The organism is Streptomyces sp. NPDC050535, assembly GCF_044457665.1.
GTDB lineage: Bacteria > Actinomycetota > Actinomycetes > Streptomycetales > Streptomycetaceae > Streptomyces.
Genome location: NZ_JBITHE010000019.1, coordinates 1 through 115,343, shown reverse-complemented (window position 1 = coordinate 115,343; position 115,343 = coordinate 1). Strand labels below are relative to the sequence as shown.

At 70.5% G+C, this 115,343-nt stretch carries 51 protein-coding genes, 1 tRNA gene and 1 pseudogene (1 of these 53 running past the window's edge); 20 read left to right on the top strand and 33 right to left on the bottom strand.

The genetic code is table 11. The features are described from left to right. The 6 genes in view from ACIBLC_RS32260 to ACIBLC_RS32235 are tightly spaced (at most 52 nt apart) and all read right to left on the bottom strand, a layout consistent with a single transcriptional unit that may run on beyond the window. A protein-coding gene (locus ACIBLC_RS32260; RefSeq protein ID WP_399214884.1) for an SDR family NAD(P)-dependent oxidoreductase crosses the window boundary here: on the bottom strand, nt 1-4,357 show its 5' portion. The gene continues 2,222 nt to the left of window position 1, outside the view; the window shows 4,357 of its 6,579 coding nt (coding positions 1-4,357); its start codon is at nt 4,355-4,357; its stop codon lies off the left edge, out of view. Next, entirely contained in the window at nt 4,357-24,171 is a 19,815-nt protein-coding gene (locus ACIBLC_RS32255; RefSeq protein WP_399214883.1) for a type I polyketide synthase, read from the bottom strand. Before ACIBLC_RS32255 ends, ACIBLC_RS32260 begins: the two co-directional genes overlap by 1 nt. A gap of 38 nt (nt 24,172-24,209) precedes the next feature. Continuing rightward, the gene (locus tag ACIBLC_RS32250) at nt 24,210-27,329 is read right to left on the bottom strand and encodes a type I polyketide synthase (RefSeq protein ID WP_399214882.1); all 3,120 of its coding nucleotides are present in this window, start codon (nt 27,327-27,329) and stop codon (nt 24,210-24,212) included. A 52-nt stretch (nt 27,330-27,381) separates the two neighbouring features. After that, the gene (locus ACIBLC_RS32245) at nt 27,382-28,119 is read right to left on the bottom strand and encodes a thioesterase II family protein (protein ID WP_399214881.1); all 738 of its coding nucleotides are present in this window, start codon (nt 28,117-28,119) and stop codon (nt 27,382-27,384) included. Beyond that, complete coding sequence (locus ACIBLC_RS32240; protein ID WP_399214880.1) at nt 28,116-29,366, bottom strand: cytochrome P450; 1,251 nt, start codon at nt 29,364-29,366, stop codon at nt 28,116-28,118. The genes ACIBLC_RS32245 and ACIBLC_RS32240 overlap by 4 nt, the downstream gene beginning before the upstream one ends. Further along, complete coding sequence (locus tag ACIBLC_RS32235) at nt 29,363-29,716, bottom strand: acyl carrier protein (RefSeq protein ID WP_399214879.1); 354 nt, start codon at nt 29,714-29,716, stop codon at nt 29,363-29,365. The genes ACIBLC_RS32240 and ACIBLC_RS32235 overlap by 4 nt, the downstream gene beginning before the upstream one ends. 608 nt (nt 29,717-30,324) lie before the next feature. On the opposite strand from ACIBLC_RS32235, the gene ddaH reads away from it, so the two are divergent. The 4 genes from ddaH (at nt 30,325) to ACIBLC_RS32215 (ending at nt 32,782) form a co-directional block, all read left to right on the top strand. Further along, nucleotides 30,325-31,167, top strand: a complete 843-nt coding sequence (ddaH, locus tag ACIBLC_RS32230) for a dimethylargininase (RefSeq protein WP_399214878.1) — start codon at nt 30,325-30,327, stop codon at nt 31,165-31,167. A gap of 81 nt (nt 31,168-31,248) precedes the next feature. Next, nucleotides 31,249-32,121 carry a thioesterase II family protein gene (locus tag ACIBLC_RS32225; protein ID WP_399214877.1) on the top strand — a complete coding sequence of 291 codons (873 nt, stop codon included), beginning with the start codon at nt 31,249-31,251 and terminating at the stop codon, nt 32,119-32,121. 41 nt (nt 32,122-32,162) lie between these two features. Further along, nucleotides 32,163-32,540 carry a hypothetical protein gene (locus ACIBLC_RS32220; RefSeq protein ID WP_399214876.1) on the top strand — a complete coding sequence of 126 codons (378 nt, stop codon included), beginning with the start codon at nt 32,163-32,165 and terminating at the stop codon, nt 32,538-32,540. Further along, complete coding sequence (locus ACIBLC_RS32215) at nt 32,537-32,782, top strand: hypothetical protein (RefSeq protein WP_399214875.1); 246 nt, start codon at nt 32,537-32,539, stop codon at nt 32,780-32,782. Before ACIBLC_RS32220 ends, ACIBLC_RS32215 begins: the two co-directional genes overlap by 4 nt. On the opposite strand, the gene ACIBLC_RS32210 is transcribed toward ACIBLC_RS32215, so the two are convergent. The 11 genes from ACIBLC_RS32210 to ACIBLC_RS32160 form a co-directional block, all read right to left on the bottom strand. Further along, on the bottom strand, nt 32,766-33,527 hold the full coding sequence (locus ACIBLC_RS32210; protein ID WP_399214874.1) for an ABC transporter permease: 762 nt from the start codon (nt 33,525-33,527) through the stop codon (nt 32,766-32,768). The genes ACIBLC_RS32215 and ACIBLC_RS32210 overlap by 17 nt on opposite strands. Beyond that, nucleotides 33,524-34,462, bottom strand: a complete 939-nt coding sequence (locus ACIBLC_RS32205) for an ATP-binding cassette domain-containing protein (RefSeq protein WP_399214873.1) — start codon at nt 34,460-34,462, stop codon at nt 33,524-33,526. The genes ACIBLC_RS32210 and ACIBLC_RS32205 overlap by 4 nt, the downstream gene beginning before the upstream one ends. 114 nt (nt 34,463-34,576) lie before the next feature. Beyond that, the gene (locus ACIBLC_RS32200) at nt 34,577-35,296 is read right to left on the bottom strand and encodes a thioesterase II family protein (protein ID WP_399214872.1); all 720 of its coding nucleotides are present in this window, start codon (nt 35,294-35,296) and stop codon (nt 34,577-34,579) included. A 79-nt stretch (nt 35,297-35,375) separates the two neighbouring features. Further along, entirely contained in the window at nt 35,376-39,188 is a 3,813-nt protein-coding gene (locus tag ACIBLC_RS32195; protein ID WP_399214871.1) for an amino acid adenylation domain-containing protein, read from the bottom strand. A 6-nt stretch (nt 39,189-39,194) separates the two neighbouring features. After that, nucleotides 39,195-48,137, bottom strand: coding sequence for an amino acid adenylation domain-containing protein (locus tag ACIBLC_RS32190; RefSeq protein ID WP_399214870.1), 8,943 nt, complete (start codon nt 48,135-48,137; stop codon nt 39,195-39,197). An 11-nt stretch (nt 48,138-48,148) separates the two neighbouring features. After that, complete coding sequence (locus ACIBLC_RS32185) at nt 48,149-55,915, bottom strand: amino acid adenylation domain-containing protein (protein WP_399214869.1); 7,767 nt, start codon at nt 55,913-55,915, stop codon at nt 48,149-48,151. Between the two features lie 43 nt (nt 55,916-55,958). Then, complete coding sequence (locus ACIBLC_RS32180; RefSeq protein WP_399214868.1) at nt 55,959-57,143, bottom strand: NAD(P)/FAD-dependent oxidoreductase; 1,185 nt, start codon at nt 57,141-57,143, stop codon at nt 55,959-55,961. Between the two features lie 179 nt (nt 57,144-57,322). Then, nucleotides 57,323-57,538: a phosphopantetheine-binding protein gene (locus tag ACIBLC_RS32175; protein ID WP_399214867.1), complete on the bottom strand. Its 216-nt coding sequence runs from the start codon at nt 57,536-57,538 to the stop codon at nt 57,323-57,325. Nucleotides 57,539-57,587: 49 nt separating this feature from the next. Further along, complete coding sequence (locus ACIBLC_RS32170) at nt 57,588-59,174, bottom strand: amino acid adenylation domain-containing protein (RefSeq protein WP_399214866.1); 1,587 nt, start codon at nt 59,172-59,174, stop codon at nt 57,588-57,590. Between the two features lie 92 nt (nt 59,175-59,266). Beyond that, nucleotides 59,267-59,977 carry an LmbU family transcriptional regulator gene (locus tag ACIBLC_RS32165; RefSeq protein ID WP_399214865.1) on the bottom strand — a complete coding sequence of 237 codons (711 nt, stop codon included), beginning with the start codon at nt 59,975-59,977 and terminating at the stop codon, nt 59,267-59,269. A gap of 105 nt (nt 59,978-60,082) precedes the next feature. After that, a complete protein-coding gene (locus tag ACIBLC_RS32160; protein ID WP_399214864.1) occupies nt 60,083-60,310 on the bottom strand; it encodes an MbtH family protein in 228 nt (75 codons plus the stop codon). Nucleotides 60,311-60,860: 550 nt separating this feature from the next. Between ACIBLC_RS32160 and ACIBLC_RS32155 the strand changes: the two genes are divergently transcribed. Genes ACIBLC_RS32155 through ACIBLC_RS32145 form a run of 3 tightly spaced genes read left to right on the top strand, consistent with a single transcriptional unit; the run spans nt 60,861 to nt 65,343 of the window. Continuing rightward, nucleotides 60,861-61,625, top strand: a complete 765-nt coding sequence (locus ACIBLC_RS32155) for a thioesterase II family protein (RefSeq protein WP_399214863.1) — start codon at nt 60,861-60,863, stop codon at nt 61,623-61,625. After that, entirely contained in the window at nt 61,612-62,436 is an 825-nt protein-coding gene (locus ACIBLC_RS32150) for an SDR family oxidoreductase (protein ID WP_399214862.1), read from the top strand. Before ACIBLC_RS32155 ends, ACIBLC_RS32150 begins: the two co-directional genes overlap by 14 nt. Nucleotides 62,437-62,469: 33 nt before the next feature. Continuing rightward, entirely contained in the window at nt 62,470-65,343 is a 2,874-nt protein-coding gene (locus ACIBLC_RS32145) for an amino acid adenylation domain-containing protein (protein WP_399214861.1), read from the top strand. Nucleotides 65,344-65,955: 612 nt separating this feature from the next. Here the strand turns inward: ACIBLC_RS32145 and ACIBLC_RS32140 are convergent. The 7 genes from ACIBLC_RS32140 to ACIBLC_RS32110 form a co-directional block, all read right to left on the bottom strand. Further along, the gene (locus ACIBLC_RS32140; protein WP_399214860.1) at nt 65,956-66,498 is read right to left on the bottom strand and encodes a DUF1707 domain-containing protein; all 543 of its coding nucleotides are present in this window, start codon (nt 66,496-66,498) and stop codon (nt 65,956-65,958) included. A 180-nt stretch (nt 66,499-66,678) separates the two neighbouring features. Beyond that, a tRNA-Pro gene (locus ACIBLC_RS32135) sits at nt 66,679-66,752 on the bottom strand. A gap of 197 nt (nt 66,753-66,949) precedes the next feature. Further along, nucleotides 66,950-67,717 carry an NPP1 family protein gene (locus tag ACIBLC_RS32130; protein ID WP_399214859.1) on the bottom strand — a complete coding sequence of 256 codons (768 nt, stop codon included), beginning with the start codon at nt 67,715-67,717 and terminating at the stop codon, nt 66,950-66,952. Nucleotides 67,718-68,039: 322 nt separating this feature from the next. Then, complete coding sequence (locus tag ACIBLC_RS32125) at nt 68,040-68,954, bottom strand: YceI family protein (protein ID WP_399214858.1); 915 nt, start codon at nt 68,952-68,954, stop codon at nt 68,040-68,042. Between the two features lie 193 nt (nt 68,955-69,147). Further along, the gene (locus ACIBLC_RS32120) at nt 69,148-70,230 is read right to left on the bottom strand and encodes a maleylacetate reductase (RefSeq protein ID WP_399214857.1); all 1,083 of its coding nucleotides are present in this window, start codon (nt 70,228-70,230) and stop codon (nt 69,148-69,150) included. Further along, nucleotides 70,227-71,102 (bottom strand): intradiol ring-cleavage dioxygenase, encoded by an 876-nt coding sequence (locus ACIBLC_RS32115; protein WP_399214856.1) that lies wholly within the window; start codon nt 71,100-71,102, stop codon nt 70,227-70,229. The genes ACIBLC_RS32120 and ACIBLC_RS32115 overlap by 4 nt, the downstream gene beginning before the upstream one ends. A 61-nt stretch (nt 71,103-71,163) precedes the next feature. Further along, nucleotides 71,164-72,900 (bottom strand): FAD-dependent oxidoreductase, encoded by a 1,737-nt coding sequence (locus tag ACIBLC_RS32110; RefSeq protein ID WP_399214855.1) that lies wholly within the window; start codon nt 72,898-72,900, stop codon nt 71,164-71,166. A gap of 243 nt (nt 72,901-73,143) precedes the next feature. Here ACIBLC_RS32110 and ACIBLC_RS32105 point away from each other — a divergent pair, with 243 nt between their 5' ends. Further along, complete coding sequence (locus ACIBLC_RS32105; protein WP_399214854.1) at nt 73,144-74,874, top strand: sigma-54-dependent Fis family transcriptional regulator; 1,731 nt, start codon at nt 73,144-73,146, stop codon at nt 74,872-74,874. Nucleotides 74,875-74,997: 123 nt separating this feature from the next. On the opposite strand, the gene ACIBLC_RS32100 is transcribed toward ACIBLC_RS32105, so the two are convergent. After that, nucleotides 74,998-79,293 carry a discoidin domain-containing protein gene (locus ACIBLC_RS32100; RefSeq protein WP_399214853.1) on the bottom strand — a complete coding sequence of 1,432 codons (4,296 nt, stop codon included), beginning with the start codon at nt 79,291-79,293 and terminating at the stop codon, nt 74,998-75,000. A 242-nt stretch (nt 79,294-79,535) separates the two neighbouring features. After that, entirely contained in the window at nt 79,536-81,749 is a 2,214-nt protein-coding gene (locus ACIBLC_RS32095) for an MMPL family transporter (protein ID WP_399214852.1), read from the bottom strand. A 598-nt stretch (nt 81,750-82,347) separates the two neighbouring features. Here ACIBLC_RS32095 and ACIBLC_RS32090 point away from each other — a divergent pair. Further along, nucleotides 82,348-84,300, top strand: coding sequence for a protein kinase (locus ACIBLC_RS32090; protein ID WP_399214851.1), 1,953 nt, complete (start codon nt 82,348-82,350; stop codon nt 84,298-84,300). Nucleotides 84,301-84,332: 32 nt separating this feature from the next. On the opposite strand, the gene paaE is transcribed toward ACIBLC_RS32090, so the two are convergent. From paaE to ACIBLC_RS32060, 6 genes are all read right to left on the bottom strand, one after another. Further along, nucleotides 84,333-85,445: a 1,2-phenylacetyl-CoA epoxidase subunit PaaE gene (gene paaE, locus ACIBLC_RS32085; protein ID WP_399214850.1), complete on the bottom strand. Its 1,113-nt coding sequence runs from the start codon at nt 85,443-85,445 to the stop codon at nt 84,333-84,335. Continuing rightward, nucleotides 85,445-85,960: a 1,2-phenylacetyl-CoA epoxidase subunit PaaD gene (paaD, locus tag ACIBLC_RS32080; RefSeq protein ID WP_399214849.1), complete on the bottom strand. Its 516-nt coding sequence runs from the start codon at nt 85,958-85,960 to the stop codon at nt 85,445-85,447. The genes paaE and paaD overlap by 1 nt, the downstream gene beginning before the upstream one ends. Next, entirely contained in the window at nt 85,954-86,784 is an 831-nt protein-coding gene (gene paaC / locus ACIBLC_RS32075) for a 1,2-phenylacetyl-CoA epoxidase subunit PaaC (protein WP_399214848.1), read from the bottom strand. Before paaC ends, paaD begins: the two co-directional genes overlap by 7 nt. A 9-nt stretch (nt 86,785-86,793) precedes the next feature. Beyond that, nucleotides 86,794-87,096, bottom strand: coding sequence for a 1,2-phenylacetyl-CoA epoxidase subunit PaaB (gene paaB, locus ACIBLC_RS32070; RefSeq protein ID WP_399214847.1), 303 nt, complete (start codon nt 87,094-87,096; stop codon nt 86,794-86,796). Next, entirely contained in the window at nt 87,093-88,079 is a 987-nt protein-coding gene (paaA, locus tag ACIBLC_RS32065; RefSeq protein WP_399214846.1) for a 1,2-phenylacetyl-CoA epoxidase subunit PaaA, read from the bottom strand. Before paaA ends, paaB begins: the two co-directional genes overlap by 4 nt. A gap of 544 nt (nt 88,080-88,623) precedes the next feature. Next, nucleotides 88,624-89,082, bottom strand: a complete 459-nt coding sequence (locus ACIBLC_RS32060; protein WP_399214845.1) for an SRPBCC family protein — start codon at nt 89,080-89,082, stop codon at nt 88,624-88,626. Between the two features lie 397 nt (nt 89,083-89,479). Here ACIBLC_RS32060 and ACIBLC_RS32055 point away from each other — a divergent pair, with 397 nt between their 5' ends. Both ACIBLC_RS32055 and ACIBLC_RS32050 read left to right on the top strand, forming a co-directional pair. Further along, nucleotides 89,480-92,812, top strand: coding sequence for a right-handed parallel beta-helix repeat-containing protein (locus tag ACIBLC_RS32055; protein WP_399214844.1), 3,333 nt, complete (start codon nt 89,480-89,482; stop codon nt 92,810-92,812). A gap of 46 nt (nt 92,813-92,858) precedes the next feature. Further along, nucleotides 92,859-94,106 carry a S8 family serine peptidase gene (locus tag ACIBLC_RS32050; RefSeq protein WP_399214843.1) on the top strand — a complete coding sequence of 416 codons (1,248 nt, stop codon included), beginning with the start codon at nt 92,859-92,861 and terminating at the stop codon, nt 94,104-94,106. Between the two features lie 28 nt (nt 94,107-94,134). Here the strand turns inward: ACIBLC_RS32050 and eccCa are convergent, their stop codons facing one another. Beyond that, nucleotides 94,135-98,076, bottom strand: a complete 3,942-nt coding sequence (gene eccCa / locus ACIBLC_RS32045) for a type VII secretion protein EccCa (RefSeq protein WP_399214923.1) — start codon at nt 98,074-98,076, stop codon at nt 94,135-94,137. A 289-nt stretch (nt 98,077-98,365) separates the two neighbouring features. Here eccCa and eccD point away from each other — a divergent pair, with 289 nt between their 5' ends. The 9 genes and pseudogenes from eccD to ACIBLC_RS32000 form a co-directional block, all read left to right on the top strand. Continuing rightward, nucleotides 98,366-99,766 (top strand): type VII secretion integral membrane protein EccD, encoded by a 1,401-nt coding sequence (gene eccD / locus ACIBLC_RS32040; protein ID WP_399214842.1) that lies wholly within the window; start codon nt 98,366-98,368, stop codon nt 99,764-99,766. Between the two features lie 98 nt (nt 99,767-99,864). Continuing rightward, nucleotides 99,865-101,460 carry a type VII secretion protein EccB gene (gene eccB, locus ACIBLC_RS32035; RefSeq protein ID WP_399214841.1) on the top strand — a complete coding sequence of 532 codons (1,596 nt, stop codon included), beginning with the start codon at nt 99,865-99,867 and terminating at the stop codon, nt 101,458-101,460. A gap of 113 nt (nt 101,461-101,573) precedes the next feature. Then, the gene (locus ACIBLC_RS32030) at nt 101,574-101,912 is read left to right on the top strand and encodes a hypothetical protein (RefSeq protein ID WP_399214840.1); all 339 of its coding nucleotides are present in this window, start codon (nt 101,574-101,576) and stop codon (nt 101,910-101,912) included. Nucleotides 101,913-101,973: 61 nt separating this feature from the next. After that, on the top strand, nt 101,974-102,297 hold the full coding sequence (locus ACIBLC_RS32025; protein WP_399214839.1) for a WXG100 family type VII secretion target: 324 nt from the start codon (nt 101,974-101,976) through the stop codon (nt 102,295-102,297). 160 nt (nt 102,298-102,457) lie between these two features. Beyond that, entirely contained in the window at nt 102,458-102,901 is a 444-nt protein-coding gene (locus tag ACIBLC_RS32020) for a type VII secretion system-associated protein (protein ID WP_399214838.1), read from the top strand. Between the two features lie 75 nt (nt 102,902-102,976). Further along, a complete protein-coding gene (locus tag ACIBLC_RS32015; protein ID WP_399214837.1) occupies nt 102,977-105,595 on the top strand; it encodes an AAWKG family protein in 2,619 nt (872 codons plus the stop codon). 34 nt (nt 105,596-105,629) lie between these two features. Continuing rightward, nucleotides 105,630-106,088, top strand: coding sequence for a YbaB/EbfC family nucleoid-associated protein (locus ACIBLC_RS32010; protein ID WP_399214836.1), 459 nt, complete (start codon nt 105,630-105,632; stop codon nt 106,086-106,088). 6 nt (nt 106,089-106,094) lie between these two features. Next, the gene (locus ACIBLC_RS32005) at nt 106,095-106,430 is read left to right on the top strand and encodes a hypothetical protein (protein WP_399214835.1); all 336 of its coding nucleotides are present in this window, start codon (nt 106,095-106,097) and stop codon (nt 106,428-106,430) included. Between the two features lie 7 nt (nt 106,431-106,437). Then, nucleotides 106,438-115,343 (top strand): annotated as a pseudogene (locus ACIBLC_RS32000) (hypothetical protein); the annotation flags it as partial.

Below are 115,343 nucleotides of genomic sequence, written 5' to 3'. Positions count from 1 at the left end.
GGGGCGCCTCCACCTCGGGGCAGGGAACCCACATCAGGTTCTCCAGAGTTCCCTTGTCCGGAATACCCAGCCGGTGAGCACCGACGGCCGCCGGCGGCACGATCTGGTGATGCGCGGGCGAGGCAGGTGTCATATGGGGCGTGCGGAACACGCCGTTCCGCAGTGCCAGTTGATCATCGCCCAGGGCGAACGTGTCCGGGAAGGAGGCGAACGATGTCCGCTCGTCGTCGATGTCGACCAGCCGGAACCTGCCGGGGTGCTCCGACTGCGCGGACCGGATCAGACCCCACACGGACGCGCCGGGGAGGCTTTCGACGCTCTCCCCTCCGCCGGTGTCCTGGGCCAGGCGGGTGAGGACCACCAGCGTGGATCCGGCGAGCCGCTGCTCGGCGACGAACCGCTGGACCCAGTCCAGCACGCGCGTGTCGACGCTGCCGACCGCGGTGAGCAGATCGGCGTCGGCGGGGACGAAGTCGTCCAGGCACAGCACGATGTCCCGGGGTGTCTCCTCCGAGAAGACGTCGTCCAGGGACTCGTAGAGCTCGACACTCTCGTCGACTGCCCCGGAGAGCCGAGAGGCCAGCCCGTTCTTCGCGCCGAGAACCCCCCACCGCCCTCGGCGGGTCTCCCGCCTGCTCTGCTGGACCGGTCGCCATTCCAGTTCGAACAGCGACTGCTCCAGCCCGCCGCGTACCGAGCGCACCTGCTCGGCGCTCGCCCGCCGGAACGTCAACGCCTGTACGTGAGCGATCGCGCGGCCGTCCTCGTCGGCGATCTCCAGGGACACGACGCCTTCGCCGACCGGGACGATCCGGACCTTCACGCTCGGTCCGCACTCCCCGAAGAGTTGCACGCCGGACAAGGAGAAGGGCATCCAGCCCTGGCCGTCGCCCACGTCGAGGACGCCGCCGGGCACCACCGCGTGCAGCGCCGAGTCGATCAGCGCCGGATGCAGGGCGAACCCGCCGCCGGCCGAGCCGTCGTCGGTCTCCGGCAGTGTGGCCAGCACATAGAGGTCGTCGCCCTGCTGCCACACTTCCCGCAGCCCGCGGAAGGTCGGACCGTAGTCGAACCCCGTGTCCGTGAGGGAGTCGTAGAGACCGTCGATGTCCAGGTGTCTGGCCCCGACCGGCGGCCACACGGCGAGTGAGCGCGCGTCGTCGGTCCCCGCGGCCTGCTGCGGTGTGCCCGGTGACACGCTCCCCGTCGCGTGACGGGTCCAGCCGCCCACCGTCCCGGCGTCCTCGCCGAGGCGCGAGTACACGTCCAGGGAGCGGTGTCCTGTCTCGTCCGCCGCACCGACGACGACCCGCACCTGCACGTCACCCGATCTGGGAAGGACCAGGGGTACTTCCAGGGAGAGTTCGTCGATCGCCGCACACCCGACGAAGTCGCCGACGGACAACGCCAGGTCCATGTAGGCCGTCGCCGGTACGACGACCGTGCCGAACACGGCGTGATCGGCCAGCCAGCCGTGGGTCCGCAGGGACCACTGATCGGTGAACACCACCTCGCCGGTGCGGGGGTGGTCCACCATGGCGCCCAACAGCGGATGCGCGGGAGCCGAGAGGCCGGCCGAGGCCACGTCCGCTGCATCCGCCCCGACCGTGAAGTCCAGCCAGTACCGCTGCCGTTCGAACGCGTACGTCGGGAGATCCACCCGCCGGCGTGCCCCGAACAGAGCCTCCCAGTCCACGGCCCCGCCCCGGACGTGCAACTCGGCCAGCGCGCCCAGCAGCGCCTCCGCCGCCCCGCGGTCCCGCCGTGACGACGACACGACCATCGCGTCGTCCACGCCCTCACCGGCGAACGCCTCCTTGGTGATGCTCGCGAGCGTCGCTCCCGGGCCCACTTCGAGGAAGACGCTCGCCCCGGCCGTACGGGCGTACTCCACCGCGTCGTAGAAGCGAACGGGTTCGCGGACGTGGTTCACCCAGTGCTCGACGGAGGTCAGCTCCTGGAGCGTGGCCTCGCGGCCCAACCGGGTCGAGACGATCGGTATCGCGAGCTCCCCGGTGGAGAGCTCGCCGATCGACACCGCGAACTCGTCCAGGACCGGGTCCATGAGCGGGGAGTGGAACGCGTGGTCGACCGCGAGCAGTTTCGCCGACGTGCCGCCGCCGACGAGACGCTCCCGAAGGGCGTGGACCTCGTCGCGGACGCCCGAGACCACGACCGATTCGGGGCCGTTGACAGCGGCGATGCCGAGACCGTCGTAGCCGCTGAGCATCGAGCTCACGTCGGCTTCCGGGGCGCGGACCGCCAGCATGGCGCCCCGCTCGGTGACCTGCTGCATGACCCGTCCGCGAGCGGCCACGAGCCTCGTCGCGGAATCCAGGTCGATGGCACCGGACACGTGAGCGGCGGCGATCTCGCCGACGGAGTGACCGATCAGGTGGCTCGGCCGCGGACCGTACAGCGACAGGAGCCGGTACAGGCTGACCTGCAGGGTGAACAACGCCGGCTGCGCGATGTCCGTTCGCTCGCGTTCCGCGATCTCGTCGGCGAGGAGCAGAGGCTTCAGATCGAAGGGGAGGTGTACGGCGAAGCGTTCACAGATTTCGTCGAGGCTCCGCGCGAAGACAGGAAACACCTCGTACAACTGCCGCGCCACACCGGCCCATTGCGCCCCCTGCCCCGGGAACATGAAGACCGTGTCACCGAAGTCTCCGGCGACACCGCGCACCACCCCGGCGGACTCGACACCGTCGCTCAGCGATGTCAGACCGCTCAGCAACGCGTCCCGGTCATGCCCCAGTACCACCGCACGATGTTCGAGCAGCGCCCGGCTCGTCACCAGTGACCGACCGACGTCGGCGATGTCCAGGTCCGCGTCGGCGGCGGCGAAGTCGCGCAGCTTCTCCGCCTGTGCCCGCAGCGCCTCCTCCGACCGTGCCGAAACGATCCACGGCACCGGTCCGTCCGCCCCGACCGGCACGTCTCCGGCGGCGGGCGCCGCCGCCTCCTCGGGCGCCTGCTCGAGGATCAGGTGCACATTGGTACCGCTCACGCCGAATGCCGACACCGCGGCCCGCCGCGGCCGATCACCGGTCTCGGGCCACGGCCGCGACTCGGCGAGCAGCTCGACCGCGCCCGCGGACCAGTTCACGTGCGGCGTCGGCTCGTCCAGGTGAAGCGTCTTCGGCAGGGTGCCGTGCCGCATGGCCATGACCATCTTGATGACACCCGCCGCGCCCGCCGCGCACTGCGGGTGGCCGATGTTCGACTTCACCGACCCCAGCCACAGCGGCCGGTCCGCGGGCCGGTCCTTGCCGTAGGTGGCCAGCAGCGCCTGAGCCTCGATCGGGTCGCCCAGCGTCGTGCCCGTGCCGTGCGCCTCGACGGCGTCCACCTGGTCGGCCGTCAGCCGAGCGTCCGCCAGGGCCTCGCGGACGACGCGCTGCTGGGAGGGTCCGTTGGGGGCGGTGAGGCCGTTGCTCGCCCCGTCCTGGTTGATCGCCGAGCCGCGCACGACGGCCAGCACCTGGTGGCCGTTCCTCCGCGCGTCGGAGAGGCGTTCCAGTAGCAGCAGGCCCACGCCCTCGCCCCAGGCGGTGCCGTCCGCGCCGGACGCGAACGGCTTGCACCGGCCGTCCGGGGCCAGTCCGCGCTGGCGGCTGAACTCGATGAACACGCCGGGCATCGTCATGACCGTCACGCCGCCGGCCAGGGCCAGCGAGCACTCGCCGTTCCGCAGCGCCTGGGCTGCCAAGTGCAGCGTCACCAGCGACGAGGAGCATGCCGTGTCGATCGTGACGGCCGGTCCCTCAAGACCCCATACGTAGGAGATGCGCCCGGAGGCGACCGCGGGCGCCTTGCCCGTCAGCAGGTAGCCGTCGAGCCCTTCCGGCGACTTGTGCATCGGCGCCCCGTACTCCTGGTGCGCGATCCCCACGAAGACGCCCGTACGGCTGCCGCGCAGCGTCGTCGGATCGATGCCCGCCCGCTCGATCGCCTCCCACGAGGTCTCCAGGAGCAATCGCTGCTGCGGGTCCATCGCCATCGCCTCGCGCGGGCTGATCTCGAAGAAGCCCGGGTCGAAGACGTCGGCGTCGTGCAGGAAACCGCCCTCGCGCACATACGACTTGCCGTGGGTGCCCGGCTCCGGTGCGTAGAGCTCGTCGAGATCCCAGCCGCGGTTCCGCGGAAAGCCGGTGATGGCGTCGCGCCCGGCGGCGACCAGGTCCCACAGCTCCTCCGGCGAGCGTACGCCGCCCGGATAGCGGCAGCCCATACCGACGATCGCGATCGGTTCGTGCGACGCCGCGGAGAGCTCGGCGTTGAGGCGGCGCAGGCGCTCCGTCTCCTTGAGAGATGCCCTCAACGCCTCGACAACGGCATCGTTCGAATCGGCCATCATGACCTCCGCGTCTCGTCAGGAACGTCGTTCTTCATCGCCATGCGCACGAGGTCGTCCACACCCATCTCGTCCAGCGAGGGCCCGTCGCCGTTCTCCGGCGCGTGATCCACACCGTTCGTCTCGGCGCCGCCGGCCGTCGGGCGGCTCGCCAGGCTCAGCAGCGACTCCAGCAGCCCCGCCTCGCGCAGCCGTGCCGTCGGAATCGACAGCACCAGCTCCCGCACCGCGGCATCGTCCACGTCGGCCGGCGTCCCGACAGGGGCGGCGCCTTCGGCCGTCCGCTCCGGGAACAGCTCCTCCCGCAGGTACTGAGCAACGGCGATCGGCGTCGGACAGTCGAACAGCAGCGTGCTGGGCAGTTGCAGCCCGGTCACACGCCGCAGCCGGTTCCGCAGCTCCACGGACGTCAGCGAGTCGAACCCGGCCAGGGCGAACGCCCGCCCCGCGCCGAGCGCATCCGGCCCGCTCAGGCCGAGGACCGCCGCGGCGTGCGCACGGACGGTCTCCAGCAGAGCGTCGTCGAACTTGCCGTCCGGCAGCCCCTTCAGCCAGGCCACCAGGTCGTTCTCGTTCACCCCACCGGCGTCGCCGGAGTGCGCCGTGGTGGGCACGATGACGTCGGGAAGATCGGCGATGAGAGGGCTGGGACGGGCCGCGGTGAAGGCGGGCGCGAAGTCCGCCCACTCCACCTGAGCCACCGTCACCTGCGTCTCCTCGCGCCCCAGCGAAGCGGCCAGCGCCGCCACCGCCGTCTCGGGTGCCATCGGCGGCAGCCCCTGGCGACGCAGCCGTTCCTCCACCTCGCCGGTCACCAGGCCGCCGCCACCCCACGACCCCCAGGCCACGGCGGTCGCGGGCAGCCCGGCCGCCCGCCGCACGTGCGCCAGCGCGTCGAGGAAGGCGTTCGCCGCGGCGTACCCGCCCTGCCCGGCGCTGCCCCAGACACCGGCGGCCGAGGAGAACAGCACGAACGCGTCCAGCTCCAGGTCGGCGGTGAGCTCGTGCAGCACCGCGGCGGCGGCCACCTTGGGCCGGAGCACCCGCTCCAACTGCTGCGCCGTGAGGGACTCCACCAACCCGTCCGCGAGCACCCCGGCGCCGTGGATCACCGCGGTCAGCGGGTGCTCCTCCGGAACCGACGTCAGCAGTTCCCGCAGCCCGTCCCGGTCGGCGGCATCCACCGCGGCCACGGTCACACGCGAGCCGAGCTCCGTCAGCTCCGCCTCCAGCTCCGCGATGCCGGGCGTTTCCTTGCCGCGCCTGCTGACGAGCAGAAGGTGCGGCGCTCCGGCCCGGGCCAGCCAGCGGCAGACATGGGATCCGACGGCGCCCGCGCCGCCCGTCACCAGTACGGTGCCCCGCGGACGCCACTCCCGCGTAGGCACGTCACCCAGCGGTGCCCGCACCAGTCGTCGTCCGGACGCTCCCGAGGTGCGCACCGCCACCTGGTCCTCGCCCTGGCCTCCGCCTGTGCCGGCCGTTCCGCCGACGCCGGCGAGGACCGCGCACAGCAGTTCCGCGGCGCGCCCGTCCATCCGCGCGGGCACATCCACAAGCCCGCCCCACCGGTCCGGCCGCTCCAGCGCCACTGCCCGGCCCAGGCCCCAGATCTGGGCCTGGAGCGGGTTGGCGACGGCGTCCGCGTTCGCCGTGGACACCGCCTCGCGTGTCAGGCACCACAGACGAGCCTCGACACCCTCGTCGTCCAGCGCCTGCACCAGAGCGACCGTGCCCGCCAGGCCGTCGGAGACCGGTTCGTGCGCGGCGGCCAGGCCGTCGTCGACGAGCGCGGCGAGGGACAGTACGCCGGTGAGGCGGACGGGGGCCTCGCCCTCGGCGAGGGCGGTGGCGAGGCTTCGGCCGAGCGCGGTGCGGTCCCGTAGCTCGGCCGGTGCGACGTCCCAGCGGATCGCCTCGGCGCCGCGCTGCCGCAGTGCGTCGAGGACCGTCTCCACCACGGGGTCCGACGCGACCGTCTCGGGGACGACCACCAGCCAGGCGCTCCCCTCCAGCCCCGGCGCCGCTCCGGTCCCGATGCCGAGCAGCGGCTTCCACGTCGCGCGGTAGCGCCAGCTCTCCTGCACCGACCGGTCCAGCCGACGCCGCCGCCACGACGACATGGCGGACAGCACAGCGGGAAGGCTGGTGTTCACGCCGTCGCGCTCGCCCCGCACGTCCCCCAGCCCCAGGGTGCCGGCCAGCGCGTCCAGATCCTCCCGATCGACCGCGTCCCAGAACTCGGCCTCGACCGGATCCGCGGAAGCTCCGACCGGGCGGTCGGTGTCGGTTTGTTTGGTGTCCAGCAGCCAGTAGTGCTGGTGTTGGAAGGGGTAGGTGGGCAGGTCGAGGTGGGTCGGCCGGGTGGCGGGGTAGAAGCCCGCCCAGTCGACACCGGCGTGGATGTGGGTGTGGGTGGTGGCCAGGGAGGTCAGTACCCGCTGCCAGGTGTCCTCCTCCCGGCGCAGAGTGCCGGTGACAGCCACCTCAGTGGTGCCTGCGTGGTCCTCCGCGGTCTCCTGCAGAGGGTGGGTGAGGACCGGGTGAGGGCTGGACTCGATGAACAGGGTGTGACCGTCGTCCAGCAGAGCCCGGGTGGCGGCCTGGAAGTCGACGGTGGTGGCCAGGTTCTCGTACCAGTACTCCGCGTCCATCACCGTCGTATCAGCCATCGCACCACCGACATGACGAGTGACGGACGAGTAGAAGGCGACACTGGCCGGCCGAGGCTCTATCGGTGCCAGCAACTCCAACAACCGCTCGTGCAGGGCTTCGACATGCGGAGTGTGGGAGGCGTAGTCGACAGGGATACGGCGGGCGCGGATGCTTTCGCTTTCACAGTGGGCGAGGAGGTCTGCCAGTGCGTCGGCATCACCCGCGACCACCGTGGACGAGGGTCCGTTGACCGTCGCCACGAACACCCGTCCCGCCCAGCGGACGATCAGATCCTCAACGTCCGCCACGGGAAGGGGAACCGACACCATTCCGCCCCGGCCGGCGATTCCGGCGATGGCCTGTGAGCGCAGTGCCACCACGCGAGCGGAATCCTCCAGCGACAGCACACCCGCGATATGCGCGGCAGCGATCTCCCCCTGCGAATGCCCCACCACCGCATCCGCCGTCACACCCAAGTGCTCCCACAGACGGGCCAGAGAGACCATCACCGCCCACAGAGCGGGCTGCACCACATCAACCCGCTCCAGACTCGGAGCATCCGGCACCTGACGCAGCACATCGATCAGATCCCAGCCGGTGAACGGCTCAAGCGCCGCCGCACACGCACCCAACTCCCGCGCAAACACCGGCGACGAACCCAACAACTCCACACCCATACCGACCCACTGCGCACCCTGACCAGGGAAGACGAACACAGTCCTCCCCGGCTGGGCCGCCGCCGTACCAGAGATCACCTGCGGCGACGGGTCACCGCCGGCCAGCGCAGCCAACCCACCCCGGAAATCAACCAGTTCACGACCGACCACCACCGCCCGATGATCAAACACCGACCGGCCCGCCACCAGCGCATGACCCACCTCAACCGGCGACAGCGCCGGATGACGGTCAAGATGCTCCAACAGCTGCCGCGCCTGATCCCGCAGCGCCACCTCCGACTTCGCCGACACCACCCACGGCAACGACCCATCCGTCACCACCACCGGCTCAACGGAGGCAACCTCAGCTTCCGGAGCCTGCTCCACGATGAGATGCGCGTTCGTCCCGCTGACACCGAACGACGACACACCCGCCCGACGCGGACGCCCCGTCTCCGGCCACGACCTCGCCTCCGTCAACAGCTCAACAGACCCCGCCTCCCAATCAATATGCGGAGACGGAGCATCAACATGAAGCGTCCTCGGAAGAGTCCCCTGCCGCATCGCCATCACCATCTTGATGACGCCACCCACACCCGCCGCAGCCTGGGAATGACCGATATTCGACTTCAGCGAACCCAGCCACAACGGCCGACCCTCCGGCCGATCCTGGCCGTAGGTGGCCAGCAGCGCCTGGGCTTCGATCGGGTCACCCAACGTCGTACCCGTGCCATGCCCCTCCACCACGTCGATGTCGCGCGATGACAGGCCCGCGTTGGCCAGGGCCTGGCGGATCACCCGCTCCTGCGAAGGCCCGTTGGGAGCGGTCAGGCCGTTACTCGCACCGTCCTGATTGACCGCCGAACCACGCACGACCGCCAACACCTCATGGCCATTCCTCCGCGCATCGGAAAGACGCTCCAGCAGGACCAGGCCCACACCCTCAGCCCAACCCGTGCCGTCGGCGGCGGCAGCGTAGGACTTGCACCGCCCATCGGTGGACAGGCCGCGCTGCTTGCTGAACTCGGTGAAGAGGTCAGGCGTCGACATGACGGTGACGCCGCCGGCCAGGGCCAGGGAGCACTCACCGCTGCGCAGCGCCTGCGCCGCCAGGTGGATGGCCACCAGGGAGGAGGAGCAGGCGGTGTCGACCGTGACGGCCTGTCCCTCGAACCCGAAGGTGTAGGCGACACGGCCCGAGGCGACGCTGCCCGCGCTGCCGTTGATCAGGTAGCCCTCGAGGTCTGCGGGGACGGAGCTGAGGCGGCTTCCGTAGTCGCCGTACATGACGCCGGTGAAGACGCCGGTGGGGGTGCCCTGAAGCGTGGTGGGGTCGATACCGGCGCGCTCGATGGTTTCCCAGGCGACCTCCAGCAGGAGGCGTTGCTGGGGGTCCATGGCGAGGGCTTCGCGGGGGCTGATACCGAAGAAGGCGGGGTCGAAGGCGCCGGCGTCGTAGAGGAAGCCGCCTTCGCGGACGTACGTCTTGTTGGGCCGGTCGGGATCGGGGTCGTACAGCGTCTCGACATCCCAGCCTCGGGTGGTCGGAAACTCCGCGACGACATCCGTCTCGCTCGCCACCAGGTTCCACAGGTCGTCCGGGGACTGCACGCCGCCCGGGTACCGGCAGCCGATGGCCACGATGGCGATGGGCTCGTCAGTGGCGACCGTTGTGGCCGGGGCGGCGGTGAGCGCGTGGGCGGCCGGGGCGAGAGTGGCGTAGAGGTGGGCGGCCAGGCGGTGCGGGGTGGGGTAGTCGAAGACCAGGCCGGCAGGGAGGCGCAGGCCGGTGGCGGCGTTGAGACGGTTGCGCAACTCGACCGCGGTCAGCGAGTCGAACCCGAGGTCCTTGAACGCCTGGGCGAGGTTGATTGTGTCGGACGTGGCATGGCCCAGGACCAGGGCGACGTGGGTTCGGACGAGGTCGGCGAGGGTTTCCTCGGCCTCCTCCTGGGAGAGGTGGGCCAGGCGATCGCGGAGGCCGGCGGCGTTGGTCGCCGTGCCGGCGGTGGCCTTGCGGACGGGAACGCGCACGAGGCCCTGTAGGACAGCGGGGAGAGTGCCGGTCTCCAGGTGAGGACGGAGCAGGGCGGGATCGATCTTGGCAGGGACCGGGCAGGCGCTGCCCGTGGCACGGGCGGCTTCGAACAGCGCCAACCCCTCCTCCGCCGTGATGGGTTCGACTCCGAGGCGGGTCAGGCGGGTCAGATCCGCATCGCCCAGGTGGCCGGTCATATCGCTGCTGTCGGACCACAGTCCCCAGACCAGCGAGGTGGCGGGCAGGCCGTCGGCGCGACGGCGCTGGGCCAGTGCGTCGAGGAAGACGTTCGCCGCGGCGTAGTTGCCCTGTCCCGGACTGCCGAGAACGCCCGACAGGGAGGAGAAGAGGATGAACTCGGCGAGGTCCGTCTCACGGGTGAGCTCGTGCAGGTGCCAGGCGGTGTCGACCTTCGGGCGGAACACACTCTCGACGCGCTCCGGCGTCAGAGAGGTGATGATGCCGTCGTCGAGGACGCCTGCGGCGTGCACGACGACGGTGAGGGGGTGTTCGTCGGGGATGGCCGCGAGGAGAGCGGCGAGCGCGTCGCGGTCGGCGGTGTCGCAGGCGACGATGGTGACCTTCACGCCCAGCTCGGTCAGTTCGGCGGCGAGTTCGGACGCGCCCGGAGCATCCGGGCCTCGCCGACTGGCCAGCAGCAGATGACCGGCCTGCCGAGCCAGCGCGTAACGGCGGGCGAACAACCTGCCGAGGGTGCCCGTGCCTCCGGTGATCAGGACCGTGCCACCCGCGGCCGGCTCCGGCGAGGCGGCGGCGTCGAGCCTGCTCTCCCGCACCAACCGGGGGACGTACACCTGCTCATCGCCGTCGCGGAGGGCCATCTGCGGCTCGTCGCTTCCCAAGGCTGTACGGAACGACTCGGCGGAGACAGCGTTCTCGTCCACGAGATCGATCACCGTGAAACGGCCCGGGTTCTCGGTCTGAGCCGTGCGGATCAGACCCCAGACAGCGGCGTCCACGGGGCTGGGCGACTCGGTGTCGGCGTGGACCGCGACGGCTTGTCTGGTGACGAACACCAGTCGGCTGTCGGCCAGCCGCTCCTCGGCGAGCCACGACTGGACCATGTCCAAGGCGTACTGAACAGCCTCGCGCGCGGAGCCGGGGACATCCTCGGCCGAGCCGGAGCGCTCCAGCAGACCGGTGGCCACGACCAGGTCCGGAAGGGGAGCGGTGTCGTCCGCCAGCAGCAGCGCCAACTCCGGCGGGCTCTCGACCTCCACGTCGTCGGGCAGCAACGTGACCAGCGCCTCGGGGACGTCAGTGCCCAGGAACGCCACTCGGCCGGTCTTGAGTCCGCCCACGACGGCCATGGGGATCCAGTCCAGGCGGAACAGATGGTCGTCTTCTCCGCTCGCGACCGCCTTCGCCAACTGTTCGGCAGTGATCGGCCGCATGCCCAGCGAGGCCACCTCGGCGACCGGCTGTCCGGCTGGGTCGGCAAGCCTTACGCGCAGCGTCCCCGCGTCAGAAGTGGTGATCTGCACACGCAATGCCCGGGCACCTACGGCGTGAAGCTGGACGTTCGACCAGGCGAACAGCAGAGGCACCTGGTCCGAGTCCTGCTCGGAACGGGTGAAGACGGTCGCGTGGAGCGCGGCGTCGAACAGGGCGGGGTGAATGCCGTATTGGTCGGCGTCGGTGGTGTCGTCGTTGTCGGTGGGGAGGGTGACCTCGGCGTAGAGAGTGTCGCCATGGCGCCAGGCGGCGGTCACGCCCTGGAAGGTGGCGCCGTAGCCGTAACCATAGTCGGCGAGGAGGTCGTAGAGAGTGTCGGTGGGCAACGGGGTGCCGCCGACCGGCGGCCAGGCCGCCGGCGCCGCCCACTCGGCTGTGTCCGGTGTGGCGGACGTCTGGGGGGCGAGGGTGCCGGTGGCGTGGCGGGTCCAGGGCCGGTCGGGCGTGGAGTCGTCGGGTCGGGAGTGAACGGTGAGTGCCCGGCGGCCGTCGTCGTCGGGTGCTTCCACGTGCACCTGGAGGTGCACGCCGTCGACGGACGGGAGTGTCAGGGGTGCTTCGAGGGTCAGGTCTTCCAGGTGCGGAGTGCCGATGGCCTGGCCGACGTGGAGGGCGAGTTCGACGAACGCGGTGCCCGGCAGGAGGGGGGTGTCGTAGACGGCGTGGTCTGCCACCCAGGGATGGCTGCGCAGCGACAGACTCCCGGTGAACAGGTGGCCTTCGCCGTCAGCGAGGGCGACTGAGGCACCGAGCAGGCCGTGGTCGGCGGCGTGCAGGCCGAGGGTGTGGGGATCGGTGTCGGTTTGTTTGGTGTCCAGCAGCCAGTAGTGCTGGTGTTGGAAGGGGTAGGTGGGCAGGTCCAGGTGGGTCGGCCGGGTCGCGGGGTAGAAGCCCGCCCAGTCGACACCGGCGTGAGTGTGGGCGGTGGCCAGGGAGGTCAACACCCGCTGCCAGGTGTCCTCCTCCCGGCGCAGAGTGCCGGTCACAGCCACCTCACCGGTGCCCGCGTGGTCCTCCGCGGTCTCCTGCAGAGGGTGGGTGAGGACCGGGTGGGGGCTGGACTCGATGAACAGGGTGTGACCGTCGTCCAGCAGGGCCCGGGTCGCGGCCTGGAAATCGACGGTGGTGGCCAGGTTCTCGTACCAGTACTCCGCACCCATCACCGTCGTGTCGGCCATCGCACCACCCACGTGACGAGTGACGGACGAGTAGAAGGCGACGCTGGCCGGCCGAGGCTCGATCGGTGCCAGCAACTCCAACAACCGCTCGTGCAAAGCCTCCACATGCGGAGTGTGGGACGCGTAGTCGACCGGAACACGCCGGGCGCGGATGCCCGCACTCTCGCAGTGAGCCAACAACTCCTCGACAGCATCGCTATCACCCGCGACCACCGTGGACGAAGGCCCGTTGACCGTCGCCACGAACACCCGCCCCGCCCAGCGGACGATCAGATCCTCAACGTCCGTCACAGGAAGGGGAACCGAGACCATTCCACCCCGGCCCGCGATACCGGCAATCGCCTGTGAGCGCAGGGCCACCACACGAGCCGAATCCTCCAGCGACAGCACACCCGCAATATGCGCGGCAGCGATCTCCCCCTGCGAATGCCCCACCACCGCATCCGCCGTCACACCCAGGTGCTCCCACAGACGGGCCAGAGAAACCATCACCGCCCACAGAGCAGGCTGCACCACATCAACCCGCTCCAGACTCGGAGCATCCGGCACCTGACGCAGCACATCGATCAGATCCCAGCCGGTGAACGGCTCAAGCGCCGCCGCACACGCACCCAACTCCCGCGCAAACACCGGCGACGAACCCAACAACTCCACACCCATACCGACCCACTGCGCACCCTGACCAGGGAAAACAAACACCGTCTTCCCCGGCTGGGCCGCCGCCGTACCAGAGATCACCTGCGGCGACGGGTCACCGCCGGCCAGCGCAGCCAACCCACCCCGGAAATCAACCAGTTCACGACCGACCACCACCGCCCGATGATCAAACACCGACCGGCCGGCTACCAACGCATGACCGACCTCAACCGGCGACAGCGCCGGATGACGGTCAAGATGCTCCAACAGCTGCCGCGCCTGATCCCGCAGCGCCACCTCCGACTTCGCCGACACCACCCACGGCAACGACCCATCCGTCACCACCACCGGCTCCACCACAGCGTCACCGGAGGCAACCTCAGCTTCCGGAGCCTGCTCCACGATGAGATGCGCGTTCGTTCCGCTGACACCGAAAGCGGAGATCCCGGCCCGGCGCGGGCGGTCGATCTCCGGCCAGGCCCGGTTCTCTGTGAGGAGTTCGACCGCGCCCGTGGTCCAGTCGACGTGCGGGGTCGGCTTGTCCACGTTCAGCGTGCGGGGCAGCGACCCGTGCCGCAGGGCCATGACCATCTTGATGACGCCTGCGACACCCGCCGCGGCCCCCAGATGGCCGATGTTGGACTTCAGCGAGCCCAGCCACAGCGGCCGGTCCGCGGGCCGGTCCTGGCCGTAGGTGGCCAGCAGCGCCTGGGCCTCGATCGGGTCGCCCAACGTCGTACCCGTGCCATGCCCCTCCACCACGTCGACCTCGTCCGGCGTGAGACGCGCGTTGGCCAGAGCCTGACGGATCACCCGCTCCTGCGAAGGCCCATTAGGAGCCGTCAGACCATTGCTCGCACCGTCCTGATTGACCGCCGAACCACGCAGGACCGCCAACACCTCATGGCCATTCCTCCGCGCATCGGAAAGACGCTCCAGGAGAAGAACACCGACACCCTCGCCCCAGCCCGTACCGTCCGCGGCGGCGGCGAACGCCTTGATACGCCCGTCCGCCGCCAGCCCACGCTGCCTGCTGAACTCGGTGAACACACCCGGGGTCGCTATCACCGACACACCGCCGGCCACCGCGAAGGTGCACTCCCCCTGACGCAGTGCCTGCGCCGCCTGATGCAACGCCACCAAGGAGGAGGAGCATGCCGTGTCCACGGTGATCGCCGGGCCTTCCAGCCCGAGGAAGTAGGCCAGCCGGCCAGAGATCACGCTGGTCATCTTGCCGGTCATCAACAGGCCGTCCATACCCTCCGCGGCCTTGTGCAGCAATGAGCCGTACTCCAGTGACACCGCGCCGACGAAGACACCTGTCTGACTGCCACGCAACTCGGCCGGGTCCATACCCGCCCGCTCGAACGCCTCCCACGCCGTCTCCAGCAACAGTCGCTGCTGCGGATCCATCGCCGTCGCCTCACGCGGACTTATCCCAAAGAAACCGGCATCGAACTCCCCCGCACCAGCCAAAAACCCACCCTCACGGACATAACTCTTCCCCGCCCGATCAGGATCAGGGTCATACAACCCCTCAACATCCCAACCCCGATCCGTCGGCAACCCCGAAAACGCCTCACCCCCAGACGCAACCAGCTCCCACAACTCCTCAGCCGACCCCACACCCCCAGGAAGCCGACACCCCATACCCACGACAGCCACCGGCTCATCCCACCCCGAACCCACCACCACCGGCCCAGCAGCAGAAACCACCTCACCCAACAACTCACCACGCACATAACGCGCCATCGCCACCGGCGTCGGAAAATCAAAAACCGCCGTCGCAGACAAACGCAGCCCAGTCACCGCATTCAAACGATTACGAAGCTCAACCGCCGACAACGAATTAAAACCAAGATCCTTGAACGAACTCTCCGGCCGCACCGCATCAGACGACACATGCCCCAACACCGTCGCCACATGAGCACGCACCACCTCCAACACCTCACGCTCCACATCCGCCGCAGACAAACCAGCGAACCGCCCACCACCCACAACACCACCCACCGCCACCCCACCAGAAGCAGCCGCGTTTCCTTCGTTCCCTGCGTCTCCCGTGTTCCTGGACGTCCCAGGCGTCCCGGACGTCTCCAGCCAGTAGTGCTGGTGTTGGAAGGGGTAGGTGGGCAGGTCGAGGTGGGTCGGCCGGGTGGCGGGGTAGAAGCCCGCCCAGTCCACGCCGGCGTGAGTGTGGGCGGTGGCCAGGGAGGTCAATACCCGCTGCCAGGTGTCCTCCTCCCGGCGCAGAGTGCCGGTGACGGCCACCTCAGCGGCGCCCGCCTGATCCTCAGTGGTGCCTGCGTGGTCCTCCGCGGTCTCCTGTAGGGGATGGGTGAGGACCGGGTGGGGGCTGGACTCGATGAACAGGGTGTGACCGTCGTCCAGCAGGGCCCGGGTCGCGGCCTGGAAGTCGACGGTGGTGGCCAGGTTCTCGTACCAGTACTCCGCGTCCATCACCGTCGTATCGGCCATCGCTCCACCGACATGACCGGCGACCGAAGAATAGAAAGCAACCGTGGCCGGCTGAGCCTCTATCGGTGCCAGCAACTCCAACAACCGCTCATGCAAAGCCTCCACATGCGGGGTGTGGGACGCGTAGTCGACGGGGACACGCCGGGCCCGGATGCTTTCGCTTTCGCAGTGAGCCAACAATTCCTCGACAGCATCGCTATCCCCCGCGACGACCGTGGACGAAGGCCCGTTGACCGTCGCCACGAACACCCGCCCCACCCAACGGACGATCAGATCCTCAACATCCGCCACAGGAAGGGGAACCGACACCATTCCACCCCGGCCCGCGATACCGGCAATCGCCTGCGAACGCAGGGCCACCACACGAGCCGAATCCTCCAGCGACAGCACACCCGCGATATGCGCGGCAGCGATCTCCCCCTGCGAATGCCCCACCACCGCATCCGCCGTCACACCCAAGTGCTCCCACAGACGGGCCAGAGAGACCATCACCGCCCACAGAGCGGGCTGCACCACATCGACACGGTCCAAGCTCGGAGCATCCGGCACCTGACGCAGCACATCGACCAGATCCCAGCCGGTGAACGGCTCAAGCGCCGCCGCACACGCACCCAACTCCCGCGCAAACACCGGCGACGTACGCAACAACTCCACACCCATACCGACCCACTGCGCACCCTGACCAGGGAAAACGAACACAGTCCTCCCCGGCTGGGCCGCCGCCGTACCAGAGATCACCTGCGGCGACGGGTCACCGCCGGCCAGCGCAGCCAACCCACCCCGGAAATCAACCAGTTCACGACCGACCACCACCGCCCGATGATCAAACACCGACCGGCCCGCCACCAGCGCATGACCCACCTCAACCGGCGACAGCGCCGGATGACGGTCAAGATGCTCCAGCAGCTGCCGTGCCTGCTCCCGCAGGGCGGGCTCCGACTTCGCCGACACCACCCACGGCAACGACCCATCCGTCACCACCACCGGCTCCACCACAGCGTCAGCCTCGGCCTCCGGAGCCTGCTCCACGATGAGATGCGCGTTCGTCCCACTGATGCCGAACGACGAAATGCTGGCGCGGCGCGGGCGGTCGACCTTTGGCCAGGGCCGCTCTTCGGTCAGCAGTTCCACCGCGCCCGTGGTCCAGTCGACGTGCGGGGTCGGCTCGTCCACGTTCAGCGTGCGGGGCAGTACCCCGTGCCGCAGGGCCATGACCATCTTGATCACACCGGCCACACCGGATGCCGCCATGGTGTGACCGATGTTGGACTTCAGCGAACCCAGCCACAGCGGCCGGTCCGCGGGCCGGTCCTGGCCGTAGGTGGCCAGCAGCGCCTGAGCCTCGATCGGGTCGCCCAACGTCGTACCCGTGCCATGCCCCTCCACCACGTCGACCTCGTCCGGCGTGAGACGCGCGTTGGCCAGAGCCTGACGGATCACCCGCTCCTGCGAAGGCCCGTTGGGAGCCGTCAGACCATTGCTCGCACCGTCCTGATTGACCGCCGAACCACGCAGGACCGCCAACACCTCATGGCCATTCCTCCGCGCATCGGAAAGACGCTCCAGGAGGAGGACACCGACACCCTCGCCCCAGCCCGTGCCGTCCGCGGCGGCGGCGAACGCCTTGATACGCCCGTCCGCCGCCAGCCCACGCTGCCTGCTGAACTCGGTGAACACACCCGGGGTGGCCATGACGGTGACGCCGCCGGCCAGGGCCAGGGAGCACTCACCGCTGCGCAGCGCCTGCGCAGCCATGTGCATCGAGACCAGAGAGGACGAGCAGGCCGTATCCACCGTCACCGCCGGCCCCTCGAAGCCGAAGGCATAGGAGACCCGGCCGGAGAGAACACTCGCCGTGTTGCCGGTCAACAAATACCCGTCGAAACCAGCAGCACCGTCATGGAGATAAGGGCCGTACTCCTGGGTCATCGCGCCGACGAAGACACCCGTCTGACTGCCACGCAACTCGGCCGGATCCATACCCGCCCGCTCGAACGCCTCCCACGCCGTCTCCAACAACACCCGCTGCTGCGGATCCATCGCCGTCGCCTCACGCGGACTTATCCCAAAGAAACCGGCATCGAACTCCCCCGCACCAGCCAAAAACCCACCCTCACGGACATAACTCTTCCCCGCCCGATCAGGATCAGGGTCATACAACCCCTCAACATCCCAACCCCGATCCGTCGGCAACCCCGAAAACGCCTCACCCCCAGACGCAACCAGCTCCCACAACTCCTCAGCCGACCCCACACCCCCAGGAAGCCGACACCCCATACCCACCACAGCCACCGGCTCATCCCACCCCGAACCCACCACCACCGGCCCAGCAGCAGAAACCACCTCACCCAACAACTCACCACGCACATAACGCGCCATCGCCACCGGCGTCGGAAAATCAAAAACCGCCGTCGCAGACAAACGCAGCCCAGTCACCGCATTCAAACGATTACGAAGCTCAACCGCCGACAACGAATTAAAACCAAGATCCTTGAACGAACTCTCCGGCCGCACCGCATCAGACGACACATGCCCCAACACCGTCGCCACATGAGCACGCACCACCTCCAACACCTCACGCTCCACATCCGCCGCAGACAAACCAGCGAACCGCCCACCACCCACAACACCACCCACCGCCACCCCACCAGAAGCAGCGGTGCGCCGGGCGGCACGGGGACGCGCCAGGGCGCCGAGCACCGCGGGCAGAGCCCCGCTCCCGTCCTGGGCGAGTCGCGCGGTGTCCAGCCGCGCGGGAACGAGCGTCGGCTCGTTGAGAGCGATGGCCGCGTCGAACAGAGCGAGCCCCTTCTCCGCTTGCAGGGGCACCAGACCGACCCGGGCCATCCGGGCCAGGTCCGCCTCGTCCAGATCTCCCGTCATCTCGCTGCGCTGGTCCCAGAAGCCCCAGGCCAGCGAGGTGGCCGGAAGTCCCTGGGCCCGGCGGTGCTCGGCCAGCGCGTCGAGGTAGACATTCGCCGCCGCGTAGTTGCCCTGCCCGGCGCCGCCGAGTGCGGCCATCACCGAGGAGAACAGCACGAACGCCGCCAGATCACTGTCCTGGGTGAGCCGGTGCAGGTGCCATGCCGCGTCCGCCTTCGGCCGCAGCACCGTGTCCAGCCGCTCGGGCGTCAGTGCGGAAACCAGGCCGTCGTCCAGCACGCCCGCCGTGTGCACGACCGCGGTCAGGGGGTGCTCGGCCGGTATCGCCTCCAGCAGGACGGACAACGCCTCGGGGTCGGAGACGTCGCACGCCACCGCCGTGGCCATCGCCCCGAGCCCGGCCAGCCGCTCCACCAGTTCCCCGGCGCCCTCGGCCCCGGGCCCGCGGCGGCTGACCAGCAGCAGTCGCCGCATTCCGTACGCGGTCACCAGGTGCCGGGCGATGAGCCCACCCAGCGAGCCGGTGCCGCCGGTGATCAGCACCGTGCCTTCCGGATCCCACACCGGCGGCATGGTCAGCACGATCTTTCCGACGTGTTCGGCCTGGCCGAGTACGCGGAACGCCTCCGGCGCCCGCCGCACATCCCACGTCCGCACCGGCGAGTGCCGCAGGGCACCACGCTCGAACAGCGCGACGATCTCGGTAAGCGTCTCCTGGAACCGATCCGGTTCCGCGAGGGCCACCTCAACCAGGTCGAACGCCTGGTACTTCACGCCGGGATGGGCCCCGGCCACCTCCCGCGGATCGCGGATGTCGGTCTTGCCCACCTCCACGAAACGGCCCCCGCGCGGCAGCAGCCGAAGAGAAGCGTCCGTGAACTCCCGCGCTGGGCAGTCCAGTACGACGTCCACGCCCCGCCCACCGGTGGCGGACAGGAACAGTTCCTCGAACTCCGGCGTCCGCGACGACGCGATGTGCTCGTCGTCCAGTCCGGACGCCCGCAGGGCGGGCCACTCACCGGTGCTCGACGTGCCGAACACCTCCGCGCCCAGATACCGGGCCAGTTGCACCGCGGCCATGCCCACACCACCGGCGGCGGAGTGCACGAGAAGCGACTGTCCCGACCGCAGCCCCGTCAGGTTCACCAGGCTGTGATACGCCGTTCCGAACACCATGGGCACCGACGCCGCGGTCTCGAACGACCAGCCGTGCGGGATCCGTACGACCAAGCGGTGATCGGTGACCGTGACGGGGCCGAACGCCCCCGGCATCAGGCCCATCACCCGGTCGCCCGGCAGCAGCCCGGTCACGTCCGAGCCGACCTCGGTCACCACCCCGGCGCCTTCGATGCCGAGGGAGGCGTCGCCCGGGTGGTCGCCGCGTGCGATCTCCACGTCCCGGACGTTCAGTCCGGCCGCCCGTACGGAGAGCCGGATCTGGTAAGGCAGCAGCGCCTCGGCGGCGTCGGGGGCCGCCACCAGGGACAGCGCGTCCAGGGTTCCGTCGCTGGTCACGTCCAGCCGCCATGCCGCCTGCTCCTGCGGGGGAGTCAGCGCGCCATCGACCGCGGCCCGGACGAGGCGAGGCACCAGGACCTCTCCCCCGCGCACCGCGAGCTGCGGCTCGTCGCAGGCGAGCGCGGCCGGCAGAATCCGGAGGGAACGCTCGTCCTCATCGACATCGACGAGGACGAAACGGTCCGGGTTCTCCGTCTGCGCGGTACGCAGCAGACCCCACCCCGGCGCCGAGGCGAGATCCGGCTGCTCCGCGTCGCCGACCGACACCGCACCACGGGTGATCACCACCAGCCGTGTGTCGGCGAACCGCTCGTCGGCGAGCCACGACTGCACCAGGGACAGCGTCTCGCGCAGTGCGGCGCGAACGGCGTCGGGATCACCGGAGTTGGTGTCGTCGCCGGGCAGCCGGCAGGATAGGACAAACTCGGGTCGGGAAGCAGTGGTGACGAACTCATCGAACTCGGCGCTGAAGGCGGACAGGTCGGCGTACCGCTTCACCCGTGGGGCATCCAGTACGGTGCCCAGCGCGAGTCCGTCGTCGCCCACAAGCACCCACGGGCCGACCGGGGTCCCGGCGGAATCCGGTACCGCCCGGCTCACCCATTCCATGCGGAACAGCGCGTCGTGGTGCTCGTCCCGCGCCCCGCCCAGTTTCCCGGGGTCAACGGGCCGCATCGCCAGCGAACCGACCGACGCGACAGGCACGCCCTCGGTGTCGGCGACCTCCACCATCAGCGCGTCGTGGCCAGCCGGGGCCAGCCGCACCCGCACGTGCGTGGCGCCGGTCGCGTGCAGCCGCACATCGGACCACGCGAACGGCAGCCTCGGCGGCTCCTGTTCCCGCCCTGACCCTGGCTCCGGGATGAGCCCGGCGTGCAGGGCGGCGTCCAGCAGCGCGGGGTGGATGCCAAAGGCGGCCGCCTCTGTGTGGCGCTCCTCCGGCAGCACGACCTCGGCATACAGCTCCGGCCCCCGCTTCCACACCGCCCGCACTCCCTGGAAGGCGGGGCCGTACTGATAGCCGAGGGCAGCCAGCGACGCGTACAGCTCATCCGCTTCCACCGACACCGCCCCGGCCGGCGGCCATACCTGGGGATCCCACGAGGACAGCGCCGCACCACCGGGGGCGAGCACGCCCGTGGCATGGCAGGTCCAGGGCACACCTGTCCCCTCGCCGTCTGGCCGGGAGTGAATATCGACGGACCGCCGTCCGGCGTCGTCGGGCTCCCCCACTTCCACCCGCAGCTGGACGCCGCCGGTCGCGGACAGGACGAGCGGCGCCTGCAAGGTGAGGTCCTCAAGGCGGTCACCGCCCACCTCGTCACCCGCACGGAGGGCCATCTCGACAAAGGCCGTGCCGGGCAGCAGAACGGTGTCGGAGACCGCGTGGTCAACCAGCCAGCCATGCGTCTGCAACGACAACCGGCCGGTCAACACGGTGACATCCGTGCCCGCCATCTCCACCGCCGCACCGAGCAGCGGGTGTTCGACCGCCGCCTGTCCGGCCGCGGCCGCGTTTCCCGTGTTCCCGGACGTCTCCAGCCAGTAGTGCTGGTGTTGGAAGGGGTAGGTGGGCAGGTCCAGGTGGGTCGGCCGGGTGGCGGGGTAGAAGCCCGCCCAGTCGACACCAGCGTGCGTGTGGGTGTGGGTGGTGGCCAGGGAGGTCAGTACCCGCTGCCAGGTGTCCTCCTCCCGGCGCAGAGTGCCGGTCACAGCAACCTCAGTGGTGCCCGCGTGGTCCTCCGCGGTCTCCTGCAGGGGATGGGTGAGGACCGGGTGAGGGCTGGACTCGATGAACAGGGTGTGACCGTCGTCCAGCAGGGCCCGGGTCGCGGCCTGGAAATCGACGGTGGTGGCCAGGTTCTCGTACCAGTACTCCGCGTCCATCACCGTCGTATCGGCCATCGCACCACCCACGTGACGAGTGACGGACGAGTAGAAGGCAACCGTGGCCGGCCGAGGCTCGATCGGTGCCAGCAACTCCAACAACCGCTCGTGCAAAGCCTCCACATGCGGAGTGTGGGACGCATAGTCGACCGGAACACGCCGGGCGCGGATGCCCGCACTCTCGCAGTGAGCCAACAACTCCTCGACAGCATCGCTATCACCCGCGACCACCGTGGACGAAGGCCCGTTGACCGTCGCCACGAACACCCGCCCCATCCAACGGACGATCAGATCCTCAACATCCGCCACAGGAAGGGGAACCGACACCATTCCACCCCGGCCCGCGATACCGGCAATCGCCTGCGAACGCAGGGCCACCACACGAGCCGAATCCTCCAGCGACAGCACACCCGCGATATGCGCGGCAGCGATCTCCCCCTGCGAATGCCCCACCACCGCATCCGCCGTCACACCCAAGTGCTCCCACAGACGGGCCAGAGAGACCATCACCGCCCACAGAGCGGGCTGCACCACATCGACACGGTCCAAGCTCGGAGCATCTGGCACCTGACGCAGCACATCGATCAGATCCCAGCCGGTGAACGGCTCAAGCGCCGCCGCACACGCACCCAACTCCCGGGCAAACACCGGCGACGTGCGCAACAACTCCACACCCATACCAGCCCACTGCGCACCCTGACCAGGGAAGACGAACACAGTCCTCCCCGGCTGGGCCGCCGCCGTACCAGAGATCACCTGCGGCGACGGGTCACCGCCGGCCAGCGCAGCCAACCCACCCCGGAAATCAACCAGTTCACGACCGACCACCACCGCCCGATGATCAAACACCGACCGGCCGGCTACCAACGCATGACCGACCTCGACCGGCGACAGCGCCGGATGACGGTCAAGATGCTCCAACAGCTGCCGCGCCTGATCCCGCAGCGCCACCTCCGACTTCGCCGACACCACCCACGGCAACGACCCATCCGTCACCACCACCGGCTCAACGGAGACGACCTCAACCTCCGGAGCCTGCTCCACGATGAGATGCGCGTTCGTTCCGCTGACACCGAACGACGACACACCCGCCCGACGCGGACGCCCCGTCTCCGGCCACGACCTCGCCTCCGTCAACAGCTCAACAGACCCCGCCTCCCAATCAATATGCGGAGACGGAGCATCAACATGAAGCGTCCTCGGAAGAGTCCCCTGCCGCATCGCCATCACCATCTTGATGACGCCACCCACACCCGCCGCAGCCTGGGAATGACCAATGTTCGACTTCAACGAACCCAGCCACAGCGGCCGGTCCGCGGGCCGATCCTGACCATAAGTCGCCAGCAGCGCCTGGGCCTCGATCGGATCACCCAACGTCGTACCCGTGCCATGCCCCTCCACCACGTCGACCTCGTCCGGCGTGAGACCGGCACTGGCCAGGGCCTGACGGATCACCCGCTCCTGCGAGAGCCCATTGGGAGCCGTCAGGCCATTGCTCGCACCGTCCTGATTGACCGCCGAACCACGCACGACCGCCAACACCTCATGGCCATTCCTCCGCGCATCGGAAAGACGCTCCAGCAGGACCAGGCCCACACCCTCAGCCCAACCCGTGCCGTTCGCAGCCTCGGCGAACGCCTTGCACCGCCCGTCCGTTGCAAGCCCGCGCTGGCGGCTGAACTCCACGAACATGCCCGGGGTTGCCATGACGGTGACGCCGCCGGCCAGGGCCAGGGAGCACTCACCGCTGCGCAGCGCCTGCGCAGCCATGTGCATCGAGACCAGAGAGGACGAGCACGCGGTATCCACGGTCACCGCAGGCCCCTCGAAGCCGAGGGCGTAGGAGACACGGCCGGAGAGGACGCTCGCCGTGTTGCCGGTCAACAAATACCCGTCGAAACCAGCAGCACCGTCATGGAGGTAAGGGCCGTACTCCTGGGTCATCGCGCCGACGAAGACACCTGTCTGACTGCCACGCAACTCGGCCGGGTCCATACCCGCCCGCTCGAACGCCTCCCACGCCGTCTCCAGCAACAGTCGCTGCTGCGGATCCATCGCCGTCGCCTCACGCGGACTTATCCCGAAGAAGCCGGCGTCGAACTCCCCCGCAGCAGACAGGAATCCGCCCTTGGCGACATAGGACGCACCGGGTCGATCCGGGTCGGGATCGAGGAGCTTCCCGGTGTCCCAGCCGCGATCGGTGGGGAAGTCGGTGATGGCGTCGACGCCATCGCTGACCAGGCGCCACAGGTCCTCGGGAGCGCGGACATCTCCTGGATAGCGGCAGGACATGCCCACGATCGCGATGGGTTCGCGACCGGACTCCTCCAACTCGCGCACCCGCTCGCGCAGAACCTGCGCATCGCCGACGGCGCGTTGCAAGTAGGACCGGAGCTTGTCGACACCTTCCACCAGGGCCTCCCCCAACGTTGCTTGACGAACAGGTGGTGCTACATGTATCCGCGGTCGATCAATTCGTACAATTCGTCGTCGCTCCGGCTTTCCGGAGTCGTTTCCCCCACCGTTTCCGGGACATCGGGCGCTTCCGGCTCCAGGAGGGAAAAGATGTGGTTGCCGAGCAATTGCGGAGTGGGGTAGGAGAACGCGACCGTGGCCGGGAGCCGCACACCGGTGGCCGCGGCAAGCCGGTTGCGGAGCCGCACGGCCATCGAGGAGTCGAAACCCAGGTCCTTGAAGGTCTCGGTCGACCTTGCCGCGAGATCGGCGCCCGTCAGACCCGCGTCCTTGTCGCTCAGCACCACGGCCGTTTCGGCGCACACGAGATCGAGTGCCGATGACTTCGAACCCAGGTCCGCTGCCTTGCTGCCGATGTCGGCGGGCTGGTGAGTGCCTGGTCCAATCGCGTGTCCGGAGGTGGCCGTATTCGTGGTGCCGGTCTCATCGGGTGCTGTCAGCCAGTACCGCTGCCGCTGGAACGCGTAGGTCGGCAGGCCGATCCGGCGCGACCGGTCCGCGGCGAACACCGCTTCCCAGCTCACCGGCACACCCCGTACGTACAGTTCTGCCAGCGATGTCAGGATCTTGGCGGCACTCCCGTCGTCCTTGTTCAGGGTGCCCACCACCACCGGCGAAGTCGCCAGCGCGTCGGCGGTCTCCTCCATCGCCACCTGGAGCACCGGATGCGGACTGATTTCCACGAACACACCGCCGCGGTCACGCATCAGGTGCTCGACAACCTCGCCGAAACGCACCGTCGAGCGCAGGTTGTCGTACCAGTACGAGGCGTCGAGCTTCCGGGTGTCGAGCTGTCCTCCGGTGACCGTGGAGTGGAACTCGACCGCTGTTTCCCTCGGTACGACATCCGCGGCGGCATCGAGCACCCGATCACGGATGCGTTCGACCTGGTGGGAGTGGGACGCGTACTCGATCTTGACGCGGCGTACTCGAACATCGTCACCGGCCGCCATCGCGGCGAACTCGCCGAGGGCCTCGAGATCCCCGGAGATCACCACCGAAGCCGGTCCGTTGACCGCGCCCACGGACAGTCGCCCGGACCACGGCCGCATCCGTTCCTCGACCCACGCGAGGGGCGCGGCCACCGCGTTCAGCCCGCCCAGGCCGGCCAGATCGGTCAGGGCCCTGCTGCGCAGGGCGACAACCCGCGCCGCGTCATCGAGGGAGAGAGCACCCGACGCGCACGCCGCGGCGATCTCGCCCTGTGAGTGCCCCACCACCGCGTCGGGGACCACTCCCAGCGACTGCCACACTCTCGCCAGGGACACCATCATCGCGAACAGGGCCGGTTGCACGACAGCGTCCCCGCGCCCCAGCGACGGCGCCGACTCCGCACCGGTCACCAGGTCCACCAGTGACCAGTCCAGCCAGGGCTCCAGAGCACGCGCGCATTCATCGATCCCGCGCGCGAAGACCTCCGACTCCGCGTACAGCTGTTTTCCCATGCCCAGCCACTGCGACCCCTGGCCGGGGAACACGAAGACGACCGGGCCCAGCGGCCCCGCCGCCACGCCACGAACAACCCGCGCCGCGTCACCGCCCGCCGCCACCAGGTCGAGACCGGTCAGCGCCTCCGCACGGTCACCGCTCAGCACCACCGCCCGGTGCTCGAACGAGGACCGCGTCGACACCAGCGAATGCCCCACGTCGGCCGCGGACATCGACGCGTCCGCGGCCACGAGACCCCGCAACCGCGCCGCCTGCTCCCGCAGTGCCGGCTCCGTCCGCGCGGACAGCACCCACGGCACCACCCCGGAGACGCCTGTGGAGGCCGAGTCCGCACCCGTGGAACGGGGTTCCGTCTGCTCCTCGGGTGCCTGTTCGAGGAGCACGTGCGCGTTGGTGCCACCCATTCCGATCGACGACACCCCTGCCCGCCGTGGCCGACCCGGGGCGCTCGGCCAGGGCCGCGCGCCCCGGAGCACTTCGAAGTCCTTCTGGAAGTCGGGGACGGCGGGGTTCGGAGACCGGAAGTTCCGGTTCGGAACCAGGTGAGCGCGGTCCACGCAGAGCGCTGCCTTCACGAAACCGACGATCCCCGCGGCCGGCTCCAGGTGTCCGACGTTCGCCTTCACCGAGCCGATCGTCAGGGGGCGGCTCCGGCCGGTCTGCCGGAACACCTCGCGCAGACCGGACAGTTCAGCCGGGTCGCCGAGTCGTGTGCCGGTGCCGTGGGCCTCGACGTAGTCGACACCGTCGAACGGAACAGCCGCGCGCTCAAGAGCGGAAAGTACGACTGCCGCCTGTCCACTTGGGCTCGGATCCGGCATCCGGGAGGAAGCGCCACCGCTGCCGACGCTCCAGCCGCGGACCACCGCGTAGATGTGATCGCCATCGGCGACGGCGTGGTCGAGTCGCTTCAGCAGGACGAACGCCCCGCCCTCTCCCCGGATGAAGCCGTTGGCCCGTTCGTCGAAGGGGAAGCAGTGGCCGTCCGGCGACAGGGCGCCCAGATTCGCCAAGCCGAGTCCCGCTTCTGGGTCGACGATCAGGTGCACGCCGCCCGCGATCGCCATGTCGACCGCGCCGCTCCGTATCCGGTCGCACGTCAGCGCCAGCGACACGAGTGACGAGGACTGGCCCGAGTCGGCGCAGAAACTCATGCCGCGGAGGTCGAACAGGCTCGATATCCGGTTCGCGACCAACGCACCGCTGGAGCCGAGCGCGGCGTAGTGGTCATCCTGGTCGCTGCCGGACAGCTTGCGCAGCAGCTCGTACCCGGAGGGCGCGGCGCCGACCACGACGTCGATCTCGCGGCCCGCGAGCGCGGCCGCCGGGACACGGGCGTCTTCGACGGCCTCCCAGGCGAGCTCCAGGCCCAGCCGCTGCACGGGGTCCATGGCGGCCGCCTCCGCCGGAGACGTGCCGAAGAACTCCGCGTCGAAGCCGTCGACGGCGTCGAAGAACGACCCCGAGTTCACGGTGGCGGCGTCCGGGTGGGACGGGTACTTCGAGCCGACCGCCCGCTGCTCGGGAAACGTTCCGACGGTCGACCTCCCGTCGAGCAGCAAGCGCCAGAACTCACCCAGGTCGCGCACGCCGGGGAAGCGGCACGACATCCCGATGACGGCGATATCGGTGGCTGCGCCACTCATACGAATCCCTTCCGCTTCCCTCGGTGTACGGCTCGTGCGGGCTGCACTGCTTTCACCGCCAAGAGGTCAGCAACTCCCGTAGCTCTTCCGGCGCGTTCATGAAGTCGTAGTGGCCGCCGTCGACGACCCGGATCTCGACCGAGTCCGAGTACTGACGCCACCCTTCGAGGTCGTCGAGGCTCACGTCGGAGTCGTCCCGCCAGTGCAGTACGACGATGGGGCACGGCAGCACGACCGACTCCGCCCGCCGGTACTCGCCCGCGGCGGCGTGATCACTGAGCAGCACGGCCATGCCCATGTCGATCATGTCCTGCCGCGGCTGGATCCCCCGGCCGCGGAGGAACGTCTCCAACTCGGTGCGCAGCTCGGACTCGCTCATGGTGAGCATCCGGTCGCGCGAGGCCTCGTGCGGTGCCGACTGGCCCGACACGAATAGGCGGTCCGGCTGGGGCAGACCCTGTTCGGCGAGCCTGACCACTGTCTCGAACGCGGGCAGCGCACCCGCGCAGTGCCCGAAGAACGCGAACGGCCGGTCGAGCAGCGGCACCAGTGGCTCGATCAGGCCGGCGGCGAGGTTCTCGTACGTGCCGTAGTGGGGTTCGGCCATCCGGTTCTCGCGGCCGGGGAACTGCACCGGGCAGACCTCGACGTCGTCGATCGCGGCCGGCCAGGCGCTGAAGGCCGAAGCCCCGGACCCGGAGAAGGGGAAGCAGAAGATCCGTGCGGGGTGCTCGGTGGGCCGCGGCCGGACGAACCACGGCGATGTTGCGGTGGTGGAGCCGGAGGTCATGGCGTCTTTCGTTTCTTGGCGACGATGGGGAGGTGGGTCATTCCGGCGATGAAGTACGACCGCAGATGCTGCGGTTCGCCGTCGAGGTCGATCGATCCGAAGCGCTGGAGGAGTTCTTCGAAGAAGACGCGCAGGGTCAGCCGGGCCAGCGGTGCCCCGATGCAGAAGTGCGGCCCGAATCCGAACGCGATCTGGCGCTTCGCGCCGCTCCGCGTGATGTCGAACTCGTGCGGATCGGTGAACTGGGACTCGTCCCGGTTGGCCGACCCGATCCATGCGACGACCGCCCCGCCGGCCGGGACCGTGCCCCCGCCGATCCGGGTGTCGCTCACCGCGTACCGCATGAAGTTACAGGCGGCCGATGTCCAACGCAGCCCTTCCTCGACCAGGTTCGGGACCAGCGACGGGTCGGCCTGCGCCTTCGCGAACTGCTCGGGTCGCTCGATGAGCGCGTGCACCGTGCCCGACACGGTGTGCGGTGTCGTCACGTTGGCGCCCAGCAGAATGCTGTAGCCGTCGAGGGCGATTTCCTCGTCGGTCAGCGGCGCGTCCTCCACGCGGGCGCTCATGAGGTGGTCGAGCAGGCTCCCGTCCTCGCCTCCGGCCGACCGCCGGCGTTTGACCCACTCGGTGACGTAGGTGACGAGCTCGTGATGGGAGATGGCGAGGGTCGCGGCTTCGCTGCCGTGCTGGAAGTGCGGGTCCGACGGGGCCGTCACCATCGCGGTCAGCTGCACGAGTTCGTCCCAGTCCCGCTCCGGGATGCCCAGGAGCGGGCCGGTGACGATCGCGGGGAGGAGCAGCGCCTGCTCGGCCAGGTCGAAGGTGCCGTCGTCGAGCGCCGGCTCGAGGAAGCGCACGATCGCGTGCCGGATCCGGTCCTCCCAGGGAGCCACCGCGCGCGCTGTGAGTTTGGCGCCGATCGCCCTGCGGACCTGGGTGTGCCTCGGCGGGTCGGTGGAGGTCAGCAGCTTGCCCGCCGCGACGTCGTCCACCCCCAGGTGGGTCACCACGGTGCCGCGCTCCGACGTGAACTCCCGGTGGTCGCCGAGCACCCGGCAGACGTCCTCGTAGCGGGTCACCGACCAGAACTCTCGGCCGTCCGGCAGGACCTGGTGGTGCAGGGGCGCCTTCGCCCGCATCACGTCCCAGATCGGGTGCGGATCGCCCGAGGTGTAGAGGTCCAGGTCGAACAGGTCGACGCGATCGAGGTCGACATCGCCCGCGGAGCCCGGCGTCAGCCTCACGTCCGTGTCCTTTCCTGCTCGATCAGCTCGGCGACCCGGGCCGGGGTCTGCGCCAGGTAGAAGGCGCGCACGGACAGCTCGACGCCGTAGTCCCGGGAAACCCGGTCGATGATCTTGATCCCGATCAGCGAATTGCCGCCGAGCGCGAAGAAGTCGTCGTCCGGCCCGACTTCGCGACCGTCGAGGTACTCCCCCCACAGCGCCGAGATCTCCGCCACGAGCGACACCGGCACACTCGAAGGCGCGGCTTGCCGCTCCGACGCTTCGTCCTGTCCACCTCGCTGGTGGACCTGCGGCGACGATTCCATTGCAGCCTTCCCTTCCTCCGCCGAACGGGATTTCCCGCCCATGCCATTGCCGGCCCTGTTCGCGGGCCCGTCGCCGCCATAACGGCCGCTGGGCGCTAATTCACTGTCCCGCCGGCGGGACAAGTCCTTTGAATGGCCGGAACGAGTGTCCCGCGAATTTCCCGTCCGGCAGAGGGGCGACACCGTCACCAAAGAGACCCGAAAGGGAAGTGTTCGTCAACAGCCCGTCCGGCGGGCCATCGTGAGGCCAAGGTAAATGCCGAAGAAACGCGGTGCGGGAGACGACGGTACGGGCACCCCGCCGGGCACCGGTTGTCCCGCCGACAGGACAGTAATGCGGAAGCCGGATTCACGGGAAGGTGCGTGGCGAACGGCCCAGCCTCGGCAACGCCGTTGATCGCCTCGGGGAGCCGCTGCGGGCGAGGTTCTCCGCCCCCGAGGCCGAGGCCCGCGAGCGGGTCCAGCGATCCATCGGCGGACAGGGAACGGCTGCCTCGGCGCACCGCCGAGCCGGGCCGGGCCAAGGGCCGACCGCCGTGAACCGTGCGGGCATTGACTTTGGTGTTGCTACGTTATTCCTTTCTCACCCGGGAAGCGCTCCGGAATGGGTTCCGGAATTCTCGAACTTCCACCGGCAGAAAGGAGTTGAAGTGCCGCACGAACACGCGGAACCGACGACGTACGAACAGCGAAAGGTATCGCCCAGGCGTTATCTGATGTGTCGCCCCACATACTTCGACGTCACCTACTCGATCAATCCGTGGATGGATCCGGCCCGCCCCACCTCGACGCAGACCGGACTGGCCCAGTGGAAAGGGCTGTTCGACACCTTCGTCACTCTGGGCCACGACGTACAGCTGATCGAGCCCGTGCCGGGACTTCCCGACATGGTCTTCGCCGCGAACGGGGCCCTCGTCGTGGACAGCAAGGTGCTCGTCGCGCGCTTCCGGCACCCCCAGCGGCGGGACGAGTCCGCGGCCTACCTGGAGTGGTTCGGCCGCGGCGGCTGGTCCACGGTCCGGCAGGCGGAGTACGTCAACGAGGGCGAGGGCGATTTCCTGTGCACGGGCAGGGCGATTCTGGCCGGCACCGGCTTCCGCTCCGACCCGCGGGCCCACGACGAGGTGCGCGAGTTCTTCGGGCGCCCTGTGATCAGCCTGAACCTCGTCGATCCGCGGTTCTACCACCTGGATACGGCACTGGCCGTCATCGGGGACGAGCAGATCATGTACTACCCGGGGGCGTTCTCTCCGCAGAGCTTGGCGGTGCTGGCCGAGCGGTTCCCGGACGCGATCCTCGCCGAGGAGTCCGACGCCGCCGTGTTCGGCCTCAACGCGCTGTCGGACGGCCTCAACGTCGTGCTGCCCGTGGGGGCCTCAGGCCTCGCCGCGCAGTTGCGTGAGCGCGGCTACCATCCTGTCGGCGCCGAGCTGACCGAGCTGCTGAAGGCCGGGGGCAGCGTCAAGTGCTGCACACTCGAACTCCGGGAGTGAGGCGCACAGCCCCATGAGGGCTGTGCGGTCTGCGGGCTGTCCCGTCGACGGGACAGCCGCATGAGAGGTGCGAGAGGAACGATGGCCATCACACGCCGCTACAACACCGTCCACAACGCATGGATTCGGCAGTTCCACGACCCCGGAGCCGACGGCCCGACCGTGGTCTGCTTCCCCCACGCCGGGGGCTCGGCGTCGGCGCACCTTCCTCTCTCCGCGGAGCTGTCCGCCGCGGCCGAGGTACTGATCGTGCAGTACCCGGGCAGGCAGGACCGGCTGGCCGAGCCCGCGTTGGATGATCTCCGGCAACTGGCGGACCACGCCGCGCACGCCCTGCGACCCTGGCGGAACCGGCCATTGGCCCTCTTCGGGCACAGCATGGGTGCCCTCCTGGCCTACGAGGTGGCGCTGCGGCTCGAACGACGCGGGGGTCGCCCCCTCGCAGGGCTGATCGTCTCGGGCCGGGCCGCCCCTTCCGTTCCCTTCGGCCGGAGGGTCCACACCATGGACGACGAGCACTTCACCGGTCACCTCGCCGGACTCGGGGGCACCCCGCCCGAGTTGCTCGCCGACAAAGACCTCCTGGCCATGGCACTCCCCTCGCTGCGGGCCGACTACAAAGCCGTCGAGACCTATCAGGACCACGCGGGCTGCCGGGTCGAGTGCCCCATCAGCGGTTACTGCGGGAAGCAGGACACCGGCGTGCCGCGTGAGGGCTTCGGCAAGTGGGCCGCGTACACCACCGGGCGACACAGCGTCAGACTTTTCGACGGCGGCCACTTCTACCTGCAGTCCCAGACGCGCGAGGTCGCCCGGGCCATCCTCCAGGATCTGTCGTCCCCCACCGCACCGGACACAGCGGAGCACGAAGAGCGGCCGACCGCCTCGCCGGCCGACCCCGCCCTCGCGCAGGAACCGGCGCCGCTTCTCCACCTGCCCCTCCCCCATCCGTAGAACGGCGGACATCTCGACGTTCCTGGCGCGTCAGCCATGGGTTGCGGGGAGAGCTGGGGCGAGGGGAAGCGAACCGTACGACCAACCTGCGCGCCGAGCTGACCAGCTTCGTCGGCAAGGGCGCCGATGTCGCCGCGGTCCGCGAACTCGTCGCCGAGCACCGGCTCAGCACTGTGATCGGGCCAGTCGGCTCAGGGAAGACCAGGCTGGCCAAGGAGACGGCGCGCACGCCGCTCGGCGACCTGCCGGACGGGGTCTGGCTGGTGGAGCTCGCCGGCATCCGCGTGGACGGCGCCGTCGCCGTCGTGGCGCAGACGACACTCGCCGGGCTGGGCCTGCGGGACGCTACCTCGGCTTGGCCCGGGCGCGCCGCGCGGCGGCCTGTGAGGCGGCGTCGGAGGCGGGCCACGCACCGATGATCGCGCAGGTGCTCGTCGGGGTCGCGGACCCGGCGCTGCGCCGCGAGGAGTACGAGCAGGCCGCGCGGCTGCTCGCGGCGAGCGCGGGCGTACACGGTCTGCGGGACCGCTCCCATCCGGACGTGGCCCGGATCGAGCGGACCACGCCTCGCCGCCTCGGCGACGCGCGGTTCGCCGAGGCGGCTCGGGAGGGCACCCGGACCAGTTGGTCTCACCTGGTCGAGGTCACGCTCGCTTCTTGAACGTCGAGGTCGCCCAGAGATATCCGACGAGCGCGATCCCGACGCACCAGGCGAGGGCCGCGAACGTGTCGCCGCTCGACGGGTCGCCCGCCAGCAGTCCGCGCAGCGTCTCGACGATCGGTGTGAAGGGCTGGTACTCCGCGAACTGCCGCACGCCGGCCCCCATCGTGTCCGCGGGCACGAACGCGCTGCTCAGGAACGGCAGCATGATCAGTGGCGCGGTGGCCATGCCTGCCGACTCCACGTTCTTCGCGGCGAGCCCCAGGGCGACGGTGAGCCAGGCGGCCGCGAAGCTGAGCAGCGCGACAAGACCGAACACGCCAAGCCAGTCCAGGGCGCTCGCGGCCGGGTCGAACCCCATCGCGAAGGCCACTCCGACGATCGCCGCTACGGCCACCAGGCAGCGCAGCATGGTGACGACAACCTGCCCGGTCAGCACGGCACCGCGGGATACGTCCATGGCCTTGAACCGGTTGATAATGCCCTTGGCCATGTCGTCGTTCACGGCCGTGGCGGTGGCAGCCAGCCCGTAGCTGACGGCCAGCACGAGCATCCCCGGCGTCGCGTAGTCGATGTAGTCGTCGCCGACGCTGAACGCGCCACCGAACACCTTGACGAACATGAACATGGTCAATATGGGGACCAGGATCCCGTTGAACACCGTGAGCGGGTTCCGCACGGTGTGTTTCACGTTGCGCCGTAGCATGATCGCCGAATCGCCCAACGCCATCGAGACGGTGCTCACTGTGCCACCGCCTTCGTGCTCGCGCGCCCGGTCAGGGCGAGGAATGCGTCGTCGAGGTCCGGTGTGTGCACGGAGAACTCCTGGGCGTTGATCATGTGTTCGTCGAGCCGGTCCAGCAGAGCCCGCAGCGACCTCGACTCACCGTCGCTGGGTACCCGCAGAAGCAGTTCCTGGTCGTCCCTCGTGGCCTCGGCCAGGACCCTCGCCGCTGTGTCGAGTTCGTCGAGGTCGGCGAACCGGAGCCGGACGTGGGTGCCGGGGACCTGGCGCTTGAGCTCCTCGGCGGTGCCCTGGGCGACCAGGCGGCCCTGGTCGAGCACCGCGATCTGGTCGGAGAGCTGGTCGGCTTCGTCGAGATGCTGGGTGGTGAGGAAGATGGTGGTGCCTTCGGCCACCAGCTCCCGGACGATTCCCCACATCGTGCGCCGGCTGCGGGGGTCCAGCCCCGTCGTCGGCTCGTCCAGGAAGATGATCTGCGGGTTGCCCACCAGAGTCATCGCCAGATCCAGCTTCCGGCGCATACCGCCGGAGTAGGTGGACGCCGGCTTGTCCGCCGGTTCCACCAGGTCGAACCGCTCCAACAGCCGCGTGACCACCGGGTCACCGGGACCCACTCGCTTCAGGTCCGCCATCAGCTGGAGGTTCTCCCGGCCCGACAGCAGCTCGTCCACGGCGGCGAACTGACCGGTGACGCCGATGGCCGCGCGCACCTGCCTGGTCGCGGTCTCCACGTCGTGCCCGGCGACACGCACCGTCCCGGCGTCGGCCTTCGACAACGTCGCCAGGACATTCACCGTCGTCGTCTTGCCCGCACCGTTCGGCCCGAGCATGGAGAAGACCGATCCCGCCGCAACCTCGAAGTCGATGCCGTCAAGGACGACCTTGTCACCAAATGCCTTGCGCAGCCCCGAAACTACAATCGCCGAACTTTTCATGCCCCCACTTTCTTTACCGGGGCTGACATAGACCTGTCACGCCCCTGACACGACCACTGACCTGGTGTTCCACCACATCGCCCCTGGTCCCGCGGGCGACCACGCGCCCGCACGCTAGCGACCGCGTGCGGATTCCGCCTCGATCACGTCCAGCACCTCCCGAGCACGATCGACCAGGTACATGTGATCCCCCGGGCACTCCGCATAGCTGAACGCGCCCGTGGTCGCGTTCCGCCACTCCTGACCCTGTTCCGCGCTGACCAGGCCGTCGGAGCTGCCCCGGATCGAGCAGATCGGCACCGACACCGGTTCATCGGTGCTCGGCACGTAGTTCTCGTGCATTTCGCAGTCGGCCCGCAGCACGGGGACGATCAGTTCACGCATCTCCGGATGTTCGAGAGCCTCGTGCCTGAATCCCGCGAACTCCTCGACCCGGGCGAGGAACTCCTCGTCCGGGAGCCCTGTCGCCCGTCTCTCGCGCTGCGTCCACGGCCCCGGCGAACCACTGACGACCAGCCGCTCGACGTGCACATCGCGCGTGCTCAGCAGGTGCACCAGCTCGTAGGCGAGCACGGCGCCCAGACTGTGCCCGAACAACACCACCCGCGCCCCCTCACCGAGGGTCGCGGCAATGCCGTCCGCCTCGTTCTTGGCCGCCTCGACGACATTGACGTACGGCGTCTCCAGCATCCGCCGCTCCCTGCCGGGCAACTCGAAGGCAACGACGCGCCACCGGTCGGCGGACAACGCCTGCCACGGGTGGAAGAACGAAGCGCCTGCCCCCGCGAACGGCACGCACAGCAGCGTGGTCCGGTCCCCGTGTTCCGCGGACATGCCGGGTGCTTTCACCCCGACCAACCCCAATCATCCATTCGTTGGTTCGTCGAACCGGTTCCGGAGAACCGGTGCCCGGTCATGCCGCCGCGAGCTTGCGGTTGATGACCTCCATGATTTCGGCCACGGGTCCGGGCATGTGCAGTTCGTGGTGTACCGCCCGCACGTCGTGCACCTCGACGGAACCGAGGACGTACGGCTGCCACAGGTGCGCGTACGAGTTCTCCTCGAGCGTCGCGCTGAAGAAGAGCACGTCACCGCGGTAGACCGGCGATTCGAATCTCGACATGATGGCCGCGTTGTTGGCCAGGATCCTCGACATGGTCTCCACGAGTTGTTGCCGGTTCTCGGGGCCGAAGTACTCGCCGAAGTGTTCTTCCAGTTCCGCCCGGTAGTCCGCCAGCGTCCTGCCGGCATGGATCTCCTTGAAGAACTTCCCCCCGGGCTGGGAATCCAGGATGGCCACGAAAGAGATCTCGCGGCCACGCCGGTCGATGGCCTCCGCGACGGCCTGCACGACAGTGCCGCCGTAGGACCAGCCGATCAGGTGGAAGGGCCCTTCCGGCTGGATCCTCACCATCTCGTCGACGTAGTCCTCGACCATCTCCTCCACGGACCCCGCCAGGGGGGCCACGCCGTCCCAGCCGCGGGACTGGAGAGAGTAGGCCGGCCGGTCCTGCGCGTGCAGCACGAAGCTGAAGAACGCCCAGCCCAGCCCGCCTCCCCCGTGGAGGAACCACAGCGGCGCCTTACCCGTACCGGGATCGCTGTTCAACGTCAGCACGACGGCGAACGGGTCGGAGAGTTCCTCGGGAGTACTGACGATCAGCAGCGCGGCCAACTCGGCCACCGTGGGGTACTTGATGATCGTCCTGAGGTGCATCTCGACGCCGAACTCGCTGTGGATGCGCGCGCTGAGCCGGGTGGCCAGGAGCGAGTGCCCGCCGAGTTCGAAGAAGTCGTCGTCGATCCCGACCTCCTCCAGGTCGAGCAACTCGCCGAAGAGCGCGCACATCTTCTCTTCGTGCGAGTTGCGCGGCTCTCGTCTGACCGCGGTGTCCGTCTCCTCGGACGGCAGTGCTTCCCGGTCGAGCTCTCCGTCCGGCGTCAGCGGAATCTCCGCAAGGGGAATGACCGCGGAGGGCACCATGTGGTCCGGAAGGTTCCCACGCAGGTACTCGTGCAGCTCGGCGAGCAGCGTCTGCACACCGGCATCGGTCTCCGCGTCACAGGGCTCCGGCAGCACGTACGCCACGACGCGCTTGGCGCCCTCCCGGTCCTCACGCACCACGGCCGCCGCCTGCGCCACACCGGGATGTCCGGTCAGCACATGCTCGATCTCTCCCGGCTCGACCCGGAAACCCCGGATCCGCACCTGGCGATCGGTCCGCTCGAGGTACTCCAGCTGGCGGTTGCTGTCCCAGCGCACCAGGTCTCCGGTGCGGAACATCCGCGCACCCGTAGGACCGAACGGGCAGGCCACGAACCGCTCCGCGGTCAGCTCCGTCCGGCCCTGGTACCCACTGGCCAGCCCGGCGCCGGCGATGTACAGCTCGCCCGGCACCCCACGCGGAACCGGGCGCAACCGCGAGTCGAGCACGTACACCTGGGTGTTCCCGACCGGCAACCCGATCGGCACCCCGGCCCCCACCCTCACGCGCGCCTCGGTGCTCCACGTGGTCGTCTCGGTCGGGCCGTACATGCTGAACACCTCGGCGGCCTGCTTCGCCAGGATCTTGGCCAGCCGTGCCGGCACGGTCTCCCCGCCGATGATGATCCGCAGACCGTTCGCGGCGTGCGGTTCGCGCATCGACAGCGTCTGCCAGAAGGAGGGCGTGGCCTGCACCACGGTGACCTCGTGACGGCGCATCAACTCCGCGACGGCCGACATGTCGGCGGTGGTCTCCTTCCCCGCCACCACCATGGCCGCTCCGGCGATGAGCGGGAGGTACAGCTCCGTGTTCGCCATGTCGAGCGCCACGGTCGTGCTGAAGAGCATCCGGTCCGCGGACGACAGCGGGACCCGACGTCGCGTCGCGGCCAGGTAGTTCGCCACCGCGCCGCGCGGGACCGCCACCCCCTTCGCCTTCCCCGTCGGCTCCGACGTGTAGATCACGTACTGGGTGTTCTCGGGCCGGACGACCACCTCGGGCGCGGACTCCGGGTACCCCGACAAGTCCGCGCCGGCCAGCGCGCCGGCGTCCAGCACGAGCGCCGGATCCGCATGCCCGAGGATGTGGTCGACGCGGGAACGCGGGTCGTCCGGATCGATCGGAACGTACGCTCCACCGGCCTTCAGCACCGCCAGCAGCGCCACCACCAGGTTCACCGTCCGGGGCAGGCACACGGCGACCCGCGACTCCGCCCGCACACCGCGGCCGACCAGCCAGTGCGCCAGCCTGCTCGACCGCGCGTCCAACTCCTGGAAGGTGAGCGACTCCTCCTCGCCGACAACGGCGAGTGCCTCAGGTGTCGCCTCTGCCTGCCTGCGCACCGCCTCGACCAGTCCCCCCTCCAGGGTCGGTTCGACGGTGTCGTTCACCTCCACCACCAACTGCTGCCGCTCCCCCGCGAGCAGCACGTCGACGTCCCCGACACACATGCCCGGATCGGCGGCCAACTGCTCCAGAACACGAACGAACCGAGCGGCGACGGCCTCGACCGTCTCCCGGTCGAAGAGGTCGGTCGCGTACAGGATGTCGCCCCGCAGCGCCCCCGAGTCGTCCACGACCACGTTGAAGAACAGGTCGACCTTGGAGGTCGACGGGTTGGCCGACTCGACCTCCAGGGTGAGCCCGGCGAGTTCGAGCTCCGGCTTCTGGTAGTTCTGCAGGCCGAGCATCACCTGGAACAAGGGCTGGTACGCCACGGAACGTACGGGGTTGATCGCCTCGACCAGCATGTCGAACGGGACGTCCTGATGCTCGTAGGCCTCCAGCGCCTTGTTCCGTACCTGCGCGAGCAGACCGGTGAACGACGGGTCGCCGGCGAGGTCCACCCGCAGTACCTGCGTGTTGACGAAGAACCCGATCAGGTCGGCCAGCACTTCGTCGGTCCGCCCGGCGATCGAGCTGCCGATCGTCACGTCCTCCCCGCCGCCGAGCTTGCACAGCAGCACCGCGAGCGCGGCGTGCAGGGCCATCGACATGGTCGACCCGCGCTCGTCGGCCAGCTTCTGCAGCCCGGTCACCACCTCCGGGTCCACCACGAGGCCGACCGCGGCGCCGCGCCCGCTCGCTTCCGCGGCCCGTGGGCGGTCCAGCGGCAGGTTCAGCGGCTGCGGCACCCCGCCCAGTTCCTCGCGCCAGTACTCGATCTGCTTCGAGGCGAGACTGCCCGGGTCCGCGACGTCGCCGAGCACCTCGCGCTGCCACATCGTGTAGTCCTTGTACTGCACGGGCAGCGGCTCCCACCGCGGAGCCCCGCCCTCCCGGCGGGCGGCGTAGGCCGCGGCCAGGTCCCGTGCCAGCGGCGCGCCCGAGCTGCCGTCCGTGGCGATGTGGTGGATGACCAGGACCAGGACGTGTTCCTGGGGTGAGCAGCGGAACAGGCGCACCCGCACCGGAGGTTCGGCCGCCAGGTCGAACCGGTACGCCATGGCCTCGTCCACCGCGCCGGACAGGTCCTCGGGCGCCACCTCGACCACCGGTACCTCGGGCGAGGCCTCCGCTGTCGTGAGGATCCGCTGGTGGAGGTCACCGTCATCGTTCATCGCGTAGACGGTGCGCAGGATCTCGTGCCGGTCGACCACGTCGCGGATCGCCGCGGCGAGCGCGGCCCGGTCCAGGGATCCGGTCAGCCGGATGGCCGCCGGCATGTTCCAGTTCTCCGACCCGCCCTCCATCTGGTGCAGAACCCACATACGGCGTTGTGCGAATGACAGCGGAATCATTGCTTTTTACTCCTCTACGAACATCTTGCGCAGGCCGGGGCGACGGGGAGCAGCCGACTCCTCGGTCCACGCGGCGAGCGCGGCCACTGTCGGCAGGTCGAAGACCTTGCGGATGGGAATCTCTATCGCCATCTCGGCGCGGGCCCGGCTGATCAGCCGGGTGGCGAGCAGGGAGTGCCCGCCGAGCTCGAAGAAGCCGTCGTCGATGCCGACCCGGTCCACGCCGAGCACCTCGGCGAACAGCCTGGCCAGGGTTTCCTCGCCGACGGTGCGGGGTGCCCGGTAGTCGGCGCCGGTGTACTCCGGTTCGGGCAGTGCGGCCCGGTCCAGCTTGCCGTTCGGAGTGAGTGGCAGCCGGTCGAGAACCACGAAGGCGGACGGGACCATGAAGTCCGGCAGCCGCACCGAGACGAAAGCGTGCAGTTCCTTCGTCTCCAGGCCGGCGAGGTCGTCAGGTGTCGTGCTGTCGCCGGTGACAGCGGGCACGACATACGCGACCAGTTGCCTGCCGGTGCCGTTGCCGCGCCCGTCGCGGGCGAGGACGGCGGCCTGCGCGACGCCGGGGTGCGCGGTGAGCGCGGCCTCGACCTCGGCGGGCTCGATACGGAAGCCACGCACCTTGACCTGCGTATCCCCGCGGCCCAGGTATTCCAGCCGGCCCTCGGCGTTGAGGCGGGCCAGGTCACCCGTGCGGTACATACGCCCTCCGGACGGGCCGAACGGGTCGGCGACGAAGCGCTCGGCGGTCAGCGCGGAACGGCGGTGGTAGCCGCGCCCCACGTTCCCGCCGACGTACAGCTCACCGACCGCGCCCGGCGGCACCGGAGTCAGACCAGGACCGAGGACGTACGTCCGCATGTTGCCGAGGGGGGTGCCGACGGGCGCGCTGCCCGCCCAGCCGCGCGTGTCGCCTTCGACGGTGAAGGTGGTGGCGTAGAACGACTCGCTCTGCCCGTAGGCGTTGACGATCCTTACGCCGGGGAAGGCGTCCCGCGTCTTCTCGACGAGCGACGAGGGCAGCGCCTCGCCGGCGAAGACGACCGTCTCCACGCTGGTGCGGTCGGAGATCTCGTCGACGAGTTCGGCGAAGACGGACGGCACGGTGGAGATGACACTGCCGCTCCAGCCCTTCCGGTCGCTCAGCACCAGGACGTCCTGGACGACTTCGACGACGCCACCGGTGGCGAGGGTCGTGAAGATCTCGAACACCGAGACGTCGAAGTTGACCGAAGTGCCCGCGAGGAGCCGCTTGCCCGGCTCCATGCCCACGCGGGAGGCGAGCCGCAGTACGCCGTTGACCACGTTCGCGTGGGTGATGGCGACACCCTTGGGCTTGCCCGTGGAGCCGGAGGTGTACATCACGTACGCCATCTGCTGCGCGTGGAGCGGCACTTCGAGGCCGGTGTCGTCTCCGGACAGGTCGAGGGCGTCCAGGAGGACGTCCGGGGCGTCGTGCTCCGGCAGCACCGCGACCGTCGCGGAGTGCGTCAGGACGAGGCACGGCCGCGCCTCCTCGAAGAGGACCTCGACGCGGTCACTGGGGTACCTGGGGTCGACCGGCAGATACGCGGCGCCTGCCTTCAGGACCGCGAGCAGTGCGACCACCAGGTCCGCCGACCGCGGCAGCGAGACCGCGACCAGTGACTCCGGGCCCACGCCACGGCCGGCCAGTTCGCGCGCCAGGCGGTCGGCCCGGGCGTTCACCTCGCGGTAGGTGAGCGACTCGTTCTCGGCGACCACGGCGACCTCGTCAGGCGTCCGCGCCGCCTGCGCCTCCACCAGCCCGTTGATCGTGACGTCCGGGGTGGCGACGGCCGTGTCGTTGAACTCGACGAGAAGCCGGTCGCGTTCGGCCGGTTCCAGGACATCGAGCCGCGCGATCCTCAGCTCGGGGTTGGCCGCGAGCTGTTCCAGGACGCGCGTGAAGCGGGCCGCGTACGCCTCCACCGTGTTCCGGTCGAAGACGCCGGGCGTGTACTGGAGGAGGAATTCGAGGTTCGGCTCGGCTGCCGCCATCAGGGCCAGTGGGTAGTGGGTGCCGTTCGACGGGCGCAGGCCCGTGAAGGTGATTCCGTCCGCGGCCTCGGTGGCGGCGGAGATGCCCTCCTGGTCGACCGGGTACGACTCGAAGACGACCAGGGTGTCGAAGAGGGTCTGCAGGCCGACGGACCGCTGTATCTGCGTGAGGCTGTGGTGGTGGTAATCCAGCAGGGCGGCCTGCCGGTGCTGAAGCCGGGTGACGACCTCGGCGAGGGTGTCGCCGGGCGCGTACTCCACGCGTACGGGGAGGGTGTTGATGAACATCCCCACCATCGACTCGACGCCCGTCACCGCGGGCGGGCGCCCGGAGACGGTGGCGCCGAACATCAGGTCCTGACGGCCGGTGAGCTGACCGAGCAGCAGCGCCCAGGCGCCCTGGACCAGGGTGTTGATGGTGACGCCCAACTCGGAGGCGCGCCGGTTGAGTTCGCTGGACACGTCGGGCGGGAGGGCGAACTGGATCTGGTCGAGGCCGTCGTCGCCCGCGGATCCCGGTGCGAGCAGGGTCGGCTCCTCGACCCCGTCGAGCTCGGCCGCCCACGCCCGTGCGGCCTCGTCCTGGTCCTGTCGTGCGTACCAGGCCAGGAACTCGCCGTAACTCCGTGTGCTGGGCAGACCGGTCCCGTCGCCGCGGGACGCGTAGAGCAGCAGCAGGTCCTGCATCAGCAGGGGCGTGGACCAGCCGTCTGCCAGGGCGTGATGGACGGTCATCACGAGTGCGGCCCGGCCGGGTTCGAGGGCCACGAGTGCCAGCCGCAGCAGCGGTGGGGTGTCCACGTCGAAGTGGGCGGCCTGGTCCTGGGTGAGGAACCGCTCGAACGTCTCGGTTCGCTCCGTCTCGCCGTGCCCGGTGAGGTCGAGGTGCCGCCACGGCAGGATCGTCTCCGCCGGCACCACCTGCACGAGATCGCCGTCGTCCCGGTCGACGAACGCCGCGCGGAGCCCGGCGTGTCGTTCCAGCAGCACCTGCCCGGCCCGGCGCATCCGCTCCGGGTCGATCTCGCCGGACAGGTGGAACGCCAGCTGTACGTGGTAGGGGTCGAAGGAGGATCCGGCCAGCATCGAGTGGAAGAGGATCCCGGACTGCGCCGAGGTCACCGGCCACACCTCGGCCAGGTGGCCGAACCGGGTCTCCCAGGTGTCGATCTCCTCCTGGCTCACGTCGACGAGGGGCGCGTCCGTCGGGGTCATTCCGCCGGCCTCGGATGTCCCGGCGTGCTGGGCCAGGGCGGTCAGCGCCTGAACCCACAGCCCGGCCAGCTCGGTCACCTCGTCCCGGGAGAGCACACCCGTGGCGAAGCCGAAGTAGGCGGTCAGCTCCGCACCGTCGGGGGTGCCGGTGGCCACCGCGTTGATCTCCAGCGCCGACAGCACCGGCATGTCCGGGTCCGGCGCGGCGATCAGGTCCTGCTGTGTGGTGTCCGGTGCCCAGCCCAGGCCGCGAAGTTCTTCGGGGATGTCCGCGCCGGAAGTCCGGCCGAGGTAGTTGAACGCGATCTGCGGTTCCCGTTCCGCGGCCAGCGCGGCGGCGGTCTCCGGGTTGAGATGGCGCAGCAGGCCGAAGCCGATGCCGTCGCCCGGGACGGCCCGCAACTGCTCCTTGACCGCCTTGACCGCCCGGCCGGCGGTCGGACCACCGGCGAACGCGTCCGCCACGTCGATGCCTGCCAGATCCAGCCGCACCGGATACATCGCGGTGAACCACCCCATCGTGCGCGACAGGTCCGCGCCGGGCACCGCCTGCTCCTCCCGGCCGTGCCCTTCCAGCCGGACCAGCGCCGAGGAGTCGGGTACGCCCCGTGTCTCACGCCAGCGGGCCAGCGCCAGCGCCAGCGCGGCGAGCAGCCCGTCGTCGACACCGCCCCGGAAGACCGCGGGCACCGTGTCCAGCACGGTCCGGGTGACGTCCGCCGGCACCTGGACGCGCACCGTGTCCACGGTCGCGGCGACATCACGCCCCGGGTCCAGCTCCCGTGCTCCGAGTACCGGCTCGTCCTCGCGCAGGATCCGCTGCCACACGGGCAGTTCCGCCACCCGCTCCGGACCGGCCGCCTCGTCGACCAGGGCATGCGCCCACCGGCGCAGCGAGGTGCCAGGCCGCACCGGTTCCGCGGTGCGGCCGTCCCGGACCTGCTGCCAGGCCGCGACCAGGTCCGGTGCGAGAATCCGCCACGACACCCCGTCGACAACGAGGTGGTGCAGCACGATCAGCAGCCGGTCCGAGCCCGTGTCGGAGCTGAACCACACGAACTGCGCCATGACACCCGCGTCCGGGTCCAGCCGGTCCGCGGCCGCGTCCAGTTCGGCGTGCACATCGGCGTCACCGTAGGGGACCTCCCGCAGCAGCGCACCGGCGTCCACGCTGCCGGGCGGCTCGATCCACAGGCCCGGCTGCGACCGGTCGAGCCGGGACCGCAGCACATCGTGCCGGTCCAGCACGGTCTCCAGCGTCGCCACCAGCCCCGCACGGTCGATGTCTTCGGGCAGGGTCAGCATCCCGGACATGCAGAGCCGGCCCGTGCCGCCGCCGAGCGCGAGCACCTGCCGCGCCGTCGGGAGCAGCGGAGCCCATCCCACCCCGGCGCCCGGCAGTTCCTCCAGGGTGACGCGTTCCTCTTCGCGTCCTTCGACCAGTTCCGCGAGCCGGGCGACCGTGCGGTGCTCGAAGATCTCCCGCGTGCTGACCTCTATGCCGCGCACCCTGGCCCGGGCGACCACCTGGATGGAACGGATGCTGTCGCCGCCGTTGGCGAAGAAGTCGTTGTCGATGCCGACTCTCTCCACGCCGAGCACTTCGGCGAACAGCGCGCTGAGGGTCTCCTCGTGCTGATTGCGCGGTGCCCGGCCGGTCGAGGCCTGCGCGTAGTCCGGCGGGGGCAGCGCCCGGTGGTTCAGCTTCCCGTTCGGAGTCAGCGGCAGCTCCAGGAGCGGCACGAGCGCGTTGGGGACCATGTAGTCGGGCAGACGCTCACGCAGGTATTCGGACAGCTCACCGAGCAACGCGCCGATCGACCTGGCCAGCGTGGGGGTGTTCGCCAGGATCCGCCCGCCCGTGCCGCCGGGAACGAACGAGCCCGAGACATGCCGCTGCTCGGGCAGCAACACCGCGTCGTAGCAGCGCGGGTCCTCGCCCGACCAGGTGAGAACCGCGTGCCGGCCGTGCTCGCGCGCCCACTGGAGGAGTTCCTGCGGATCGACCGGTGTACCGGGTGACGATGCCGGGTCGCGGAGACCCGCCGCGGCAGTCAGGGCGACCTCTTCGACCAGACGCGCGTTGGGGATCCCGGTCACGCGCACCGGGCCGCCCGCCGGGTCCGCCCGGCGGCCCAGACCGGGCAGGTCGGCAAGGTCGTTCAGCTGCCCGCCCCACGGCACCGACGGCACGCCGGCCAGGTCGAGTACGTCGGCCGGTTCCTTGTGCAGGACGACTTCGTAGCGGTGCCGGGTCAGTTCGTTGTGCCCCCGCCCGGGCTTCAACCGGATGTCGACCGCGACGGAGTGATCTCCTGCCCACTCGGTGAACCACTCCGGGGCGATGACCAGTTCACGCTCGGCCAGCAGCTCTCTCTCCACCAGCGTCCGCAATTCCTCGTACGAGGCGTGAGGGTGTACCGCACGCTGCACCGCGGTCTGCAGAAGGACGCGTGTCGTGGCGTTGCGGACGTCACCGACGATGACGCGGCCGCCCGGCGCGAGGAGTTCCATCGCCTGGCGCAGCACCTGGTCCAGGTACTCGACGTTCGGGAAGTACTGCGCCACCGAGTTGAGCACGACGATGTCGAACCGGCCACGGGGCAGCCCGGACACGTCGTCGGCGGGTTGGGCGCTCAGCCGGACGCGGTCGCCGTATCCGGCCTGTTCCGCCTGTGCCCGGACCCGGTCCACCACCGTGGCCGAGATGTCGGTGCCCCAGTACTCCTCGACTTCGCCGACGATCTTCGCCAGGAGCAGACCGGCACCCACACCGAGCTCCAGCACCCGCCGCGGCCCGAACCGCAGTACCTGCTCCACCGCCGCGTGCCGCCACTCCCGCATCTCCTCGAGCGGAATCAGCTCGCCGGTGTAGCTGGAGTTCCAGCCCTGGAAGTCCTCGCCCAACACCTCGTCGCCGGGCTCGGCGTAGCTGTCGTCGTAGAGGTCGCGCCACTCGTCCACCTGAGCGTCGGCTTCGACCACCGCGGCATCCGGCCTGGGTACCACGTACCCCACAAGGTGCTTGTCGCCGTGCTGGTTCTCCCGCGCCACGACCGCCGCCTGCGCGACAGCGGGATGCTTCGCCAGCACGTGCTCGATCTCACCCAGCTCGATCCGGAAACCGCGGATCTTGACCTGGAAGTCGGTGCGCCCGAGGTACTCGAGCTGGCCGTCCTGGTTCCACCGCACGAGGTCGCCGGTGCGGTACATGCGTGTTCCCGGCGCGCCGTAGGGGCAGGCAACGAACCGGTTCGCGGTCAGGCTCACGCGCCCGAGGTAGCCCCGGGCGAGTCCGGGGCCGGCGAGGTAGAGCTCACCGGCGACCCCGGGCGCGACGGGGCGCAGCGACGCGTCCAGCACGTACACCCGGGCGTTGGCGATCGGCCGCCCGATCGGCGGAGTACGGCCGTCGCCCACCAGCGGCGTGCTCATGGTGGCGCACACGGTGGCTTCCGTCGGGCCATAGGCGTTGATCAACCGTCGCCCGGCCGACCACCTCGCCACCAACTCCGGGGAGCTCGCCTCCCCTGCGACCACCAGGGACACCACGCTCGGCAACGACCCTGTCGGCAGCACCGCCAGCACCGCCGGCGGCAACGCCGCGTGTGTCACCCCGTGCGCGGCGATCGTCTCGACCAGCGGCTCGCCCGCGGCCAGCTCGTCCGTGCCGGCCAGCACCACCCGCGCGCCCGTCAGCAGCGGCATGCACCACTCCCACACCGAGGTGTCGAAGCTCGGCGAGGCGAACTGCAGCAGCCGGCTGGCCGGCGTCACCTCGAGCCGGTCGGCGTGCCACGCGATCAGGCTGGTCATCCCCGCGTGAGTGACCGCCACGCCCTTCGGCGTCCCGGTCGAACCCGAGGTGTAGATCACATACGCCGTGTTCGCCACCACCACCGGGCCACGCCGGGCGGCGTCGGTCACGGGGCCCGGGTCGGCGGCGGCCAGCACCGCGGCCGTGTCCGGGTCGTCCAGGCGGAGCACAGGCTCGGACAGTTCGGGCAACCTGCCCGCCGAGGCCTTGTCCTCGATCACCAACACGGCCCCGGAATCCGCCACCATGAACGTCACCCGCTCCGCCGGATAGGCCGGATCCACCGGCAGGTACGCCCCGCCCGCCTTCACCACCGCCAGGACGGAAGTCACCCACTCCACCGAGCGGGACACCGCCACCGCGACCACCGACTCCGGTCCCACGCCCCGCTCGGCCAGCACCCGCGCCAGCCGGTTCGCCCGCTCCTCCACCTCCCGGTACGTCAACATCACATCCCCGCACACCACCGCCACCGCGTCCGGCGTCGCGGCGACCTGCTCGGCGAAGAGCGCGTCGATGGTCCGCTCCGGCACCGCCAGCGCGGTGTCGTTGACCTCCCGCACCAACAGATCCCGCTCCTGTGCGGACAGCACCTCGATGGCACCGACCGGCACCGCCGGGTCGTCGAGCGCCTGCTCCAGGATGCGTACGAACCGGTCGACGATGTGAACCGCCGTGGTGTGGTCGAAGAGGTCGGTCGCGTACTCCAGCACCCCGTGCGCGCCTCCGGACGCGTTCGGGACGACGTTGAAGAACAGGTCGAACTTCGCGGTGCCGGTGCCCGCCGGGACGAGGGTGACCCGCAGATCCGGCATCTCGATCTCCGGCCACACGAACTGCCAGCCCAACGCTGTCTGGAACAACGGCTGGTACGCGGTGGAACGGTCCGGGTTGAGCAGCTCCACCAGCCGCTCGAACGGTATGTCCTGGTTGTCGTACGCGGCGAGGGCCTTGTCCCTGACCTGCTCCAGCAGTTCGCCGAACGACGGGTTCGCCGACAGGTCGGCGCGCAGCACCCAGGTGTTGACGAAGAACCCGATCAGGTCGTCGAGTTGCTCATCGGCGCGTCCCTCCAGCGGACAGCCGATGGTCACGTCGTCGCCCGCACCCAGTTTGTGCAGCAGTACCGCCAGCGCGGCCTGGGCCACCATCGGTGCCGTGGCACCCCGGTCCACGGCCAGCTTCTGCAACCCGGACAGCACCTCGGGTGCCAGCTCGAAGGGGACCTCGCCGCCTCGGTAGCTGGCCGCCGGCAGTCGTGGCCTGTCCAGCGGCAGCTGGAGCGGCTGCGGCACCGCGGCCAACTCTTTCTGCCAGTAGGCCACTTGAGCCGCGGCGATGCTCTCCGGGTCGTCTTCGTCACCCAGCAGCTGCAACTGCCACAGCGTGTAGTCCTTGTACTGCACCGTAAGCGGCGTCCACTCCGGCGGCCTCCCCCGGTGGCGAGCCTCGTACGCCGACATCAGGTCCCGCAGGAACGGAGCCATCGACGCCCCGTCCGCGGCTATGTGGTGGAACACGAACATCAGGACGTGCTCCCGCGGAGCGACCCGGAACACGATCGTCCGCAGGGGAAGCTCGGTGAGCAGGTCGAACACTTCGCACGCCGCCTCGTGCAACGCGGCGTCCACCGCGTCCGCGGCCACGTCGACCACCCGGAAGGGGAAAGCCGCTTCCTCGGGAAGCAGGATCCGCTGCTCCGGCGTGCCGTCCGCGTTCTCGGCGACCAGGGTGCGCAGGCTCTCGTGCCGGGTGGCGACATCCGTCACCGCGGCGGCCAGGGCCGCCGTGTCCAGCCGCCCTTCCAGGCGCAGCACGAACGGGACGTTGTAGGTCGCGGACGGGCCTTCCAGGCGGTGCAGGATCCACATCCGACGCTGGGCAAAGGACAACGGGATCATCGACGCTTCTCCTAAACGGTCATCGGGCGCAGCTGAGGGCGTTTCGACGTGGCCAGCTGCTCGATCCGGGCCGCCAGCTGGGCGACGGTCGGATTGCGGAACACCACCGTGACTTTCACGTCGACGTTGAGCTCGCCGCGTATGCGGCCGATCAGCCGGGTGGCCAGCAGCGAATGCCCACCGTGGGCGAAGAAGTCGATGTCGATGCCGACCTCGTCCACACCGAGCAGCTCGGCGAACAGCCGGCAGAGGACTTCCTCGTTGCGGTTGCGCGGCCCCCGTCCGGTGGCGGCGTCGGTGCGGTCGGGTACGGGGAGCGCGTTGCGGTCGAGCTTCCCGCTCGGTGTCGTGGGGAACTCCGCGAGCGGCACGATCGCCGAGGGGACCATGTACTCCGGCAGGTGCTCCCGGACCAGGTCCGTCAGGGCTTCGACGTCCAGCTCGGCCGGGTCCGTGGCCCCGCCCGGCACCACGTACGCGACCAGCCGCTGGTCACCGGGGCGGTCCTCCCGCACCACGACCGCCGCGTTGTCGACATCCGGGTGCAGGGTCAGCGCCGACTCCACCTCACCCAGCTCGATGCGGAATCCGCGGACCTTGACCTGGAAGTCGCTTCGCCCGAGGTATTCGACCTGGCCGTCCTGGTTCCACCGCACGACATCCCCGGTGCGGTACATCCGGGTCCCCGGCGCACCGTAGGGGCAGGCGACGAACCGGTTCGCGGTCAGCGCGCTCTGCCCGAGGTAGCCCCTGGCCAGCCCGGCACCGGCCAGATACAGCTCACCGGCGACCCCGGGCGCGACCGGGCGCAGTGCCGCGTCCAGCACATACACCTGGGTGTTCCACACCGGCGCGCCGATCGGCACCCGGTCCGCGCCCGCCGGGTGCTGCCACGCCGTGACCTCCACCGCCGCCTCAGTGGGCCCGTAGAGGTTGTGCACGCCGCAGCCGGGAAGCAGGGCCGCGGCCTTGTTGGCCAGCGCCGGCGGGAACGCCTCGCCGGCGACCTCGATCCAGCGCAGGCTGGTGCACTCCTTCGCCTCGGGCACAGCGGCGAACGCCTCCAGCAGGGAGGGTACGAAGTCCGCGCCGGTCACCCGCTCCCGCCGGATCAGCTCGGCCAGGTACGCCGGATCCCGGCGCCCGTCCGGTCGCGCGATCACCACGGCGGCACCTACCTGCAAGGGGGCGAACAGCTCCGGCACCGACACGTCGAAGCTCGCCGACGTGCTGAGCAGCACCCGGTCCTCGACACCGACGTCGAAATGGGCAAGACCCCACTTCAGCCGGTTCATGATCGACCGGTGCGACACCTGCACCCCCTTGGGGCCACCGGTGGACCCGGAGGTGTAGATGACGTACGCAGCGTTGTCCGGCGACAGCGCCCGCTCCGGGTTCGCCGCCGGATACCCGGACACGTCGGGAAGCGCCCCGTCGAGCACCAGCAGCGGCTTCGCGCTGTCCAGCAGGTGGCGCACCCGGTCCTCGGGCAGGTCGGTGTCCACCGGCAGATACGCCGCACCCGCCTTGACCACCGCGTAGATGGCCACCATCAGGTCGACGGAACGCGGTACGCGCACCGCGACGATCTGCTCGGGGCCCGCCCCGTGTTCGGCCAGCCAGTGCGCCAGTCGGTTGGCGCGCCGGTTGAACTCCCGGTAGTTCAGGGTCTCCTGTTCGCCGATCAGCGCGACACGGTCGGGGTCGCGCTCCACCTGGGCCTCGAACGCGTCCGGCAGGGTGCCCGCGGCAACCGGCCGCGCCGTGTCATTGACCCGCCGTACCAGCCAGTCCCGCTCATCCTCTGCCAGTACGTCGACGGCAGCGACCGGCACCGTCGGGTCGGCGATCACCTGCTCGAGCACCCGGACGAGCCGGGCGGCGATCGCCTCGGCCGCGTCGCGGTCGTAGAGGTTGTTCCGGTAGTCGAGGGAGAGCCGCAGATAGGGGTCGGAGGCGTTGAGGGTCAGCGGGTAGTGCGAGCCCGCGAACGGCCGGATGGCGTCGATGGTGAACCCCGCCGCGTTGTTCGCGTCGACGATGCCCTCGCGGTCGATCGGGTAGTTCTCGAACACGACGATCGTGTCGAACAGGGCGGACAGCCCGACGCCCCGCTGGATGTCGGCCAGCCCGTAGTAGTGGTGGTCGAGCAGAGCGGTCTGCCGGTCCTGCAGCTTGGTGATGACGTCGCTCAGGCTGTGGTCCGGCCGGCAGAACACCCTGGTCGGAAGGGTGTTGATGAACAGGCCGACCATCTCGTCGGAACCGGGCAGATCCGCCGGCCGACCGTTGACGGCGGCGCCGAACACCACGTCCCGCTGCCCGGTCAGCTTCGAGAGCAGGATCGCCCACGAGCCCTGCAGGAGCGTGTTCAGGGTGACCCCGAGTTCCGCGGCGCGCCGGGCGAGTTCACGCCCCTTGTCGATCGACAGCGGTACCTCGACCCGCCCGAGGGCGGACGCCGTCTCCTGGAGGGGAGCGTCCGGGGCCACCAGGGTCGGCTGGTCGAATCCGGCGAGCTCGGCCTTCCACCGAGCGGCCGACGCCTCCCGGTCCCGCGTGGACAGCCAGGCCAGATAGTCACCGTAGCTGCGGACCGGAGCAAGCTCGCGGGTTCCGGAGTACAGCTCGATCAGGTCCTTGAACACCAAGGGCGACGACCAGCCGTCGAAAACGGTGTGATGCGCCGTGAGGATGAGCTTGGCCCGCCGCGCCTCGCACGTGAGCAGAGTCAGGCGGACCAGCGGCGGCCTGGTGGGGTCCAGTTGGTCGGCCCGGTCCGCGGCGAGAGCCGCGTCGAGTGCGGCGTCCTGCTCGGCTTCGCCCAGGCCGGTCAGATCGATGTGCCGCCATGGCAGGGTGACGTGTTCCGCGACGACCTGCACCGGGTCACCGCCGGCTCCGGCGAGGAAAGCGGAGCGCAGGTTCGGATACCGGTCGAGCAGTGCCTGCCCGGCCGCCCGCATGCGCGCCGGGTCCACGTGCCCGGACAGGTGCAGCACGAACTGCATGTGGTAGACGTCGAAGGAGCCGTCGGCGACCGCGGCCTGGAACTGGATCCCGGACTGTCCCGGGGCCTGCGGCCACACCTCGACCAGTCGGCCGTAGCGCTCCTCCCAGGCCTCGATCTCGTCCTGCCGCACCGAGACCAGCGGGGCGTCCGAGGGGGTGAGCCCGCCGATGTCTGGGCGTGCGGCGTGCGCGGCCATGCCGTGCAGCACCTCGACCCACAGTTCGGCCAGCTCGGAGGTCCGCTCGCGGGACAGCACCCCGGTGGGGAACATGAAGACCGCCTGCAACCGGGTGCCGTCGGCGGTGTCCGTGGCGGCCGAGCTGACCTCCAGCGCGGACAGCGCAGGCAGGTCCGGGTCGGGCGCCGGGATCAGCTCGTTGGACCAGGACGCCGGTCCCCACCCGTCCGCGCGCAGGTGCTCGGGCACGTCGGCGTCGGAGATCCGGCCGAGGTAGTTGAACCCGATCTGCGGCGCCGGGTACTCGGCGAGCTGCTCGGCGGTCTCCGGGTTCAGATAGCGCAGCAGTCCGTATCCCACGCCCTTGTCCGGGATCCCGCGCAACTGCTCCTTGACGAGCTTGATCGCCTTCCCGGCAGCGGGGCCGCCTGCCAGCACGTCGGCCAGGTCCACCTCGCGCACGTCGACCCGGGCCGGGTGCATGCTGGTGAACCACCCGATGGTCCGGGAGAGGTCGGCCCCGGGGGCGACGGTCTCCTCGCGGCCGTGCCCCTCCAGCCGGACCAGCGTCGAGCGCTCCGCACCGCGCCACCGGTCCACCGCGAGGGCGAGCGCGGCGAGCAGCACATCGGTCCCGGTGCCCTGGAACGCGGCGGGAAGCCTGGTCAGCACCGCCTCGGTGACCTCGGCGGGCAGTTGCACCCGCACGGTGTCGACCGTGGACATCACATCCACCGCCGGGTCGAACGCCCGCGTGCCCAAAGGCGGGTTCGGCGCCTCGAGCATGTCCCGCCAGTACGCCAGTTCCGCTTCCCGCTCCGGCGAGAGCGCCTCGGCCTCCAGCGCGGACGCCCAGCGGCGGGCCGACGTCCCGACCGCGGGCAGCTCGGGCGTCCGGCCGGACCGTACCTGCTGCCACGCCTCGGCGAAATCGGACATGAGGATCCGCCAGGACACGCCGTCCACCACCAGGTGATGCAGCACCACAAGCAGCCGTCCCGCACCCGGCTCCGCGGCGAACCAGACGAAGTCCGCCATGATCCCGGCTTCCGGGTCGAGCCGTCCGGTCGCCTCGTCCAGCTCCGCCTTCGCCTGGTCCAGCGAGGACGGCTCGTCCCACCGGCCGTCGCAGTCGACCCGGCGGATCAGGTCCTTCGCCCGTACGGTGCCCTGTGGACGCACGACGAGGGAGAGCTCGTCGCCGCGTACGAGCCGCGCGCGCAGGAGGTCGTGCCGGTCGAGCACGGCGTCGAGCGTCGCGGCCAGCCCGCTCCCGTCGATGCCCGCCGGCAGTTCCAGCGCCATCGACATGGCGAATCGGTTCATCCCGCCGCCGTGCTCGAACACATGGCGCGCCACCGGCTGCAACGGCATCGGGCCGACTCCGCCGCCCTCGTCCTCCGCGAGCACGGGCACCCGCTCCCGGCGGTCGGAGACCACCTCGGCCAGCCGGGCCGCCGTGCGGCACTCGAAGATCTCCCGCGTGGTGAGGAACAGGCCCCGGGCCCGGGCCCGCGCCACCACCTGGATCGACCGCAGGCTGTCCCCGCCCACCGCGAAGAAGTCGTCGTCGGCACCGATCCGGTCCACGCCGAGCACGTCCGCGTACGCCGCGGTGATGATCGTCTCCGCCTCGGTGCGCGGCTCCCGGTAGGCCTCGCTCACGAACTCCGGTTCGGGCAGCGCCGAGCGGTCCAGCTTGCCGGTCGGCCCGAGCGGCATCCGGCCGAGGGTGACGAAGGCCGACGGCACCATGTAGTCGGGCAGCCGCGCCGCGACGAACTTGCGCAGTTCGGCGGCGGAGGCACCGGCCATCACGTCCGCCACGTCACCGATCCCACCGGCGCCGTCGTCACCGACGGATCCGTCGCCGACGTGCACCACGTACGCGACGAGCCGCCGCCCGCCCGACGGCACCTCCCGGCTGACCACCACCGCCTCGCTGATCCCGGGGTGCAGCGCGCACGCGGCCTCGACCTCGGCCGTTTCGATGCGGAAGCCGCGCACCTTCACCTGGCCGTCGCCCCTGCCGAGGCACTCGAGCTGACCGCGCGCGTTCCAGCGGGCCAGGTCGCCCGTGCGGTACATGCGCTCACCCGCGGGGCCGAACGGGTTCGCCACATAGCGCTCGGCGGTCATGCCGGGGCGGCCGTGGTAGCCGCGCCCCAGACAGGTCCCGACCACGTACAGCTCACCGGTCACGCCCTGCGGCACCGGGGCGAGTCCCGGGCCGAGCACGTAGGCGCGCATGTTCCCCAGCGGCGTACCGATGGGCGCGACGTCGCTGTCCGCCCACTCCTCGGACGCCTCGAGGGAGAACGTGGTGGCGTAGAAACTCTCGCTCTGCCCGTAGGAGTTCACGACCCGCACCCCGGGCAGAGCCTCGCGCACCTGCCGCATCAGACGAGCCGGGAGCACATCGCCCGCGAAGACGACCGTGCGCACGTCCGGCGCCTTCTCCAGGTGGCCGACCAGTTCCCCGAGCACTGAGGGGACCCCGCTGATCACGTGGCCGTCCCAGGAGTCCCGCTCGGCGAGCGCCAGCGCGTTCGGCACCATCTCGGCCGTGCCGCCGGTGGACAGGGCGGACAGCAGCTCGAAGACCGAGACGTCGAAGTTCACCGAGGTGCCGGCCAGCATCCGCCACCCGGGCGGCGCGTCCAGGACGCGTACCAGTTCCCGCACCCCGTTGACGACATTGCGGTGGGTGATCGCCGCACCCTTCGGCTTGCCCGTGGAGCCCGAGGTGTACATGACGTACGCCAGGTTGTCCGGAGCCGGCGGCGCGATCCGGTCCGCGTCGGCCAACGATCCCTCGGGTGCGGGCCATTGCGCGCGATGGTCGAGGTTGACGGCCGAAATGCCGTGCTGCGGCAGGTCCCGCCACCTCTCGGTGTCGGTGACCGCGAACCGCGGAGCCGCTTCGGACAGCACGGTCTCCGCGCGCCCGCCGAGGTACTGCGGGTCCATCGGCAGGTACCCGGCGCCGGACTTGAGGATGCCGAGCAGGCCGACCACCAGGTCCTCCGTGCGCGGCAGCGCCAGCACCACCAGGTCCTCCGGCCCGGCACCGCGGCGGACCAGCTCCCGGGCGACGCTGTTCGCCCGGTCGTCGAGCTCCCGGTAGGTCAGCGTCCTGTCGTCGCACACGATCGCCGGGGCGTCCGGCGTCCTGGCCACCTGGCTTTCGAACAGCTCCGGGATCGTCAGTTCGGACAGCGCCGCGGCGGTGTCGTTGAACCGGGTGAGCAGCCGGTCCCGCTCGGCCGCGTCGAGCACGTCGATGCCGCCGATCCTGCGCCCCGACTCGGCCGCGAGCCTGCCCAGCACGCGGACGAACCGGTTGGCGATGCCCTCGACCGTGCCCCTGTCGAACAGGTCGGTGGCGTACTCCAGACGGCAGGTCGCCCCGCCCGCGCCGTTCGGGATCATGTCGAAGAACAGGTCGAACTTGGCTGTTCTGGTCTCCAGCCTCTCGGCGCGAGCGTCGAGACCGGGGAATTCCATCTCCGGCACGGCAGGCTGCCAGGCGAGCATCACCTGGAAGAACGGGTTGTAGGCGGTGGACCTGTCCGGGTTCAGCAGCTCCACCAGCCGCTCGAACGGCATGTCCTGGTTGTCGTACGCGGCGAGGGCCCGGTCCCGCACCCGCTCGAGCAGTTGGAGGAAGGTCGGGTTTCCGGAGAGGTCGACGCGCAGCACCCAGGTGTTGACGAAGAACCCGACGAGATCCCGCAGTTCCTCGTCCGTGCGACCCGCGATCGGTGCGCCGATGGGCACGTCGTCACCGCAGCCGAGGTGGTGCAGGAGGACAGCCAGCGCGGAGTGCATGACCATGGAGATCGTGGTGTCCGCCTGCGCGGCCAGCTTCTCCACGGACCCGAGCAGGTCGGGGTCGATCGAGAACCGGACCACTTCGCCGCGGTGGCTCATCGCCCTCGGGCGCGGGCGATCGGTGGGTACCGCCAGCGGCTGTGCCAGATCGGCCAGGGTCTGCCGCCAGTACTCCAACTGCCTGGCCGCCATGCTCTGCGGGTCCGACTCGTCACCGAGCACGTCCCGCTGCCAGAGCGTGTAGTCCGCGTACTGCACCGGGAGTTGCTCCCACGCCGGGGCCCTGCCGTCTCTGCGGGCCGCGTAGGCCGCGATGAGATCGCGGAACAGCGGCCCGAACGACTCCCCGTCCACGGCGATGTGATGCATCACCAGCACCAGGGTGTGCTCGTACGGTCCGCACCGCACCAGTCTGGCGTGCACAGGTATCTCGGCGGCCAGGTCGAAGGTCGCGGTGGCGACCTCGTCGACCGCCGCCGGCTCGTCCTCCTTCCGGACGTCGACGACCGGCAGGTCGAACGGCTTCGGGCCGGAAGAGAGCACCTGCTGGTGCGGGACGCCGTCGTCGTCCTCGACGATCACTGTGCGGAGGACCTCGTGCCTGTCGATGACGTCGCGGAGCGCCGACTCCAGCGCGGCCACGCTCAGCTCACCGGTCAGCCGCAGGGCGAAGGCGCCGTTGTAGGTAGGCGAGGGGCCTTCGAAACGGTCCACGAACCACAGCCGACGCTGCGCGAACGACAACGGGATCATTGTTTCTCCAAATCGGCAGGACCACCGGGGAGCGAGCCGTCGCTCAGCTCTGGTCGAGCAGCGTCAAGAGTTCGGCGTTGTAGAAGTCGTCGATGGAGCAGGCGCCCGACACCGTCGAGAAGTAACGGTCGATCAGTTCCTGGTGACCGACCAGTTTCCGCAGCAGCTCGGCCCGTCCCCCGGGCTTGAGTTCGGCCACGTTGAGCGCGCCCTGGTAGACGTCGGAGAAGGTGTCGTCCAGGTCTTCCTCGTAGCGCCGCAGCGCCTCCTGGAGCGCCGTGTCGTGCAACTGCTCCCCGATGTGCCCGGTGAGCGACTGGGCCTGGATGAAGGCGTCGGTGATACCGCGGGCGGTGATGGAGTCCTTGTGGTGCACCGCGTCACCGAGCAGCACCCACCCGGGCCCGAAGGCCTTGCGGAAGTAGTTCTCCTGGTGCCCCGTGCCGTACAGCTGCTCCACGCGGCTGCCCGCCGACATCCGCTCGTACAGCTCGGGCGCCGTCGTGCGGACGGCCTCCAGGTAGGCGGGTTCCACCGCGGTGCGGATCTCGGAGAACTCGTCCTGCGGGAAGTAGGTCATGATCAGCGTGAGGTCGTCATTGGTGGGAATGACCCCGATCCAGCGCCCTTGCCGCTCGTACAGCTCGAAGTGCGCGGGAACCCCGGCCCAGTAGCTGTAGTAGGTGCAGGTCATGCGCGGGTGCTCGACGACGTTCTTCGCACCGACCTTGCGGGCCACCACCGATCGCATGCCGTCCGCGCCGACGACCAGCCGTGCCCGGTCCGTCGCCGCGGCGCCGCCGGGCGTCGTGTACCGCACCCCGACGACCCGTTCACCCTCGAACACCAGGTCGGTGACCGCGCAGGACTCCCGGAACTCCACGCCGGACGCCACGGCACCCGCCGCGAGGACCGGGTCCAGCACGAACCGCCTGGGCGCGTACGTGGTCCGGTGGCCGTCGACCGGCAGGGAGAAGCCGTCGAGCCGGACCCCGGGGCCCTCGTAGGTCTGGTGGTTGATCGGCCGGCAGCCCGCGTCGCGGAGCTCGCCGAGCAGTCCCCACCGATCGAGCAGCGCCACGCCCGGCTGGTGGATGTAGTGCGAGGACAGCGTGTCCTGGGGGAACCGCGCCTTCTCCAGGAGCAGGACTCGATACCCCTGCCGAGCGAACAACATGGCCGCCGGCGAACCCGCACAACGGGCACCTATGACAATGACGTCGTACATGGTGCCTCTCTTACCAGGTGGTTTCTGGATTCCAATTCGGCCACAGCCGGGAAATGTCTTGGTGATTGCACACACTGTCGACGCAGCGGACTAGAAACCCGCCGTCGAGCATGAATTCGATACTAGCCGTCCGAACTGGCGGAAGAAATACATACGGCTCCGCCGGCAGCAACCCCCCGCTATTTGGTTGCCGCGCCCAGGGATTCGATGTACGCGGAAATCGACGCCACTGTCGGGTTCAGGAACATCTGGTCCACCGGAACCTCGACGCCCAGCTCTTCGATGAAAGCCACCTGGATTTTCGCCATGATCACGGACTGGCCGCCCAGGGCGAAGAAATCGTCGTCGACCGCTATGTCATCGAGCTGGAGTTCCCGGCACCAGATGGTGCGCACCCTATCGGCAATCATCGCAGTCCTCTCGTTCGTCAGCAAAGTCCGTCGATTACGCCGTCGTGCCGCCGGCGGCGTACTGGTTCCGGAATTCATCGGCCAGCGCCTTGCGGTCCACTTTCCCGTGCGGGCTCAACGGAAGCCGAGGGAGATTGAGGAACCTGGCCGGGACCATGTTCCGCGGCAGCGTCTCGAGGAGGCGGGTGCGCACGTCGTTCTCGGCGAGGTCGTCTCCCGCCGGGACGATGAACGCGATCAGGTCGGCCTCGCCGGAGTCGGTGTACGTGGTCACGACGGCGGCTTCCCTGACCCCGTCCAGCCTGCCGAGCGCGCGTTCGATGTCGGTGGGATCGATGCGCATGCCCCGCACCTTCACCTGCGCGTCCATCCGGCCGGCCACGACGAGTTCCCCGGCCTCCGTCACGCAGCCGCGGTCACCCGTGCGGTAGAGCCTGCGCTGCGTGCCGTCGACGACGACTGTCGTGAACCGCTCGGACTCGGGACCTGTGCCGTTGAGGTAGCCCGCGCCCACGCTGGTCCCGGAGATGCAGATCTCGCCGTACTCCCCCGCCCCGACATCGCGCATCCGCTCGTCGAGGATGTGGATGCCGGTGTTGTAGGCGGGCCTTCCGACGGGTGCGATGTCGTGTTCGCCGGGCCGGTAGTCGGCGAGGTCGTAGGACGACGCGACGTCCGTGCACTCGGCGACGCCGTACTGGTGCAGGAGGGTGCAGCTGTTTCCCTCCCGCCGCGCCCAGTCCGCGATCCGCTCGACGCGCAGCGGCTCCCCGCCGAAAAGCAGGTAGTCCAGCCCGCTGAGCGCCTCACCCCCACGTGCGGTCTCCCAGTCCACCAACAGGTACAGCGTGCTGGAGGCGCAGTGCACCGTGCGTATCTCGTGCTGGGTCAGCATGCGGTAGGCCATCGCGGCGTCGAAGTTGCGGCTCGCCATCAGGTACTGGGTGGCGCCGCTGAACAACGGCATCATCAGGGCGCGTTGGGAGAGGTCGAACCCGAACGCGCTGACGACCAGGTTGTTCGACCCGCGATGCAGGCGGTATTCGAGCGTCAGCCAGTTCAACAGGTTGAACCAGCCCTCGTGCCGCACCGCGGTCACCTTCGGCGTACCGGTCGAACCAGAGGTGAAAACCGCGTAGCACATGTCGTCCCCGGTGACCGGGACGTCCGGCCCGGTAGCCGGGAGACCGGCCAGGTGGCCGGACAACCGCTCAGGGGCGAGAACCTCGACGGCCGCCGACTCGACCAGCCCGGCCGTCGCCGGGGAGGCCACGATCAGGGCGAGTTCGGGCACCTGCCCCAGCAGCAGCCGGAGTCTCGCCGCCGGGTAGGACGGGTCGAACGGGACGTAGGCCGCGCCTGCCTTCAGCGTGCCGAGGATGGCGACGACCATGTCGATCGAGTAGTCGAGGCAGACGCCGACCTTCGCACCTCGGCCGTGTCCGCGCGCGATGAGGAAGTGCGCGAACCGGTTCGCCTTCGCGTTCAGTTCCGCGTACGTCACCCGCTGTCCGGCGCAGAAGACGGCGACGGCGTCGGGGGTGGCCTCGGCGTGCGCCTCGAACCGCTTGTGGACGACGGGCGCCGAGGGCAGGGCAACCCGTTTTCCCTGAAGGGTCATCAACTGACTCCGATGTGAAGGTGTCCGGTCGGGCGGACCGCCGGCGCACCACGGGGAACGGGGCTTTTCCGGCACTCTGTGCGGTGCGCCCGCTAGGCGGTGCGCCGGTCGGCGGCGTCGAGCACCTGGGCCACCCACTTGTCGATGGGCAGTCCGTGTGTGGCGGCCATTTTCGAGTAGTGGTCCAGTTGGCCGGCGGACAGTTCGATGGTGAGCGTGGTGACCTTCTGCCGGCTCTCGTCCTCGCCCGCGGACTCGACCGGCCGGGGTACCTCTTGTTTCCCGTCGCCGCCGCTCGCGGGGATGTCGGTTCTGTCCGACTGCTCGGCCAGGCCGGCGCGAACGGCCTTGCGGAGTTCGTTGCGCGACCACTTCCGCTGTTCGGCCTTGCGCAGCCAGTAGTCCTGCTCCGGCGGCGACATTCGGGTCACCTCGGCGTGGTGGGCGAAGCTGAGGGTGTCCCGTCTGCGGTGGTGCTCGAACCGCCGTGCCACCCACGCGTAGTTGCGCAGGGTCTGGTAGTCGAGCCCTGTTCTGTCGATCGCCTCCCGGTACCGCCGCCACCCGTAGGCGGCCTCCCCGAAGGTCAGCCAGTCACCGAGCCACCACGCCGAGGAGTTCGTGAGTTCGCGCAGGCTGGACCCGATCCGCTCCCAGGACCGCTCCGACAGGTTCTGCGGGAAGATCATCCCCGTCTTCTGCACCTGCGCCTGGTCCCCCACGAAGGACAGAACCACATCGCGCTGCGCGACCTCACCGCCGGTGCCCACCGACCCCGCCTTGTAACCGCTCGCGGTTCTCACAGGACGCCCCCCACAACCTTCAGCTCCCCACCAGAGTGTTTGCCCGGGCGTGACCGACCGCTCGATCGAGCACCCGGGCGGCGATCACCGTCGTTCGACCGACGCTCAGTCCGCCGCCATGGCCTCTCGCAGGCTCCTGGGGCGCAGGTCGGTCCAGTTCTGCTCGACGTACTCCAGGCACTCGGGCCTGGCCGCCTCCCCGAAGACCACCCGCCAGCCTGCGGGCACCTCGGCGAACACCGGCCACAGGGAGTGCTGGTCCTCGTCGTTGACCACGACGTAGAAGCGGCCGTCCTCGTCATCGAAAGGGTTCGTGCTCACTGCCACCACCATCCTCAAATCGTCACGGGGGGTCTCTCGAAATCGGAAATCGCCAGGGCCTGGCGCGGGTTCACAGATCGGCGTCGTCCTGTCGACAGGACACCCGGCATCCGCAGCCACCCTGGAATGCTGACGCCACGCTAGGACCCGGCCGCCGACGCCGCAAGGACAGCGGAAATGCCGACGTCCCGGCCGTTCGCCCGGATCTGTATCCCGCTGGGGTTCTGTGCCACGATGGCCGAGCAGTGGCCCGTGGGCGGGCCTACTCGAATTCGGTTCAACCAATCTCCTCCCATCAAGGCGATCGAGAGAGCGCGGTTATCGCGGCCCCGCGCGGCCGGTCCGCCGGGGCCCGGTCTCCCGAGCGGAAAGACGTCGGAAGAACGCCGTCGCCGAACTCCGTCGTGCAGCGGCGACCGCGCTCGCGCCACGACAGGACAAGAATTTCCCGACCGACTCCACACCGTCGCGACAGCCGGCATTCGCACGGTTCGGCATCCCATCCATCTGCCCCGGACGACACATCCGAGCTGTCCGGGAGTCCCCGCCTGGAGGCGACGCAGTGACCAGACCGACGACTTCGGAACGCGACGGGATGCCGTTGCTGTGTCTTCCGTTCGCCGGGGGCGGAGCGAATTTCTTCCACCCGTGGAACAGGATGGGCCTGCGCGGGGTGGTGGCCACGCCGCTCCAGTTGCCCGGACGCGAGCGCCGACTGGACGAGGAGCCGTACCGGGACCTGCACGCCGCGGCGGACGGATTGCTTCCGGCCGCGCTGAAGGCGGCGGGCACGGGCCCCGTCGCCTTGTTCGGGCACTGCTTCCTCGGCGCGGCACTCGCCTACGAACTCACCCGGCGCATCACGGAGACCGGGGGCAACGAGGTGGCGCACCTGTTCATCAGCGCGGCGCGCCCGCCGTCCGCCGGCCCGGTCAGCGATGTGTCCGTGTTGACCGACGACCAGTTTCTCGAACACGTCGAGCGGACCACCGGGACCCGGTACCCCGCCTTCGACGTACCGGAGATACGCGAGCTGCTGATGCCGACACTGCGTGCGGACTTCGCGATGGACGAGGGCTACCGGCCGAGCGGCGCAGCCCCCATCGACGTACCGGTGACCGCGGTACACGCCGCGGACGACTCGTTCGTCTCCCGTGACGAGGTGGCCAAGTGGCAGGACGTGACCACCGCGGGCTTCTCCCTGACCGAGTTGCCCGGTGGGCACATGTACGTGGCGAGTGACGCCGGGCCGCTGCTCGAGCTGATCTCCAAGACCGTCGCCGCCGGCCGCGTCGAGTCCGGAAGGCTCACCCATGGGACTGCGTGACAAGACCGTCGTGATCACGGGTGCGGCCAGGGGAATCGGCCGGGCCTGCGCCGTGCGGGCCGCCGAGGAGGGCGCGGACGTCGTTCTCATCGACATCGCCGGTGACCTCCGGGAGATCCCTTACGCCCTTGGTTCGGCGGACCAGTTGGAAAGGACCGCGCAGCTGTGCCGCAAGAACGGCGCGTCCGTGCTCGTCGCCACGGCGGACGTGCGCTCGCGGTCCGCCGTGACCGCGGCCATCACGGCCGCGGTGGACCGGTTCGGGCGCATCGACGCCCTGATCAGCAACGCGGGGGTGGGGGCGCCGTCGGGAAAGGCCACGCACGACTTCACCGAGGAGGAGTGGCAGGTCGTGCTGGACGTGAACCTCTCCGGGCCATGGCACCTGATCACGGCGGTCGCACCGGTCATGATCGCCCAGAGGTCGGGCAGCATCGTCAACGTCGCCTCGACGGCCGGTCTCGTCGGCTACCGCCACTTCGCCGGATACGTCGCCTCCAAGCACGGGCTGGTCGGTCTGACGAAGGCCGCCGCACTGGACTACGCGCCGCTGAACATCCGGGTCAACGCGCTGTGCCCCGGTCCGGTGCGGGACGACCCGGACGTGGACGGCCAGATGACCGCGGTCGTCGCCGACGCGCTCGGTATCAGCTACGAGGAGCAGGAAGCCGTCTACCTGGAGTCGGTGGCGACCCGTTCGCTGGTCGACCCGGCCGATGTCGCCGGTGCCGCGGTCTGGCTCGCCGGCGACGACTCCCGCAAGGTCACCGGGACGGTGATCCCCGTGGATGCCGGCTTCACCGCTCGCTGACCCTTCTTCCCGCCCCCATTGATAGGAGTGCGCGTGTCCGTCTCCAGCGAAGCGGTCGCGGAGGTCTCCGCGACCGATCACCCGAGCGGCCGGCTCTTCGCCCGCGCCGAGTTCGGCGCCGACCCGGCCCGTGCCTGCCACAGCCTCATCAGACGGCTGCCCGCCGGGACCGACGCGGTGGCGGTGCGCGCGAACCTGACCGCCCTGACGGAGCGTCACCCGGTGCTCCGCGGCATGCAGGTGTTCGACGAGGCGCTGGACACCGACGCGGACGACACGCTCGCGCACAAGCACCGCACCCGGGAGGCCGGCCGCGCGGTCAACGGCGCCCCTGTCGTCGCGCGGGCCGTCGTCCTCCGCTACACCGACGGCGCGGCCGACCTGGTGCTGGTGGTACACCGCCGGGCCGTGGACCGACGCGCCCTGGACCAGCTGGCCACGGCACTGACCGACCCGGCTCATCCCGTGGCACTGCCCGAACCGGCGGCCGACGCCAGCCCTCAGCACGGCCCGCCCGATCTGCCGTGGGGCCTCGGCAACCCGGCCAGGGCGGGCAGCACCGGCAGCGTCGTGCTGACCGCCACGACGGTCGCGGGCGACGCGGTACCGGCGGTGCCGGTGGCGGTCACCGCGGCCGCGCTGGCCCGTTACGGCGGAACGGAGCGCGCCGAGTTCGCGCTGATCACCGGGGACCCGGCGACCGCCGACACGCTGCGGTCGGTCGCGCTCCCGGTCGACGACGCGACGGGCGTCACCGAGCTGCTCGACGCCGCGGCACGCGCCGCCGCCACGAACGGCGAGCCGCCGTCCGGTACGCCCGCGGTCGGTGTCCTGCTGACCGAGAGCCGCGCCGGCGACCTGTACCAGGCCGTCCTCACACCGGCCTTTCCGGTGACACTGGCGTGGCAGCACGACGCGGACGGCACCCTGAGCGGTGTCCTGCACTACGACGAGGGTGTGCTGGACCCGGTGATCGCCGGACAGTTCGCCGGATACGTCGACCGCCTCGTGGGGGCGCTGGCGCAAGCTCCCGCCGAGGCCCGGGTCGGTGACATCGAGCTGGTGGACGACGGGGAGGCCGCCGCCGCCGTCGCCGCCGGGCGCACCCCCGCCAGGGGCGGGGCGGTGGCCGCGCCCATTCACGCGCTGTTCCGCGAGGTGGCCGCCGCCCGGCCGGACGCCCCCGCGCTGTCCGATCCGGAACGCACGCTGAGCTACGCCGAGTTGGACGCCCGGTCCGACGCGGTGGCCGGCGCGCTGCGCGATCACGGGGTGGCGCCGGGGGACCGGGTCGGTGTGTGTCTCGACCGTGACGCCGACCTGGTGATCGCACTGCTCGGTGTGCTCAAGACCGGTGCCGCCTATGTCCCGATGGATGTCACCTATCCGGCGGAACGGCTGATCCACACGGTGACCGACTCCGGCACCCGGGTGGTGCTCTCCTCCTCGGCGGACTTCCCCGTGTTGGAGGGGGTGACCGTGCTGTACCCGAGCGAGTTGTCCCGTGATGTCGGTGCGCCGATCGCGGACCCGGACGTCAGCGCGGACGACATCGCCTACGTGATCTACACGTCCGGCTCCACCGGACGGCCCAAGGGTGTCGCGGTGCCCCACCGCAACGTCGGCGCGCTGCTCGCGGCGACCAGCGCCGACTTCGGACTCGGGCCGGCCGACACCTGGGCGCTGTTCCACTCCAGCGCGTTCGACTTCTCGGTGTGGGAGATCTGGGGCGCGCTGCTGACCGGCGGGCACCTGGTCGTGGTGCCGTACTTCGTCGCCCGCAGCCCGGAGGACTTCCACGACCTCCTCGTACGGCATCGGGTCACCGTCCTGAATCAGACCCCGTCGGCGTTCGCCGTCCTCAAGGAGGTCGACCTGCGGCGCTCCGCCGAACTCGCGGTGCGTCTGGTGGTCTTCGGTGGTGAGCCGCTGGACGTGCGGATACTCCAGGACTGGTTCCGCCGGCACCCGCACACCCGGTGCCGGGTGGTCAACATGTTCGGCATCACCGAGACCACGGTGCACGTCACCAGCCAGACCGTCACACCGCAGGACCTCGGTGGCGGGTCCCGTTCGGTCGGCCGGGCACTGCCCGGCTGGTCGGTGTCCGTACGGGACACCGCGGGCCGTGTCCAGCCGTTCGGCGTACCCGGGGAGATCTACGTGGGTGGCGCGGGCGTGGCCGACCACTACCTGAACCAGAAGGAGCTGACCGCCGAGCGGTTCGTCTCCGACCCGGTCACCGGAGAACGCGTCTACCGCAGCGGCGACCTGGGCAGACTGCGCCCGGACGGGCGACTGGACCACCTCGGCCGGATCGACGGTCAGGTCAAGGTGCGTGGCTTCCGCATCGAACTCGGCGAGATCCGCTCGGTCCTGCTGGAGGACGAGAACGTCACCGACGCCGTGGTTGTCCTCAACGACGCCGGGGACGCGGCCGACCTCCGCCTGGAGGCCTATCTCGTGCCGAGGCACGCCGCCGTGTCCATGGAGGACGTCCGGAGGCGCGCGGCGCGATACCTGCCGGACTACATGGTCCCGGCCACCTTCACGCCGCTGGCCGAGCTGCCGCTGACCGTCAACGGCAAGGTCGACGTGAGCAGGCTGAAGCCGGCCACCGAGGCCGCCGGGACCACGCCGGCCGCTGGGCCCGCGCAACGGACGGACGACCCGGTGCTGCGGGTGTGGTGGGAGGTTCTCGGCGAGCACGTCGGCCCCCATGACGACTTCTTCGCCTTCGGCGGCAACTCACTGCTCGCGGTACGGCTGTCCGGTGCGCTGCGCAGGGCCGGGCTGCCACCGGTGTCCCTGCGGGACCTGTACATGTACCCGACCGCCGCCGAGGTGAGCGCGCTCATCGCCGACCGCGAGCCCATCGAGGAGCCGGACGGGCACGCCGCGATCTGACCAGGGCCGGGGCCCTGCTGTCCGAGGTCGGCCACCGTGCGCATGCGGTCTGGGTCGAGGCGGCCGGCCTCCCGCCCAGGAGGTCGGAGCTGATCCGGCCCACCACCGAGGTCGCGGATCCGGTGGCTACTCCGGTGCGCCTGCCGCATGCACAGGCAACGCGGTGCGCTTACGGCCCGTCCCTGACGCCGTCGTGAGACCGGACGGCCAGCTGACGGTGGCCGCGGTGGAACTGCCCGGTGACGCACCCGAGTCCACGGCGATCGTGCCGCGCGGTCTCGTGAACACCAACGGCATATCGATGACTTGGTCGCGGAGTGGATCGAACGCGCGTTGACCGGGCCGGTCGTGCTGTCGGGTCGCCGCAGCGGATCGATGTCGGCCACGGCGCCGAGCGGTGCCGCGGGACGTCATGTGATGGCGCAAGGTGATGGTCTGCCCTCGCCTCGCGGTCCGCCCCCGGGTACCGAGAACCCGGCCTCGCAGTCCGCCTCCCCCGGGCATCGACAACCCGGCCCGGCGGTGCAGCGGCGTACGAAGCCGTCGGGGACCTACCGGCGCCCGTGTCGGCCGTCGCGCCGGCGCGTCCGGGACGGCGTGCCGACAGGGACCTCAACGCCGCGCGTGGCGGATCTTCAACCGTCCGAACCCCATGATCCCGGAGATCCGGATCTTCGGCCCGCCGGGGCGGGAGCGCCGCCGGGTCTTGTAGAGCGTGTCCTTCCACCCGGTACGCAGATCCTCGACGTCGACGATCGCGTCGCGAGGCACCGTGATCTTCGCCCTGCCGGTCCCGAGCCGCAACTCGATGTCGACCACCGGGTATTCGATCACCGCCCGGGACAGGTCCAGGTACACCCTGCCGAACGCGGACGCGACCTTGAGGCTCCGGGGCACTCGCCATGCGCCACGGCGCCGGATCCGTCCGGCGGCGGTGGCGATCGTGGACGTGGTGCCCGCGCGCTCCTCCGGGAGCGAGGCCAGAGCCGCTCCGAGCTCGCGGCGTGTCCTGGCGGTGAGCGCCCTGCCGAGGCGTCCGTCCAACTCCTCGTGCGTGAGATGCCCTTCGGCGTACGCCTCCCGCAGGCGCTCCACGGCCGAGTCGCGGTCGTCTTCACGGATCAGTCGCGACGGGTTCTTCGGCAGCAGGGTCACCGTTTCACCATAGCGAGCACCGGCGCTCACGGAGTCGTATCGGCGCCATTCCGCGGTCACTTGGCGCCACCGGGTGACGAGGAGTTTCAGAGGGCCGCATGTGCTCAACCTGGGAGATCGGAAGCGGCTCACACGAAAAGGGCCCCCGCAGGTGCTTACCTGCGAAGACCCTTCACACTGTCGGGACGACAGGATTTGAACCTGCGACCCCTTGACCCCCAGTCAAGTGCGCTACCAAGCTGCGCCACGTCCCGATGCGCTTCACCCGGGGTGACCCCCGTGTTCACGCAGGTGAACCCTACCGCACGCGAGTGGTCGGACTCGCACGGGCGGTCACCGCCCCGTCGTCACCGCACGACAGGACGGCAGGTCGACAGAGCGGCAGGTAGACAGGACGGTCGTACGGCAGGACCCGGGAGCCGTTGGTACGGCGGGCCCCCGGGTCCGTTCGTCAGGCGTTGGAGTCGAACGGAATGCCGGCGGGCTCCGCCTGCTCCAGGTGGTAGTTGAAGTTGCCGTCCTTGATACCGAGGGTGGCGCTGCCGAAGTTGGCGGCGCTCAGCTTGTCGCGCACGCCCGCCGGGTAGCCGCCCCAGCCGACCAGCCGGGGGAACTGCCAGACGTGCTGGTGGTTCTCCGGCGGCTCGTCGTTGGAGGTCGCGGGGCGGAAGCAGTGCGTGCTGATCCCGTCCTTGTGATAAACGATCTTGGGGTGCGTGCCGTCCCAGCGGATCTGGCTGCTGCTGTAGGTGTTGAAGTCACCGTGGGCGGAGGTGGAGACGTACTTGGCGGTGTTGTCCTGGACCCACACCACCACGTGCTCCCAGTCATGACGGTGGCCGCCGAGCCCGCTGCCGGCCACCGCCTGGTCCTTCTCGAAGTAGAGGGCGTACATGATCGCGCACCAGCCGTTGTTGCACTTCTCCCGCGAGTACCCGTTGGTGTTGTCCAGGTCCGACGCGTCGCGGCAGGAGCCGTTGAGCGCCCCGGACGGGTTCAGACCGCCGTTGAGGGTCCCGTCGGCACTGATGGCAGGAGTCGGGTAGCAGCCGTCCGTGTCGTAGTCGTAGGCCGGCTGGAACGTCTGCTCCAGCCCGTTCGCGTTGGCCGGAAGGGCCGGCGGCGGGGCGGCGAGGGCGATGCCGGGAAAGGCGACGACGAGCGCCACGGCACTGCCGAAGATGAGGGAGACCTTGCCGATGCGCGAGTTTCTCTTCACTGCGTCCTCCTGGTCGACCGCGGTGTGGGGGCGGTGCGGGGCGGCCGTATTGACATGCCCGGAACAGCTTTCCGGTCCAAGGTCGAAAACTCCAGAGTCAGGAGGTGTCAGAGCGATGAAAGGTCAACCAATCCATGTCGTCCAATCCGCTCCGGGCCGAGGTGACTTCCGCCCGACTGCCGTCGAAGTGGCGGCCGGTGACAAGTGCCGGCAGGAGGACGCGCAAGGGCTGCCCGCGGATACGCGGACAGCCCTGAGGGGACTGCGGGCGGTAGCGAAGGAAGGCTGCAACTCCCCACCCACGCTGCGGAGTTGCGGCCTTCTACTTCGGCGGGGTGGGGGTGTCGTGCGTGCGGTACATCGCCTGTACGTCCAGCTCCAGTTGGACCGTCGGGCCGACCACCGCGATGCCGCGCGCCAGCATGGAACGCCAGTTGAGGGTGTAGTCCTCGCGGTGCAGCTCCGTCCTGGCGAGGGCCGCGCAGCGCAACTCCTCGCCGTAGCCGCCGTTGACCGTGCCGAGGTAGGTGGTGTCGAGGGCCACGGACCGGCTCACGCCGTGCATCGTCAGCGAACCCTGCACCGTCCACTTGCTGCCGCCGCGGTAGGCGAAGCGCGTGCCGTTGAACTCGATGAGCGGGAACCGTTCCACGTCGAGGAAGTCGGCGGAGCGCAGGTGGTTGTCCCGGGTGATGTTGCCGGTCGTGATGCTCGACGCGTCGATGCGGACCCGGACGCGGGAGTCGGCCATGTCCTCGGCGACCTGGATGCCGCCGTCGAAACGCTCGAAACGGCCGTGCACATGGGCCATGCCGACATGCTTGGCGATGAAGCGGATCGCGGTGTGGGGCGGGTCGAAGAGCCAGGTGCCGGGCGTCGGCAGTTCCAGGACGCGGGCAGGCTGCAGCCAGATCCGCTCGGCGGGAGCCGCGGCACCGGCCTCGACGTCCACCGTCTCGCGGTGCGGGTGCAGCCCCTCGGCCGCGATCATCAGGCTGTAGCGGGCGGGCGGCAGCGCCGCCAGGAAGAAGCCGTACGGGTCGGTGATACCGCGGGCCACGACGCGGTGCGAGTCCAGCGCGGTGACCGTCACCTCGGCCGCCCCCATGGCCTCGCCCATCGGGTCGACGACCTCACGGCCGAGCGCGCCCGCGCCCCGCGGGAGAGGGAGCGAGAGGCCCGCCGCGTCGGCGTGGGCGCCCTTGGAACGTCGGCGCCTGAGCAGAGCGAGGGCCATGATGTTCACCTTTCTTCGCGAGTGTTCAGGGCCGCGCGCGGCGGCGCCGAGGCACGCAGGCGGCAACCAGGGGCACACACGACGAGCCGGCCGGCGCGGCGGTCACGGCCCATTCACGATCTTGAAGCACAGCGCGCGGCCTCGGGTGTCTCATCCTGAGACAGTGGCCGGCCGCCCCTCCGGGAGGGCCCTCCTAGACGGTGTCGCTCCGTGGTTCCCAGCCTTCGTACGCCGCCGTCAGCAGACCGAGCACACCGCTCGCGGTGACCTCGCGGGGGTTGGGATACGCCGTGGTCGTGGCCTGCGCGGCGGCGACCGTCAAATCGGCTTCCTTCAGGCCGAGTTCGGCCAGCGAGCGGGGAGCGCCGAGGTCGCCGGCCAGGGCGCGGAGGGCGCGGGGGACGTCGTCGGTGCCCAGGGCGCGCGCCAGGGCGGCGATGGCCTCGGGGGCGGCGGACGCGTTGTACGCCAGGACGTACGGGAGGACCACCGTGTGCGTCTCGGCGTGTGGCAGGCCGAAGGTGCCGCCGAGCACATGGCACAGCTTGTGGTGCAGGCCCATGGTCGTGGCGCCCAGGCAGGAGCCGCAGAGCCAGGCGGCGTAGAGGGCGCGGCCCCGCGCGTGGAGGTCGCCGGGAGCGGCGGCCACCCGGGGAAGAGCCCCGGCCATCGCCCGTACGCCCTCCTCGGCCATGAGGGAGACGAGCGGCGAGGCGTCCGGCGCGTACAGGGCCTCGGCGGCGTGCGCGAGCGCGTTGACGCCGCTGGTGACGGAGAGGGGGACGGGGAGTTCGAGGGTGAGCTCTGGGTCGTAGACGACGCTTTGGGGCTGGACGACGGGGTCGCGGCCGGTGCGCTTGGCGCCGTCCTCGGTGAGGCCCCAGACGGGGGTCATCTCGGAGCCGGAGTAGGTGGAGGGCACGGCGATCAACGGCAGTCCGGTGCGCAGCGCGATCGCCTTGCCGAGGCCGATCGCGGAGCCGCCGCCGACCGCGACACAGCCGTCGGCACCGATGGCCCTCGCCACCTCGACGGCCCGGTCGGCGACCTCCACCGGTACGTGCATACGGGCCTCGGTGTGCAGCCCCGCGCAGGAGTCGCCCAGTGCGTCGGCGACCGCTCGTGCGACCTCCGAGCCCCTTTTCCCGCACACCACGAGGACCCTGTGCAGGCCGAGCCGGGCGACCTCGGCCGGTGTCGCGGACACCGCGGCGCCGGGCCGGAAGACGACCCGCCCGGGCCGGCTCTCGTAGGAGAAGTCGAGCGCGGTGGTCATACGGGCTCCAGGACGAGGTCGAAGCGTGCGTACCGGAAGGGGTTCGGGACGCCGAACTCCCGTGCCAGGGAGGGGTCGTCGGTCTCGGCGAAGTCCTGGACCAGGCTGTCCTTGACGGCGAACACCGCGTCGGAGTCGAGGTATTGGCTGCCCGCCACGAAGATGTGCGTGGTGACGGGGGCGTGTTCGGCCGCCGAGGCGATGAAGTGGATGTGGGCGGGGCGGTACGGATGGCGGTCGGTGGCTTTCAGGAGCTCGCCGACCGGGCCGTCCGTCGGGATCGGGTACGGGCTCGGTACACAGGTGCGGAACCAGAAGTGGCCGTCGGCGTCCGCTGTGAAGAGCCCCCGTCCGTTGCCCGCGGGCTGGACGTCCGGCCGCTGGACGTCGTAGAAGCCCTCGGGGTCGGCCTGCCAGACGTCCAGGACCGCGCCCGGCAGGGGCGTGCCGTCCGGTGTCAGCACCCGGCCGCTGACCACGCACGGCTCGCCGGCGCCCACCAGGTCGATGTTCGCGCCGAGGGCGCGGACCGGTGACTCGGTCATGTGGAAGGGGCCCAGGACGGTCGACTCGGTCGCACCCGGATCACGGTGGCCGTTGATGGTCTCCACGAGCATCGAGACGCCGAGCACGTCCGACAGGAGGATGAACTCCTGCCGGGTGTCCGTACACATCTGCCCGGTCGCGGTCAGGAAGCCGACGGCCCGCTCCCATTCCTCCATGGTGGGCTCCGTCTCGCGGACGAAGTCGTGGAGGTGGCGGGTGAGCGCGGTCAGCAGCTCGCGCAGCCGGGGGTCGGTGGTCCGCGCGAGGCTGTCGACGACCTCCCCGGTGATATCGGCCGTGAGATCGGTCGGGCGTTCGATGGTCATTGCACTCCCCTGGTCCCGTCAGGCATGTCCGACGGTCCTGTCGGACAGGTCCTCCGAACCCTCAGGCATGTCCGAGGATCCGCCGCAGCGCCGCCGACAGCAACTCCTCGGCGGCGCCGGAAGCCGCCGGGTGCCGGAAGGCGACATACCCGTCAGGGCGTACGAGGAGGGCGCCGGCGTCGGAGATCTCGCTCAGCCGCGACCAGTCGCCGTAGGGGTCCTCGTACTCCTGTCCGGGCCCGATGACGACGGTGGCGACCGCCGTGTCGAGCGCCCCGGCCGCGCGCACCCAGCCCTCGCCGCCGATGCCCGTGACCAGCGTGAAGCGGCCCCGGCCGACCGTGTCGAGCGTGGACAGGGTGCGGGTCCCGGAGGTGATCCAGGCGTGCGGGAGCTTGGCGCCCGGGCGGGAGGAGGGCTGGTGGTGGAGCTCCGGGTCGCGGGCGAAGCCGGGGTCCGCCGAGCCGTCGGGGACGATCGCGCCGGACGCGTACCGCTGGTTGAGGTCGACGCCGTGCGCGTTGAACTCGTACACCTTGAACGCGATCGCGTCCCGCAGTGCCTGCCGCTGCTCGGCGGCCGCCTCGGTGGTGTCCTTGCGGGCGGCGATGTTGGCCCAGAGCTGCTCGGGGGTCTGCGGGGAGAGCCCGTCGAGGGCCTCGAAGATGGGTGCGGTCTCGCCGATCGACTTGTTGGCGCGGGTGACGATCTGCCTGCCGACCGGGGCGCGCTCGGCGGTGTACGTGTCGAGCAGCTTCGGCGTGGCCGTGCCGTCGAGGACCATCTTGAGCTTCCAGGCCAGGTTGTAGGCGTCCTGGATCGAGGTGTTGGAGCCGAGGCCGTTGGACGGCGGATGGCGGTGCGTGGCGTCGCCCGCGCAGAAGACACGGCCGTTGGAGTACGTCTCGGCGTACATCTCGTTGACCGTCCACGCCGAGGACGACTTGACGGTCACCAGGATCTCGTCGTCGCCCACGAGCTGCCGTACGACCGACTCGGCGTACTCGGTGGTCAGGTCGGGGGCGCCCGCGGTGACGTCGTACCCCCAGACGATCATCCACTCGTTCCAGGGGCGGACGTTGCGCACCAGGCCCGCGCCGATGCCGCCGACGGTCGCGCCGGGGGCCAGCACCCAGTAGAGGGTGGAGGGGCGGTGAGCGGTGTACTTCGCCAGGTCGGCGTCGAAGACGATGTTGATGCTGCCGGCGACACCCATCTGGCCGCCCATCGGCAGACCGGCGTCCTCGGCCACCTTGGAGCGACCGCCGTCGGCGCCGATCAGGTACTTGGCGCGGATCTCGTACGTGTCCCCGCGCAGCCGGTCGCGGACCGTGGCCGTCACGCCGTCGGCGTCCTGGGTGTGCGAGAGGTACTCCGTCTCGAAGCGCAACGACGTGCCGCGCGCGACCGCCGCGTCGACGAGCACCGGCTCCATGAGGTGCTGCGGCATGTCGCACATGCGGGTGGGGCTGGCGAGTTCGTGCGCGGCCTGGACGAGCGGGTCGTTGCCCCAGGAACGGACCCGGCCGAGTTCCTCGCCGGCGAGGCTGGTGCAGAAGGTCGTGTTGCCCATCAGGTGCTGCGGGGTGGCCCGCGCGATGACGTCCTGCTCCACGCCGAGGTCGCGGAGCACCTCCATCGTGCGCTGGTTGGTGATGTGCGCGCGGGGGGTCTCGGCGAGGCGGCCGTAACGGGTGGCGACGATGTTCGGTACGCCGTACGTGCTCAGGGCCAGCGCGGCCGAGGCGCCCGCGGGGCCGCTCCCGATGATGAGTACTTCGGTCTCGACGGTCTGCACGGGGAAGGCTCCTGAGGGTGTACCCGAGGGCTTGCCTGGGGGCGTGAACGAGCACCTGCCACTCTTGATCATGCGGTGCTGGGCGGGGGTTCGGGTGTCTCATTACGAGACACCGCGCGCCGTCGGTGGGAGGCCCTGCGCGTGACTCGTACGGGATCCCGCGCGCCGCCCGGGGCCCGGTCGGACGACAGTCCCCGGGGCGGTGGTCTCGCCCGGCATACGCCCGATACGGTGGGAGATGTCGTGAGCACCGTAGAGCACTCCCCCGCCCTCCCCGCTCTCGCGCCGCTGCGCCGGGCACGAGAGCGGTTCCTGACGGGGCGCCCGCTGCCCGACGGCGTGCCGGACGAGGTGGTCGCGGCCTGGCGGCGCGCCCGGTTCTTCGGCGTACCGCACGACCTGAAGGAGCCCGCCGAGTTCGCGGCGGGCGCGCGGCCCGAGTCGGCGCTGCTGTCCGCGGCCCGTCCCGTACTCGAACGGCTCGCACCCGCCCTCGGCACCGGACGCTCCTCCCTGGTCCTCACCGACGAGCGGCTCCGGGTGCTGTGGGTGGCCGGGAGCGCGCCGGGCGACGAGCGGTGCACCGACCTGTCCGAGCGGGAGGTGGGGCACAACAGCGCGGCACTCGCCCTGCGCACCCGGCGGCGTGCCGAGGTGCACGGCCCCGAGCACTTCCTCGACCTGTGGCAGGACGTGTCGGCGGTGAGTGTGCCGGTGCTGGCCCCCGAGACCGGGCAGGCGCTGGGCACGGTGACGGTCGCGTCCGGCCTGTGCGCGGAGTGTTCGCCGCATCCCGGGGCGGCCCTCGCCGAGGCCGCCGCCGCGGCGGTGGAGGCCGAACTCCTCGCCAGGACCCGGGCGGTCGAGCGGGTGCTGCTGGACGCGTACTTGACCGCGACGCGAGCTCCGGCGCCCGCGGTGATCGCCCTCGACGGACGGAACCGGCTGGTCAGCGAGGCGGCGGCACGGCTGCTGTCGCCGGAGGGCCTGGAGGTGCTGGAGCGGAGCGCGGGCGCGGTCCTTCGACCGGGCGCGCCTTCGGAGTCGTACGCCGTCGAACTCCCCGACGGCGCGGGCTGTACGGCTCGGCTCACTCCCGTACGTCATCTCGGCTCGGTCATCGGTCTGCTCGCCGTGCTCGAACCGCTCGGCGCGACGGCGGGACAGCCCGCGCCGCGCGCGCCGGTCGTCCTCGCCGGGCGTTCGGTTCCCTGGCGGCACGCGGCCGGTCGGGCGGCGGAGTTGGCACGGTCCAGGGAGCCTTTGCTGCTGACCGGCGAGCGTGGCACGGGAAAGACCGCTCTGGCCCGCGAGCTGATCGGGGATTCCGCGCCGCTGACCGTGGATGCGGCGGAGGGCGAACTCGCTCTGCCGTACGAGGAGTTGACGGGCGGTCGGCCGTTGCTTCTGCGGCACGCCGAGCGGCTGGCCCAACCGGACGTCGCCGCTCTGAACACTCTGCTCGACGAACACCCGGGCGGGCCTCTGCTGGTCACCTACACACCGGGGACACCGCCGGGCCCGTGCCTCCAGCGGCTGCTGGACAGCCTGGCCGCCCGCACGGTCGTCCTCCCGGCGCTGCGTGAACGCGCGGAGGACATCAAGGAGTTGCTCGCCGCGCTGTCCCCGCACCCCGCCCCGGGAAGGCCTCCGCTGACCTGGACACTCGATGCACTGCGGGCCCTGGAGAAGTATCCGTGGCCCGGCAATGTCACTGAACTCGCCCATCTTGTAAGGGCGTTGGCGGAGGATCGCCGGACGGCCGGGCCTGTCCGGCGTGCCGAGTTGCCGGACCTCGTCCGGGAGGGGTCCGCGGCGCGGCGCCTGAGTCCGATGGAGAACGCCGAACGCACCGCCATCCTCGAGGCGCTGCGCCGCCATGGCGGCAACAAGGCGCGTGCGGCGGTGGCGCTGGGGATCGGCAGGGCGACGCTGTACCGGAAGCTGCGGGGCTATCGCGACCCGCGCGGGTAGGGAGCGGCCAGGAAGCGGTGTCGACTCAGGCTCGGGAAACGGCGTCCGCTCCGGAACAGGTCGGGTGGCGGGGCGGTTGAGCCCCGCCACCCGACCGTGCCGTATCTCGGCGCACAGAGTGCGCTACGGCAGCAGGTTGATCCTGAACGTGGACGTCGTGTTCCTCACGTCCACCGCGTTGTCGTTCAACTTCAGGTTGTGGAAGGTGACTTCACCGACGGCGGGCCCCTGGCCGGCCTCCGGCATCTCGTTGGCCCACAGGCCGAACCCGGACTTCGCGTCGTAGGCGTCGCCGCTCTTGCGCGCGCCGGAGATCGTCACGTCCGTGAGGATGGTGTCCTTGATCGGGAACTGTGGCTGTCCTCCCACGTAGTTGGTCTGGAACATGATGCCGCTGTACGTCGGATCGACGATGTCGACGTTGTTGACACGGATTCCCTGGAAGACCTTCGAGGCGGAGAACAACCAGATGCCGGGGAAGGTCTGCCCTCCCCAGAAGTGGCCGCCCGCGCGGACGATCGAGATGTTCTCCAGGGTCGTCGGCTGGGTGCCGAAGCCGTTCATCGGGTAGCCGAAGTCCAGCGAACTGACCGTGATGCCGGAGTAGACGAGGGTGTCGGCGATGTGGATGTTGCGGAAGGTGTTGTCGTACCCGCCGTAGACGGCGATACCCGCCGCACGCCACGTCAGGATCGTGGTGAGGTTCTCGAAGAGGTTGTTCTTCTCGTCTGCCCCGCCCGCGTCGATCGCGGAGAACAGCGCGAAGCTGTCGTCGCCGGTGGCCCGCGCCTCGTTGTTCACGACATGGTTGTCCGTGCTGCCGTTGGTCATGTTGACGCCGTCGGCGAACATGTCACGGATCCGCGAGTTCTTGATGGTGACGTTGTCGGTGTTGGCGCCCCAGTAGAGGCACACCATGTGTTCGTTCCAGATGTTGTCGATGGTGATGTCGGAGACGTTGGAGAAGTCGAAAACCTTGCCCGGACCGTCGATGCGGGACGTGTAGTTGCCGAAGTACGCGAAGTTCGCGAACGACGACCCCTTGGCGGTGTTCTCGGCCCGGAAGCCGATGTCGGTGTTCTCCTGCGAGGACGGTGCGCGGAAGCGCGTGAACCAGGGTCCGGCGCCGACGACCTTGACGGCCTTGCCGTACACCTGGAACTTGCTGGACGTCTCGTAGTCACCGGCGGGCAGATAGACGCCGACGAGTGTGCCCGTCGTGTCCATGCGCACCTTGTCGAGCGCGTTCTGCACGTCCTGGTGCGAGAAGCCGGCCGGCACGGTGTACGTCGCCGGGTCCGGGTTGGGGATCGCCGAGACCTGCTCCAGGCTCACGAAGTCGATCGCGTACGTGGAGGTGTTCGCGGCGTCCTTCTGGAGCCGGATCCTGCTGCCGGCCGGGACGGTCTGGCCGAGCATCAGGTTCGCCTCGTCGTAGATGTGCCGTGGCGCGCCCGAGCTCGGGGAGTTGCCGGGGCCGGCTTCCGCCCCGTACAGCCAGGCGTACTTGGACGTCAGGTCGATGGCCTTGAGGAAGGTGCCGTTGACGTAGACGTTCAGGTTGGAGTTCGTGCCGCCGCCACTCGCCGAGTCGGGGAGGGAGAAGCGGGTCACCAGGGTGTTGGTGCTGGCCTTGGTGGTCCATTCCACGTAGTTGCCGGTGTTGTTGAGCGTGACGGCCTTGCGGCCCGAGGCCTCGCCCGCGATGTCGCCGACGGTGCGGTTGGGGCCGACGGTCTGGGCTCCGCCGCCCACGGTGCCGTCCTCGGCCTCGTAGTTGTCGAACGGCAGGTTGGCGCCGCGGCCGACGAACAGGGACTGGCTGCTGGTGTTGTTGGCGCGCTTGACCTCGAGTTCGTTGGCGTCGGGGGCGATCACCGTCTTCACGGTGAACTTGCCGTTGCCCGCGGTCCAGGTGCCGAGGTTCACCGGGGCGGCGGTGGCGCCCGCCGCGATCGCGCCGCTGTGGGCGCCGGTGAGGGTTTTCACCGTCGCACCCGCGGAGTCGAGCACGGTGAGTGTGATGCCGTGGCTCCCGGGCGCGGTGGCCACGGTGCCCTGGTTCTTGAGGGCGACGGAGAAGGTGACCGTGTCGCCCTCGGCGGGCGAGCTCGGGGACCAGCTGACGGGTGAGGCCACCAGGTCGGAGCTGGAGACCGGCCTGACGACGAGGGCGGTGGGGCTGGTGTAGGAGTTGTTGGCCTCGTTCTGCTCGATGACCTTGTTGTCCGGGTCGGCGGTCGCGCCGACCTGGTACGTGCCGGCCTCACGAGCCCCGATGTCGGCGGTGACCGTCGCCGAGGCACCCCCGGCGAGTGCGCCGACCGCGGCGGTGCCCACCTTGGTGCCGCCCAGCTGGAACTGGACGTCGGTGGCGCCCGACGCTTCGGTGCCCGCGTTGCGCACGGTCGCCGTCAGCTTCACGGCGTCGGACTCGACGGGACCGGCCGGGGCCGAGGTGATGCCGGTGATCTGGAGGTCCGGGTTCGGGGCGGGTGTGCCCAGCACCTGGAACTCGGCGACCTGTCCGGCGGGCGCCCCCGAGTTGGCGGTGACCGCGAGCTGTACGTCCGCGACGCGGCCGGAGACGGGGATCCGCACGGTGTTGCCGCTCGCCGGGTCGAACGTGTAGTCCTTCGCGGCGGCCAGGCTCGTGAACGAGGTGGCGTTCTGACTCCGGCCGAGCACCTGGATCCGCTGGGTACGGCTGCCCCAGGCGGCGTCCGGACTGAGCTTGAGCACAACGGTGTTGACGTCGGCGTTCGCGCCGAGCCTCACGGTCAGGCTGTTCGGGTACGCGCCCGGACCGCCTTCCCAGTACGTGCTGGTCCTGTCGTCGTTGGCGTTCTCCGCGACGAACGTGAAGACGGAGGACGACGCCGTGATCGCCTTGCCGACGGCGAGGTTCGCGTCGTCGGTGGTGGAGCCGTTGCGGGTGACGGTGTTGCTGTTGACGGACTGGTTGCCCGCCGCGTCCTTGGCCCGCACGTGGTACGTCACCGTGGCCGAGGTGGGCTGGGTGTCCGTGTAGGTCGTGACCGTGCCGGCGACGCTCTGGCGCAGAGTGCCGTTCGCGTAGACGTCGTAGCCGGTGACCGCCACGTTGTCGGTGGACGCCTGCCAGGTGAGCTTGACCTGACCGCTGGTGGCCTCGGTGAAGGCCAGACCCGCGGGTGCGGTCGGGGCCTGGGTGTCGCCCGAATCGCCGGTGCGGGTCACGGTGTTGCTGTTGGCGGACTGGTTGCCTGCCGCGTCCTTGGCCCGCACGTAGTAGGCGACGGTCGCCGAGGCGGGCTGGGTGTCGGTGTACGTGGTGGCGGTACCGGCCACCGAGGTGCGCAGCTCACCGTTGGCGTAGATGTCGTAGCCGGTGACGCCGACGTTGTCGGTGGCGGCGTTCCAGGTCAGCTTGATCTGCCCGGTGGCGGGTTGGGTGAAGGCGAGCTGGGTGGGCGCGGTGGGTGCCTGGGTGTCACCCGTGTTCGGCCCGTAGACCTCCAACTCCGCCAGCTGTCCCGCGGGTTGACCCGTGTTGGCGGTGACGAGAACCCGGACGTAGCGCGTGGTGGTGGCGTTGAAGCTGAGGGTCTGCGACTGGTCGTTCGCGGCGTTGAAGGCGTACGCCTGCGACGCGGAGAGGTCACTGAAGTCCGAACCGGTCGCGCTTCCCTGGATCTTGAGGGTCTGCGTCCGTGCGCCCCAGTTGGCCGGCAGTCGCAGCGTCACCCGGTCGACACGTACGGACGAGCCGAGGTCGACCTGCACCCACTGCGGGAGGGCGTCGTTGGAGCTCTCCCAGTAGCTGGCCCGGTTGCCGTCGCCCGCGTTCGCCGCGATGTAGGTCTGTGTGGAGCTGCTCGCGGTGAACTGCTTGCCCGCGGCCAGGTTTCCGGAGGAGTCGCTCGCGCCGTGCACCTCGAGCTCGGAGAGCTGGGCGGCGGCCCATCCGGTGTTCGCGGTGATGTTGACGCGCACGAAGCGGGTCTGGGTGGCCGGGAACGAGACGGTCACCGTGTTGCCCGCGCTCGGCGTGAAGGCGTACGACGCCGAGGACTTGATGGTGTCGAAGCTGGTGCCGTCGGCGCTGCCCTGCACGGAGAGCGTCTGGTTGCGGCTCTCCCACGAGCCCGGGAGCTTCAGGACCACCTCGTCCACGCGGACCGTGGAACCGAGGTCGGTCTGTGCCCACTGGGGGAAGGACGATCCCGAACTCTCCCAGTAGGTGGCCGCGTTGCCGTCCGTGGTGTTGGCCGGCCCGAGCCCGGAGTTGGAGCTGCTCGCCGTGGCGGCCTTGCCCACGGCGAGGTTGGGTCCACCGGCCGCCGTCGCGGCCGTGGTCAGCGCCGGAAGCCCTATCAGGGCCAGCGCGGTGGTCAGCAGAGCGGCCAGCAGTCGGCCTCTCCAGCGATGTCTGGTCATGGTTCCCCTGCCCTTGAGCGGTGTCGGCACCTGCGACGCGGAAGACTCACAAGAGAGCGAGAATCGAGTTTTTGCGTTCAGTTATTGCAGATTTGCATGATGATGTTGTTGAGTCCACAGTCTGTGCAGAGATAGTTGCTCGCTGGAGTTGAGAAGAGCACAGCAGAGCCGCGACAGACGGTGTCTGTCGCGGCAGGGATGCTGAACTTCGGCGGCGCCGCCGAGCTCGGTGGAAGGCGGCGCTAGACCTGGGCCGGTTGCTCGTCCGAGGGCCCGCCGGGGCGGGTCCTCCCGATCTCGTGCTGGAGGCGGTCGCCCTCGATGTCGAGGTCGGGGATGTAGGTCGCGAACCACTTCGGGTGGTACCAGATCTTCGCTCCGACGATCGCCATGACGGCGGGCACCAGGGTCAGCCGGACCACGAACGCGTCGAGAAGCACGCCGACGGCGAAGCTGAACCCGATCGCCTTGACGGTCGGGTCGTCGGTGAACATGAAGGCCACGAAGATGCTGAACATGATCAGCGCGGCGGCGGTCACGACGCGCGCGGACAGCCCCGTGCCGCGTCGCACGGCCCTGACCGCGTCACCGTTCCTGGTGAAGTCCTCCTTGATGCGCGAGACGACGAACACCTCGTAGTCACTGGAGAGTCCGAAGATGATCGCGAGCATCAGGAGCGGCAGGAAGCTGATCGTCTGGCTGGGCGTGATGCCGAACAGGTGCTGTCCCCAGCCCCATTGGAACATCGCGACCTGCGCGCCGAATGCCGCGGCCACCGACAGCAGGAACCCGATGATGGACTTGATCGGCACGAGGATCGTGCGGAACGCCAGCGTCAGCAGCAGGAACGCCAGGCCGACCACGACGATCAGGAACACCGGCAGCGCGGAGGAGAGTTTGTCGGACACGTCGATGTTGGAGGCGGTGGTACCGCCGACCAGGAGCGTTGCGCCCGTGTCTCCCGCGACCGCGGTCCGGTCGTCCCGGATGCGCTTCACCAGGTCCGTGGTGGCGTCGTCGTTGGGGCCGGTGCTGGGGGTCACCCGGATGACGGCGACGCCGTTGTCCGCGGCCATCGGCGCGGCGGACACGACGCCGGGGATCTTGGCCAGCCGCCCGGTGATCGGGCTCGCCGCGGCGGCGTTGGGCACACCGTCGGCGACCACCAGGAGCGGGCCGTTGAAGCCTGCGCCGAAGTTGGCCGTGGTCAGGTCGTAGGCCTTGCGCGCGGTGTCGCTCTTCGGCTTCGACGATCCGCTGGGCAGCCCCAGGTCCATCGCGGTGACGGGCAGGGCGAGCAGCACGAGGAAGGCGGTCCCGCCGATCAGCAGGGGTACCCGGCCGCGTACCACGAACCGTGCCCAGCGGGCCCCGAAGGTGCGCTCCGGTTCGTTGGCCGCGATCTGGGCGACGTTCTCGTGGTGGCCCCGGCGCAGCGGCGTACTGATGAACCTCGCCACCTTGTTCCCGGCGAAGCCCAGCATGGCGGGCATCAGCGTCAGGGCGATGAGCAGGGCGACCAGTACGGCTCCCGCGGCGGCGAAGCCCATCACGGTCAGGAACGGGATGCCGACCACGGCGAGTCCGCACAGCGCGATCATCACGGTGAGCGCGGCGAAGACCACCGAGCTGCCCGACGTGCCGGCGGCCAGGGCGACCGAGTCCTCGATGCTCATGCCGGTGAGCAGGTTGTTGCGGTGCCGGGCCAGGATGAACAGTCCGTAGTCGATGCCGCAGGACAGTCCGAGCATCGTCGCGACGGTCGTCGAGGTCGAGGCGATGGTCATGACGGACGCCAGCGCGGACACGCTCATCAGCGTGACGACGATCCCGATGATGGCGGTGAGGATCGGCAGCCCGGCGGCCACGAGGGCACCGAAGGTGATCGTCAGGATCACGAAGGCGACGAGCAGGCCGATGAGTTCGGGCAGTTCCGAGATCGCCTCGTTCCAGCCCGGGTAGACGCTTCCGGAGTACTCGACGTCCACGCCGGCGTTCCGCGCGGGTTCCACGGCGGCCTTGACCGCGTCCAGGGTCGATTCCCTCACGTCGGTCGGCTGTGCGGCGTACTGCACCGACCCGAGGGCGACGTTGCCGTTCTTGGAGATCGCCTTGGCGGTGAAGGGGTCGGTGACCAGGCCTACTTGGGGCACCTTCTTCAGCCGCCCGATCGAGGCCTCGATGCCCGCCTTGTACGAGGGGTCGGTGACCTTGGTGTCCCCCTGGGCCGCGAACACGATCTGTGTCTGGCCACCGCTCAGTGCCGGCAGCTTCTCCTTGAGCAGGTTGGTGGCACGCTGCGACTCCGTCCCGGGCACCGTGAAGGTGTTGTCGGTCTTGCCTCCGCCGACGACCGAGAGGGTGATCGCGGTTCCGGCCGCCAGGATCCACAGGGCCAGCACGAGTCGGCGGCGCCGGAACGCCCAGCGGGCCAGCCGGTACAGGTAGACGGACACGCGTGCTCCCGGACGTAAGGACCAGCTCCCGCCCGATCGGCGAAGGGCTCGGCCGACGCGCGCGGAGAGCCCCGCCGGTGAGCGGAGAGCCCGGTTCCGCGCTCTCCGCCCACTGTCGGCTCGCCCTCGGGCCACCGCGAGGAGGGGAGGCCATCCGGGGGAACGCCGACGCGGCGCCACGAGGGCTTGCCCCGCGATTTCCTGTCTGCTCACCCTTGAGGAGACTTGCGTGATCACGTGCTCGCCGCGTCCGTCCCCGGACGCGCCCCGGCCATCGAGGACTCCGCCTGACGCCGACCGGAGCCCCGGAGCCAGGCGATCGAGGGAGTCGGGGCCGGGTGCCCTCGAGCGGACGCGGGCCGGATTCGTCCTGGCGATCCGGCCGGCCGGCGACCCCTGGCGAACCCTCGCCGATCGGCCTCGCAGGCACGGTTGGTCTGGACTATCTGCCCTCGCCCGCGCAGCCGCCGGCCAGGCACGGGCTGAACTCCCGTCGTACAGAAACCCCTTGCGGCGGAAGCCGGCCAACTCTCCTGTCGCACAGGCGTGCTGCGCTAGTCTCGCGGTTACACGCGCCACGCTAGAGACCAGGATCCCCATGCCAGACCACCACCGCAGCCGGTCCGAAACCCTGGCCTATGCGGCAGCCGGTATGGAAACGCCGCCCGTGATCCCGCTCCGGAAGAAGGATCCACGGCAGGCGGGCCCCTACAGCCTGGAGTCGGTGCTCGGCAGCGGCGGCATGGGCCGGGTCTATCTGGGCCGGAAGACCACCGGCAGGCCGGGCCTCGCTGCGGTGAAGGTGATCCGGCCCGAGTACGCCGAGGACCCGCTGTTCCGGAAGCGGTTCGAGCGCGAGATCGGCGCGCTCAACCGCGTCAAGGGAGCCCACATCGTGCGGCTGATGGGCAGCGGCTGCGACGAGGACCTGGTCTGGGTCGCCACCGAGTACATACCCGGGCCCACTCTCGCGGAGGTCGTCAGCGCGCGCGGACCGATCGACTCGGCTGCGGCCTGGCGGCTGCTGGCCGACGTGGGACGGGCGATCGAGTCCATCTGGCGCGAGGGGCTCGTGCACCGCGACCTCAAACCGTCCAACGTGATCCTGGGGGCGGACCGTGCCCGTGTCATCGACTTCGGCGTCGTCCAGGCCGCGGACGCCACCACCATCACCGCCACGGGCCAGAACGTGGGAACACCCGCCTACATGTCCCCGGAGCAGGTCAGAGGCACAGGGGTGACCGCCGCCTCTGACGTCTTCTCGCTGGCCTCCACCCTCACCTTCGCCGTGGCGGGGCAGGCGCCTTTCGGCGACGGTACGGGCGTCGACGTACTGCACCGGGTGGCCTTCGAACCGCCCCGGGAGGAAGCCCTCAACAAGGTGATGTCGGTCGACGCGGAGCTGGCCGCGTTCATCCGGACCTGCCTGGACAAGGATCCCGAGCGACGTCCGTCGCCGGAGACCGTGTTCAGGACCGCCATCGGGCACCAGCTGTCCGACCCGGCCGGCAGTCCGTCGCGCTCCGCCCGGAATCGCGCGACCGCCCCGGCCGAGCAGGCCGCCGCCCTTCCGTCGGCACCGCCCGCCGTCCCCGGCACGCCCGGTGGCCCTGCCGTCTCCCGCTCGAGGAAGCGCGGAGGGTTACTGGCCATGAGCGCCGTGGCCGTGGCGGCAGCCGTCATCGCCGGAGGCATCACCATGGCGCTGCTGCCGGACGGCAGCGGCGCCCGGGCATCGGCCGACATCGACCCTCAGACGTCCCCGGCCGTGATCGGAACCCCGGCCACGGCGCCGACCAGTTCTCCCACGACGCTCGCCTCCACTCCGCCGAAACCCCGGACGGCCGACGAGTCGTCGGCTCCGGAGGCCACCCGGGATGCCACGGCACTGGACATCCGGTCCGACGCGTGCCCCGCCGAGATCGCGTCCGGAGCCGACGGCGACTGCGTGCGTGCCCTTCAGCTCCTCCTCACCGGCTACGGCCTGAACGTCACGGCCAACGGTCGGTTCGACGCGGAGACCCTCGCCGCGGTCAAGGTCTTCCAGACCGCGGCCGGGACGACCGCCGACGGAAAGGCCGGGGCACGGACCAAGACCCTTCTCTACGGTCAGCCGCGCGGCCCTGTCCGGCTCGGCAAGGTCACCGTGACCCAGAGCGTCGGTGCCGAGCAGGTCGCGAGATGTCTGGACGTCGCCTCCGGAGGCGCGGACGCGGAGGTCTGGGCGTGCGGGGGCACCGCCACTCAGCGATGGGCCCTGTACCGGGTGCCCGGAGAGAACTCCCAGTACATCGTCGTCAACCAGGGCAACCACCGCTGCCTGGACGCCGGTACGGCCGGCCAGGGCACCCGGATCCGGACCAGAAGCTGCGACGGCCTGAACGCCCAGAAGTGGCGGCTCGGCACCTCCGGCTCGGCCGGCGGCACCCTGGTCAGCCTGCCCGACGGCTTCTGCCTGGACGCCGAGGCCACCACCTCCGGTCAGGACGGTCAGCGGGTCCAGGCGTGGGGATGCGCGGGCAGCGTCAACCAGGTGTGGAAGTGGTCCTGACACCCGCTCCCTGAAGGAGACCGGAGGTGCGGTCAGGTGTCGTAGTCGACCGTCAGTGTCTCGGAGACGGGAAACGACTGGCAGGTCAGCACGTACCCGGCTTCCACTTCGGCGGGTTCCAGGGCGTAGTTGCGGCGCATGTCCGCCTCGCCGTCGGTGATCCGGGCGCGGCACGTACCGCACACCCCTCCCTTGCAGGCGAAGGGGAGATCCGGGCGGACGCGCGCGGCGGAGTCGAGAAGCGTGCTCTCGCGTGGCAGTCGCGCGGTGGTGGAGCGGCCGTCCAGGGTGACGGTGACGCGGCTCGCGGGCCCCGTCGGCACGGCCTCCTCGTGGCGGGCGTACTCGATCGGTTCGTCGGCGAAGAAGAGTTCCCGGTGGACGCGGTCGAGGGGCACATCGAGCCGGGCGAGGACCTGTTGGGCATCACGGACCATGCCGTGCGGGCCGCACAGCCACCAGTGGTCGGCGCCCGGTACGTCGATCAGCCCCTCGATGAGTGCGCCGAGGCGGTCGCCGTCGAGACGGCCGGAGAGGAGTTCCGCCTCGCGGGGCTCACGTGAGAGGACGTGTGCGAGCTGGAAGCGGGCGTGGAACTCGTCCTTCAGGTCCGCCAGTTCGTCGGCGAACATCACGGTGTCGGTGCGGCGGTTGCCGTAGAAGAGCGTGACGCTGGAGCGGTTGTCGGCCGCCAGTACCGATTCGGCGATGGACATCATGGGGGTGATCCCCGAACCGGCCGCGATGAGCACATGGTGGCCGGGCTCGGTGAGGTCGGGTGTGAAGGATCCGGTGGGGGCCATCACCTGGATGGTGTCGCCCGCCCTCACCTCGTGGACCAGCCAGGAGGAGAACAGTCCGCCGGCGACCTCCCGAACACCGATACGGGGCGATGCTCCCGCCGGTGAGCAGATCGAGTAGGAGCGCCGCTCGTCACGTCCGTCGATGTCACGCCGCAGGGTGAGCGACTGTCCGGGGCCGAAGGCGAACTCCTCCGCCAAGGCGCCGGGGATCTCGAAACCGACGGCGACGGCGTCCGCGCAGAGACGTTGCACCGAGGCGACGCGCAGCGGATGGAAGGCTGGGCGGCGTCGGCGTGCTGTCGTCGCGGGGGCACCGGCGGCCGGTGCCATCAGCTCTGCCATCAGATCTCCTTGACGTACTCGAACGGCTCACGGCAGACGCGGCAACGCCACAGCGCCTTGCAGGAGGTGGCCGCGAAGCGGGAGGTCTCCTCGGTGTCGACCGACGCGCAGCGCGGGCAGGGAATGGTGCGCCGGATCGGCGAAAGGTTCAGGGGAACGGGTCCCGGTGGCAGCTTCGGTGCCACCATGGGCGGCGCGATGCCGTGTTCCGCGAGTTTGTGGCGTCCCGCGGGAGTGATCCAGTCGGTCGTCCACGGGGGGTCGAGGACCGTGCGGATGTCGACGCGGTCGAAGCCGGCCGCCCGCAGGCGTGCCGCGACCCCGGCTCGCATCTCGGCCATGGCCGGGCACCCCGAATAGGTGGGGGTGAGGCTGGCGACGACCGTGCCGTCGGCCTCGATCGTGACGCCGCGCAGCACACCGAGGTCCGCCAGGGTGAGCATGGGCAGTTCGGGGTCGGGAACCTGTTCGGCGATGTGCCGGGCGCGCCGGACATCGGTCAGGACGGTCACCATGTCGCCTCCGGGTGAGCGCGGGAGACACTCTGGAGCTCTGCCAGCAGCGGGGCGAGGTGCTCGGTGTGCTCACCCTGCCGGCCGTTGCCGGGCAGCGGCGCGGTCCGCGGCATGGGAAGCCCCGCGGCGTCGAGGACCTGCTGAAGGTCCGACAGCACCGCGCTCCGCGCGTCGTACGCGGCGAACAGTTCCTCCCAGTAGGGGGCCAGGGTTTCCAGGGCCACCCGCATACGGGCGTGCGACTCCTCCGTTCCGTCTCCCAGACGCACGGCCCACTCGGCGGCGTACTGCCGGTGGTAGGTGAGTTCCTTCATGCCCTTGGTGGCGATGGCCGCGAGCACCGGGTCGGGCGAGGCGGCCACCTCGGTGAAATGGGCAAGACGCCAGCTGGACAGTACGAGCAACCGCACGATGGAGACCGCGAAGTCTCCGTTGGGAAGCTCGGCGAGACGCACGTTGCGGAAGTCGGCGGCGTCGCGGAAGTAGGCGTAGGCATCCTCCGTACGACCGGTGCCGTCCACCTGGCCGCAGCGCGCGTACAGCAGCCGCGCCTGGCCGAGCAGGTCGAGTCCGATGTTCGCCAGTGCCACCTCCTCCTCCAACTCGGGTGACCGGGTGACCCATTCGGCGAGCCGTTGGGCAAGGACGAGGGCGTCGTCGCCAAGTGCCGTGCAGGAGGCGGCCAGTTCGGCGGCGTCGACGCTCTGGGGCACGGCGGTGTCCACCCCGTGCAGCGGGTCCTCGAAGCCGGTGCCGAACGCCCAGCGGGCGTCGCCGTCGTCGTGCCCCTCGGCCAGAGTCATGTAGACGTGGTCTTCGCTCATCCCCAGCTCCTAGATGTGTGGGACATCGTCGGGGATGTCGTAGAAGGTCGGGTGCCGGTACACCTTGTCGGCGCTGGGGGCGAAGAAGGAGTCCTTCCCGTCCCGGGTGGAGGCGGTGATGTGTTCCGAGCGCACGACCCAGATGCTGACGCCTTCGTTGCGCCGGGTGTAGAGATCGCGTGCGTGAGTGAGGGCCATCCGGTCGTCCGCCGCGTGCAGGGAGCCGACGTGGACGTGGTTGAGACCGCGCTTTCCGCGGATGAACACCTCGTACAGGGGCCAGTTGTGCGTCTCTGTCTCCGTGCCGCTCATACCGCCGCCTCCGCACGGGCCCGGGCGGCCTGCTTGGCGGCGTGGGCGCCGGCGGCCTCACGCACCCATGCGCCCTCTTCGTGCGCGTCGCGGCGGCACCGCACCCGCTGCTCGTTGCACGGGCCGTTGCCACTGATCACTTCTTTGAGCTCCGAGTAGTCGGGGGTGCCGAAGTCGTGGTGACCTCGCTCCTCGTTCCAGCGCAGCTCCGGGTCGGGCAGCGTCACCCCGAGCTTCGCCGCCTGGGGCACGGTCATGTCGACAAAGCGTTGGCGCAGCTCGTCGTTGCTGTGCCGCTTGATCTTCCAGGCCATCGACCGGGCGGAGTTGGGCGAGTCGTCGTCGGGCGGGCCGAACATCATCAGCGAGGGCCACCACCAGCGGTTCACCGAGTCCTGCACCATCTCCCGCTGGGCTTCCGTGCCGCGCATCATCGTCATCAGCAGTTCGTAGCCCTGCCGTTGGTGGAAGGACTCCTCCTTGCAGATCCGCACCATGGCGCGTGCGTAGGGCCCGTACGAACTGCGGCAGAGGGGCACCTGGTTGCAGATCGCCGCGCCGTCCACGAACCAGCCGATGACGCCGACGTCGGCGAAGCCGGGCGTCGGGTAGTTGAAGATCGACGAGTACTTCTGGCGGCCTTCGATCAGCCGCTCCGTGAGGTCCGTCCGGTCGACTCCCAGGGTCTCGGCGGCCGAGTACAGGTACAGCCCGTGGCCGGCCTCGTCCTGGACCTTCGCGAACAGGATCGCCTTGCGGCGGAGCGACGGCGCCTTGGTGATCCATTCGCCCTCGGGCTGCATGCCGATGATCTCGGAGTGCGCGTGCTGGGCGATCTGCCGGATCAGCGTCTTGCGGTAGCCCTCCGGCATCCAGTCGCGCGGCTCGATCCGCTGGTCCCGTGCGATGGTCGCGTCGAACTGGGACTCCAGTTCCCGCTCGGCCTCGCTGCCGGATGCCGCGGCGGCACGTGCTGTAGCCATCCCTACCACCTTCCCTACCGACCATTCGTTCGGTTTATCATAAGGCGATCCCTACCCGGCCTGGCAAGCTCCGGTCACCTATCAGTACCCGGAAAAGGGCAACCGCCGGTCAGAGGGGCGGGCCGTACGGCGGTGCGGAGGCCCTCCGTGGGGCGTCAACGTCTTCCCGGCGAGGTCGAGGAGATCGTGCTGCGGATGCCGGCCGTCGGCCCCGCCCAGCGCGGGGCCGGCGCGAAGACCATCGCGCAGGGGGTAAGGGCGGCGTCGAGGTCGCGATCGTCGACCCGGAACGCTGGAAAGGTCGCTGGGGAGGCTCCGCCGCCAAGGACACCCGGCGCCCCTGAGCAGCCGCGGGTTCGTCCCACGCGTCCGAAAGCAGCCGTCGACGCGGCGCTCACTCGGCACTCCGGCAGACCCGCCCGGAACCGGGGCGCTCCGGCAGGCCCGCCCGACCGGCCGGAGCGCCCAGTTTCACCGCCTGACCGGCGGATCCGTCCGCGGTACGTCAGCCTGGTGCGTCAACGCGGTGCGTCGGCGCAGTACGTCAACGCGGCGCGATCGACGCCTCGGCCGCCGTCTTGATCCTGGCGCCGAAGCCGTCGGCGTCCTTGCGGGCGGCGGCGAGCGCCAGACCGACGAGAAGCTTGCCCACGCCGTGGCCTTCCAGCACGTTGAAGAGGCGGACCCGAGTCCTGCCTTCGCCCAGCGGCTCCAGGTCGTAACCGCCCTCGCGCGCCATCACGCTGTTCTTCGACACCTCGGCCCACCGGATCCGCCCCGGGGCTTCGAGTTCGGTGATGCGGAACTCCCTGGCGGACTTCATCCCGGCGTCCTTGACCGTGCTGCGGAAGATCGTGCCCACAGCGGTCGGACCGTCGGGGGTCCGCTCGATCTTGAGCACCCGGGGGCTGAACTCCGGGTCGTTGCGCCCGTCGGCGAGGTAGGCGAACACCTCCTCGACAGGCCGGTCGATCTCGACCACCGCTTCGAACTGTCCTGACATGGCAACTCCTGATCGATCGGGCCGCAACGCGCCCGCGCCCGTAACGACAGACGTCCGACGGACCGCTGTGCCTCGTGGAAACCGCCTCGCGCCCGCGTGAGGGAACGCGAGAGCCACGCCGTACCGCCTGTCGTAGCGGCATCGCGACCCTACGGGACCATCAGGCGTCTCGCGAGGCGAACGCGAACGCGGGGTGTTACGGCACGGTGTCCAACAGGACAGCGGCGCGGCCGGGGCGATTCACCGGGCCCCGCGGCCGGTCGCACCCGGCGGGAAAGGTGGCGGCCGGGACTCGGGCCGACGTGTCAACACCGGTCGCAGGCAGGCATGATGGGGCCGTCGGCACCCTGTCACAGGGCGATCAGCGCCGTGAGAGGCTGCGAGAGATGGAGAGCGCGTGTCACGCCAGGTACTGACGGTCCGCCCCGACGGAACCGGCGGCTTCCGCACGATCGGTGAGGCGCTCGCGGGGGCGCGCAGCGGTGCGGTGATCAGCGTGGGACCCGGGACGTACGAGGAGAGCCTCGTCGTCGGCACCCGGGTGACCATCGTCGCCGAGCAGTCGCGGGGGACGGTGGAGATACGCCCCCGGCGCGGCAGCGCGGTCAGCCTGCGCGCCGACGCCGTGATGCTCACCGATCTGGTGCTGCGCGGCCGGGACGAGGACCTGCCCGCCGTGGACGCGGTCCGCGGCCAGGTGGCGATGGACGGCTGCGAGGTGACCGGCTCCGCGTGGACGGCCGTCCTCGCCCGGGAGACCGGTTCGCTGGCCATGCGCGACTGCCGGATCAGCAACCGCGTGGGGGCCGGCGTGGTCGTCACCTCGGCCGTGGAGAGTTCGCTGGAGTCCTGCACCGTGGAGCATCTGGGCACGTCGGGTGTGGTCATCGGTGAAAGGGGCCGGGTCTCGGTGCGCGGCTGCACCGTGCGCGACGCGCGGGCCAACGGGATCCTGGCCAACGGGGACGCCCAGGGATCCGTCGAGGACTGCGACATCTCCTCCACCGACCAGCCGGCCGTGGCGCTGGAGGGCCGCTGCACCACCCGCGTCCTGCGCACGGTCGTCCACGACGTCGCGATCGGAGTGCATCTGACCAGTGCCTCCCGCACCGTCCTTGAGGACATCAGGGTCACCGCGACCACCGGTCCGGCCTTCGTCGTCTCGAACGGCAGCGACCCGTTGCTGCGCCGCTGCCGCACGGCCCGTACGGCGGGCAACGGCCTGCTGGTCACCGACCGGGGGCGCGGCACGTACGAGGACTGCTGGCTGGACTCCTCCCAGGCGCCCGCGCTGCGGGTGACCGGCTCCGGCTCACCGTCGCTGACCTCGCTGACGGTGCGGGACTGCGCGGGCCCGGCCGGTCTGCTGCTGGAGGAGGAGTCCACCGCCGAGCTCGACCGGGTGGAGGTGGTCGACGCCGCGGGCGCCGGGATCCGGATCGCGACCGGCGCCAACCCGATGATCCGCCGCGCCCGGATCAGCGGCGCGGGCGGCAACGGCGTCGAGGTCGTCAAGGACGGCCGGGGACGGCTGGAGGACAGCGAGATCGCCCGGACCGGCGCGGCGGGCATCCACGTGGAGAGCGCGGGCAACCTCTACGCCGGGGGCACCACCGTGCTCGCGCCGACCGCCGCGGGCCTGTCCGTGGGCACGGACGGGATCCTCACGGCCCGCGACTGCGAGATCCACGAAGCCGCTGCCGACGGCGTGGTCGTCGAGGCGGACGGCGAGCTGACCGGCACCCGGCTCCAGGTCAACGGCGCCCCGGAGTGCGGTGCCGTGATCCGCAAGGGCGGCCGGGCCTCACTCAACGGGTGCACCCTGGCCGGCAGCGGCAAGGACGGACTGCGGGTGGAGACCACCCTGCCGGTGTCCGTCGTCAACTGCACGGTCCGCGACAACGCGGGCAGCGGCCTGGTCCAGTCCCAGCCCGGCGACCGGCTGGCCGTCGAAGGCCTGACCACCAGCGGCAACGGCCGCCGCGACGCCTGGGGATACGGCGACGCCGAGGGCACCGACCCGGCCGGCACCACGCCGGACGGTGCGGACGCGGCCGGGGAGAGCGGTCCACTCGCCGAGCTGGAGGCGCTGATCGGACTGGCCAACGTCAAACAGCAGGTCCGCACCCTCGTCAACCTCACCCAACTCGCGCAGCGCCGGGCCCAGTTGGGCATGTCGGCGCCGCCGATGAGCCGCCACCTGGTTTTCGCCGGCCCGCCCGGCACAGGCAAGACCACCGTCGCGCGCCTCTACGGCACCGTCCTGGCCCAGCTGGGCGCGCTGCGCTCCGGGCACCTGGTCGAGGTCTCGCGCGCCGATCTCGTCGCCCAGGTCATCGGCGGCACCGCCATCAAGACCACCGAGACCTTCAACAAGGCGCTGGGCGGGGTGCTGTTCATCGACGAGGCGTACACCCTGACCGCCGACGGCGGACGTTCGGGACCCGACTTCGGGCGGGAGGCCGTGGACACCCTGCTGAAGCTGATGGAGGACCACCGCGAGGACGTGGTGGTCGTCGCGGCCGGCTACTCCGGGGAGATGCAGTCCTTCCTCAACAGCAACCCCGGGCTGGCGTCCCGCTTCTCGCGGACCGTGGAGTTCGAGAACTACGCGGTGCACGAACTGGTGGCCATCATGGAGACCATGTGCGCCCGGCACCAGTACGAGCTCGGCGAGGGCACCAGCGCCGCGCTCGCCGCGCACTTCGACCGCATGCCCAAGGACGCCACGTTCGGCAACGGCCGGGCCGCCCGCCAGGTGTTCGAGGAGATGGTCGACCGGCAGGCCGTACGGCTGTCCACTCAGCCCGACGTGAGCGAACGGGACCTGAGTCTGCTGCTCCCCGAGGACGTCGGCGTGCAGGTCCCGGCGGGCCCGCACGGGACGGCGGACGAGCCGGACCGCGGCGACGCCCTGTCCCGGCTCGGCGACATGGTGGGGCTGGCGGCCGTGAAGCGTGACGTCACCGACCTGGTCAACCTGCTGTCGACCGCCAAGCGGCGGGAGGCCGCCGGGCTGCCGAGTCCCCGGGTCAGCCACCATCTGGTCTTCACCGGCCCGCCCGGCACCGGCAAGACCACCGTCGCCCGCCTCTACGGCGAACTGCTCGTCTCCCTCGGGGTGTTGCCACAGGGACAGCTCGTCGAGGTGGCGCGGGCCGACCTCGTGGGCCGGTACGTCGGCCACACCGCGCAGTTGACCCGCGAGGTCTTCGAACGGGCCCGCGGAGGCGTGCTGTTCGTCGACGAGGCCTACACGCTCACACCGGCGGGCGGCTCCTCCGGCTCCGACTTCGGCCAGGAGGCCGTGGACACGCTGCTGAAGCTGATGGAGGACCACCGCGACGAGGTGGTCGTCATCGTGGCCGGCTACACCCGGGAGATGGAGTCCTTCCTGGCGTCCAACCCGGGCCTCTCCTCGCGGTTCTCGCGGCGCGTGGAGTTCGCCGACTACACCTCCGACGAGCTCGTCACGATCGTCCGCATGCATGCGGACGGTTCGGGCTACGAGTGCGGGCCCGGGGTGGGCGCACTGCTGCGTGAGTACTTCGACTCCCTGCCGCGCGACCGCTTCTTCGGCAACGGGCGGCTGGCCCGGCAGGTGCTGGAGTCCATGGTGACCCGGCAGGCCGGCCGGGTCAGCGCCATGGCCGCACCGGGCCTGGACGACCTGCGGCTCCTGCTGCCCGGCGACGTGCCTGGGGTGCGGACGCCGTCCGCGGAGGGCTGAGGGGACGGGCCGTTCGCGGCCGACGGCTGCCCGTAGGATGCGGGGCATGTCTCGGCGCTCCCCTCTGCCTCATCTCCCGCTAACGGCACGGCTGTTGACCGTGCCCCTGTGCCTGGGAACGCTGTTGCCGCTGGTTGGCGGGCCCGAGGCGTCCGCCGCGGACGGCACCCCGGTACGGCTGCCCGTCATGCCCGCACGACTGGACGCGGACACCGCCTGCACCAGCGCCTCCACCCAGCGGGCCACGACCGTGCCCTGGGAGCAGCGGAACCTCCAACTGACGCGCACCTGGCCGTTCTCGGACGGTTCCGGGGTGACCGTTGCGGTGGTGGACACCGGGGTGTCCACGGCGGCGCCCGCCCTGTCCGGCCGGGTCGGCGCGGTGGGGGCGGCGGCCAAGGACTGTGTAGGGCACGGGAGTTTCGTCGCGGGACTGGTCGCGGCGGCCACGGTCGACGGTGTGCGGTTCGCGGGGGTCGCCCAGCGGGCGAGGATCCTCGCGGCGCGCGGCACGGACGAGCGGGGTACGGCCACGGCGCAGAGCGTCGCGTCGGGGATCCGCGCGGCGACGGCGGCCGGTGCCGACGTGATCACCGTTTCGCCGGCTCTGGTGCAGGGGTCGGACGGGCTGACGGAGGCCGTCGAGGCGGCTCTCGCGAAGGACGTGCTGGTGGTGGCGGCCGCCGTGCCCGACCCTCCGGCCAAGCCCTCGGCCCAGGACGAGGAGCCGACCGCGCGGGCGTACTGGCCCGCCGCGCAGTCCGGTGTGCTGTCGGTGCTGGACGTGGACGCGCAGGGGCAGCGTCCGGACGACGCCCTGCTGCCGCGCGGTGCCGACCTGGCGGCGCCCGGTGACGGAGTGGTCGGGATCGGCGCGCGCGGCAGCGGACACTTCATCGGCTCGGGAGCGTCCTTCGCCGCCGCGTACGTGGCCGGGGCCGCGGCTCTGGTGCGTTCCGCCCACCCGGACCTCACCGCCGCGGAGACCGCCGCCCGCCTCACGGCGAGCGCCTACCCCGACGTCGTACCCCGGCTCGACCCGTTCGCGGCCGTGACGGAGGTGACCCCGGAGAGGACCGCCCGGGCGGCGGCCCCGGCGGCGGGCGCCGCGGTACGGCTGCCCGGGGACGACGCGGCCCTGCCGGTCCGCCGGGCCGTACTGTTCGCGGCGGCGGGCGCGGCACTGATCCTCCTGGTGACCTGGGCCGCCCTGGCTCTCCCCCGAGCCCGCACCCGCCACTGGCGACCGGCGGGCACGCCGACTGCCGACGAAGGCGGCGGCGCCCGGAGTTGAGGGGCGGGCGCCTCCGGACCTGTCTCCGTCAGGCGCTCTCCCCTCCCGCGGAGGAATCCGGCGCCTCTGCCAGTGCCGTCTGGATCAGGGTCGCCTTGCGCCGGGCGACGTACTGCGCACGGCCCGCCGGCAGGTTGCGCGGCTTGATGTTGCCGAAGACATACCCCTCCGACGGCGGGCAGGACAGCAGCACGCCCGGGGTGTTGGCCTCGTCGAGGCGGCGCAGCAGCTGGTCGTTGAGGCCGCGGCCGGCGCCGGTGGCGGAGCGGACCGCGATGACGTGCAGGCCCAGTTCGTGCCCCAGGGCCAGGTGGTCGAAGAGCGGGGCGAAGGGGTGGTCGAAGTTGTTGCTGCCGACCACCATGTCGTAGTCGTCGACCAGCACGAACAGCCGGGGCCCCTGCCACCAGTCGGCGAGACGCATCCGGGCGGGGGTGATGTCCGGCCCCGGCAGCCGGGTCTTGAGCGCCCGCGCCGAGCCGCCGACGAGTTCCTTGAGGGCGTCGAGGGAGACGGCGTGCCCGAGTTGGTACTCCGGTGGGACGGCGTCCACGAGTTCACGCCGGTAGTCGACGACCAGGATCCGCGCCTCGGTCGGACCGTAGCGGGCGGTGACCGCCTGGGCGACGAGCCGCAGCAGGTTGGTCTTGCCGCTCTCGGTGTCGCCGACAGCCACCAGGTGCGGGGTACGGCTGAAGTCGTGCCAGACCGTGGAGAGTTTCTCCTCGTCCTGGCCCAGCGGCAGCCGTAGCCCGTCGCCCAGCTCCGGGGCGGGCAGCGTCGAGGCCGGCAGCCGGTGCGGCAGCATCCGGACGGCGGGCGCGGGCTCACCCGGCCAGTGCTCGGCGATCCTCTCCACCAGGGCGGTGACGCCGTCGCCGAGGTCCTCGGTGGTGTTGACGCCGTCGAGACGGGGCAGCGCGGTCAGGAAGTGGAGCTTGCCGTCGATCGTGAGTCCGCGTCCCGGCAGCCGGGGCACGACGGCGGCCTTGCGCACGTCCACCACGGAGTCCATGGGGTCGCCGAGCCGCAACTCCAGCCGGGTCGCGCTCTGGTCACGGACCTGCGCGCTCAGTTCCACCCAGCGGGTGGTGGTGACGACCAGGTGGATGCCGTAGTTGAGGCCGCCGGTGGCGAGCTGGTTGAACGTGGGCAGCAGATGGTCGAAGTTCTGCTTGACCTGTGCCCAGCCGTCCACCACGAGGAAGACGTCCCCGTGTGCCTCGTCGGCGAACTCCCCGGCCGCGCGCCGACGCCGGTAGGTGGCCATGGAGTCGATCCCGTGGTCGAGGAAGAACTGCTCGCGGTGGTTGAGCACGGTGGTGACCTCGGCCACCGTACGGCTGATCCGCTCACTGTCGAGCCGGGAGGCGACCCCGCCGACATGCGGCATCCCGGAGAGCGAGGAGAGGGTGCCGCCGCCGAAGTCGAGGCAGTAGAACTGCACTTCGGCCGGGGTGTGGGTGAGGGCCAGGGAGGCGAGGAGAGCGCGCAGCACGGTGGACTTGCCGCTCTGCGAGCCGCCGGCGATCGCGACGTGACCGCCGCCCGCGGACAGGTCGAGCACCAACGGCTCGCGTCGCTGGTCGAAGGGCTTGTCGACCAGGCCGACGGGGACCCGGAGCCGTCCGGTACCGGGCCAGCGGGTGGCGCTCAGGCCGCGGTCGGCGGTGGGCTCGAGGCCGGGGAGCAGGCTGTCCAGGGTGGGCGGTTCGTCGAGCGGCGGCAGCCACACCTGGTGCGCGGCGGGGCCGGAGTCGCGCAGCCGGTCGACGGCCACGGCCAGCAGGCTCTCGGCGGACTCCGTCTCCTCCTCCGGCTCGGGAGCGGGAGCCGTGGAGGCCCGCGGCACCACCCAGCCGGCCGTCCAGGGCACGACCTGGACGGCGACCCGGGCCTGGACGGCGGCACCGCGGCGGTGCCGGTAGGGACCCGAGACGTACGCGGCGCGGAACCGGGTCAGCGCCTCCACCCCGCTCTTGAGGTAGCCGGCGCCGGGCTGCGAGGGCAGTTGGTAGGCGTCGGGGACACCGAGCACCCCGCGGCTCTCCATGGCCGAGAAGGTGCGCAGGCCGATCCGGTAGGACAGATGGCTCTCCAACTGGTGCATGCGCCCTTCGTCCAGGCGCTGGGAGGCGAGCAGCAGGTGCACTCCCAGCGACCGGCCGAGGCGGCCGATCATCACGAAGAGGTCCATGAACTCCCGGTGTGCGGCGAGGAGTTCGCTGAACTCGTCGACCACGACGAAGAGGCTGGGAAGGGGCGCCAGCGGGGTGCCGGAGGCGCGGGCCTTCTCGTACTCCAGGGCGGAGGTGTAGTTGCCGGCCGACCGCAGCAGTTCCTGGCGTCGGATGAGTTCACCGTGCAGGGCGTCCTGCATGCGTTCCACGAGGGCGACTTCGTCCGCGAGGTTGGTGATGACGGCGGAGGTGTGCGGGAGTTCGTCCAGGCCGAGGAAGGTCGCGCCGCCCTTGAAGTCGACCAGGATGAAGTTCAGCGTCTCGGAGGAGTTGGTGAGGGCCAGTCCGAGGACCAGGGTGCGCAGCAGTTCGCTCTTGCCGGAGCCGGTGGCACCGATGAGCATGCCGTGCGGGCCCATGCCGCCCTGTGCGGACTCCTTGATGTCGAGTTCCACGGGTCGGCCGTCGGCACCGACCGCCACGGGGACCCGCAGCCGGGCGGCCCCCACATGGCGCTTCCAGAGGGTGTCGGGAGCGTGCCGGTAGAGGTCGGGGATGCCGAGCAGGGTGGTCAACTGCACGTCGGCGCTGAGGGGTTCGGCGACATCCGCGGTCAGGCTCATGCGGTACGGGGCGAGCAGCCGGGCCAGTGCCTCGGCCGCGACGGGCCCGACCTGGTCGGGGCGGCCGAGGAGGGTGGTCTGTTCCTTGCGGCTGCGGTCGGTGCGCACCAGGCGGACGGACGCCGGAGTCACGTCGAGCCGCAGGGTGGTGCGGCCGGGGCGCCAGGCGAAGGCTCCGGAGAGGTCCAGCACGACGGTGTTGCGGAAGCCGGGGCCGTCCAGGCGGTGACCGGCGGGCACGGTGACGCCGTCGACCACGATCACGGTGTAGGGCTCGTCCCGGCCCGGCACCGCGTCCGGGTCGAAGACCGGGCGCTCGGTGAACTCGGCGCCCAGCAGGTCCTCCAGGTCGTTGAAGGTGCCGGCCACCATGCGGGCCGCGCCGGCGCCGTCCTGCTCCTGCGGATGCAGGTTGTGCGGCAGCCACTTGACCCATTCCCAGTCCGCGCGCCGCTCGTCCGAGACGCACAGCGCGATCCACAGTTCCTCCGGCGGGTGGAACACGGCGAGCTGGCACAGTGCCGCGCGGACCATGGCGCGGGTGGCGGGCTCGTCGCCACGGGTCAGCACCCGTGACCAGGACCGCAGGTAGAGCGCGATGGGCTGGCCGGGCACGGTGCTGTAGGCACGGATGAAGCGGCGCAGGGCGTGCGCGCTGAGCGGCTCCAGGTCCTCGACGGGTTTGGTGGACAGCGGATTGAGCCGCATGGCGAACTGCTGGTCGCCGACGGCTATCCGGACCTCGCCGAAGTCCTCGTCCTTGGTCCGCCGCTCCCACAGCCGGGTGGTGCGGACCATCGCGCGCAGCGTCCGGGGGTGCGGATGGCGCCAGGCGAGGGCCAGTTGCTGTTCGACGACGGCCCGGTGGACCTGGCGCCTGATCTGGGTGAGATAGCGCAGATAGTCCCGGCGTTCTGCACGCAGCCGCTGCTTGCGTTCGCCGGCCTTGCGCATGACCTGGCCGACCATCATGGCCCCGGAGGCCAGCACCATCATGCCCAGCGCGATGTAGGTGAAGGAGCTGTTGCCGCCGCCCGGCCTGATGAAGATCAGCATCATGGACACGGACATCATGGCCATCGGCAGGTACGTCCACACCGCGGAGCTGTCCGGCACGGTCTCCGGGAGCGTCGGGGGTTCCTGCAGGCTCAGCTCGCCCTCGGGCATGTCGGGGCCGCGGCGACGGGCCGGCCTGCGGAAGAGAACCACACTCAACGCAACTGCTCCTTAGAAGGATCGGGATTCCGCGCCGCACAACGGGGCGCCGATCCCCCGGCGTTGTGGCACGCCGACGGTAGGGGGCCCATAATCCTGTTCGACTGACGATCAGTAGTCTGCATGGCGACGACACGTACGTCCAAGCAGGCACTGAACGAACTCCCGTCGACACCGCACCAGTTCGGTGACCGACCTCCGGCCCCACCCGGCCCGTACTCATGGAGACGTGAGACCCACGATGACCGACAGCTCCGTTGCGGGCCTCTGCCGCCTCACGGTCCGAGCACCGGCCAGGACCATCGACCTGGCTGTGCCCTCCGACGTGCCCGTGGCCGATCTGCTGCCCACCGTCCTGCACTACGCGGGCGAGGAGGTCGAGGAGAACGGCCTGGAGCACGACGGGTGGGTGCTGCAACGCCTCGGCGGGGCCGCGCTGGACGACGAGAGCACCCTGGCCGCGGTGGACCTCAAGGACGGCGAGGTCCTGTACCTGCGTCCGCACACCGAGTCCCTGCCGGAGGTACGGCTCGACGATCTGGTGGACGGCATGGCGACGGTGACGCGGGACCGGCTGCACAGCTGGGACGCCGCGGCCGGCCGGCGGCTGCTGCTCGGCCTGGCGGTGGCCGCCCTGACGCTGGGCCTGGCGGTACTGGCCTGGCCCGGCGGTCCGGCAGGACCGCGGATCGCCACCGCCGGTGCGGCGGGCCTGCTGCTGCTCGCCGGGGCCGCCTCCGCGAGCCGCGCGGTGGGCGACGCGGCGGCCGCTGCCGCGCTCGGCTTCATGGCCGGACCGTTCCTGGCCCTGGCCGGCTGGCTGCAGCCGGGCGGCGAGATCGCGGGCCCCCAGGCCCACCAGGTGCTGGGCGCCCGGCTGCTGGCCGCCGCGGCCGCCTGCGCGGGCGGGGCGGTGCTCGCCCTCGCCCTGACCGCCGTACGCACGCCGTTGTTCGTGGCCTCGGCGCTGGTGGCGCTCGCCGGGGTGCTGGCGGGCGTTCTGATGAGCCTGTTCGACCTGAGTGTGGACGGTGCGGCGGCAGCTGTGGCCTCGCTGGCCGTGCTGCTGGGCGGCTTCGTGCCCGCCCTGTCCTTCCGGCTGGCCGGTATGCGCATGCCGGCCCTGCCGACCAACCCGCAGCAGCTCCAGGAGGGCATCGAGCCCTACAACGGCGCGGACGTGACGACCCGTACGGAGCTGGCCAGCGGCTGGATGACCGGCCTCTACGCCGCCTCCGGCATCCTGTGCGCGGGCTGCCTGGTGCCACTGGCCCGCAACCCGGTGCTCCCGGAGGTGCTGACCGCCGCGGTGCTCGCCCTGCTCCTGCTGGTGCACGGCCGGGGCATGGTCAACGTGTGGCAGCGGCTGGCGCTGGTCCTGCCCGGCGTCTGGGGGGTGACGCTGCTGGTGTTCGCCCTGACGTCCGACACCGCGGCGGCCGACCGGCCCCTGGTGGTGGGCGGGCTGCTGGCGTCGGCCACCGTACTGGCCATCGCCTCCTGGACGGTTCCCGGCCGGCGGATGCTGCCCTACTGGGGCAGGGCGGCGGAGCTGATGCAGTCGCTGCTGGCGATCGCCCTGCTGCCGCTGACGCTCTGGGTGCTCGGCGTCTTCGCCGCGCTGCGCGCCATCAACGGCTGACCCGGGCGACAGGAAACGACGTGCAGGACCACTTCGACGCGAACGGCCCCGCGCTGCGGGGGCCGGTGCGGACCGGCTGACCGGAAGGACCGCGGTTCATGCAATCCAAGCGCGACCAGGTGCAGGCGCATGCCTTCGTCATGGGCCGCCTCACCTCGGGCATGCTGCTCGCCGACCCGGACGCCCCCGAGAGCCCGTTGGGGCGTACCACTCGCGGGGCGGGCATCGGGGTGGTGATCGCGGTGCTGATCTCCGCGGGGGCGGTGGTGTTCGGGCTGATCTCGCCGGGCGGCAACGACTCGTGGCGCAGCGGGAAGAACCTGATCGTCAACCGGGACACCGGGGCGCGTTACCTCTATCTCGACGGACGGCTGCGCCCGGTGCGCAACTACTCCTCCGCGCTGCTCATCGGTGGTGCGGACCTGGAGACCACGGACGTGGGGACGGCCTCGCTGCGGGACACCCCGGTGGGTGCCGCGGTCGGCATCCCGGGAGCGCCGGACGGCGTCCCCTCTTCGGGCGACCTGGAGTCGGACACGTGGGCGGTCTGTTCGGCGACGGCCACGGCGGCCGACGACGCCGGGAGCGGCGTAGCGGCGACGCGGGCGGTGACCGCGGTGGCGGCGGGTGTGCCCCTGGAGTCGACCGCGCTGGGGGCCGACGAGGCAGTGCTGGTGAGCGGTCCGGACAAGAAGAAGTACCTGATCTGGCAGGGCAGTCGGCTGCCGCTCGACACCAGATCCGGGGCGTTGCTCTCCCTGGGCTACAGCGCGGTGACACCCCGTCAGGTGTCGGCCGCGTTCCTGGACGCGTTCGTGCCCGGTCCCGCCCTGGCGCCGCCGTCGGTGACGGGTCTGGGGGCGAAGGGTCCCTCGCTGGGCGGCACGGCGACCAGGATCGGCCAGGTCTTCCAGGTGACGGTGCCGGGCGGTACGACGACAGGCTCGGGTGAACCGGCCGACGCCCAGTACTTCCTGCTGCGGGACTCCGGCCTGGTCCCGGTGACCTCGACCGCTGTGGCGCTGCTGCTCGGCGATCCCACCGTACGGTCGAAGGCGTACGACGGTGCCTCGCCGACGGCGCTGTCCATCGGGGCGGACCTGCTCAAGGACCACCAGGCGCCGGGCACCACCGGCCGTGACCCGTCGGTGGCCGGACTGCCGGACAGCCCGCCCCGGGCGGCCCGGGTGCCCGACGGCCGGGCGGCCTGCGCACGGGTACAGCCCGGCGACGACGGCGTCCGGATCAGTTCGGTGCTGGTGTCCACCGGCGCGCTGGGCCCGGTCGCCGAGCACAGCGGTGACGCGGTGGTGGAAGCCTGCCTGCCGGTGGACGCGGTGGTGGTCCGGCCCGGTCACGGTGTGCTGGCGCGGGCGCTCGGCGCGGGCGGTGGGACGGTCGGCGCCACCACCTACTTCGTGGCAGACGACGGAGTGAAGTACCGGATCGGTTCGAAGGAAGCGCTCACGGCGCTCGGGTGGGCGGAGTCCGACGTGCGGGGGCTGCCGTCCCCGTTGCTGGCGATGCTGCCGACCGGCCCGGACCTGAGCCCGGAGGCGGCGACCGGCGTCGTGCCCGTGTCGACGGCGCGGGCCTGCGCGGGCGACTCCGGCGGCGCCCCGGACGGGCCCGGCGCGCAGATCGGGACGTCCGCCGCCGGGGGCGTCAAGTTGCAGCCACGTAAAGAAAGTTGACGATTCGCCAATACGTCGGCGCACTGATCGCGCCGCATTGCACCCTTCTCTCCGGCGTGCCTAGGCTCACCGGCGCCACAGTTGTATCAGCACCCCGATCGAAAGGCGGAACCATGGCAGGAACCGGTCAGCAGTCGAACGAGCAGGCGACCCGGAACGGGATCCAGGCCCTGGAGAGCGCCTTCAGCGGCATCCTGAAATCCCGGCAGGACGTGGACAACACCCGCGCCGGCCTGTCCTCGGGCTACCAGGGCAGCGACGGCGGCCAGTTCGGAGGCCTCCTCAAGCAGTGGGACGAGCAGTGCGACGGCATCCTGCGCAGTCTCGAGGACATGGTCGACAAGCTGAACCAGAGCCTCAGCCAGCACGGCAGGACACAGGGATCCTCGAACGAGGCGATCAACTCGGCCTACAACCAGTCGCAGGCCGCCTACGACCAGCTCACCGGCTGAGCGAGCCGCTTCCCGGAGTCCGGACCCCCACCCCGCAGTCCCCACCGAGCAGGAGGACCCCATGCCCGACAATCTGACCGACGGTTACATCTACGTCGACTACAACCACATGAACAACGCCGCCGACGACATGGTCCACCAGACCAAGGCGATAGCGAACACGCTGGCGTCGCTGGAGGCGGAGCTGAACGAGCTGGTCAAGTCCTGGTACGGCGACGACGCCAACATGTACCGCGACAAGCAGGCGGCGTGGGGCCAGGCGGTGAAGAACATGGAGAACCTGCTGACCTCGCACTCCACCCTGCTGACGGACATCTCCGACAACTACCGCTACAGCGAGAACTCGCTCTCCCAGATGTGGTCCGAGGTACGCATCGGCCGCTGACCGCGGACCGTCGCGGTACAAAGCCTCCCGGTGAACCGGGGAGACGGCCACCGGGGCACCGCCCGTCCGGTTCCCGTACCACCCCGCGCCTCCTCCCCGGCCTCTCCCGGCCTCCCTCTCCCAGCCCCCTCGCCGACCGAGCACCCACGAGGACCACGCCATGGCGGACCTGACCCATCTGAACGGACAGAAACTCAAGCAGTTCCGTGAGCACGATCTGGCGACGTTCATCACCGACCTGAAGAACATCGTCAAGGACGACCCGAACGGGGTCCTCGCACTGCACAGCATTGTCAGGGGCACGATCCCCTCGCAGTTCATCGGGGAGAACCCGGTGCTCGGCATCGGCCTGATGACGGGCGACGACACGGTGTACGGCAAGACGCTGGTGGATGTCGCGCTCAAGTCGGCGAAGTCGATCGACGACGTCCTCGGCGACCAGGGTCTCCTCTTCGGCGACATCGACGACAGCCTGGAGACCACCATCACCACGCTGCTGAACACCCAGGGCGCCTCCCTGGAGAACATCAGCGGGTCGAGCTTCCTGGACGTCTGGTCCGGGGTCGACGAAGACCTCGAAGGGTCGTCGGAGTCCGACGACTGAGCCACGGCCTCCCGCGGCACCGCACCGTCCGTACCGTCCCTGTGTCCGCCCACCTCCACGCAGCGGAGTCCCGTCATGCCAGTCACCTCCGATCCCGGCGACTACTGGGGTCAGGCGGTCACCCTCTACACCGGGTACAACGTCCCCAGTCGCAAGAAGCTGTTCGACACCCTCAAGAGCAGCGAGGGCGTACCGCTGATGCGTCTGGGCTTCGAGGTCCTGGCGTCGACCGAGCTGACCGTGGACAACTTCACCGCCCTGGTGGGCTGGCACACCCAGCACGGTGAGGACTACGACCTGGCGTTCGTCGAGGCGGGCGGCAACGGTGCGCACGACGGCGGCACCCTGTACCAGGCGACCATCGTCTTCATCGGCATACCCACCACCGACGGCACGGGACGGCTGCTCGAAGCGGGCGAGCTCTGGAGCGCCGGAAAGTTCACCGGCGTCCTGGGCAACGAGTGGGACCTGAGCCTGCTCCAGCAGTACCAGAGCGGGGCGAAGGCGGCGATCAACGCTCTGCGCGCCGACCACACCACCCGGGGCTTCGAGTTCAGCGGCCTGAGCGTCCAGGACACCGAGGCCGTCGACGCCGACTCCTTCGGGCGCACCGCGCAGGCCTACGACCGGGCGATGAAGTTCTTCGAGGACCACGCGGCGACCCTGAAGCAGTGGGAGACGTCTCTCGGGGAGGAGAACGCCGCCTGGCGCGGCCAGGCCGCCGGCCTCTTCTGGCAGTTGGTCCATCAGCTGAACAAGAACTACGACAGCTACGTCGACCAGCTCACCGCGGAGAGCACGACGACCGCGGCCATGCTGAACGGTCATGTGCCGAAGTCGAAGCTCAGCCAGGCGCTGGCGACCGCCCAGACGGCGCTCATGACGGAGGCCAAGGCGCTCAGCGACGCCTGGGACACCTGGGCCACCAACGGCCGGCACGACCCGCACCGGATCCTGATGGAGGTTCTCCAGGAGGTCTCCGTCTGGGTGCTGAACAACCAGATCAGACACACCCGGGTGACGAGCAACGGGGCGGCGAAGGACTACAACACCGACGCCGGGTTCGTCCAGCACCATCCCACCTACGGAAATCTCCGGGACATGGCCTCCTGGGTGAAGATCGGCGACGAGGCCGTGACCCGGTGGAACAAGCATGTGGAGGACGTCCTCGTCGCCGCGGCCCAGGTCTCGCTCACCACTCTCAAGACGGCGTGGAGCGATGTGTCGGACGCCTTCAGCGAGATCCGCACCAAGGACACCTCGTCGCTGACGGAGTCGTACGAGGACGACCGGCGCCAGATCGCCGAGGACGAGGCGAACCGGCAGCGGGAGGAGTACAACAACGCGCTGAACAACCTCGGCAACAACCTCAACAGCCTGGGCGACGGACTGGGCGACGGACTGAACGACCTCGGCGAGAACCTCGGCAACGGACTGAACGACCTGGGTGACGGACTCGGCGAGAACTTCAACAGCCTCGGGGACGGACTCGGCGACAGCCTCACCGATCTCGGCGACGGGCTGGGCGACAGCTTCAGCAGTCTCGGCGACGGCCTCGGCGACAACCTCAGCAACCTGGGGAACGGGCTCGGGGACGGGCTGGGTGACGGGCTCACCGACACCGGCGTCGGCCTGGGTGCCGGTCTCGGCGGCCTGCTGAACGGCAGCGACGACGGCAACGACAAGACGAAGGGGTCCACGCTCACCAACCCCGACGGCAGCACCACCACACTCAACCCGGACGGCACCCTCACCACCCGCTACCCGGACGGCACCACCCAGCTCCTCGACCCGGAGACGGGGATCGTCAAGACGACGTCCCCCGACGGAACCGTCACCACCGGCGATCTGACCGCCCCCGGCGGGTACGTCAACCCCGACGGCAGCACGACGACGCTCAACCCGGACGGCACCCTCACCACCACGTTCCCCGACGGAACGACGACCACCATCGACCCGGAGACCGGCGCGCTGACCACCCGCGACCCCGACGGCACGGTCACCACGGGGAACATCGGCAGCGGTCTCGGCGACTCCCTGAGCGACCTCGACCTCGCCAACCCCTCCCTGACGCCGACGACGAGCGGCAGCAGCCTGGACCTGGACGGCCTGACGTCGAACCTCGCGTCCAGCAGCGGTCTCGGTGACGGCCTCACGCTGAACGGCGGCACTTCCTCCCTTCTCGACAGCGGCGGATACGGGGACTCCGACTACGACGACGCCAGTTCGGCGGAACTGCTGTCCGGCGGGGCGGTGCGCGCGCCCGGGAGCACCGATCTGTCGGCCGGAACGTCCGGAACCTCCGGCGAGTCGGGCTCGGCGGCCGGCGGCAGCGGCAGTCCGCTGTTCCCGGGCATGGGCGGCATGGGCGGGATGGGGTCGGGGGCCGGCGGCGGCAACGGCAACAACGGGGAACGCGTCCGCAACGTGTTGACCGACGCGGGACCCGCGGCGGCCGGCCGTGGACGTCCGCGGCCCCGCAGGACCGCGGACGAGGACGAGGACGCGGTGGTGACGCGGGGCCGGACCGCGACGACCGGCGCCGCAGGACTCGTCCCGGCAGGCGCAGGTGGTGCCGGCCAGAACGGCCGGTCCACCGAGAGCGGCGACCGGGCCCGCGTCAGCTGGACGGAAGAGGACGAGGACGTGTGGGGAACCGACGAGGGCGGCGCGCCCGCCGTGATCGGCCGGTGAGCGCGTTGCGGGAGACGGCAAGGACGGCACCGGCATGAGCGACATGAAGGAGACCATCGAGCAGCGGCTCGCCCGCGCCATGGCGGACCTGGAGACCACCACGGCCGCGGTGGCGGAGGCGGAGGCGGAACTGAGCCACGCCAGCTGCACGATCCGGTCCCAGGACCGGTCGGTCGAGGTGACCGTCAGCGCGCAGGGCGATCTGACCGACGTGCGTTTCCTGGAGGGCAAGTACCGCAGCATGCCTGCCGGACAGCTGGCCGCCAGTGTGCTGGAGGCCGCTCAGGAGGCGCGGTCGGTCATGGCACGCCGGGTGATGGAGACCTTCGAACCGTTCACCCGGCCGCACGAGTCCGTGCCCGAACTGCCCGGCGTGAACATCGACTGGCACAAGATCTTCGGCCCGGGGGTCCTCGACGGCCCCTCCGGCGGGGACAGCCGCGCCTCGTCGCGCCCTCTGCTCGACGAGATCCACGAGGACCAGGAGGACTGATCAGCCATGAGCGAAGGAAACGCGTACTACGCCGAGCCCGACCGGCTGGTGGCCGGTGTGCGCCAGATCGACCAGATCAGCGCGCTCGCCCACGAGATGCTCCGCGACTTCACCATGGGCCTGAATTCCACGGTGGGCTGGCCCGGCCACGACGACAGCTTCGCCAAGGAGGTGATCCCGCAGGAGAAGCGCGAGCGCACAACGGCGGTGGACACCGGGACCTCGCTGGTGGAGGCGGTGACCGGGGTCGCCGACGGCACCCTGGCCAACCTGGACAACATCCGCACCACCCAGAGCGGGGTGCTCGACTCGATCAACTCGGCCCGCCGCGGAAAGCACTGACACTCCGATGAGCATCATCGTCTCGCCCCAACTCAACAACCTGCTCTTCGTGCTCATCGGCGAGAAGATGCTGCAAGCGGACGAGGACCTGGCGTACCGGAGCCACCAGCCCTACCGGCGGCTCGGCAAGAACGTCCGGGAACTGTCCGATCTGATCGAGCAGTCGGTCTTCGGCGTGGGCCAGGCACTGCCCCCGCAGGTGGGCCGGCAGTACGTCCGTGCCATGCGCCTGTTCGTGGACAACGGCGGGACGAACTACCTGCGGGAGTTCGCCGGGCAGTTGGACGACGTGAGCGACGGCCGGGTCAAGATCTCCATGGACATCATGGAGGCCAAGTGGTCGATCATCGCCGAACTGGTGCGTCTGCTCATCGAGTTGGCCATCATCGCGGCGCTGTCGTTCTTCACCGGCGGCGCCTCGACCAGCCAGACCGCGACCGCCAAGGCCCGCAGCCGGGTGACGATCCTCGCCACCCTGGACCAACTGCTCAAGCGGACGCATCTGCTGCCGAGCCTGTCGGAGGCGTTCGACGAGGCGTTCCAGACCTTCGTGGTCCGGCTCGCCATGATGACCTTGGCCCCGCCCGGCCGCAGGCCCGACAGCTTCGACTGGAAGCAGATCGTCGAGGACGGCTTCTTCGGCGCCGTGACCGGCATGCTCCACGGCGCCTTCGACTCCCTGACCAAGAACCTCGGCAAGGGCTTCCGCAACAGCCTGGACGGGCCGAACGGCAGCCAGTTCGGGAAGAACAACACCAAGAACATCACCGACGACATCACCTCGAAGATCGACAACCCGCCGCCGTCACGGTCCGTCGGTGACCGATTCGTTCGCGAGACCGGCAGCGGCGCCAACGAGTTCCTGGTGGCGGGCGGTGCGGAGGCCGTGGCCGAGATCGTCGTCAACGGCATTCTGCACGACAAGTGGGCGGGCAGTGCGGAGACGTTCATCGGCGCGGGCGTCAGCTCCGTGGTCGGCACGGCACTGTTCGCGGCGGCCGCGAAGTTCGGCGGCGCGTTCGGGTCCGGGTTCGACTTCGGCAGTGTCAACGTCCTGCCGGTCACCGGTGACGACGGTGCCACGACCGGCAAGCGGAACGCCGGGCGGGGCGAGAGCGACGACGACCGCGCACGGGAGTCGGTGCCGACGACGTCCTCCGCGGGCCCGTCCCGGAAGGACACGACCTCCTCGGTCACCACCCCCCGCAGCCTCGGCACCGACCTGGACGGCGAACTCGGCGGCGTGGGCTCGCTCGGCGGGGGTGGCACCGGCACGGTCCCCACCTCGTCCTCCAGCCCCGTGCCCTCGACGTCCGGCAGCGGTACGCCGCAGAGTGGCAGCGGGCGGCCGGGTGCGGCCAACGGCACCCTCCAGCGGGGCGACGACTCCGACGCCGTACAGGAGGATCCGGCGGCCTCCGGTACGGACGAAGGCGCCGACGAAGGTGCGGACGAGACCGCCCCGACGGAGGGGACTACCGGGCGGGACACCGGCGCCGACTCCGGACGGCAATCCGGTGGCACCCAGGAGTCCGCATCCCCGGGGCAGGACGGGGAGAGCTCCGCGGGGAGGGACGGGGCGATACCCACCGTCGGTACGGCTGGTGCTCCACCCGGCCTCGCCCCTGCTGCCGGCGCGCCCGGCGGCACCGGCTCGGCCCCGGGGCAGGGCAGTTCGCCGAGTGGTACGGCCTCGCCGCAGCGCGCGAACAAGGGCATGGCGGACACCACCGACACCGAGTCGGCAGCAGGCTCCACGCCCGAGTCCTCCGCCGAGTCCTCCCCCGAGTCCTCTGTCCGGCCCGGGACTTCGTCCACGGCGACGTCCCCGTCGGAAAGCATTGCGGGCCACACGGGCGGCGACGCGGACGGCGGCACGGACGGCGGCACGGGCGTCAGCGCGGACGTCGCTCGGGACACCGAGGCCGGGCCGGTCACCGCTCCGCCGACGATCGGTACCGAGGGCCGGGACACGGCGCGTTCGCCCTTGCCCTCGCCGGAACCGCCCCGGACCACCCCGAACCCGCCGCGCCCCGGCGCCGAAAAGCGCCGCTCCAGCACCGACGGCGACCCCGGCGAGGACTCCGCCCCTACGCCCGTTCGGACACGGTCCGAAACGGCCACGCCCGACGGACCGCCTGCCCCGGACCCGGTCACCGCGGCCCCCAGGACAGGGAGTTCACCGACCACGTCGGAGAACGCCACGGCCCCGGACACCGTGGCGTCCCCGCCGCCGACGACATCCGGCACCGCCGCCATGGACCCGGTGACGACGTCCTCGTCGTTCGCTGCGCCGACGCCCATCGCGACCGGATACACACCGGACAAGTCCGGGGCGCCGGTGACCCCGCAGACAGTGCGGTCCGAGCCGACGGAGCCCGACCCGGCCATCCCCACCACCACGGCGTCCATACCGACGGAACTCGCCCCGGCGATCCCCGTACCGACGAAGTCCGCTGCGGAGCGGCCCGGTTGGGATGCCGCACGGTCCGCCGTACCGGCCGTCACCCGCAGTCACACCTGGACGGACCCGGTCTCCACGCCCACGACCGCGGACGGCCTGCTTACCCGCTACACCGTCGACTCCTCGTTCGATGTCCGCCGGTTCACCCATGACGGCGAGGCGGTCGTGGACCTCACCGTCGAGATCGCCCTCACCGGCGACGGACCGGTCACCGACGCCGACCGCCGGGCCCTGTGGGACCGGATGGCGGCCGGGGTGCGGCAGACGTTCAATGATCCGGGGCACCGGCTTGCCACCGGAGAGCGTCTGCACGTCACCGTCGTGCCCGCGGTCGTCGGCCGACAGCCGCATCTGACCGTGGAGTTGACGGGCTCCCGCTCCGGGCCGCGCACCTCGCACCACACGTGGCGCTCCGACGCCTCCGCACAGGACCTCGCCCACGAGATCGGCCACCAGCTCGGTCTGCGCGACGAGAACCGGGACGCCACCGCGCCGCAGCGCCCCCAGATCGACGGCAGCCTGATGGGCACCTACCAGCGCCCTGTCACCGAGGACGTCTCGCGGTACATCTCCGAGGAACAGCAGGGCAGTTACGCCCAGGGCGGTCTGCGCCCCCGCCATCTCTCCCTGCTCGGCACTCTTGTCGGCGGCCCCGAGGATCCCGTCGGGTCGATGCCCCGGGGCATCCGGTCCGAGGGCGCCGACCCGCTCGCGCCGTTCGCCCCGTCGTCGTACGTCCGGAACTACGGCAGTCGACGCGACGGCAACGTGGGACTGGTGCAGGTGGAACCGCTGCCGCCGCGGATCGTCGAAGGCCTGCACCAGCACGTGCTGAACCTGCTGGGCATTCCGGCGGAACAGCAGGCGACGCACCCCGTGCGGGAGCAGTTGCGCCGCGAGCTCGGCGGCGAGCAACTGGTGCTCAACCTGCCCTATCTGCTCAGCAGCATGGGGCACCGCGTCACCGTGGACATCGACGGCCGGCGGCGGACCGTCGACGTACGGCTGTCCCTGCACGATCCGGTGTCCTCGCCCCGCCAGGGCACGCGTGACCCCTCGGACCCGGACGTGCGCGTCGAACGGCGCGGGGTCGGCACCCAGGAGTCGGGTGACACGGAGTCCTCGGGAAACGTCCGGACGATGTCGGTGCCCTGGTCGGCGTCGTTGCCGATCCCCGCCGCCGGGCCGGTGCGTGGGGTGGACTTCGGCCCGGCGCTGGCTCTGACGCACAATCAGTTGTCGCTGTCGACGTCGGTCACCCAGACCGTGCAGACGACGACGGCCCAGCGAAGCAACGAGCTGTCGCACGCCTTCAGTTACGGATCGCGCTGGCAGGCGCGGATCGACACCCCCCGCATGGCGCCGACGGACAACTGGGGTCCCGCGTCCGAACTCGGGCCGGTCACCGTCTGGTTCCCGGAGCACCTGGCCGCTGAGCGGCAGGCCGGCGACGAGCCGCTGCCGGAACCCGCCGGGCTGGACGACCTGCCGGTATGGGGCGTGGACACCGTCAAGGAGCCGCACCAGCTCCTCGAAATGGTGCACAGCGCCTTCCACGACGATCTCTCCACCCTCTCCGACTCGTCCGCGGAGGCGCTGGAGGCGTTCCTCTCCGAGCCGGTGCTGCGCGGCACGCTGCCCATGCAACGGTCGGGCGGCATCTTCTCGCCGCTGCTGCTGGACTCGCGCGGGCGGGTGATCGGCATGCTGAAAGTGACCACGGAGGTCACCCCGGGCACGCCCACGCACCAGAGCCAGGACACCAAGGTCAACCTGGAGAGTCATCTCGTCAACACCGTCAAGGTGGACGGGCAGGCGAAGGTCACCAACTCCGTGGGGATCGACCTCGGCGTGGGACCGGCCTTCACCGGCAGCCGCGGCGTGGGACATCCCGACGCCGCCGGCAAGGTCGCGGGATCCTTCATGGGCAAGGGCGGGGTCCGTTGGCAGACCAGTGACACCCTCAACAGCGGGGGCAGCGCGTCCGTCCTGCACGCCCTGCGCAGCAACCGCAGCCACCTGCTCACTCCCGCGGAAGTGCGGCACTCCGTCACCCTCGTGCGCCCCGGCGGCGGGGAAAGCACGCGGGACTTCGGACCCTGGGACGAGGGCATGCAGCTGCGCCTGCTGGCCAAGCCCGACGCTGCGGGCAAGGTTCCGGAGGCCGATGAACTCCGTTCTCTGCCACCGGAGTTGGAGCATCTCCAGAGCATCGGCATCACCGCGGCCCCGCTGGCCATGGACGGCCCGCAGCAGCTTTTCGCCCACGCCGAGGTCTGGTTGCGGGCGAACGGGTTCCTGCCGGGGTCCACGACCACGACGAGCCGCAGCACGGTGCTGCCCGACGAAGCTCTGATGCAGGCCCAGTTGAACAACCTGCGCCGATTCGAGCAGGCTCGCTCGGACGTCGGGCTGCGGGCCGCGGCCGACGCGATGGTCGACGGCGGGCATGCCCTGTGGATGGACAAGCCCACCCCGACCGGGACCCGTCGTATCCGGCTGAACCTGAGCGCCTCCCGTGACACGACGCCGCAGCCGGTTCCCGGAGCCCTCGGCCCGGCCACGGCACCGGCGCGGCCCGCGGGCCCGCCGCCCGCGCGGCACGTGCGCACCCTGCCCGCCGTCCAGCACATCGGGCTGACCTCCTTCGGCATGAGCGGCACGGAGCAGCAGTCCTCCGGCTACGGCTGGGCGGCCGGTTTCGGCGGCGGCGTCAGCGGCCCCGTGGGCCCCTTCACCGGCGGTTCGGGCACCCTCGGCACGGCCGCCGACTACCTCTACGCGAGTCAGATCTCCCACACCGGCACTGTCGGTGCGGGGCTCAACCACGACCAGCTCTTCATCGGCTCGAACCAGGGCAGCGAGGTCTTCGACATCCCGGCGCGGTTCGCGCTCGACCTGTACGACGGCCCGGGTGCCGAGCCCACCGTCCGCTTCGCCGAGCACACCGCCGCCACCTCGTACGTCGCACCGGGTGAGACCCCGCCCCCGCCCGGTCCGGCGCCGACGGCCGTCACCGGCAGTGTCAGGGTCGCCGTACCTCATCACCGGACCCTCGCGGCCGCCCCGGACCCCGCACCGCGCCCACAGGACGCCCAGATCCGTGAGGTGACCGAGGACGACCGGACGGCGCTGGCCACGACCGGGCTCGACGGGCGCCCGTTGAAGGGGGTGGTCAAGCTCCCGGACGACGCGGTCCTGGACGTGTTCCGCGGCTCGGGCGACCTCCAGGAGGCCGTACGGCAGATAGCGGCGGGCACCTATCCGGGTCGTCCGCAGCCCGGCTGGGCGGCCGGCCTGGGCACCGCCGTCAGCGGTATGAGCCCGGACGTCCTGAAGTCGGCGGCGGCACTGGTGGCGGCGTCCGCGGCGGGTCATAGCGCCACCGACCCGACCACGCTCGCCGCCGAGGTACGGCAGGCGGCCCTCTCCCCGGCGAACCTCACCGCGCGCGGGCACCAGATCTTCAAGGGCAGCTATGTGATCGAGGGAGTCACCCTGCCCGGCCTCGGCGCCGACCAGGAGTACTCCCTGGAGATCAGCGGCGTGTTGCGCAACCCCCGTCTGATACAGAGCGCCAAGCAGTACCTGGAGACCGGTGTCTCCTCCTCCGACACCGCCTCCCAGCAGAAGTCCGTCGCCGGCTCCCATCAGGGCGGGTTGGCCGTGACCGGTACCAGGACACCCGCGGTGGCCGGGACCGCCGATCCCGCCACCGCCCCGCCGAAGCGGCCGGACACCTTCGGGCCGTCCGCGAAGTACGCCTACACCGCGAAGTCGGAGGACTCGGCGACCCTGTCCACCACGACCGCCGTCAACCGCACCGGCACCGAGGCGGGAGACGAACACCGCGTCGGCGCCGACGCGTTGATCCTGATCACCGTGCGCGGCGGCACGCGCAACGTGGTCGGCAACACGCTCGGTCTGGGCAGCGGGGAACCGGTGACCATCGCCGTGGAGCTGCCGCAGGCCGTGCAGTTCCTGATGACGGACGGGCAACTGGCCCGGCATCAGGAGTGGTTCACCGATGTCGAGGGCCTTCCCCGCCCACAGCAGGCGCCGGAGGACCTTCCCCTGCCCGGCCGCTTCGCCCGTACGGGAGAGCCGGGCCTGGCCGGCGTGCTGTCCGTCACCCAGCTCGGCGCTGCGCAGGACTCCCCGGCCGAGGAGGAAACTGGCCCCGCGCCCGCGACGTCCGTCTCCGATCCGGGCGGCCCCGTTCCCGCGGAGTCCGGCGACCGCCAAGCCCCATCGCGGCCGGCGGAGCGCCGGAACCGGCTCTACGACGAACTGACCGCGCTCGTCGAGGCGGAGGCCCCCGGCGTAACCCAGCCGGGGCACTCCGCCTACCTTCCCGGCGTAGCGTCCAGGATCGCCGACTACACCTCACCCACCGGCCTGCGTGCCCTGCCCGGCCGCGGTCCGAGGGGCGTGCAGCGCTTCCACTTCCGGTATCTGGCGAAGGGCGGTGCCCGGCTGGTCGAGGTCACCCTGACCGCGAAACCGCGCGCGGACGCCGAAGAACGGCGCACCATCCGCGGGCGGAACGCCGGGGCGGGCACCGGACTGGAGCAGTATCACGCGCACCAGCCGGCCGGGATCACCACCGGGACGACGGACACCACCCAGCACGGTCTCGCCTTCCACCCCACCACGCGCTATCCGCAGCCGGGCCACGACACCCGTACCGACCGCAGCGGCCCGGCGCTGAGCGCCGCCACCACCCGCGCCCACGGCACGAAGTCCGCCGCCACGGCCGAGGACCGGTTCTGGCTGCGCACCGACAGCGTCGCCGACTTCGACCTCGAGTACGACTACGAGGCCGCGGTCCGTTCCGAGCTGGTCGCGGACTGGCCGCCGAACGTGCTGGGCGGCATGGTGCAGGGCTGGTTCCTGCCGTCGGCCGACGGGACGGACGCGGGATCCGGGGTCACCGGCTGGATCAGCCGTACGCTCGCCGGCCGTCCCGGCCGGTCGGCCGTCGTGCCCGCCCGGGTGACGCTCAGGTTCACCGGCAGCGAGGCCGCCGAGGGCCAGGAGGTGGACCCGCCGCTCGCACCCGAGGTCTCGGAGACCCCGCCGGTCCTGAAGGGCAACCGTTACGCCCCGACCGGGCCGGCCCCCGTCTTCGATTTCAACGCCTGGCCGGAACTGACCACCGCGTTGAACACCGTCGCGCCCGGTCAGAACCGCAGTTGGCGGTCCCTGGAGACATCCACGTCCGCCGAGAGCACCGCCGTCCGGATCGGCGAGCTGATACAGGCGGGCGAGATCAGCCTGGACCACCCGCGCACCGCGTCCGGGCTGACGGACAGCATGCCCGGCGCCTACCCGTTCGAGTCGTCGCCCGGCACCCCGCCGTCCCTGTCCGTCACGCTGCACAACCCGCGCCGGGTCACCGGGGCGTCCGACGTGACCCTAGACCGGCTCCGCGTCAGCGGCATCGTGGGCGGCTCCTCGTCCAACGGTGCCATAACGGGCGGGATCAGCTTCCAGGGCGTCTACAGCCACGACGCCGACAACCAGGCGGCCGGCGGGGCCACGATCCCGGTCCTGGCACGCCAGCCCCAGACGACGGGCAGCACGGCCGGCGCGTCCGGGGGGCGCCGCGAATGGCTGAAGACCGGGACGACGACGGCCCCCACGGACGGTTCGCACGGCACCCGTACCTATGAGTCTCTGGTCGACACCCATCTGACCGTACGGGGGCCGGAGGGGACCCGGCATGTCACCGGCACCGCGACCGTGCGGCTCGCGGAGCGGGACGTCCTCGGCCACGGCATCACCCCGCCCCGTACCCATCCGCAGGTGTACGACCTGGCCTCCATGGTCCGGGTGGGCTCGGACCTGGCGGTCTCGACCGCCGGGGCCGCCGCGGACCTGCGGGACTGGCGCACACATCCTTTGGACGCCCTGCCCGATCTCCTAGCGTCACAGATCGACCCCGCCGACCCGGAGGCCCAGTTGTGGCTGGCGGTCGGCACCGACCCGGCGACCGGGGACGGCACTTCCGCCCGGCCCGATCCGCAGGAGCTGGGCCGTGCCCTGTTCGCCGCGTCCCGGACCGCGGCGACGGCCGAGAAGCCGGTGGAGTTGGTCGTACGGTACGAGGACGGCACGCTCCGGTTCTGGAACTTCGACTCCGCCGGACAGCCTTCGGGACTCGACCAGGACGCGATGGCCGCATGGCAGCGGTTCCACACGGAGGCGTCGGACCTCACCAGGGCGGCACAGGAGGAACAGGAGAACCGCCAGAGGGAGTTCGAGCTCCGGGAGGCGTTGGATCAGCAGGCGGTCGCCCTCGCCGACGCCCTCCACGAGGTCGAACTCGCCCTCGCGGAAACGCGTCCCGCGTCCCGTCAGGACGACACCGGAGCCGGGCCGTCCACGCCACCCCGGATGCGGCTGGACCGCACACCCCGCTTCATCGTCCCCTCCCGCTTCGACGT

Excerpts from the sequence above, each read along its gene's own strand:
- ACIBLC_RS32090 (WP_399214851.1), top strand. The coding sequence starts at position 82,348 with ATGCCAGACCACCACCGCAGCCGGTCCGAAACCCTGGCCTATGCGGCA.
- ACIBLC_RS32050 (WP_399214843.1), top strand. The coding sequence starts at position 92,859 with ATGTCTCGGCGCTCCCCTCTGCCTCATCTCCCGCTAACGGCACGGCTG.
- paaC (WP_399214848.1), bottom strand. The coding sequence starts at position 86,784 with ATGAGCGAAGACCACGTCTACATGACTCTGGCCGAGGGGCACGACGAC.
- ACIBLC_RS32030 (WP_399214840.1), top strand. The coding sequence starts at position 101,574 with ATGGCAGGAACCGGTCAGCAGTCGAACGAGCAGGCGACCCGGAACGGG.
- ACIBLC_RS32060 (WP_399214845.1), bottom strand. The coding sequence starts at position 89,082 with ATGTCAGGACAGTTCGAAGCGGTGGTCGAGATCGACCGGCCTGTCGAG.
- ACIBLC_RS32150 (WP_399214862.1), top strand. The coding sequence starts at position 61,612 with ATGGGACTGCGTGACAAGACCGTCGTGATCACGGGTGCGGCCAGGGGA.
- paaA (WP_399214846.1), bottom strand. The coding sequence starts at position 88,079 with ATGGCTACAGCACGTGCCGCCGCGGCATCCGGCAGCGAGGCCGAGCGG.
- ACIBLC_RS32250 (WP_399214882.1), bottom strand. The coding sequence starts at position 27,329 with ATGAGTGGCGCAGCCACCGATATCGCCGTCATCGGGATGTCGTGCCGC.
- ACIBLC_RS32115 (WP_399214856.1), bottom strand. The coding sequence starts at position 71,102 with ATGACCATCGAACGCCCGACCGATCTCACGGCCGATATCACCGGGGAG.
- ACIBLC_RS32015 (WP_399214837.1), top strand. The coding sequence starts at position 102,977 with ATGCCAGTCACCTCCGATCCCGGCGACTACTGGGGTCAGGCGGTCACC.
- ACIBLC_RS32185 (WP_399214869.1), bottom strand. The coding sequence starts at position 55,915 with ATGATCCCGTTGTCGTTCGCGCAGCGTCGGCTGTGGTTCGTGGACCGT.
- ACIBLC_RS32005 (WP_399214835.1), top strand. The coding sequence starts at position 106,095 with ATGAGCGAAGGAAACGCGTACTACGCCGAGCCCGACCGGCTGGTGGCC.
- ACIBLC_RS32200 (WP_399214872.1), bottom strand. The coding sequence starts at position 35,296 with ATGTCCGCGGAACACGGGGACCGGACCACGCTGCTGTGCGTGCCGTTC.
- ACIBLC_RS32160 (WP_399214864.1), bottom strand. The coding sequence starts at position 60,310 with ATGGTGGTGGCAGTGAGCACGAACCCTTTCGATGACGAGGACGGCCGC.
- ACIBLC_RS32180 (WP_399214868.1), bottom strand. The coding sequence starts at position 57,143 with ATGTACGACGTCATTGTCATAGGTGCCCGTTGTGCGGGTTCGCCGGCG.
- ACIBLC_RS32170 (WP_399214866.1), bottom strand. The coding sequence starts at position 59,174 with ATGACCCTTCAGGGAAAACGGGTTGCCCTGCCCTCGGCGCCCGTCGTC.
- ACIBLC_RS32205 (WP_399214873.1), bottom strand. The coding sequence starts at position 34,462 with ATGAAAAGTTCGGCGATTGTAGTTTCGGGGCTGCGCAAGGCATTTGGT.
- ACIBLC_RS32125 (WP_399214858.1), bottom strand. The coding sequence starts at position 68,954 with ATGGCCCTCGCTCTGCTCAGGCGCCGACGTTCCAAGGGCGCCCACGCC.
- eccB (WP_399214841.1), top strand. The coding sequence starts at position 99,865 with ATGCAATCCAAGCGCGACCAGGTGCAGGCGCATGCCTTCGTCATGGGC.
- ACIBLC_RS32195 (WP_399214871.1), bottom strand. The coding sequence starts at position 39,188 with ATGATTCCGCTGTCATTCGCACAACGCCGTATGTGGGTTCTGCACCAG.
- ACIBLC_RS32120 (WP_399214857.1), bottom strand. The coding sequence starts at position 70,230 with ATGACCACCGCGCTCGACTTCTCCTACGAGAGCCGGCCCGGGCGGGTC.
- paaD (WP_399214849.1), bottom strand. The coding sequence starts at position 85,960 with ATGGTGACCGTCCTGACCGATGTCCGGCGCGCCCGGCACATCGCCGAA.
- ACIBLC_RS32025 (WP_399214839.1), top strand. The coding sequence starts at position 101,974 with ATGCCCGACAATCTGACCGACGGTTACATCTACGTCGACTACAACCAC.
- ACIBLC_RS32010 (WP_399214836.1), top strand. The coding sequence starts at position 105,630 with ATGAGCGACATGAAGGAGACCATCGAGCAGCGGCTCGCCCGCGCCATG.
- ACIBLC_RS32020 (WP_399214838.1), top strand. The coding sequence starts at position 102,458 with ATGGCGGACCTGACCCATCTGAACGGACAGAAACTCAAGCAGTTCCGT.
- ACIBLC_RS32100 (WP_399214853.1), bottom strand. The coding sequence starts at position 79,293 with ATGACCAGACATCGCTGGAGAGGCCGACTGCTGGCCGCTCTGCTGACC.
- paaB (WP_399214847.1), bottom strand. The coding sequence starts at position 87,096 with ATGAGCGGCACGGAGACAGAGACGCACAACTGGCCCCTGTACGAGGTG.
- eccD (WP_399214842.1), top strand. The coding sequence starts at position 98,366 with ATGACCGACAGCTCCGTTGCGGGCCTCTGCCGCCTCACGGTCCGAGCA.
- ACIBLC_RS32245 (WP_399214881.1), bottom strand. The coding sequence starts at position 28,119 with ATGACCTCCGGCTCCACCACCGCAACATCGCCGTGGTTCGTCCGGCCG.
- ACIBLC_RS32235 (WP_399214879.1), bottom strand. The coding sequence starts at position 29,716 with ATGGGCGGGAAATCCCGTTCGGCGGAGGAAGGGAAGGCTGCAATGGAA.
- ACIBLC_RS32215 (WP_399214875.1), top strand. The coding sequence starts at position 32,537 with ATGATCGCGCAGGTGCTCGTCGGGGTCGCGGACCCGGCGCTGCGCCGC.
- eccCa (WP_399214923.1), bottom strand. The coding sequence starts at position 98,076 with ATGCCCGAGGGCGAGCTGAGCCTGCAGGAACCCCCGACGCTCCCGGAG.
- paaE (WP_399214850.1), bottom strand. The coding sequence starts at position 85,445 with ATGGCAGAGCTGATGGCACCGGCCGCCGGTGCCCCCGCGACGACAGCA.
- ACIBLC_RS32225 (WP_399214877.1), top strand. The coding sequence starts at position 31,249 with ATGGCCATCACACGCCGCTACAACACCGTCCACAACGCATGGATTCGG.
- ACIBLC_RS32190 (WP_399214870.1), bottom strand. The coding sequence starts at position 48,137 with ATGATCCCGTTGTCCTTTGCCCAGCGTCGGATGTGGATCCTGCACCGC.